The 82547-nt window shown below is 65.1% G+C and carries 69 protein-coding genes, 1 tRNA gene, 1 rRNA gene and 1 pseudogene; 38 read left to right on the top strand and 34 right to left on the bottom strand.

What is annotated here, in order from left to right:
- Positions 1–174 precede the first annotated feature (174 nt).
- Complete coding sequence (locus KMAL_RS07000; RefSeq protein ID WP_110095035.1) at positions 175–1314, bottom strand: cysteine desulfurase family protein; 1140 nt, start codon at positions 1312–1314, stop codon at positions 175–177.
- Between the two features lie 577 nt (positions 1315–1891).
- Here KMAL_RS07000 and KMAL_RS06995 point away from each other — a divergent pair.
- The 3 genes from KMAL_RS06995 to KMAL_RS06985 all read left to right on the top strand — a co-directional run bounded on the left by KMAL_RS06995 (position 1892) and on the right by KMAL_RS06985 (position 4650).
- Complete coding sequence (locus tag KMAL_RS06995) at positions 1892–2557, top strand: alpha/beta hydrolase (RefSeq protein WP_110095017.1); 666 nt, start codon at positions 1892–1894, stop codon at positions 2555–2557.
- Positions 2558–2885: 328 nt separating this feature from the next.
- Positions 2886–4142 (top strand): tyrosine--tRNA ligase, encoded by a 1257-nt coding sequence (gene tyrS, locus KMAL_RS06990; protein WP_110095016.1) that lies wholly within the window; start codon positions 2886–2888, stop codon positions 4140–4142.
- Between the two features lie 13 nt (positions 4143–4155).
- Positions 4156–4650 (top strand): DUF4186 domain-containing protein, encoded by a 495-nt coding sequence (locus KMAL_RS06985; protein WP_110095015.1) that lies wholly within the window; start codon positions 4156–4158, stop codon positions 4648–4650.
- Between the two features lie 91 nt (positions 4651–4741).
- On the opposite strand, the gene KMAL_RS06980 is transcribed toward KMAL_RS06985, so the two are convergent.
- The gene (locus KMAL_RS06980; protein WP_110095034.1) at positions 4742–5110 is read right to left on the bottom strand and encodes a Rieske (2Fe-2S) protein; all 369 of its coding nucleotides are present in this window, start codon (positions 5108–5110) and stop codon (positions 4742–4744) included.
- A gap of 157 nt (positions 5111–5267) precedes the next feature.
- On the opposite strand from KMAL_RS06980, the gene KMAL_RS06975 reads away from it, so the two are divergent.
- Together KMAL_RS06975 and KMAL_RS06970 are read left to right on the top strand one after the other, a co-directional pair.
- On the top strand, positions 5268–6515 hold the full coding sequence (locus KMAL_RS06975; RefSeq protein ID WP_110095014.1) for an aminopeptidase: 1248 nt from the start codon (positions 5268–5270) through the stop codon (positions 6513–6515).
- Positions 6512–7003, top strand: coding sequence for a hypothetical protein (locus KMAL_RS06970; RefSeq protein WP_110095033.1), 492 nt, complete (start codon positions 6512–6514; stop codon positions 7001–7003). The genes KMAL_RS06975 and KMAL_RS06970 overlap by 4 nt, the downstream gene beginning before the upstream one ends.
- Here the strand turns inward: KMAL_RS06970 and KMAL_RS06965 are convergent.
- From KMAL_RS06965 to KMAL_RS06950, 4 genes are all read right to left on the bottom strand, one after another.
- On the bottom strand, positions 6970–8121 hold the full coding sequence (locus KMAL_RS06965; protein ID WP_110095013.1) for a glycosyltransferase family 4 protein: 1152 nt from the start codon (positions 8119–8121) through the stop codon (positions 6970–6972). The genes KMAL_RS06970 and KMAL_RS06965 overlap by 34 nt on opposite strands.
- The gene (locus KMAL_RS06960) at positions 8118–9824 is read right to left on the bottom strand and encodes a heparinase II/III family protein (RefSeq protein WP_110095012.1); all 1707 of its coding nucleotides are present in this window, start codon (positions 9822–9824) and stop codon (positions 8118–8120) included. Before KMAL_RS06960 ends, KMAL_RS06965 begins: the two co-directional genes overlap by 4 nt.
- A gap of 49 nt (positions 9825–9873) precedes the next feature.
- Entirely contained in the window at positions 9874–10554 is a 681-nt protein-coding gene (gene rpe / locus KMAL_RS06955; RefSeq protein ID WP_110095011.1) for a ribulose-phosphate 3-epimerase, read from the bottom strand.
- 70 nt (positions 10555–10624) lie between these two features.
- Positions 10625–11938 (bottom strand): RsmB/NOP family class I SAM-dependent RNA methyltransferase, encoded by a 1314-nt coding sequence (locus KMAL_RS06950; RefSeq protein WP_110095010.1) that lies wholly within the window; start codon positions 11936–11938, stop codon positions 10625–10627.
- A 310-nt stretch (positions 11939–12248) separates the two neighbouring features.
- On the opposite strand from KMAL_RS06950, the gene KMAL_RS06940 reads away from it, so the two are divergent.
- From KMAL_RS06940 to KMAL_RS06915, 6 genes are all read left to right on the top strand, one after another.
- Complete coding sequence (locus KMAL_RS06940) at positions 12249–12959, top strand: YggS family pyridoxal phosphate-dependent enzyme (RefSeq protein ID WP_110095008.1); 711 nt, start codon at positions 12249–12251, stop codon at positions 12957–12959.
- Between the two features lie 123 nt (positions 12960–13082).
- Positions 13083–15080 carry a potassium transporter Kup gene (locus tag KMAL_RS06935; RefSeq protein ID WP_110095007.1) on the top strand — a complete coding sequence of 666 codons (1998 nt, stop codon included), beginning with the start codon at positions 13083–13085 and terminating at the stop codon, positions 15078–15080.
- Positions 15070–16281 carry a radical SAM family heme chaperone HemW gene (hemW, locus tag KMAL_RS06930; RefSeq protein WP_167400117.1) on the top strand — a complete coding sequence of 404 codons (1212 nt, stop codon included), beginning with the start codon at positions 15070–15072 and terminating at the stop codon, positions 16279–16281. The genes KMAL_RS06935 and hemW overlap by 11 nt, the downstream gene beginning before the upstream one ends.
- Before the next feature lie 229 nt (positions 16282–16510).
- The gene (locus KMAL_RS06925) at positions 16511–17593 is read left to right on the top strand and encodes a nucleoside hydrolase (RefSeq protein WP_110095032.1); all 1083 of its coding nucleotides are present in this window, start codon (positions 16511–16513) and stop codon (positions 17591–17593) included.
- Between the two features lie 17 nt (positions 17594–17610).
- The gene (locus KMAL_RS06920) at positions 17611–18057 is read left to right on the top strand and encodes a DUF1489 family protein (protein ID WP_110095005.1); all 447 of its coding nucleotides are present in this window, start codon (positions 17611–17613) and stop codon (positions 18055–18057) included.
- A 53-nt stretch (positions 18058–18110) separates the two neighbouring features.
- Positions 18111–19130 carry a lytic transglycosylase domain-containing protein gene (locus tag KMAL_RS06915; protein ID WP_110095030.1) on the top strand — a complete coding sequence of 340 codons (1020 nt, stop codon included), beginning with the start codon at positions 18111–18113 and terminating at the stop codon, positions 19128–19130.
- On the opposite strand, the gene KMAL_RS06910 is transcribed toward KMAL_RS06915, so the two are convergent.
- Entirely contained in the window at positions 19111–21180 is a 2070-nt protein-coding gene (locus KMAL_RS06910; RefSeq protein WP_239020003.1) for a fibronectin type III-like domain-contianing protein, read from the bottom strand. The two genes, KMAL_RS06915 and KMAL_RS06910, sit on opposite strands and share 20 nt — an antisense overlap.
- Positions 21181–21523: 343 nt before the next feature.
- On the opposite strand from KMAL_RS06910, the gene KMAL_RS06905 reads away from it, so the two are divergent.
- Genes KMAL_RS06905 through holA form a run of 4 tightly spaced genes read left to right on the top strand, consistent with a single transcriptional unit; the run spans position 21524 to position 26529 of the window.
- The gene (locus KMAL_RS06905; RefSeq protein WP_110095004.1) at positions 21524–22048 is read left to right on the top strand and encodes a DUF3576 domain-containing protein; all 525 of its coding nucleotides are present in this window, start codon (positions 21524–21526) and stop codon (positions 22046–22048) included.
- Positions 22049–22078: 30 nt separating this feature from the next.
- Positions 22079–24712: a leucine--tRNA ligase gene (leuS, locus tag KMAL_RS06900; RefSeq protein WP_110095029.1), complete on the top strand. Its 2634-nt coding sequence runs from the start codon at positions 22079–22081 to the stop codon at positions 24710–24712.
- Entirely contained in the window at positions 24713–25513 is an 801-nt protein-coding gene (locus KMAL_RS06895) for an LPS assembly lipoprotein LptE (protein ID WP_110095003.1), read from the top strand.
- The gene (gene holA / locus KMAL_RS06890) at positions 25510–26529 is read left to right on the top strand and encodes a DNA polymerase III subunit delta (protein WP_110095002.1); all 1020 of its coding nucleotides are present in this window, start codon (positions 25510–25512) and stop codon (positions 26527–26529) included. The genes KMAL_RS06895 and holA overlap by 4 nt, the downstream gene beginning before the upstream one ends.
- Positions 26530–27097: 568 nt before the next feature.
- On the opposite strand, the gene KMAL_RS17220 is transcribed toward holA, so the two are convergent.
- Both KMAL_RS17220 and KMAL_RS06880 read right to left on the bottom strand, forming a co-directional pair.
- Positions 27098–27433, bottom strand: a complete 336-nt coding sequence (locus tag KMAL_RS17220) for a hypothetical protein (RefSeq protein WP_167400116.1) — start codon at positions 27431–27433, stop codon at positions 27098–27100.
- Between the two features lie 208 nt (positions 27434–27641).
- Positions 27642–28241, bottom strand: a complete 600-nt coding sequence (locus tag KMAL_RS06880; RefSeq protein WP_180999760.1) for a PadR family transcriptional regulator — start codon at positions 28239–28241, stop codon at positions 27642–27644.
- Positions 28242–28702: 461 nt separating this feature from the next.
- Here KMAL_RS06880 and KMAL_RS06875 point away from each other — a divergent pair, with 461 nt between their 5' ends.
- A complete protein-coding gene (locus tag KMAL_RS06875; protein ID WP_180999759.1) occupies positions 28703–30163 on the top strand; it encodes a phosphomannomutase in 1461 nt (486 codons plus the stop codon).
- A 105-nt stretch (positions 30164–30268) separates the two neighbouring features.
- On the opposite strand, the gene KMAL_RS06870 is transcribed toward KMAL_RS06875, so the two are convergent.
- The 3 genes from KMAL_RS06870 to KMAL_RS06860 all read right to left on the bottom strand — a co-directional run bounded on the left by KMAL_RS06870 (position 30269) and on the right by KMAL_RS06860 (position 32694).
- Positions 30269–31294, bottom strand: coding sequence for an MYG1 family protein (locus KMAL_RS06870; RefSeq protein ID WP_110094999.1), 1026 nt, complete (start codon positions 31292–31294; stop codon positions 30269–30271).
- A gap of 103 nt (positions 31295–31397) precedes the next feature.
- Positions 31398–31958 carry a methylated-DNA--[protein]-cysteine S-methyltransferase gene (locus KMAL_RS06865; protein ID WP_110094998.1) on the bottom strand — a complete coding sequence of 187 codons (561 nt, stop codon included), beginning with the start codon at positions 31956–31958 and terminating at the stop codon, positions 31398–31400.
- 184 nt (positions 31959–32142) lie between these two features.
- Positions 32143–32694, bottom strand: coding sequence for a Dps family protein (locus KMAL_RS06860; protein WP_408887901.1), 552 nt, complete (start codon positions 32692–32694; stop codon positions 32143–32145).
- Positions 32695–32911: 217 nt separating this feature from the next.
- Here KMAL_RS06860 and KMAL_RS06855 point away from each other — a divergent pair, with 217 nt between their 5' ends.
- Positions 32912–33505 (top strand): cupin, encoded by a 594-nt coding sequence (locus tag KMAL_RS06855; protein ID WP_167400118.1) that lies wholly within the window; start codon positions 32912–32914, stop codon positions 33503–33505.
- Here the strand turns inward: KMAL_RS06855 and KMAL_RS06850 are convergent.
- Complete coding sequence (locus tag KMAL_RS06850) at positions 33417–34448, bottom strand: LysR family transcriptional regulator (RefSeq protein ID WP_110095026.1); 1032 nt, start codon at positions 34446–34448, stop codon at positions 33417–33419. The two genes, KMAL_RS06855 and KMAL_RS06850, sit on opposite strands and share 89 nt — an antisense overlap.
- 161 nt (positions 34449–34609) lie before the next feature.
- Between KMAL_RS06850 and KMAL_RS06845 the strand changes: the two genes are divergently transcribed.
- Entirely contained in the window at positions 34610–35383 is a 774-nt protein-coding gene (locus tag KMAL_RS06845) for an SDR family oxidoreductase (RefSeq protein ID WP_110094996.1), read from the top strand.
- Between the two features lie 445 nt (positions 35384–35828).
- On the opposite strand, the gene KMAL_RS06840 is transcribed toward KMAL_RS06845, so the two are convergent.
- Positions 35829–36320 carry a Spy/CpxP family protein refolding chaperone gene (locus KMAL_RS06840; protein WP_239020002.1) on the bottom strand — a complete coding sequence of 164 codons (492 nt, stop codon included), beginning with the start codon at positions 36318–36320 and terminating at the stop codon, positions 35829–35831.
- Between the two features lie 273 nt (positions 36321–36593).
- Here KMAL_RS06840 and KMAL_RS06835 point away from each other — a divergent pair, with 273 nt between their 5' ends.
- Positions 36594–37535 (top strand): nucleoside hydrolase, encoded by a 942-nt coding sequence (locus KMAL_RS06835; RefSeq protein ID WP_110095025.1) that lies wholly within the window; start codon positions 36594–36596, stop codon positions 37533–37535.
- Between the two features lie 106 nt (positions 37536–37641).
- Here KMAL_RS06835 and KMAL_RS06830 read toward each other — a convergent pair whose 3' ends face one another.
- Positions 37642–38127, bottom strand: coding sequence for a GAF domain-containing protein (locus tag KMAL_RS06830; protein WP_110094994.1), 486 nt, complete (start codon positions 38125–38127; stop codon positions 37642–37644).
- 160 nt (positions 38128–38287) lie between these two features.
- Between KMAL_RS06830 and KMAL_RS06825 the strand changes: the two genes are divergently transcribed.
- On the top strand, positions 38288–39226 hold the full coding sequence (locus tag KMAL_RS06825) for a glycosyl transferase (protein WP_180999758.1): 939 nt from the start codon (positions 38288–38290) through the stop codon (positions 39224–39226).
- Positions 39227–39309: 83 nt separating this feature from the next.
- On the opposite strand, the gene KMAL_RS06820 is transcribed toward KMAL_RS06825, so the two are convergent.
- The 3 genes from KMAL_RS06820 to KMAL_RS06815 are packed head-to-tail and all read right to left on the bottom strand — an operon-like array spanning position 39310 to position 40138.
- Positions 39310–39564: a hypothetical protein gene (locus KMAL_RS06820; protein ID WP_110094992.1), complete on the bottom strand. Its 255-nt coding sequence runs from the start codon at positions 39562–39564 to the stop codon at positions 39310–39312.
- Positions 39565–39599: 35 nt separating this feature from the next.
- Positions 39600–39755, bottom strand: a complete 156-nt coding sequence (locus KMAL_RS17215) for a hypothetical protein (protein ID WP_167400115.1) — start codon at positions 39753–39755, stop codon at positions 39600–39602.
- A 32-nt stretch (positions 39756–39787) separates the two neighbouring features.
- The gene (locus KMAL_RS06815; RefSeq protein ID WP_239020001.1) at positions 39788–40138 is read right to left on the bottom strand and encodes a hypothetical protein; all 351 of its coding nucleotides are present in this window, start codon (positions 40136–40138) and stop codon (positions 39788–39790) included.
- A 65-nt stretch (positions 40139–40203) separates the two neighbouring features.
- On the opposite strand from KMAL_RS06815, the gene arfB reads away from it, so the two are divergent.
- Complete coding sequence (arfB, locus tag KMAL_RS06810; protein ID WP_110094991.1) at positions 40204–40626, top strand: alternative ribosome rescue aminoacyl-tRNA hydrolase ArfB; 423 nt, start codon at positions 40204–40206, stop codon at positions 40624–40626.
- 44 nt (positions 40627–40670) lie between these two features.
- Here arfB and KMAL_RS06805 read toward each other — a convergent pair whose 3' ends face one another.
- The 3 genes from KMAL_RS06805 to KMAL_RS06795 all read right to left on the bottom strand — a co-directional run bounded on the left by KMAL_RS06805 (position 40671) and on the right by KMAL_RS06795 (position 46483).
- Positions 40671–41360: a Fe2+-dependent dioxygenase gene (locus KMAL_RS06805; RefSeq protein ID WP_110094990.1), complete on the bottom strand. Its 690-nt coding sequence runs from the start codon at positions 41358–41360 to the stop codon at positions 40671–40673.
- Between the two features lie 188 nt (positions 41361–41548).
- Complete coding sequence (locus KMAL_RS06800; protein WP_110094989.1) at positions 41549–44044, bottom strand: TonB-dependent receptor; 2496 nt, start codon at positions 44042–44044, stop codon at positions 41549–41551.
- A 333-nt stretch (positions 44045–44377) separates the two neighbouring features.
- Positions 44378–46483, bottom strand: coding sequence for a TonB-dependent receptor (locus KMAL_RS06795; RefSeq protein WP_239020004.1), 2106 nt, complete (start codon positions 46481–46483; stop codon positions 44378–44380).
- Positions 46484–46748: 265 nt separating this feature from the next.
- On the opposite strand from KMAL_RS06795, the gene KMAL_RS06790 reads away from it, so the two are divergent.
- The 6 genes from KMAL_RS06790 to KMAL_RS06765 all read left to right on the top strand — a co-directional run bounded on the left by KMAL_RS06790 (position 46749) and on the right by KMAL_RS06765 (position 52143).
- Positions 46749–47039, top strand: a complete 291-nt coding sequence (locus KMAL_RS06790; RefSeq protein ID WP_110094987.1) for a hypothetical protein — start codon at positions 46749–46751, stop codon at positions 47037–47039.
- Positions 47039–48499: a PepSY-associated TM helix domain-containing protein gene (locus KMAL_RS06785; protein ID WP_110094986.1), complete on the top strand. Its 1461-nt coding sequence runs from the start codon at positions 47039–47041 to the stop codon at positions 48497–48499. Before KMAL_RS06790 ends, KMAL_RS06785 begins: the two co-directional genes overlap by 1 nt.
- Positions 48496–48765, top strand: a complete 270-nt coding sequence (locus KMAL_RS06780) for a hypothetical protein (RefSeq protein ID WP_110094985.1) — start codon at positions 48496–48498, stop codon at positions 48763–48765. The genes KMAL_RS06785 and KMAL_RS06780 overlap by 4 nt, the downstream gene beginning before the upstream one ends.
- Positions 48766–48896: 131 nt before the next feature.
- A complete protein-coding gene (locus tag KMAL_RS06775) occupies positions 48897–49763 on the top strand; it encodes an aminotransferase class IV (RefSeq protein WP_110094984.1) in 867 nt (288 codons plus the stop codon).
- Positions 49760–50815, top strand: a complete 1056-nt coding sequence (locus tag KMAL_RS06770) for a DmpA family aminopeptidase (RefSeq protein ID WP_110094983.1) — start codon at positions 49760–49762, stop codon at positions 50813–50815. Before KMAL_RS06775 ends, KMAL_RS06770 begins: the two co-directional genes overlap by 4 nt.
- On the top strand, positions 50812–52143 hold the full coding sequence (locus KMAL_RS06765; protein ID WP_110094982.1) for an amidase: 1332 nt from the start codon (positions 50812–50814) through the stop codon (positions 52141–52143). The genes KMAL_RS06770 and KMAL_RS06765 overlap by 4 nt, the downstream gene beginning before the upstream one ends.
- 98 nt (positions 52144–52241) lie before the next feature.
- Here KMAL_RS06765 and KMAL_RS06760 read toward each other — a convergent pair whose 3' ends face one another.
- The 7 genes from KMAL_RS06760 to KMAL_RS17545 all read right to left on the bottom strand — a co-directional run bounded on the left by KMAL_RS06760 (position 52242) and on the right by KMAL_RS17545 (position 60320).
- Positions 52242–53168, bottom strand: coding sequence for a LysR family transcriptional regulator (locus KMAL_RS06760; protein WP_167400114.1), 927 nt, complete (start codon positions 53166–53168; stop codon positions 52242–52244).
- Between the two features lie 109 nt (positions 53169–53277).
- Positions 53278–54258, bottom strand: coding sequence for an ABC transporter ATP-binding protein (locus tag KMAL_RS06755; protein WP_110095023.1), 981 nt, complete (start codon positions 54256–54258; stop codon positions 53278–53280).
- Positions 54259–54278: 20 nt separating this feature from the next.
- On the bottom strand, positions 54279–55322 hold the full coding sequence (locus KMAL_RS06750) for an ABC transporter ATP-binding protein (protein ID WP_110094980.1): 1044 nt from the start codon (positions 55320–55322) through the stop codon (positions 54279–54281).
- A 1-nt stretch (position 55323) separates the two neighbouring features.
- Positions 55324–56298, bottom strand: a complete 975-nt coding sequence (locus tag KMAL_RS06745; protein ID WP_110095022.1) for an ABC transporter permease — start codon at positions 56296–56298, stop codon at positions 55324–55326.
- 13 nt (positions 56299–56311) lie between these two features.
- Complete coding sequence (locus KMAL_RS06740; RefSeq protein WP_110094979.1) at positions 56312–57316, bottom strand: ABC transporter permease; 1005 nt, start codon at positions 57314–57316, stop codon at positions 56312–56314.
- A complete protein-coding gene (locus KMAL_RS06735; protein ID WP_239019999.1) occupies positions 57316–58989 on the bottom strand; it encodes an ABC transporter substrate-binding protein in 1674 nt (557 codons plus the stop codon). Before KMAL_RS06735 ends, KMAL_RS06740 begins: the two co-directional genes overlap by 1 nt.
- 1085 nt (positions 58990–60074) lie before the next feature.
- Complete coding sequence (locus KMAL_RS17545) at positions 60075–60320, bottom strand: hypothetical protein (RefSeq protein ID WP_239019998.1); 246 nt, start codon at positions 60318–60320, stop codon at positions 60075–60077.
- Here KMAL_RS17545 and KMAL_RS06730 point away from each other — a divergent pair.
- Both KMAL_RS06730 and KMAL_RS06725 read left to right on the top strand, forming a co-directional pair.
- The gene (locus tag KMAL_RS06730; protein WP_239019997.1) at positions 60319–62526 is read left to right on the top strand and encodes a TonB-dependent receptor domain-containing protein; all 2208 of its coding nucleotides are present in this window, start codon (positions 60319–60321) and stop codon (positions 62524–62526) included. The two genes, KMAL_RS17545 and KMAL_RS06730, sit on opposite strands and share 2 nt — an antisense overlap.
- A 68-nt stretch (positions 62527–62594) precedes the next feature.
- On the top strand, positions 62595–64535 hold the full coding sequence (locus KMAL_RS06725; protein ID WP_239019996.1) for a CocE/NonD family hydrolase: 1941 nt from the start codon (positions 62595–62597) through the stop codon (positions 64533–64535).
- Between the two features lie 266 nt (positions 64536–64801).
- On the opposite strand, the gene KMAL_RS06720 is transcribed toward KMAL_RS06725, so the two are convergent.
- The 3 genes from KMAL_RS06720 to KMAL_RS06710 all read right to left on the bottom strand — a co-directional run bounded on the left by KMAL_RS06720 (position 64802) and on the right by KMAL_RS06710 (position 68591).
- Complete coding sequence (locus KMAL_RS06720) at positions 64802–66415, bottom strand: serine hydrolase (protein ID WP_239019995.1); 1614 nt, start codon at positions 66413–66415, stop codon at positions 64802–64804.
- Positions 66416–66655: 240 nt separating this feature from the next.
- Complete coding sequence (locus KMAL_RS06715) at positions 66656–67549, bottom strand: LysR family transcriptional regulator (RefSeq protein WP_110094976.1); 894 nt, start codon at positions 67547–67549, stop codon at positions 66656–66658.
- A 112-nt stretch (positions 67550–67661) separates the two neighbouring features.
- Positions 67662–68591 (bottom strand): serine hydrolase, encoded by a 930-nt coding sequence (locus tag KMAL_RS06710; RefSeq protein WP_239019994.1) that lies wholly within the window; start codon positions 68589–68591, stop codon positions 67662–67664.
- On the opposite strand from KMAL_RS06710, the gene KMAL_RS17210 reads away from it, so the two are divergent.
- From KMAL_RS17210 to KMAL_RS06675, 8 genes and pseudogenes are all read left to right on the top strand, one after another.
- Positions 68590–68742: a hypothetical protein gene (locus tag KMAL_RS17210; protein WP_167400113.1), complete on the top strand. Its 153-nt coding sequence runs from the start codon at positions 68590–68592 to the stop codon at positions 68740–68742. The two genes, KMAL_RS06710 and KMAL_RS17210, sit on opposite strands and share 2 nt — an antisense overlap.
- A 48-nt stretch (positions 68743–68790) precedes the next feature.
- The gene (locus KMAL_RS06705; RefSeq protein WP_239019993.1) at positions 68791–69282 is read left to right on the top strand and encodes a hypothetical protein; all 492 of its coding nucleotides are present in this window, start codon (positions 68791–68793) and stop codon (positions 69280–69282) included.
- A 132-nt stretch (positions 69283–69414) separates the two neighbouring features.
- A pseudogene (locus tag KMAL_RS06700) lies at positions 69415–71682 on the top strand (TonB-dependent siderophore receptor).
- Entirely contained in the window at positions 71669–73393 is a 1725-nt protein-coding gene (locus KMAL_RS06695; RefSeq protein ID WP_110094973.1) for an ABC transporter ATP-binding protein/permease, read from the top strand. The pseudogene KMAL_RS06700 and the gene KMAL_RS06695 overlap by 14 nt, the downstream one beginning before the upstream one ends.
- A 155-nt stretch (positions 73394–73548) precedes the next feature.
- A complete protein-coding gene (locus KMAL_RS06690) occupies positions 73549–74778 on the top strand; it encodes an FAD-dependent oxidoreductase (RefSeq protein WP_110094972.1) in 1230 nt (409 codons plus the stop codon).
- A gap of 11 nt (positions 74779–74789) precedes the next feature.
- Entirely contained in the window at positions 74790–77198 is a 2409-nt protein-coding gene (locus KMAL_RS06685) for a penicillin acylase family protein (protein ID WP_110094971.1), read from the top strand.
- A complete protein-coding gene (locus KMAL_RS06680; RefSeq protein ID WP_239019992.1) occupies positions 77195–78481 on the top strand; it encodes a serine hydrolase domain-containing protein in 1287 nt (428 codons plus the stop codon). Before KMAL_RS06685 ends, KMAL_RS06680 begins: the two co-directional genes overlap by 4 nt.
- A complete protein-coding gene (locus KMAL_RS06675) occupies positions 78481–80589 on the top strand; it encodes a S9 family peptidase (protein WP_239019991.1) in 2109 nt (702 codons plus the stop codon). Before KMAL_RS06680 ends, KMAL_RS06675 begins: the two co-directional genes overlap by 1 nt.
- A 25-nt stretch (positions 80590–80614) precedes the next feature.
- Here KMAL_RS06675 and KMAL_RS17785 read toward each other — a convergent pair whose 3' ends face one another.
- Positions 80615–80737 (bottom strand): hypothetical protein, encoded by a 123-nt coding sequence (locus tag KMAL_RS17785; RefSeq protein ID WP_275399315.1) that lies wholly within the window; start codon positions 80735–80737, stop codon positions 80615–80617.
- 324 nt (positions 80738–81061) lie between these two features.
- On the opposite strand from KMAL_RS17785, the gene KMAL_RS06670 reads away from it, so the two are divergent.
- Positions 81062–82015 carry an SIS domain-containing protein gene (locus KMAL_RS06670; RefSeq protein WP_110094970.1) on the top strand — a complete coding sequence of 318 codons (954 nt, stop codon included), beginning with the start codon at positions 81062–81064 and terminating at the stop codon, positions 82013–82015.
- A gap of 313 nt (positions 82016–82328) precedes the next feature.
- Here KMAL_RS06670 and KMAL_RS06665 read toward each other — a convergent pair.
- Both KMAL_RS06665 and rrf read right to left on the bottom strand, forming a co-directional pair.
- Positions 82329–82405, bottom strand: a tRNA-Met gene (locus tag KMAL_RS06665).
- 28 nt (positions 82406–82433) lie between these two features.
- Positions 82434–82547, bottom strand: a 5S ribosomal RNA gene (rrf, locus tag KMAL_RS06660); the annotation flags it as partial.

Genomic DNA, 82547 nt, shown 5'->3' with positions numbered 1-82547 from the left:
TCCGGGCGGGCGTGCCCGCGACGAAGTGCTCCAGAAGCCGTTTTTGGATGCTGACAGGCAGCCGGCTGCGACGACGTACTTTCATGCGACATATCAAGCCTCTGTTGGCTTACCTATGCCAGCCCCAACTTTTATTCACATCCCATTGTAAAACGTGCCGTCACATTGTCCACATCACACCCCTTCGCGCACAGGCAGGCGCGCGGCCATGGCGGCATAGGCGGCCGTGAACGCCGCCACTTCTTCGTCCGTGACGGACCATGGCAGGGAGACGCGGATCGCGCAGCCCGCCTGGTCTTCCATTCCCATCGCAACCAGCACATGCGAACGCGCGACCTTCCCCGACGAACATGCCGACCCGGCGGAGACGCAGAACCCCGCCATGTCGAGCGCGATCAATTGCGTCTGCGCACGCCGGTGCGGCAGGACCAGGCAGGTGGTGTTCGCCAGCCGTGACGCATCAGCCGAACAGACAACCACGCCACATTCACGCGCCACGCGGTCGATGTTGTCACGCAGCCGTGCAAGCCGCGCCCGATGGGCGGGATCGGCCAGTTCACGCCGCGCCGCCGACAGGGCAGCCGCCATGCCCGCAATGGCCGGAAGGGCGGGCGTGCCGCCACGCCGCCCCTGTTCCTGTCCCCCACCGGCCAGCATGGGCGGCAGGGCAAAGAAGCGTTCCCCCGCCAGCAGAAGCGCACCCGCCCCCTTGGGGCCGCCGAATTTATGGCCCGATACCGCCATGCTGTCCGCGCCAAGCACGCGCAGGTCGACCTCCATGCGTCCCGCCGCCTGCACCGCATCGACATGCAGCCGCGCGCCATGTTCGCGACACAGGCGCGCGACCTCGGCCACAGGCTGGATCACACCGGTCTCGTTATTGGCCAGCATCACGCATACCAGCGCCTCCCCCGGCTGCGCCAGCAGCGCCGCCAGCGCGTCGAGGCGGACCACGCCCTGCGCGTCGACGGGAATGGCCTGCCCGCCACGCGCCTGCGCCGCCATGCGCACGGCGTCATGCTCGCTCGCGCCATACAGGATGCGCCGCCCCTGCCCCAGCGCGTCGATGGCCAGGACATTGGCCTCCGTCCCGCCGGATGTCATGACACAGTTTTCCGCCGTGACACCGAAGGTCGCGGCAATGTCCTCACGCGCGGACTCCATGATGGCGCGCGCCGCGCGGCCCGCCCGATGGACCGATGACGGGTTGCCGCGCACCATCGCCGCGGCCGCCATGGCCGCCGCGGCCTCGGGGCGCAGCGGCTCGGACGCATTGGCGTCCAGATAGAAAAAATCCCCCGCGCCGCCGTTCATTTCAATCCCCGATCCCTCTGTGCGCGCCAATACCACGGCGTTACTTCATGCCCCATGTTTACGATTTATGTGGCAATTTGTGAATTGGCCTCGCTATAAGCTGCGCATCCAACTGCACAGCGAAACCCGGCGGGACCGTATCGCGACAGATGCACCCCCGCGCTGTAACGCAACAAATGGCGGAGCGCAGACCATGAGGCAGCATCAGGACAGGACGGCACACACCACGCCCCACACCGCCATGCCTGCCACAGACGCAACGCTTACCCGACAAACTAACATTTTTAATCCCTAGGCCACGTCAGCATTATCAGGCCCAATCGGTATATGTCCGGTCCGCACACACTCAATCACGGTAACCGGGACCGTGGGTTGCAGACATATGTTCTGGGTTTACTGGCGCCACCGACGGCTGACACCCGGCCGTGGCAGCGCCGCCGGGGATGGCCATGGCCGTTGCCGGATTGCTTGAATCAGTCGCCTGTCCGGTGCGGGGCATCGCCACCGGGCAGACCCGAATGCCAACCGCCCCGCCGCCATGCCATCAGGCAGCCGGGCAACCATATGCGGGATATATATGCCTGAGGTCATGTTCGCCGGCCCTGATGGCCGCCTGGAAGGACGCTACCACCACTCGAGCGAGCCGAACGCGCCGCTTGCACTGGTCCTTCATCCGCACCCGCTGCATGGCGGCACCATGAACAACCGCATCACCTATGCGATGTATCGCGAGTTCGAAAAGATGGGCTTTTCGGTCATGCGCTACAACTCCCGCGGGGTCGGGCGTTCGCAGGGGCGTTATGACGGCGGCATCGGCGAAATTTCCGACGCGGCGGCCGCGCTGGACTGGATGCAGATGGTCAACCCCAACGCGCGGGGCCTGTGGATCGCGGGCTATTCCTTTGGCGCGTTCGTGGGCATGCAGCTGCTGATGCGGCGGCCGGAAATCACCGGCTGGATCAGCGTCGCCCCCCCGGCCAACCATTATGATTTCGGCTTCCTCGCCCCGTGTCCGTGCGGTGGCCTGATGATCGCGGGCGATGCCGACGAACTGGTGCCCGAACTCGCCGTGCACAAGCTGGTGGACAAGCTCAACACCCAGAAGGGCGTCGAGGTCGATTACCGCGTTTTCAAGGGCGCCGACCATATCTTCGCCTCCCACGCGGACGAGGTCGCCGCAGCGCTGGAGGACCATGTCAGCACCGTGATGAACCGCCGCGCGCTGGCGCTGGCCGCGGACTGAGGCACGGGGCGACGCGGCACGGGCCATCCCGCGCGGGGACGGCACGCAGGCGATGCCAGGTGACGGGCGCGCGGATGCCCGGTCCACGCCCGTGGCGGATTGCATGCCATCGCACTGACGTCGGGCCTGCCGTCGCGCCATGCCTTCTCCCTTCGTCCTGCCCCGCATGGTCGCGCGACCGCGCGGGAACCGTTCTGGCGGTACCTGTTCCGACATCGCCAACGCGGCAGCGGGCGGATGGTTCCTTCGCATGGCGCGATCATGCTAGACCCTGTCGCATATCCGCCCCCGGGCGGAGCCGTGACAACCCGCAGACACAGTAGAGACCATGCCCAAAAGCGAATTCCTCCGCGAGGCCGAGGCACGTGGCTTCATCTTCCAGTGCACCGACATGGAGGCGCTCGACGCCGCCATGCAGGCGGGGCCGGTCTCGGGCTATATCGGCTTTGACCCCACGGCGGACAGCCTGCATGTCGGCAGCCTGATCCAGATCATGATGCTGCGCCTGCTGCAGAAGCACGGCCATCGCCCGGTGGCCCTGATGGGTGGCGGCACAGCAAAGATCGGCGATCCCTCCTTCCGCGAGGAAGCGCGCCAGTTGATGACGGCGGAAACGATCGCGCAGAACCTGCGCGGGATCGAGGGATGCCTGCGGCAGTTCCTGTCCTTTGACGACAGGCCGGGCGAGGGTGCCGGCGCGATGCTGGCGAACAACGCCGACTGGCTTGACCGGCTGTCCTATATCGACCTGCTGCGCGATGTGGGCATCCATTTCTCGGTCAACCGGATGCTGTCGTTTGATTCGGTGCGCAGCAGGCTTGAGCGCGAGCAGGGACTGACCTTCCTTGAGTTCAACTACTCCATCCTGCAGTCCTACGATTTCCGCGAACTCAATGCCCGCCATGGCGTCACACTGCAGATGGGCGGGTCGGACCAGTGGGGGAACATCGTCTCGGGCATCGACCTGGTGCGGCGCATGAACCAGCAGCAGGTGTTCGGCCTGACCACGCCGCTGCTGACCACCAGTTCGGGGGCCAAGATGGGCAAGTCCGCGCGCGGCGCGGTATGGCTGTCGGCGCAGCGCCTGCCGGTGTTTGAATACTGGCAGTTCTGGCGCAATACCGAAGATGCCGATGTCGGGCGGTTCCTGCGCCTGTTCACCGACCTGCCGATCGAGGAATGCGACCGCCTTGCCGCCCTGCCCGGCGCGGGCATCAACGAGGCGAAGAAGGTCCTTGCGACCGAGGCGACGGCCCTGTGCCATGGCCGCGCGGCGGCCGAGCAGGCCGCCGAGGCCGCCCGCCGCACGTTCGAGGAAGGCGCGCTGAGCGCGGACGCCCTGCCCTCCATCAGCATCGCGGCCGCCACCCTGCACGAAGGGATCCCGGCGTTCCGCCTGTTCGCCGACAGTGGCCTTGTCGCCAGCAACGGGGAGGCACGCCGCCTGATCCGTGGCGGTGGCGCGCGCCTCAATGACGAGGTGGTGACGGACGAGGGACGCATGATTGGCGAAGGCGACCTGCGTGAAGGGGTCATCAAGCTGTCATCGGGCAAAAAGAAGCACATCCTGGTGCGCCCGGCCTGAGACACGCCCCGTCATGACGGCACGCGCCCCTTCCCGTCGCAGGCCGGCGGCCTCCCCGGCGGGACAGGCGGACCTGTTCGCGCCACCGCCCCCGGACGTGGCCAGGGCCGCCTCGACGGCAACGCCACTTCCCGCCACGCTACCCGACGTCGCGGACGATCTGTGGGAGCGACTGTCGCGTTCGCGCTTTCGCGCACGCTTCCACCTTGATGCAAAAGACCGGGCCTACCTGCAGCGGCAGGGACTGCGCAGCGTGTCCGAACATGCGGCGGATTTCATCGCGACACGCCTTGCCCCCGCCCATCCGCACAAGGACGGGCGGCAGACCCCATGGCGCGGACACCCGGTTTTCGTCGCACAGCACGCAACCGGCACCTGCTGTCGCGGCTGTATCGAGAAATGGCACGGGTTTGCAAAGGGGCACGAACTGCAGCAGGCGCAGCGCGACTATATCCTCGCGGTGATCCGGGGATGGCTGCTGCGCGAAGACCCGGGCACTCACGAATAAAAGTTCTTGGTGAAGCTTTTTACAAAAAGCTTCGGACGCCGCCTTTTTGAAAAAAGGCGGCACCCAAAAACTTTTGTTACTTATCAATATACTACCTTGCTGACTTTTCCATGGCGGGACGCACGCTGGCCCAGATGTCATCCCCATCGACCCATGCGTCATAGGGGCGCGGCATGGGATTGGCCGCCTCGATCCGGCCGCCGGGCGCATCCACGTCGCCCCGCAGGCCAAAGGTCCACATATGCAGCGGGCACACAAGCCGGTCATACTGGACATATCCGGTGGACAGGCGCGCATTGCCATGCGGGCAGCGGTCGTCAAACACGCATACCCGCCCATCCTGCGTGGCCCAGACCACCAGTGCGCGACCCTGCGTGACGACACGCTGCGGGCGTTCGCGCACGGCAGCGACATCACACAGCCTGACAGCATTTTCGCGACCGTCAGATATCCCCGCCATTTCCATCACCTTCACTTCTTCCCAACAGGTTACGGTATGATTTTACGCAACCGTGGACTATCGTCTATCGTATCGTGACAGACACCTTGTGACAGGACGGGCGCATCTGGTCCGTCCCGCCATCCCTCCTCTCGCCATCAACAGGATGAATGCACGCATGGCCCCAGCTTCCAACCACGCAGAACTCCTCGACCGGCTGGGCGAGGTCGCGGTCCGGGTCGGGCTGAACATCGCCCATGGCCAGCAGTTGCTGATTACCGCGCCGCTTGACGCGGTGCCGCTGGTGCGACGGATCACCGAACATGCCTATCGCGCCGGGGCATCACTGGTCAGCACGTTCTACAGCGACGATGAAACCACGCTGGCGCGTTTCCGCCATGCGCCGGACGACACGTTCGACACGGCGGCGAAGTGGCTGCATGACGGCATGGCCGAGGCCTATCGCGCAGGGGCGGCGCGCATGGCGATCACAGGGGGCAACCCCACGCTGCTGTCGGGGGAAAACCACGACCGCGTCGCCCGCGCGTCGCGTGCAGGCTCGCTCGCCGGGCGGCCCGCGATGGAACTGATCACCAACTTCGCCATCAACTGGAGCATCGTCGCCTGCGCCACCCCCGCATGGGCGCAGCAGGTCTTCCCCGACCTTGAACCCGAACAGGCGCTGGCCCGCCTGTGGGACGCCATCTTCACCGCATCGCGCGTCACAAATGCCGACCCGGTGGCCGAATGGGCGCGTCATAACGAGATCCTGCACCGGCGCTCCGCATGGCTGAACGAACGCCGCTTTGCTGCCCTGCATTTCCGGGGGCCGGATACGGACCTGACGGTGGGACTGGCCGATGGGCATGCCTGGGCCGGCGGGTCTGAACCCGCGCGCAACGGCATCATCTGCAACCCCAACATCCCGACCGAGGAAGTCTTCACCACGCCGCACGCCCGCCGCGTCGATGGCACGGTGCGCGCGACCAAGCCCCTGTTCCACCAGGGGACGCTGATCGACGACATCGCCGTACGCTTCGAGGGCGGACGCATTGTCGAGGCCAGCGCACGCGTGGGGCAGGAAGTGCTGACGCGCATCCTCGACACCGACGAAGGCGCGCGCCGCCTTGGCGAAGTCGCGCTGGTGCCTGCGTCATCGCCAATTTCAAGCAGCGGCATCCTGTTCCGCAACACGCTGTTTGACGAAAACGCCGCCAGCCATATCGCGCTGGGGCAGTCCTATACCAAATGCATGCTCGACACCGACAGCCTGACCGAAGCGCAACTGGCCGAACGTGGCGCGAATACCAGCTTCATCCACATCGACTGGATGATCGGGTCAAACCTGATCGACGTGGACGCCATCACCCATGACGGCACGCGCGAATCCTTGATGAAACAGGGCGAATGGACCAGCCAGCCATGAATTTCCGCACATATCTCCTTGCCGCCGCCCTGTCGGCGGCGCTGCCGGTGCTGCCTGCGATGGCGCAGTCGGCCCCTGCGGGACAGCAGCCCACGTCGGAACAGCAGGCGATGATGATGCATGACATCACCACCGCCGCGCAGTACCGCCTGCCCAACAACTTCTTCACGGTCATGATCCCCACCATCCGCGAGATCAAGGCCCGCAACGTCACCCCACCCGAAAGTGGCAACCTGTCGCTGTCGCAGACGATCGAACGCACCGCACAGATGGAACGGCTGATGCCGATCCTGCGCGAACATGGGCTCAGCGCGTCGGACTTCGTCATGGGCATCACGACGTTCGGCATGACGACCGCCCTGATGCACCAGCAGGCGCCCAAGGGCGCGCCCGCGCTGAACCCTGCGAACATCAAGCTGATCAACGCCCACCCGCAGGAAACCGAAACCATGATTCAGGAAATGGGCGGCCAGCTTTCGCAGCCCTGACGCCGCGCGCCCTGCACCAGCAGGGCGCAGGTCCGCGCCAGCACCGCATCCTGTGAAAACAGATCCAGCGCACGCGCACGCCCCGCCGCCCCCATGGCATGGCGCCGCTCCGCCGAATGCGCCAGCCGCCCCAGCGCCGCCGCCAGCGCGGTGGCGTTGCCGGCGGGCACGAGGTAGCCTGTCCGTCCCGTGACGACCTGTTCACGGATGCCGCGGATGTCGCTGCCGACAACCGGCAGGCCGCACAGCATCGCCTCGATCACGGTCATGGGCAGTCCCTCGAAATGGCTGGGCAGGACAAAGATGTCGGCCGCCGCCATCAGGTCCGCCACATCGGCGCGATAGCCAAGGCAGCGCAGGCGCGGGCCAAGTTCCGCCTGCGCCCGCGCCATCAGGTCCGCCATGTCCGGCCCGTGGTCAGTGGGCAGGCGCTCCCCCGCGATCCAGAGCACCGCGCCGGGCACGTCACGCATCGCCGCCAGAAGTTCGGGATAGCCCTTGTGCCGCACCAGTCGCGACACGGCGAGGATGACCACATCCCCCGCCCCCGCGCCAAGTTCCGCGCGCACCCGCTCCCGCGTCGCCACGTCCGGGCGAAACAGCGTGCCATCACGTCCGTTGCCGATCGCCGTGGCATGGCGGTGGATGCCCAGCCGCCGCGCATCGCGCGCCTCCTCGTGCGAGACGGTCAGGTAGGTACCGGTCACGCGCCCCGCCAGCCATTCCAGCACCAGCGCCAGCATACGCCGTGACACCCGTCCGGGCTGGTTGAACAGGAACCCGTGGCAGGTATAGGCCACGCAGGGCACGCCACACAGCCACGCGGCAAAGCGGGCCAGCAGGCCGCTGATGGGCATGTGGGCATGGACGATATCGGGACGTTCGCGCCGGATCAGGCGCACCAGCGCCCACAGCGCGCGGGCCTGCGCCACGGGGGAAAAGGAGCGCGCCATCGCCACCGTCTCCACACGGAAACCATCGGCGCGCACCGGCGCAAGCAAAGGCCCGTCGGCGCAGGCCCCGACGACATCGTGGCCATCGGCGCGCAACCGGCGCATCAGCGGGTGAAGGAAGTGATACAGCGCAAAATCAACATTCGTGATTTCGAGTATCTTCATTCCCCGCCGCCATCCCTTTCACGCTCCAGCCCCCAGCGGATCACGCGGCGCCTGCGCCCGGGGGCGACATCTTCCGTCGGACCGGGGGGAATGCCCTCGCCCGATCCTGCGGGGGCCTGTGGGATTTCCTCGCCCCCGGTGGCAGGCTGGCCCGCATTTGGCACGACGCGCACGACGATCTGCGTCGAGGGCACGGGACGCATGCCACCGGAATAGACGCTCTCCTCCACCGCGACCTCGCCCCCCGATGCGCGGAAGACCCATGTCTGCTCCCCCGCCTCCAGCACGACGGTACCTTCTTCCGGGCCGGGCTGCACACAGACCGAAGGGTGCAGGTGCAGGCGCAGCACAAAGGCCAGTTCGCGCTCGCCCTCGATCGTTTCCTCACCACGCAGGCGGTCGCCATTATTGCCAAGGTACAGCCGCCGCATATAGGTCGCGCCTGCCGTGGGGTAATACCCATCGTGCGACAGGCTCAGCCAGTGCGCGCCCTCCCGCGTGGCGTGGTCCACCTCCACATGGGCGGGGCGGCGGGCAACCGTGCCGTCCTCATGGAAGTCGGAGGAAGACAGCCCCTCCACCTCCACCGTGGAATGGGCCGCCGTCTGGCGCAGCGCCTTTTTCCATTCCGGCAGGAAGCCTGCGCCGCAATTCACGATCAGGCGCTGGCGCATGCACGAGAATTCCAGCGACAGCGTACCCGCATGGGCGTTGTGGTCGTATCCCGTCGGCGCGGGCGCGCCCGCATCCACCAGCAGCAGCGAACGCCCTGACTGCGCCCGCACGAAACCGCCATCGGGCATCGTGCTGGCCACGACCCGCGTGCGCGTGGCCTGCGACAGCACCATCTCCACCAGGGTGGAGCTACGTTCATGGCTGCCGTTGAACAGAGCGAGGCACCCGTCACCATGGCGCATGGCGCGCAGCACGGGGCTCATCTTGTCCAGCGCCAGCGCCACCGAATGGGGCAGCGCATGCTGTGCCGCCTGCATCATCGCGCGCATTTCCGCCAGTTCACGCAGGGCGCGCAACTGCACCTCCGGACTGCGCTGGATGTGCCAGCCATCGGGCAGGATCTGGCGCTCCACCTCCGCATCGATGTAGCGGCGGTAACGGCTGAGGAAGCCGGTATATTCCGGCATGGCCACCGCCACGGCGAGCAACCCCTTCAGCGCCGTGAGCGACTGCCAGTCATGGCATTCGGGCGGCAGCAGGGCGGCGATCGTCCGTCCCTCCACCAGCAGGCGCGCCATCAGGCGCTGGCGGAACATGTCGCTGGCGGATGCGGCAAAGAAATCGTAATGCCCCAGCCATGCCGCCACGCGCGCGCCCGCCACGGTGCAGTCGCGCACCATCGGATGGGTCGGCGGGTTGAGCAGCCAGTCATCCACCAGTGCCCGCGCACGCAGGCGCGCGGCATCGGTCCCCATCGCGCGCAGGTCGCGCAGCCAGCGGAAACTGTGCAGCCCCTCGCGGAAGGCGGGTTCGAAATCGGGACTGTCCCACATCCCCGGCCCGATGGCGTGGGTATATCCCTCCTGCGTCATGATGCCCTTGATGAGCATCGCCCCCGTCGCGGCATCGCCGGGCCACAGGTCACGGATATTGTGCACGGGGGCGACAGGCACCCGCCCCTTGCCCATCAGGAGCGGCAGCCGGGCCATGGACAGGCGTGCGCCCTGCGCCAGTCGCTTTACGACCATATCCGTCCCGTCCCCCGACCGGTGCGCCGGACGATGATGAGAGCCCCCGTCACGCCGGGCGGGGTGCCCCGCCTGTGCGCAGGGCGTCGATGGCATGTGCGTAATCAGCCTGCCCATAGACCGAGGTCCCGGCGATCAGCACATCCGCACCCGCCTGCGTCGCAAGGGCGGCGGTTTCGGGGGTGATCCCGCCATCGACGCCAATACGGATGTCACGGCCCGTCGCATCGGCCATTTTCCGCAGGGTGCGGATCTTGGGCAACTGGCTGGACAGGAACTTCTGCCCGCCGAAACCCGGGTTGACCGTCATGACAAGGATCACATCGACAAGGTCGAGCACTTCCCCCAGTGCCTCTGGGGGGGTGGCGGGGCAGATCGCGACACCCGCCTTCACCCCATGGTCGCGCACATGCTGCAAGGAGCGGTGGGTATGCGGCCCGGCTTCGACATGGATGTGGATATGGTCCGCGCCGGCCTTGGCAAAGGCCTCGATATACGAATCGACGGGCGCGACCATCAGGTGCACGTCGAACGGGAGTTTCGAGCGCGGGCGCAGCGCCTTGACGAGTTGCGGCCCCATCGACAGGTTCGGGACGAAATGGCCATCCATCACATCGAGATGGAGCCAGTCGGCCCCTGCCTTCTCGACAGCGGCGACTTCGTCCGCCATGCGGGAAAAATCAGCCGAAAGCACGCTCGGCGCGATAAGGGGAGAAGATAGGGCTGCCATACGCCTTTAGTATCAGGAATATCGCAGGCAGGCCATAGTTTTACGACACTCCCGGCCGAAGCGTGGCCACTCAGGCCCTGCGGAAGCGCGCGGCGAAGAATCCGTCCATGCCGCCCTGCTCCGCCCACAGGCCCGGATGGGTGCGCAGCCATCCCTCCGGCGTGCGGGCCTGCGGCAGGAAGGACAGTTCCTCCGGCGTGAAGGGATCGGCGATCAGGCCCATCTCCTCCGCTGCGCGGGCGCAGGCGGGGCCTTCCTCCGGCTGCAGGGAACACACGGCGTAGACCAGCCGCCCGCCCGGGCGCAGCATGTCGCGCGCCGCCTTGAGCAGCGCCTGCTGCCCCGCCGCAAGCCCCGCCAGGTCGCGCGGGCGCTTGATCCACAGCGCATCGGGATGGCGGCGCACGGTGCCGGTGGCCGAACATGGCGCGTCAAGCAGCACGGCATCCAGCGGCGCCTCGGGCCGCCACTGCGTCGCGTCCGCCTGCACCACGCGCACCGTGTCCGACAGTTTCAGGCGCGCAAGGTTGGCCTGCAGCCGCTCCACCCGGCGGGCGTCGCGTTCGACTGCCGTGACTTCGGCCCCGGCGAAGGCCAACTGCGCGGTCTTGCCGCCCGGTGCCGCGCACAGGTCGGCCACACGCTCGCCTTCCTTCACGTCGAGCAGGCGCGCGGGCAGGGTCGCCGCCGCGTCCTGCACCCAGAACGCCCCTTCGGCAAATCCGGGCAGTTCGGTCACGCGCGTGCCGGCGGGGAAGCGCACGGTGCCGTTGGGCAGCACCTCGCCCCCCGGCGGCGGCAGGCAGCCCGGACGCATCGACAGGTCGAGCGGCGGTTCCATCCCCAGCGCCGCGGCGATGGGACGGGCCATGCGACCCCACGATGTCCACAGCCACGGCGGCACGTCGAGGCGTTCCTGGTCCAGCCCGTCGAGGCAGGCATCGCCGTTTTGCGCGATGCGGCGCAGGACGGCGTTCACCAGCCCCGCGAACGGGGCAAGGCCCCGCCTGCGCGCCAGCGCGACCGACGTCGCCACCGCCGCATGCACCGGCGTGCCAAGGAACAGGAGCTGCGCCACGCCAATCAGCAGCACGGCGCGCACGGGTTCGGGCGGTTCCTTTTTCAGGAAGGGCGAAAGCACCTCCGTCGCGGTGCCCATGTGCCGCAGGACCGACGCGCCGAGGCGATGGGCGGCGGCACGGTCGCGCGGCTCCGCCTGCCGTGCGGCGGGCGAATTTTCCATGGAGGTTTCAAGCATGCGCCGGTGTTCGATCACGCCGGTGACGATGTCGAAGGCGATATCGCGTGTCGGGTCGGCTGCCGCCTGCGCGCCACGGCCTGCGGCGCGGCGTCCGGACGAACGGGGTGCGGACGTCTGTTTCATTGTCTATCCTGCTTCGGAACTCATCAAACCAAATGGAACTGCATGGCGCATGCGCTGCGGCATCCGCATGCCCCGCACATGACACGCCCGCGCCCGCTCCGCCACCCCCGGCGGACGGATTTTTACCGCGACACCGCCCAATGACAGCAGGCCCCCCGCCATGATATCGCAGTCAGGATATTGCAACACGGAACCATGGCCGCCCCGTCCCATGCCCACATGCGCGCGCCCATGCGCGCCCGGGCATGCCCACGGGCCACGGCGGCCGGTTTTCCGCGGATAGGGGGACAGCAGCGTGCACGACACACCCATGCCAGCGAGCACGGCACAGGACGCGCCGCCGGGCCATGACATCGCCACGGCGCTTGCGGCGGTGCGGGCACGTATCGCGGCGGCGGCACACCGCGCGGGACGCGACCCCGCGGACATCACGCTGGTCGCGGTGTCAAAGTTCCACCCCCGCGAAAGCGTGGTCGCGGCGCTGCGGGCGGGGCAGGCGACGTTCGGTGAAAACCGCGTGCAGGAGGCGGCGGAGAAATTCCCCCCCCTGCGCGCGCAATGGCCCGGCCTGCGGCTGAACATCATCGGCGGCCTGCAGACCAACAAGGCGCTTGAGGCCGTGCGCATCGCCGACATGATCGAAAGCCTCGACCGTCCCGCCCTGTGCGATGCCATCGCGCGCGCGGCCGACCGGGTGGGGCGCATGCCGCAACTGCTGGTGCAGGTCAATACCGGGGACGAAACGCAGAAGTCCGGCGTCGCGGTGGAGGAGGCGGATGCGTTCATCACCGCCGCCATGACGCGCTTTGGCGATGCGGTGACCGGCCTGATGTGCATCCCCCCCGTCGATCAGGACCCCATGCCTCATTTCCGCACGCTGGCGGCCATGGCGGCACGGCACGGGCTGGGCGTGATCTCCATGGGGATGTCGGCGGATTTCGAACTGGCGATCGCCGCGGGCGCCACGCATGTGCGCGTCGGCAGCGCCATCTTCGGCCCCCGCCCGGCCCATCGCGCCTGAAACCCGGCATGGCACCTGTACGGAGACGGGCCTTGATGCCCCACCCGCTTGTGGGTATGCGAAAGTACCGGGCATGATAGAGCCTGCATTTCTTGATATTCACTGCCACGGAGCCGTCACGACATGACGCAAGCCACGGGGCCTGACGCCCCCGGACCCTCGACGACGCCATCCGCCCCCGCTTCGGACGGCAGGGCCGCCGCCCCGACGGGGCCGTCGAAGGTTACCGAATACGGCGCGGACCAGCACGAACATGCCGCCAACCCCGTGGGCTTCGCCGCCCTCCTTGGCGTGCTTGGCGTGGTGTTCGGCGATATCGGCACCAGCCCGATCTACGCCCTGCGTTCGACCATCATGGTCGTCTCGCAGCACCACAGGATCGAGCCGTGGGAAATCCTCGGCGTGCTCAGCCTCATCATCTGGTCGCTGCTGCTGATCGTGACGGTGAAATACGTCATCCTGATCATGCGCGCCGACCATAACGGCGAAGGCGGCATCATCTCGCTGATGTCGATGGCCCAGCGCGTCGCCACCACCAACCGCCTGCGCGTGGCGCTGGGCATGGTGGGGATCGGCGGCGCGTGCCTGTTCTTCGGCGACGGCATGATCACGCCCGCGATTTCCGTCCTGTCGGCGGTGGAGGGGCTGGAGGTCAGCTTCCCCGCCGCGCGCGAACTGGTCATTCCCATCGCGCTGGTGGTGCTGGTGGGGCTGTTTTCGGTGCAGTCCTATGGCACGGGCAAGGTGGGGACCATCTTCGGCCCGATCATGCTGGTCTGGTTCAGCCTGCTGGGCATCCTCGGCCTGACGCAGATCGTGCAGCACCCGGCCATCCTGCTGGCGGTGTCGCCCACCTATGCGGTGCAGTTCATCATCTATCACGGCTGGCTGTCGTTCATCGCCCTTGGCTCCGTCGTGCTGTCGGTGACAGGGGCGGAGGCGCTGTATGCCGACATGGGCCATTTCGGCCGCCAGCCCATCCGCTATGCGTGGCTGTTCTGCGTGCTGCCGTGCCTTGCGCTCAACTATCTCGGCCAGGGCGCGCTGATCATCGCGCACCCGGCCACGCTGGCCAACCCGTTCTTCCTGCTTGGCCCGCACTGGCTGCAGGTGCCGATGATCATCCTGTCGACCTGCGCGACGGTCATCGCCAGCCAGGCGGGGATTTCGGGCGGGTTCTCGCTGTGCCGGCAGATCATCCAGCTTGGCTACCTGCCGCGCATGCGCATCACCCACACCAATGCGGAGGAAGAGGGTCAGATCTACCTGCCGGAATTCAACCGCTTCCTGATGACCGGCGCACTGCTGCTGGTGCTCAGCTTCCGCAGTTCCGACGCGCTGGCCTCCGCCTATGGCATCGCGGTGACGGGCACGTTCATGTGCACCTGCGTGCTGGCGATGGTGGTCTTCCGCCGCCTGTATCACTGGTCGCGCCTGGCCGCGATCACGACGTTCGGCGGCTTCTTCATCATCGACACCACCTTCTTCGCCTCCAACGCGATGAAGATCCCGCAGGGCGGCTGGGTGCCGGTGCTGCTGGGCATCGTGCTGACGCTGATGATGACGACGTGGAAGAAGGGCCGCCTGCTGATCATGAACCGGCAGAAGCAGGACAGCATGCCGATGAACTCGTTCCTTGCGCGCCTGCCGCAATCGCGCATCATCCGCGTGCCGGGGACGGCGGTGTACATGACCGCGACGCCGGATTTCGTACCTGCATGCCTGCTGCACAACCTCAAGAACAACAAGGTGCTGCATGACCATGTCCTGTTCGTCACGGTCCAGACCCTTGACCAGCCGGAGGCCGATCGCGGCCATCGTGTCGCGTTGCAGGAACTGGCGCCGGACATGTACCGCATCATCCTGCGCTACGGCTTCATGGAAACGCCCAACCTGCCCCGCGCGCTGGAGGACCTGAAGGCCAGCGGGCTGGAATTCGACGCGCTGCAGGCGTCTTACTTCACCAGCCGCGAACTGCTGGTCCGTTCCTCCGTGCCGAAGATGTCGCGCTGGCGGATGTCGCTGTTCCTGCTGATGGCGCGCAACGCGACACCGGCGACCGAATTCTTCCGCATCCCGCCCGATCGCGTGGTTGAACTTGGCGTCCGCCTTGCCATCTGATGCACCCGCCCCCCCCGGCACAAAAACCGCGGGGGAGGCACTGGCGCTGTACGTGCACTGGCCGTTCTGCCTGTCGAAATGCCCGTACTGCGATTTCAACAGCCATGTGCGCGACGTCATCCCGCAGGCACGTTTCGGCAATGCGCTGCGCCGCGAACTGGCGCATGAGGCCGCGCGCACCGGGGCCACGTCCGACGACCGCCCGGTGCTGGGTTCCATTTTCTTCGGCGGGGGCACGCCCTCGCTTATGGAACCTGCGACACTGGCCGCCCTGATCGAGGATGCAGGCCGCCTGTTCCGCCTGTCGCCCGATATCGAGATCACGCTGGAGGCCAACCCCACCAGCGTGGAGACCGGACGCCTGCGCGCCTTTCGCGACAGCGGGGTCAACCGCATTTCCGTGGGGTTGCAGAGCCTCGACCCCGAAGCGCTGCGCTTTCTGGGGCGCGAACACAGCGTGGGGCAGGCGATCGCCGCGCTGGAGCAGGCGCGCGCGCTGTTCGGGCGGATCTCCTTCGACCTGATCTATGCCCGGCCGGGACAGTCGCTGGCGTCGTGGCGGGCGGAACTCGACCAGGCGCTCGGCCTCGTCTCCGACCATCTCTCGCTCTACCAGTTGACGATCGAGCCGGGCACGCGCTTCGAAAGCCTTTACCGGCAGAACCGCTTCCGCCTGCCCGACGACGAACTTGCCGCCCGCCTGTATGAAGAAACGGCCAGCGTGGCGGCGCGGCACGGACTGCTGGGGTATGAGGTTTCCAACTATGCCCGGCCGGGGGCGGAAAGCCGCCACAACCTGACCTACTGGCGCTATGGCGACTATCTGGGCATCGGGCCGGGGGCGCATGGGCGCGTGACGCTGGACGGCGTCACCCATGCTACGCGCCGCCACCGCGCGCCTGAACCATGGGCCGAACGGGTGGAGCAGGCCGGCACCGGCACGACGCATGAGGACGCCCTCTCCCCCCGCGAAAAGGCGCGTGAGATGCTGCTGATGGGGCTGCGCCTTGATGAAGGGATCGCGGCCGCACGCTTCGCGCGGCGCACGGGGATGAGCCTGGAGGAGGCGACGGAGCCTGACATCCTGCTCGCCGCGCTGGAGGAAGGCTACCTGCAATGGGGCGAAGGCGGGGCAAGGCTGCGCGCCACGGCGGAAGGGCGGCTGCGGCTGGAAAGCCTGCTGGCCGCGCTGGTGGTCTAGGCCGGGGGCGATGCAACGGCTCAGGGCGCTGCCCTGAAACCTGCCAAAGGGCATTGCCCTTTGGAAACCATGACGTATCAACACAGTGAGCGCGGATGGTATGGCACCGGGCCACAAACTGGCTAGACTGCGCCCCCAAGGTCAGGGAAGGAACCAAGCTGTGTCCCGTGCATCCATGTCGCGCCCATCATTCCCCGCCACGCTGAAGACGTTGGCGCTTGCGGCGGGAATGGCCCTGTGCACCGCCCTGCCGGGGCTGGCCCATGCCGCAGCACCGCCTGCGGCGGCCCCGGAACTGGTGATCGAGGATAACGATTTCCTCGGCCCCGGCGGGTCGGACCAGCAATCGATCATCCCGCTTGTCTTCAACCCGCATGTGCGCGTGCTCGGCTTTACCGTCGTCAGCGGCGATGACTGGGAAAACGCCGAATCCGCGCACCTGCGCCGGTTCCTGGAGATCATCGGCCGCACCGACATCCCGGTGGCCGATGGCGCGGTCTATCCGCTGGTCAACACGGTCGCGGCCCTGCGCGAACATGAACGCCAGTTCGGCACCATGCCATGGAAGGGCGCGTGGGGCGGGCTTGGCAGCATCGAGCACATCCCCGACGAGCAGCCCCCCGTTCCCGCGCTGAAGGAGGGCATGCCCCACATGCAGCCCATCGCGCAGAACGCGGCGCAGTTCCTGATCGATCAGGTCCATGCCCATCCGCACCAGGTCACCATTGTCGCGGCCGGGCCGCTGACGAACCTTGCGCTGGCCATCCGCCTCGACCCGACCTTCGCCGCGACGGCGAAGCAGTTGATCTTCATGGGCGGCATGCTCGATACCAGCATGATGTCGGTGACGGGGAATGCGGACTTCGCCTCCGACTTCAACATGATCTTCGACCCGGAGGCCGCACACATCGCCCTGACCGCGCCATGGGCGTCCGTCACGGTGGTCGGCAGCGTGTCGAACGACCTGATGATGACACGCGACTATCTTGCGCAGGTCACACGCAGGGTGACGCCGGTGACGCAGTATCTGGGGAAATATTATGAACCGCTGCCGATGTGGGACGAACTGACGACCGCCATCGCCGCCGACCCGTCGCTGGTAACGTCATCGGTTGACGCCTTCATGGATATCGACATGACGCACGGGCCGAATTACGGCCATGCCTATGTCTGGCCCGAACAGCTTGCGCCCACGAAACAGGGGGTGCGCCGCGTCCATATCGTGCGCAGCGTGGATGCCGCGCGCTTCCGCGCCACCTTCGCGCAGGAAGCGCAGGGCGACCTGCCCGCTGCCGCCCCGGCACGTCACTGAACGGCGGGGGACGCGCAATGCTGCATATGGTCAAGCTGGCGGTGGGGGTGAACAGCCTGCCGGAACTCGCGCTGCGCCAGCAGGCGGAGCCGCCCGTGCCACGCGACGGGCTGGACGGGACCACGCCTGCGGGACAGCCATGGCTGCGCACGCGCATGTTCCCCCGCCGCGCGGCGGAGATCCTGGAGGGCGGGTCGCTGTACCGCGTCATCGCGGGGATGATCATGTGCCGCCAGCGCATCACCGCCATCCGCCCCGACACCCGCGAGGATGGCGTGGCCTGCGCGCTGATCACGCTTGATCCGCAGATCGTGCCGGTCGTCCCGCGCAGCATGCGTCCCTTTCAGGGATGGCGTTACCTGCGCGCGGCCGACGCACCGGCCGACCTTGGCCATTTCGACCTGAATGGAGATACCCTGCCCGATGACATGCGTCGCGAACTGGCTGCGTTGTGCCTGATCTGAAATCCGCCTTCCCCCGCCTTCACGCACTGTCCCCTTCCCTGCGCGCGGCCACCATGATGGGGTGCGCGGCACTGGTCCTGGCGGGCTGCGCCTCCACCCCGCAGACCGGCACGTCACGCTACTCGCGCTATTACCCCGCCAGCGGGGCCTACCGTGCGCCCGGCCCGGCCGATGACCCGTGGAAACCGTATATCGAGGAGGCGTCGAACCGCTTTTCCGTGCCGCAGCCATGGATCCGCGCCGTGATCCAGAAGGAATCGGGCGGGCACGAATACATGGACGGCCATCCCATCACCTCCGCCAGTGGCGCGATGGGCCTGATGCAGTTGATGCCGCAGACCTATGGCGACATGCAGAAGCGCAACCACCTCGGTTCGGACCCGTATGAGCCGCGCAACAACATCCTTGCGGGCACGGCCTACATCCGCACGCTGTATGGCATGTATGGCGCACCGGGCTTCCTTGCGGCGTACAATGCGGGGATCGTGCGGCTGAACGACTATCTGGAGGACGGCCGCCCCCTGCCCAGCCAGACCGTGCGCTACCTGAAGATCATCACGCCCAACCTCGGCAATTCCGTGGCGCTGAGCGGCCCGCTTGCGATCTATGCCGGGCCGGGACAGCCGGTGACACGCACGCCCGTGGCACTTGGCGGGCGCAACCAGCATACCGTCTTGCAATATGCGACAGTCAATCCGCCCGCGCCCACGACGCATGCGCCGTCCACGGGTTGCGTGCAGGACCCGGATGCGGCCTACGACCCTTCTGCACGCTGCACGGGCATGACGGTGACGGCGACATCGGGCGCGGGCGTCAATTACGGCGCATGGAGCGTGCAGGTCGGCGCCTTCTCCACCGAGGGGCAGGCCCGTTTCGCCACCACCATGGCGCGGCAGGGGGACTTCACCCTCCTGCAGGGCGCGCGCAGCATGGTGATCCCGGTCACCAGCGCACGCGGCACGCAGGTCTATCGCGCGCGGCTTGCCGGTCTGTCGCAGGCGGCGGCGGAGCGGGCATGTTCGAGCCTGAAGAACCAGGGGCTGCTGTGCATCGTCATTCGCCCTGGGATGTAGGCGCGGGCAGGTTTTCAAGCGTGGGGGCCACATGCAGCGCGGGCAGGCGCACGCCGGCCTGGTGCATCAGCATGACCGAAGATCCCCCCACCGCGAACGTATAGGTCCCCGCCGGCACCACCCACACGCCCGCATCCGCGTCCCACTGTCCCAGCAGGTGCGGGTCCACGGGAATGGTGACATGGGCCGCATGGCCGGGCACCAGCGCGACGCTGCGCCACCCCACGAGGCGCTTGACCCCTCCAGCCTCCGGCGGGGGGGTCAGGTAAAGCTGCGCCACCGCGCGGACCGGGTGGTCGGCCGTATCGGTCAGGGTGAAGGTCACGTTCAGGTGCGTCGCATCCTCGCGACTGACATGCACGTCGCCATAGGACACGCCGCCTGCAACCGACAGGCCATAGCCGAAGGGAAACAGCGGCGCCACATGGGCGCGTTCGAACGCATGGTAATCGGCATAGGCCATGCCGGGGGGATAGAACCCGCCGGTAAACGTCATGGGCAGGTGGCCGGTGAAATCGCGCGTGCCCGTCAGCATCGCCGCCAGCGGGGCGGCATATTCGTCATGCCATGACCAGGCCTGTATCACGCTGTCCACCACGTCGAGCCACGGCATCGCGCGGTCGGGACTGTCGGACATCATGATGGTGACGACATGCCCGCCAAGGTCGGCAAGCGCCGTGATGAACGCATTGTCCGCGTCACGGTCCGTCAGCATCACGGCGCGCGCGGCCTGCGCCGCCTGCGGCGGGGGCGGCGCGTCGGGCCTGACGATGGCCGTGGCAACCCTGATCCCGTCATGTTCCAGCGCCGCCGCAAGTGCGGCAAGCGGCCCCCGCAGCGCCTGCGTCGCCAGCAGCAGCACCGGCCCGCTGCGGTCATCAAGCGGCAGTACCTGGTTTTCATTCTGCAGGAGGACCATGCCCTCCGCCCCGATATCGGCCATCACCCCCTGCACCAGCGCGGGATCGGACTGCGCCTTCGCATCGCGGGTGAAGGAAGGCGGATGGTCAAGGATGCCGGTGCCATACAGCGATGTCAGGACATGCTGCGCCATCTGGTCAATCCGCGCGGGCGGCACAGCCCCCGTCGCCACCGCGCGGCGCAGGGGCGCGGCATAGATCCCGTCCTCCAGCCCCAGCGACTGTTCAAGGTCCACGCCATCGGCCACGGCGGCGGGCGGGTTCGCATCCACCCCCGACAGCGCGCCGGGCATCGCCATCAGCATGCCGCCAAAGCGCCACTGTTCACGCACGATGCCGGGCAGGCCCGACAGCGCGCCACACGCATGCATCCCCCCGCACGCGATCGCCCCGCCATGCGCCGTGCCCAGCGCGATCGACAGGCCCATCAGGCTGCCATCCATGTACCGCACCGCCGGAACAGGCAGCGTGGCGGGCAGGGCGAGCACCCCGTCGCCCCGCCCCTGCTCCTCCGCACGCAGCGAGGCGAAGACCGGCACCACATGCCCCACCATCAGGCCCGAGGCGACCATCCCCGCCATCGTGCCCGCAAGCAGCGGGTCCTCCCCCGCAAGCAGTCGGCCCGATGGCAGCAGGTCCACGCCGCCCACCCGCACCATCGCGCGCCCACGCCCCCACTCGTCACGCGCCCGCACCACGCCGGCGCGGTGGGCCAGCACGGGGTCCCAGCTTGCGGCAAGGGCAAGGAACGGGAGTTGCGGCATCGCAGGGTCGGTGGGGCGCGGGTCGGCAAAGCTGCCCATCCTCAGGGCGGGCAGGCCAAGGCGCGGCACCCCCGGCCATGTCAGCAGGCCCGCCCCCTCACCCGCCGCCGCACCGCCAAGCGCGGCAGGGGCGGCGCGCAGGATCGACAGCTTTTCCTCCGGCCGCAGGCGCGCGACCATCTCGGCGGCGCGCATCGCGGCCGATGCCGTGGGGGTGGCCGCCGATGCGCGGGCACATGGCCACACGCCCACCGCGGGCAACAGCATCACCGCACCACCGGCAAGCCCCCCGGCAAGGACTGCGGCCAGCCGCCTTTTGGCCCTGCCACATGCCCGCACCCGCGATGTGATGAATGTCTGTCGCACCTGCCTTCTCCCGCACCCTGCCTGTCACTGCCCGCGTGCCCTCCCCTGCCACGCGTCCCTTGTTCCGGCCTTCCGCCCGCATGGCGGCCGTGGCATGAAAGGTACTACCATCGACGCCCCGATGCCATGACCCACGCCCATGCACGGCATGCCGCGCCGTCACGATGGTGGCACAGAAAGGTCGCCGCGTGACTTGGCGGGACCGGCGCGGCGGGATATGAAGGACGCATATCGATTGCAGGCAGGACCGTGGCCGCTTGTCCGGACACATCGTGGCGGGTGCGCGACACACGGGGCCGAAATACCACATGCGGGGCCCATCCCCGGCGTCCATAGAGGCATCATGACCCTTCGTCCGCCAACTTCCGCCCTTCGCCCGTCCTCCCGCCGCGTCCTGCGCGCGGGGCTGCCGGTCCTGATGCTTGGCACGCTGCTTGGCGCGTGCTCGACAGGACCGCATGACAGCACCGGCCTCGCCCGGCCGCAGAACAAGCTGCTGAAGGAAGACCGTGGCGCGACCGGCGGCAATGACCAGCTGGAGAAAAGCGGCGTCAATGCCTACCTGTGGCGCGGTGCGATCGATACGCTTTCATTCATGCCGTTCGCCTCCGCCGACGCGATCGGGGGGGTCATCCTGACGGACTGGTACACACCCCCCGCCACGCAGAACGAGCGTTTCAAGATCACCTGCTTCATCCTGTCGAGCAACCTGCGTTCCGACGCGGTGCGCGTGTCCGTGTTCCGCCAGGTGCTGCAGGACAACCAGTGGGTCGATACCCCCGTCGCCGCCAATACGGTGTCGGACATCACCTCCAAGATCCTGACCCGTGCGCGCCAACTGCGTGCCGATAGCGGCCACAAGAACTAACTCCTCGCGCCCGGACCCGATGTGACCAAGATGACCGAACCCAAGACACCCGCCGATACCGCCACCCCTGCCTATGACTTCGCTACGGCCGAACCGCTGTGGCAGGAGCGCTGGGAACGCAGCGGCGTCTTCAACGTGCCTGACGTCCCCCCCGCCGACCGGCCCAAATATTACGTGCTGGAGATGTTCCCCTACCCCTCGGGGCAGCTGCACATGGGGCATGTCCGCAACTACACGCTGGGGGATGTCGTCGCGCGCTACAAGCGTGCGCAGGGATTCAGCGTCCTGCACCCGATGGGCTGGGACGCGTTCGGCCTGCCGGCGGAAAATGCGGCGCGCGAACGCGGCGTGCATCCGGGCAAATGGACGATGGACAACATCGCGGCCATGCGCACGACCCTCAGGCAGCTGGGCTTCTCCTTCAACTGGGACCGCGAGATCGCGACCTGCGAGCCGGATTACTATGGCAAGCAGCAGAAGCTGTTCCTCGACATGCTGGCGGCAGGCCTGGTGGAGCGGCGCGAAAGCTGGGTCAACTGGGACCCGGTGGACAATACCGTGCTGGCGAACGAACAGGTCGTCGATGGTCGCGGCTGGCGTTCGGGTGCCCTGATCGAGCAGAAGCAGCTGTCGCAGTGGTTCCTGAAGATCACGAAATTCGCGCCGCAACTGCTTGATGGCCTGTCGCACCTGCCGCGCTGGCCCGAACGGGTGCGCACGATGCAGGAACGCTGGATCGGCCGGTCGGAGGGCGCGCGCGTGCGCTTCGGCCTGCATGAACCGCCGGCGGGCTTTGACGTGGACCTTGATTCGGTGGAGGTGTTCACCACCCGCCCCGACACGCTGTTCGGGATGTCGTTCCTGGCCATCGCCGCCGACCACCCGCTGGCGGCGAAGGTTGCGAAGAAGAATGCGAAGGCCGCCGAATTCATCGCGGAATGCCATCGCCTCGGCACCTCGGAAGAGGCGATCGAGACGGCGGAAAAGCGTGGGTTTGACACCGGCCTGCGCGTGTCGCACCCGTTCATGCCGGACAGATCGTTCCCGGTCTGGATCGCGAATTTCGTGCTGATGGATTACGGCACGGGCGCCGTGTTCGGCTGCCCCTGCGGGGATCAGCGCGACCTTGATTTCGCCAACAAGTACCGACTGCCCTTCATCCCCGTCATCCTGCCGCCCGATGCGGACCCGCAGACCTTCACCGTCACCGACAGGGCGACCGACGGACAGGGCACGCTGTTCAACTCCGCCTTCCTCGACGGCCTCGACATCGCCACGGCGAAGAAGGAGGCGATCGCCCGCCTCGAAGGGCTGGGCGTCGGGCGCGGGGTGGTCAACTGGCGCCTGCGTGACTGGGGCATCTCGCGCCAGCGCTACTGGGGCTGCCCCATTCCCATCATCCACTGCGACTCCTGCGGCGCGGTGCCGGTCCCCGATGACCAGCTTCCGGTCGTCCTGCCCGAGGACGTGACGTTCGACCGTCCGGGCAATCCCCTGGAACACCACCCGACATGGAAGCATGTCGCCTGCCCGAAATGCCAAAAGCCCGCAACCCGGGAGACGGATACCTGCGACACGTTCGTGGACAGTTCGTGGTATTTCGCCCGCTTCACCGCGCCGCATGCGCCGCAGCCCACCGTGGTCGCGGCCGCCGACGGGTGGCTGCCGGTGGACCAGTATATCGGCGGGATCGAACATGCGATCCTGCACCTGCTCTATGCCCGCTTCTTCACCCGCGCCATGCATGAGACCGGGCACCTGAACGTGGACGAACCGTTCGCGGGCCTGTTCACGCAGGGCATGGTCAACCACGAAAGCTACCGCGACGCGGATGGCAACTGGCTGTATCCCGACGAGGTCGAGCGCACGGCCACGGGTGCCACCCGCCGCGACACCGGCGCCCCGGTCACGGTCGGCCGCGTGGAAAAGATGTCCAAGTCCAAGCGCAACACCGTCGCCCCCGTGACAATCATCGAGCGTTTTGGCGCGGATACGGCGCGCTGGTTCGTCCTGTCGGACAGCCCGCCGGAACGCGACATGGAATGGACGGAATCCGGCGTGGCCGGGGCCGCGCGCTTCCTGCAGCGCCTGTTCCGCGTCGTGCGCACCGTCGCAGCAGGGGTCCCTGCCGATGCCCCCTGCCCCGCGCAGGTCGCAAAGGCCGCCGACACGCTGCGCCGCGCCACGCACCGCACCATCGCCGCCGTGACCGAGGCGCTCGAAGGCTTCAGCCCCAATGTCGCGGTCGCGCGCCTGCATGAACTGACCAGCGCGCTGGCCGATGCGGAAAAGCACGCGGACGAGGATGGCGTCGCCTTTGCCCGGCGGGAGGCAGCGACGACGCTGGCGCTGCTGTGCGCGCCCATGGTGCCGCACCAGGCCGAAGCGATGATGGCGCTGCTCGACCCCGCGGGCAGGCCGGTGGTCGAACGCGCATGGCCGAAGGCGGAAGCCGACCTGCTGGCCGCAAGCGAGGTCACGATCGCGGTGCAGATCATGGGCAAGCTGCGTGGCACGGTCGCGGTAGCCCCCGACATGCCCAAGGATGATGTCATCGCCCGTGCGGAGGCCGAACCCAACGTGGCCCGCCTGCTCGAAGGGGCGCGGATCGTCAAGCGCATCTACGTGCCGGGACGCATCGTCAATTTCGTGGTTGCGAAATAGATGAAACGCTTTTCGCGTCGTCGCGCCGCATCGGCACTGTTCGCGGCCGCCCTTGTGGCCACAACGGGCGGGTGCGGCTTCTCGCCCATGTACCAGACGACCGGAAAGCATATCGGCCCCGACGGCAAGGCCACCGTGACGGATGTGGCGGCCGAACTGCAGCAGGTCTATGTCCCGCGCATCACGGAACGCTACGGACAGCAGTTACGCCAGTTCCTGCAGCAGGACCTTGGCGGCGCGGGGCCTGAAAACCCGACACGCTACAGCCTGCGCATCCGCACCTACATGATGAACGAGGCGGTGGACATCCATTCCGACAACACCAGCGGGCGCACGCGCACCACCGCCTTCGCCCACTGGCAGCTCTATACCATCAGCGCCAGCCCGCGCCTGCTGGCCGAAGGGGATGCAAACATCATCGACGGCGTGAACAATACGTATGAACAGTATTTCGCCCTGTCGCTGAACCTTGAGACCGTGCGCACCCGCGTGGCCAAGAACATGGCCGAACAGATCACCCAGCAGGTTGGCGTGTGGTTCCGCACCCATGCCAAGCCCGCGACCGACGGGTCCGATGCGGAACAGAACCAGCCACGCTACATCGACCCGGATTCGACACCCAACGCCACCAGCAACAACCAGATGCCATCGCAGCGTCCCGGCGCGGACGGCCTGCCGGCGCTGGCCACGGGGCGGTCGAATTCGCAACTGAACGACGACAATGACGTGGGCACGTCCGTCAGCGTGGGCAGCGACACCCCCGACAATGTCAGCATCGGCGGCAACGGCGATAGCCAGTGAAGATCAGCGCGCGTGCAATCGCCGCCACCCTGCGCGATCCCGGCGCGTGGCGCATCCTGCTGCTGCATGGCGAGGATGCGGGCCTGATCCGCGAACGCGCGACCGAGGCGGCGCAGGCCATCACGCCGGACCTTGATGACCCGTTCCGTATCGCCATCCTTGGCCGCGACGCGCAGGACCGCATGGTGGAGGAATATACCGCCCTGTCGCTTGTCGGTGGGCGGCGCGTCGTCTGGGTGCGCGACGGGCGCGACGGCCTGACGGGGATGGCCAAGGAATGCCTTGCGCGCACGACCGACACGCTGCTCATCATCGAGGCGCCGGGACTTGACTCCCGCTCCAAGCTGCGCGCGCTGCTGGAGAAGGCGAAGGACTGCGCCGTCATCGCCTGCTACCCCGAGGAGGGGCGCGCGCTGGAGGGCAGCATCCGCCAGATGCTTTCCGCGCATGGGGTGGGGATCGACCCCGATGCGCTGTCATGGTTTGCCGAACGCGCCAGCCCCGACCGCGCCGCCACCCGCGCGGAAGTGGAAAAGCTGTTCCTGTTCGCGGGAAAAGGCGGGCGGCTGACGCTTGAGGACGTGCAGGCCTGCATTGGCGATGCGGCCAGTGTCTCGTTGGAGGACGCGGCCTTTGCCGCGATGGTGGGCGACCGCGAAGGCGCGGACCTTGCCATTGAACGCGCGATGAATACCGACCGCATGAACCCGATCGGTGCGGCGCGCGCGCTGCTGTCGCATATCCACCGGCTGCGGCGGGTGCGCCTGGCGATGGATGCGGGACAGGGCCGGGCGGAGGCGATGTCCGCCCTGAAGCCCCCGGTCTTTTTCAAGCGCACCGATGCCTTCGGCCGCGCTGTCGCGATCTGGAGCGCGGATGCGCTGATGCACGCGGCGGTGCTGACGCAGCAGCTTGAACTGGCGTGCAAGCAGACCGGCAGCCCCGACATCGTGCTGTGCAAGCGCCATGTCGCGCGCCTTGTGGCACAGGCGCGGGTCCTGGCGCGGCAGCGGTAGGGCGCGGCCATATTGCCGCTTGCCCCTGCCCCGTCCCTCCGCTACATAAGGTCGGGTGTGTCCGCGTAGCTCAGCAGGATAGAGCACAGGATTCCTGGTAGAAATTGGGCGTCACGACGGGAAACCACGTGACGGATCTGCTCAAATTCGGGGAAAGCTCTGGCCAGACGCCGTGCCAATCCCGAGCCAAGCCCGGCATCGCGCCGGGAAGGTGTAGAGACTGGATGGGCAGCGCCTACCGACCCGCTGGCGGGTCCATGGCGAAGGGACAGTCCAGACCACGAACGTCATCGCATGGTGGCGGCGGTGAAAGCCGAAGTGGGATGAATCCTGGGGCCGTGGGTTCGAATCCCGCCGCGGACACCAACATACATTACCGGACAGTTCCATCCGATCCCGCCCAATCCGGCCCCCTGTGAGGGGACCGATCCGGAAGATGGGATATCATCCGCGAATTCCCTGCCCCCTGCACGCACTGCCACCGGGCAGATGGAATGGGCAGGGATTCTTTCCCCCATGACAAAAAAGGCCCGGCAATATGCCGGGCCTTTCCCTGATCAGTGCTGGATCAGTTGGAACTGGAACTGTTGTTGTTCTGGTTCCATCCACCGCCATTGCGATCGCCACCACGACCGCCACGGTCACCGGGGCCGTGGTCCCGGTCGCCACGGTTTTCACCGCCACGATCACCATGTTCGCCACCCGGCCCACCATTCTGGTCACCGCCATTCTGGCTGTCGCCACCGGGGCCGCCGTTGTGGCCATGGCCACCGTGATGGCCGTGACCGCCATGGCCATGATGTTCGCCCTGCTCACTTCCCTGGCTCTGGTCCGACGACTGGGCCTGGGCGGCCAGCGGGAGGGAGGCACCAAGCATAAGGGCAAACAGAATTGAACGCTTCATAATATTATATCCTTTAATTCGACCTCCAATACATTGTGCCGTGGAAACGGGAATGTAAGGCCGAATGTTGTAACAAACAGAATCAGGAATATCCGGGCCAGAAACCATGATTATTTGTGCCCCCGGACCATTCCGGTAAATATTGCGGGACGTGGGTGCCCGTCATCCGGGCGCGGACAGGCCATGGGATCGTATGGAATCCCCGTTTTCAGACCTGCCCGATCGCCCGGGCGGCATCGTCCAGCAGGGCCGCGATCTTTTCCTCGGCTTCCTGATCAAGACCACCGTTACGCAGCCGCAGGCGCAGTGCCGTGCGCAGGTTTTCCATGCCGCGCATGACCGGCATCGGGACATCCCTGCGCCCGCCCCTGCCCTCTGCTGCTCCCGTCGCCGCACGGGACAGGATTTCATCAAGGGCCGCACGACTGGCGTTCAGGAAAGCCTCGCCCTCTGGCGTGATGTGATAGTTCTTGCGGCCATCGGCCTCGGCAACCCGGGCATAGCCCGCTTCATCCAGCCATGTCAGCGTGGGGTAGATCACGCCGGGGCTGGGGGCGTAGCTGCCACCGAACTTTTCCTCGATCATGCGGATCAGTTCGTAGCCATAGGTCGGCTTCTGGGCGATCAGCGAGAGGACCAGAAGCCGCATCTCACCATAATCGAACAGCCGGTGACGGCCGCCCCGGCGGCCACCGCCATGATGCCCGCCGCGACCGTGATGGCGGCGGGGTTCGCCGGAACCGGCCATGCCCTCGGGGGAGAAAGTCTGGCGGTTACGACCGCCTGCGTGTCTGTTTCTGTGTTTCATGATTACCGATATAATTCCCGATATATCTTAAGTCAAGATATATCGGAATATATTTTCTGATTTTTCCATGAACCTGCCAGCCCGACCCCCATGAATCAGCGATCCATTGGTTCCCCATCACAACCAACCGATTGAAAGATCACATGATATTTCCTGTTTTCTGAACGCAGGCACGCATCGTCCGGCAGACCGGTGAAGACGGGTTTCGGGCACATGCCGTGATCCTGCCGGATGGGCAGGCGCGGCAGGCAGCCCTGCCGGGATTGTGCCCGACCCGGTGGTTTTCCTGTCACGCAGGGAACGTGCCTGCATCATCCCGTCCTGCCAGCAGCGGGCGATACCCGCCTGAATATTCATGCAATCCGGGGAAAAATCCCATAACATGAGGTGGATGGGGCCGCATCACGCCCCTTGTCCGATCACGTCACGAGAGAACACGCCTCATGAAAATAGCCCAATGGATGAAACAGTCAGGTGTGGCGTTCGGGACCAGCGGCGCGCGCGGCCTTGTCACCGCGATGACGGATGCCGTGTGTTTCGCCTATACCGTGGGGTACCTGAAGCATCTGGCGACATTGGGGGAATTCGCACCCGGCACGCAGGTTGCGGTGGCAGGTGACCTGCGTCCCAGCACGCCACGGATCCTGCGTGCCTGTGCCGCGGCGATCGAGTCCATGCGTGGCGTGCCGGTTTTCTGCGGGTTCGTGCCGACCCCTGCCCTGTGCCTCCATGCCTTCGCGCGGGGCATTCCCTCCCTGATGGTCACGGGTAGCCACATCCCCGCCGACCGCAATGGCATCAAGTTCAACCGCGCACGGGGCGAATTCCTCAAGACCGACGAAGCCGCCATGCGCGAACAGGATGTCGAACTGCCCCAGGGCTGGTTCGACACCGATGGCGCGCTGGCAAAACAGGTCGAACTGCCTGCGGTCACGGACGTGGTGCCGGATTATGTCGCGCGCTACCGCGACTTCTTCGGCCCCGACGCCCTGTCGGGCCTGACGCTGGGGGTGTACCAGCATTCCGCCGTGGGGCGCGATGTGCTGATGCTGGTGGTCGAGGCGCTGGGCGCGAAAGCCGTGCCGCTGGGACGTTCTGACACGTTCATGCCCGTCGATACCGAGGCCGTGCGCCCCGAGGATGCGACGCTGGCCCGTGACTGGGCCGCAGGTGGCACGCTGGATGCCATCCTGACGACGGATGGGGATTCCGATCGCCCGCTTCTTGCCGACCGTCACGGAAACTGGCTGCGCGGTGACGTGCTGGGCATCCTTGCCGCGCGGTTCCTCAACGCCGTGGCCGTCACCACCCCCGTCAGCAGCAATACCGCGCTGGAACAGGCGGGCTTTGCCCGTGACATCCGCCGCACACGCATCGGTTCGCCCTTTGTCGTGGCCGCGATGACCGAGGCGGCGGAAGCGGGCCTTGTCCCCTCCGTCGGGTACGAGGCCAATGGCGGTTTCCTGCTGGCCAGTGAGGTGCGCCATGAAGGCCGCACGCTGGCGGCGCTGCCGACCCGCGATTCCGTGCTGCCGATGCTGTGCGCACTGGTTGCGGCACGCAGGGCCGGCACGGATCTTGGCGGCCTTGTCGCGACGCTGCCGCCACGTTTCACGCTCAGTGACCGCCTTGTGGAAATGCCCACGGCACAGAGCAAGGCGCGGATCGCGGCACTGGCCGACAACCCGGCGGCAGGTGCTGCGGCACTCGGCCTTGTCGATGCGTGTGGGGATCTGTCGCATGTGGACACAACGGACGGGCTGCGGATGACCTTCGCCAATGGGGAGATCGTCCATCTGCGCCCGTCCGGCAATGCACCGGAACTGCGTGTCTATGTGGAGGCCGACAGCCCGGAACGCGCAGCAGGCCTGCTGAAAACCGGCATAGACGCCGTCAGCACATGGCGCGGGACGGCATCCTGAAATTTAAAAGTTTTTGGTGAAGCTTTTTCCAAAAAGCTTCGAAAGACGCCGCCTTTTTGAAAAAAGGCGGCACCCAAAAACTTTTATTCCTTTATCTGTTTCCCCTTACGCGCCCTTGTTCAGGGATTCGTCGATTTCCAGTGCAAGGCGCGCCATCTTCAGCGCCCCTTCCTTGCTGCCCGCGCCACAGATGAAGCGCGCGGGATGGGCGAAGACCGCGTCCTGCACACCGGACACCTTCGCCAGCGCCTCCCCGTCCAGTCCACGCCATGCTTCGGGCAGGGACACGCGCTGCCCGAAATCACCACGCACGGGAGGCACGGCCTTGACGTTCCAGCGTCCGGGGGCGGCGGGGGAGACCACATAGACCACCGGCAGGTCATGCTCGAAAATCACCTTTTCGGTCGGCATGCCCGTATCCATGACCAGAATACGCTTGTCCTGCGCGGCCTCATACGCCGCCAGCACGCGGTCCGTCGCCTTCAGGCTGGCACGCACGCGGTCGACGGTGTTGACCAGGAAGGCCGCAACCGTGACCGCCGCATCGGCGAACCCGATGCTTTCCTGCATCTTCGCCTCTTCGGGGCCGTAGAGTTCCGCCGTGTCCCATGCCGGACGGCAGGAGGAAACGATGTCCGCCAGCGACAGTTTCTCCAGCTTGACGACGCCATTGTCGTCCTGGTCGATCGGCAGGACCAGCGACCGGTCGATCGCCTGCCAGATGACCGGAAGGGCATCGTCCTCCACCGGGGCCTTGAGGATGTTGCGGATCGCGGCGATGCCGTAATCCTTCCACAACAGGCCCGCCGCGCTGTAGGGAACACCATCCTCGCGCAGGGGCTTGTCCTTCATGTGATGGTCGTAACGTCCCTTCTGCGGGTCATAGATCCCGCCGACGTCAAACACGATGTCGGCCGCGCGGATACGTTCGGGCGAACGGGTGCGGCCAAAATCCAGCCTGTCGGCAGGCGCGGTCCCCAGCACGCGGCCACGCAGGTCGCCATGGGGGGCGAGCGCGTAATGCAGGATGACATATCCCAGCGTCTCATCAACGTGGAAATTCCCCGAATGCGTCAGGGCTTTGACGGTTGCGGCCTCATCACCAAGGCCAACGGGGGTATAGTGTGACATATCAGGACCTACCAGCGAACGGGAATGAATGGACGTCAGCGCCCCTCATGCCGCAAAGAGTAGGGCAAGACAACCGGCACGCCCGCATCCTGCCGCCCCCTGCTCAGGCAGGCTGCGCCACCCCTGCCCCGCACGCAGCCTCCCGCGTGATCAGCGCCTGCTTGCGCGCCACGCCCCAGCGATAGCCCGACAGCGTGCCATCGCTGCGCACGACACGGTGGCACGGAATCACCACCGCCAGCGCATTCGCCCCGCACGCCCCGGCAACCGCCCGCACCGCCGCAGGCGCGCCAGTCCGCCGCGCGAGTTCGGCATAGGTCACGGTCGTGCCCGGCGGGATCGTGCGCAGGGCCGCCCACACCTGCCGCTGGAACGCGGTACCCCGTATGTCGAGGGGAAAATCCACCTGCGCCGATGTCCCCTCGATGAACGCCGTCGCACGGTGCAGGTACTCCCGCGCCTGCGGGTCGTCCCGAACCAGCGCCGCCCGTGGGAAGCGGGCCTGCAGGTCCTGCCACAATGCCTGCGCATCATCGCCCATCACGATGGCCACCACGCCGCGCGCGCCCGTCGCAAGCATGAGCGTGCCCAGCGTGCATGACCCCGATGCCACGCCCAGCCGTTCACCCCCGGCGTCAACCTGCCGGAACGAAACTGTCGTCATCGCCTGCCTCCCCTGCGTCACGCAGGCTACACCACCCCGGATGGCAGGGCCACGGGAAGGCATATGGGTCATGAAAGTTTGCCGGGGCCGCCTTTGGTCTGAAAAGGCGGCGTTACCTGAAGCTTTTTTAAAAAAGCCTCACCAAAAACTTCCTTCCGGTTTTACGGTTTTTTTTCACAGCGGGTCAGTTATTGCTGCCAAAGGCCGGGCGCGTGGCTTCGAACAGGAACCATGTCCGGCGTTCGGTCTCGTCAATCCAGACCTCAAGCAGGCTGGCGGTCGCCACGTCGTTGCCTTCGTCGCACACGGCATGAACCGCACGCATGCGCGCCGTCAGCGCCAGGTTGTCCTCCCGCAGTTCCGACAGCATGTCTTCGGGCGTGACATATTCGGCGTCATTGTCCGCCACTTTCGTCAGGCGCGCGATCTCTCCCACGGAATGCAGCGTCGTGCCGCCGATCTTGCGCGCGCGTTCGGCCATGGGATCGGTCATGGCAAATATCTGCGCACTCTGTTCATCAAGCAGCAGGTGATAGTCGCGGAAATGGCGACCGCTCATGTGCCAGTGGAAGTTCTTTGTCTTGACATACAGGGCAAAGACATCCGCCAGCGTCGCCTTCAGCCCGGCGGCGATCTCATGCACCGCCGCCTGCTTCAGGTCCGTGGGCGTGCCGAGATAGGTCCGCACATGTGCCTCGCCCGCCTTTGCCGCTGCGGCGGCTTTCGTCTGGGTCATCGTCATCTCCTGTTGGGTCTACCGTCCCCGAACGACCCTGGGCGATGCAGGGTTGCATGCGCATGCAACCCGCCTGCACGCCATGCGTCCCATACGCAGGCACATGTTTCGGACGTTTGTGGTGAAGCCTTTTCCCAAAAGCTTCCCGCCATTATTTGTAGAATCCCTGCGGATACCACAGATCAGGAGCATCCCCATGACCCTGTTCAGCATGGAAATGGAACGTCGCCAGTTCCAGGCGATCCTTGGCATGCTGGGACTTGTGCTGTGCGGCGGGCATGTCCGCGTGGCGCGCGGGGCCGCACGCAATGGCCCCGATGCCTTCATGCTGCCGCCCAACGGCTGGGTGCCCAATAACGCGCACCTGCCGGTCCTGCATTACCGCAACGCCCTTCCCGCCGATGCCCGCGACCCGGCAGCGGGGATGGAGGCACTGTTTGCCGCCAACGGATGGCCGCCACGCTGGCGCTGGGGCGTGTATGACTTCCACCATTACCACAGCACCGCGCACGAGGTGCTGGGCATCGCGGCGGGATCGGCGCAACTGCGCCTTGGTGGGCCGGGTGGCCGTCTTGTCGCGGTCCGGGCGGGCGATGTCGTCGTCCTGCCAGCGGGCACGGGCCACAGGAACGAGGGATCGGATGAACGTTTCCTGGTTGTGGGGGCCTACCCGCCCGATCAGGATTTCGACCTGCAGCGCGGTCCCATCACGCCTGCAGCCATCACGGCGATGAATCGCCTGCCCTTTCCGCCAGCGGACCCGGTGCAGGGACGCGATGGCGCCCTGCGGCACCTGTGGCACGCCGCGTAATGCCCCCCGTCATGGCGGGGGCCTGCGCCACCGGACCGGCCAGCGGCTGTCCGGGGATGTGCAGCACCTCCTCCAGCCAGTCGGCAAAGACCTGTATCCGCCGCGACAGGTGCTTGCGGTGCGGATAAAGCAGCGCCATGGGCAACGGGGCCGCACGCCATCGGGGCAGCACCTCCACCAGTGCGCCCGCATGCAGGAGGTCGGCCACGTCATAGGCCGGGATCTGGATCAGGCCCAACCCGGCAACGCAGCAGGCGATGAAGGCCTCCGCACTGTTGACCGTGACACGGCCGGCCATGGACAGGCTGTGGGTGGCGCCACCTTCCTCCCACTCCCATTCCTCGATCCGGCCGGTGGAGGGCGAGGCGTAGCGCACGGCCTGATGGTGCGCCAGATCGGCAGGCACCTGCGGCACGCCATGCCGCGCCAGATAGGCGGGCGCGGCGACATTGACCAGCGCAAGGTCGCCCAACCGCCGGGCAATCAGGCCGGAATCATGCAGTGGCCCGACCCGCAGGACACAGTCGATCCCGTCCTCCACCAGGTTGACGGCCCGGTCGGTCACGCCCAGCGCGATGTCAATGCCGGGATAACGCCCAAGGAATTCAGGCAGGCGCGGCGCCACCAGCAACCGCCCGATCCGCCCCGGCAGGTTGACCCGCAGCAGGCCACGCGGCGTGCTGCCCTCATGCCGGAACAGGTTTTCGGCCTCTTCCACATCGGCAATCAGGCGCAGGCAATGGTCATAGAACGCCCTGCCATCGGTCGTCGGGGTCACGGAACGGGTCGTGCGCGCCAGAAGCCGCGCGCCAAGCCGGGCTTCGAGTTCCTGTATCGCGGTGGAAACGGTCGAACGCGGCAGGTTCAGCGTTTCCGCCGCGCGGGTGAAGCTCGTCGTCTCCACCACGCGGGCAAAGACGCGAAACAGGTCGATCCGGTCCATCCGTTCCCCCACATGCCGCAGGTGCGACACCTTGTTCGCGATTTACGACATATGTTGTCAGGAAAGGCAACTTTATCGCGATATTGCAAATGATACCTTCACCCAGCACCTCCCCGCCCAAGGGAGCGCGCATCGCATCATAACGAAGGGATATCGAGACCATGGTCGATCACAGCATCAAAGGGAAAACCGTCCTGATCGCGGGTGGTGCAAAGAACCTTGGCGGGCTGATTGCCCGTGACCTCGCCGCCCATGGCGCACGCGCCATTGCCATCCATTACAACAGTAACGCCAGCAAGGCAGAAGCCGACAAGACGATCGCGGACCTGAAGGCGGCGGGCGTGCAGGCCGTGGCATTTCAGGCGGACCTGAGCACTGCGGCAGCAACCGCGAAGCTGTTTTCCGACACCGTCGCGGCCATTGGCCGCCCCGACATCGCCATCAACACGGTCGGCAAGGTCCTGAAAAAACCCATTGCCGAGACAGGCGAGGACGAATTCGACGAAATGTTCGCCGTCAACACCAAGGCGGCATTCTTCTTCATCAAGGAAGCGGGCCTGCACCTGAACGACCATGGCAAGCTGCTGACGCTGGTCACGTCGCTGCTTGGGGCCTACACGCCGTTCTACGCCACCTATGCCGGGTCGAAGGCGGCGGTGGAGCATTTCACGCGCGCGGCGTCGAAGGAATATGGCGCGCGCGGCATTTCGGTCAACGCGATCGGCCCCGGCCCGATGGATACCCCTTTCTTCTACGGGCAGGAATCGCAGGAAGCCGTGGCCTATCACAGGACCGCCGCCGCCCTGTCCCCCTTCAGCAGGACCGGCCTGACGGATATCGAGGATATCACCCCGCATGTCCGCTTCCTCGTTTCCGAAGGGTGGTGGATGACCGGGCAGACCATCCTCGTCAACGGTGGCTACACCACGAAATAAACCACGCCTCCCGCCTGCATGAACGCGCCCGGTGCCCTGCCGGGCGCGTTTTGCATTTTCCGTGACACGATCCGGCAGGGGCATGTCGACCGTGCCGCCAGGCATGTGCCGCCAGTCCCTTCATCATGGCGCGCCATGCGGGACGTATGGTCATCATTACACATGTTTCCGTTTATGTATTATGTTTGATAATATATTTGAAATGCGGCCCTGATCTGGCTTCGGACGGGGCCGGACTGGCATGCTGGGCGTGCCTGCGCGTCGTGTAAGGGGCATTCAGGAATGGTTTTTGGAAAAAGCTTCGCCAGCCCCCCCTGATCCCCGCCGGGGCGCTTGTCGCCTGATCTTCCCTGCGGGGCGGCACAAACAGAAATGGCGCCGGTTGCGGGGCAACCGGCGCCATCTCCATGGAAAGGGAGGACATCCTCCCCTTCGGGAAAACGCGTTACTTCTGCGGCGGCGGCGGAGGCTCCATCAGGGCATGGAGCTGCTCGTGCAGGGCATCGATCTTGTCCTGCCGGTCCTTGATCTGCGCCAGCTGATCGGGGGTCAGGATGTCGTGGATCTTGACCTCGAACTGCAGCCGCTGCGCCTCACGCTTCTGGTGCAGGGCATCAAGCTGCTGCTCGACAGAGGTCAGGCTGGCCTGATCCACCGTGCCCGGCGTGGTCAGCAGGGTCCGCAGCTGCTTGTGCAGGGCGCGTTCCTGCTCCATGTCCGCGCGGAAATCGGGATGGTCGCCATGCATCAGGGCCGCAAGTTTCTTGTGCTGCGCCGATGTCAGGGTGATCCCATGGAGGGAGAGGAGATGTCCATGATGGGGGCCATGCCCGCCGCACCCTTCACCCGGCGGCGGGGGAGGCGGAGCATCGTGCGCCAGCGCCGCATGTCCTGCCGTTCCGGCCAGTCCGGTCATGACGGCAGCAGCGAGAAGCATTTTCTTCATCATTTTCTGACTATGTCCTGAAAATATTAAAATGATGTAATCAGCGTCAAGTCATGCGCCTTACAGATATCTGTATACAGAAGACCATATGTCAGAATGCGGCATCTGTTCTACGAATTGTAACAGCGATTATTCCTGACAGACCGCGCCGTCTCCATGGCGGGGATGCGGGCATCCCTTGTGGCATCACATCTGGCGCGGGGGCATGGAAATATCCTACCGTGCGCTTTCACCAATACAGATGGCACGGGGCATGCAGGCGACATGACAGCACACAGGATCATCATCGATACCGATCCCGGCGTGGATGACGCGCTGGCCATCATGCTGGCACTGGCGTCCGGACAGTTGCGGATACAGGCCATAATCAGCGTGGCGGGCAATGTCACGGTGGAACAGACCGCGCGAAATGCCTGCCGCATCCTTGAACTGGCGGACCGCACGGATATCCCGGTTTACGCCGGGTGCGCCCGCCCGATCGGCCATACCAGCGTCAGCGCCAGTCATATTCACGGCGTCACGGGCATGGATGGGCCGGACCTGCCGCCACCGACCATGCCGATCCAGCCCCTCCACGGTGTCGATTATCTGGTGGAGGCCATCCGCACGGCCCCGCAGGGCAGCCTGGGCCTTGTCATGATGGGACCGATGACAAACCTGGCGCTGGCGCTCATCAAGGCGCCGGATATCGCCCCCCGCGTGCGTCAGGTCGTCGCGATGGGGGGCGCATGGTCGGAGGGCGGCAATATCACGCCGACTGCCGAATTCAATTTTCATGCCGACCCGGAGGCTGCGGATATCGTCCTGCGCAGCGGCATTCCCCTTACCCTGCTGCCGCTGGATGTCACCCACCAGTGCCTGACGACGCCGCAGCGCCTGGCGCGCCTGCGCGCGCTACCGGGTCGCTGCGCGGCGGCGGCCGTGGCAATGCTGGAACATGCGGGACGGTTCGACCTTGCCAAGTATGGCTGGGCGGGCGCGCCACTGCATGACCCATGCACCATCGCCAGCCTGATCGCCCCGGACCTGTTTGGCGGGCGGCAGGTCAATGTCACGATCTCGCTTGACGATGCGCTGACACGGGGCATGTCGGTCGTGGACTGGTGGGGCACCACGAAACGGCCCGCCAACGCCATGTTCATGCGACAGGCCGACGCGGACGGGTTCTATGACCTGCTGAGCACACACCTCGCCCGCCTGCCATGACCGGAACGGATTTCCCCGAAAAACATCTCGAAGTTTTTGGTGAAGCTTTTTCCAAAAAGCTTCAAAAACGCTTCTTTTTTAAAAACATCCCACCGCGCAGGAGGTCTCAGCCTTTCCCGCCACAAGCCCGCACATATGACGCCGCGACCTGCTCGATCAGGGCGGCATGCGCCTGCGTGAAGCGCGCAGGCGACGGGCTGTCGATATCGATGACCCCCAGGAGGCGGTCCCCATCAATGATGGGCACCACGATTTCCGAGCGCGAAGCCGCATCGCATGCGATATGCCCCGCGAAGGCATGGACATCGGGCACCACGATGGTCCTGCGCTGCTGCGCCGCCGTGCCACATACCCCCTTGCCCATCGTGATGCGGGTGCAGGCCACGCGCCCCTGGAACGGCCCCAGCACAAGCTGCCCATCGCGCAGGAAGTAGAACCCGGCCCAGTTGATGTCCGACAGCCCCTCGAACAGGATGGCGGCGATGTTCGCAGCATTCGCGATCGGATCGCCCTCCCCTTCGGTAATGGCGGCGACGGTGGCGAGGATCTCGTCTTCGCCAAGGGGGGCCGATGTCCCCGTGTGAACTGTCATGGCGCGGTTCCTGTAATGGTCATTGCACGACCCAGAACATAGCGGCGTTCGGACAACCGGGCCAGCACCCTGTCCCCCGTTTCCCACCCGTCATGATGGCTCTATGCTGCACCGGCCCGTGCCGCCACGCCCGGCGGGCAGGCAAGGCAGGAGGCCCCGGTTGCGCAAGGTTATCGTCACGGGATGTGACAGCGGCTATTTCCCGCTGGTCATGGAACTGATCCAGTCGATCGGCGGCAGGACGGATGCGGCGTTATGCGTCCTTGACGCGGGCCTGTCGCCCCAGCAGGCGCAGGTGCTCCGTGACCTTGGGGTGCTGGTGCGCGCGCCCTACGTCCCGCCCTGCGCGCCCGCACGGCAGGTGCGACAGCGCCCGACCCTTGCCATCAACCTGTCAAAGCTGTGGCTGGACCGCCTCCTGCCGCAGTTCGACCTGATCCTGTGGATTGATGCGGATGCGTGGGTGCAGGACATCACCGCCCTCGAACATATGTTCGACGCCGCGCGTGACGGGGCGCTTGCCATCGTGCCTGAAATCGGGGCCAAGATCGCGGACATGTTCGCCATCCGCTGGATCTGCCCCGGCTGGATGCAGGTGCGCTCTTTCCTTTACAAGAACGCGCGCAAGGCCCGCCTGCCCTTTTCCATCCGGCGACGGATCGGCGCGAAACCCCTACTCAATTCCGGGGTGATGTGCCTGCATCGCGACGCGGCCATATGGCCCGTGCTGCGCAGATGGCAGGACAGGATCGTCCGCCGTGGCGGCGCCCTGTTCACCCAGGACCAGCTCAGCATCGCGCTGGCGGTCTATATCGACAATGCCCGCGTGACGTTCCTTGACAACGCCCACAACTATATCGGGCCGTGGCTGCTGGATGCACGGCGCGGCATGCTGGTCAACCTGTTCTACCCGCATGACCCTGTGGGGATCGTCCATCTCGTCTCACAGGCGCGACTGCGGCAGTCGCTGTCAAATACCCTCCCCGTCCCGACCCTTGCGGGGGGCGAGGTCGCACTCAACCTGCGCTTCGGGGGACTACAGGCCTTCCGTCGCATGCACCTTGCGTCCGGGAAGGATGTTGCGGGGCAGGAAGGATGAAAGTTCCCCGGCACCGCCTTCTTGAAAAAAGGCGGTGCCCCTGAAGCTTTTTGGGAAAAGCCTCACCAGAAGCTTCTGGGCGTTCAGGAAGCCGCGCGGTCCCCGCGCGCCTTCAGCACGGCCTCCGCCGCATCGTGCAACTGTTTCGCCAGGTGGCGGGCCTGTTCGGGATGCAGGGCCGTGACCACCCGGCGGTCCCCCGTTTTGAGGTGTTCGGGGGACGAGGCCATGAACAGGTCGAGGATGACCACCGAATCCTGCACGGCCTCCGCCCCGCAGCTTACGGTGGGATAGACGACAACATTGCCGCTGGTATCTTTTGCGTGTTCTTCAGACATGGGGTCCTGCCATGATTGAGGAAAGGAAGGCAGCCTTAGCGCGTGCGTTTCTTCTGCGCCTGTTCGTGACGCAGCTGCGCGCTCTGTGCCTGGATGGTTTTCTGCGCATTGGCCAGCGCATCCCTCAGGCGGGCCAGTTCGGCCTTCAGGGCTGCGATCTCGGCACGCAGGGCGGGGGGATGATCATCCATTCGTCACAACCTTTGCATACAAAGAAGGGGCGCTACTGGGTCGCAAATCGTGAACGCACCTGGTCGAACAGGGCACGCGCGGCCATATCCTTGCTGTCGGTATGTTCCATCAGGTGGCGCATGTGCGCGGCAATGTCCTCGGCGCGCAACGTGCCGCTGTCGGTCAGCATCTGCATCAGTTCCATGATGACAAGCTGCTGGGCCGCGATCATCTTGACCACCGGCATCACCTTTTTCTGCGCCGCCTGGTCGGCCGCCTGCGCCAGCAGTTCGCGCAACTGCTCACTTTCGCGATCCGTAACCTCGGTCATGTGTTCCTCCCGCCATGTTTCCTTGTTGGGTGCATGGTGGTCGTATCCACGCCCGCAGGCAATGCCCGCCATGCGGGGAAGGTATCCGCAAAGCGAACATCTGCCCACATAATGGCGGGAATGTGCTATACGCAGGCATGGCGTACCCAGTTCTTCCCGATCTTGTTATCTCCGACGACGACATTGTCGTGACCTACATCCATGCGTCCGGGCCGGGTGGGCAGAATGTCAACAAGGTCGCAACCGCCGTGCAGCTCCGCTTTGACGCGACGCGATGTGCCGCGCTGACATCGCGCATGCGGGCACGGCTACGGCTGCTGGCTGGCAGCCGCATGACGCGGGAGGGGGAAGTCATCCTGACCGCGCAGAAATTCCGCAGCCAGACCCGCAACCGCGAGGACGCGATCGAACGGCTGTGCGAACTGCTGCGGCAGGCGGCCCATGTCCCCACGCGCCGCATCGCCACCCGCCCCTCCCGCACGCAGCGCCGCCGCAGGATGGACGACAAGGCGCGACGCGGGCAGGTCAAGCAGGGGCGTGGCCGCCCGACCCTCGACTGATCCGCGCGCTTTCCCGAAATGCCGTCATGCCGGGGCAATGGCCCCTACAGGATGCACCACTGCCGCATCAGGTTGTGATAGATGTTCGTCAGGCCCAGCACGGCAGGGTCATGATCGCCAAGGCGCTCACGCAGCGTGATGGTCTGCAGGTCGAGGTCGAACAGGATACGCCGGCGCGTTTCATCGGCCACCATCGACTGTGACCAGAAAAATGCCGCCAGCCGCGACCCGCGCGTCACCGGCGTCACGCGATGCAGGACGGTCGTGGAATACAGGACCAGGTCACCCGCCGGCAGCCTGATCGCCTGTTCGCCACCGGGGTCGGACATGACCAGTTCGCCACCGTCATAGTCATCCGGGTCGGACAGGAACAGCGTGGACGACACGTCCGTGCGGATACGCGTGTGGATTCCCGCCGCATAGATCCCCCGGATGGCGTTATCGACATGCGCGCCAAAGGACATGCCCACGTCATACCGGTTGAACAGCGGGGGACTGACGCGATAGGGCAGCACCGCGCTGTTGAATGTCGCATTGCGGCCCAGCGCGCGCAGCACGATATCGCCAAGCTCCCGGCAGGCCGGGGAATCCTGTGGTAATTGCCGGTTGTTCTTGCTCTTGGCGGATTGCTGCCCGGCCGTCTCCCGCCCATCCGTCCATTGCGCCGCGCGCAGCATCTCCTGACAGTGGGCGAGTTCCCCGGCATCAAGCAGTCCGGGCACATGTAACAGCATTCGACCTTATCCCCGTATCCGTGCGCCCCGGCCCCGATGGCCGGTCATCCGGCACCATGCCACAGGAAGGTACTTACGAAATCTGGCAGAAATCATGAAGAGGTTTTTGGCAAAGCCTGTTCCGGCAGGTTCCGGGCGATGCCGCCTTTGTGGAAAAAGGCGGCACAATGGCCGTCGCGTCCCCTCCCTCAATACTGGGCCGACACATTGAACAGGAATGACCTGCCGATGGACGGCGTCACGCGGTTGGAAAACAGGCTGCCGTAATTCAGGCGGTTATCAAGGTTGTAGGCATTCATCGCCACGCGCCAGTGGTTGTTGAACCGGTGCGACACCATGGCGTCGAATTCCACCGTGGCGGGCGCGCGCGCCGTGTTGGCCTGGTCCAGCCAGACACCCTGGCGCCATGTCAGGCCACCGCCAACCGTCATGTTCCACGGCCTGCGCGGCGCGATCTCATACGACGTCCATGCCGTCGCCTGGTTGTGGGGAACATACTGGATCTGCCCGCCCTGCTTGGACGATGTGGAACCGGCCTTGGTAATCGTCGGGTCATACAGCGCATAGGTGCCATAGAACATCCAGTTGGGCAGCAGCGTGCCGGAGATGCTCAGTTCCAGCCCCTGGTTACGTTCCTGGTCGCTTGTCGCGCTGATGTCGCCCGTGGTGGGATCGGTCTGGATCGAATTGCTCTTGTCCAGCCGGAACAGCGCCGCCGTCATGCCGATCCGGTCATGAAAAGCACTGTATTTCGCACCAATTTCATAAAGGGAGCTACGTTCTGGCGCGGCACTCTGGTTCTTGGCGTTCATCGGTTCGGAACTGTTGGTGACATACATGCTCAACGGGGTCGTGGACTGCGACCAGTTGAAATACACCATCAGGTTGCTGCGCGGCGTATACATGACGCTGACGCTGGGGTTGATCGTCGTCTCGTCCTGCCCGTAATGCACGTCGGGATATTTGGCGGTATTGCCACCCGTCGCACTGTAATGGCTGTTCCAGTTATCCCAGCGGAAGCCGGCCTTGATCGACAGGGAGTCCGTCAGCCACACCTGGTCCGACAGGAAAAACCCGACATCGAGGGCATCGCTGTCCTTGTAACATTTCTTGCCCACACCACTGATGTTCACAAGGCGGTCAGGATACTGGTTACAGTTCCCAAGGACCAGTCCCGGCACATACATCGACGGGTTGAGCAGGCTGGTGCTGGTGCGGTTGCTGCCATAGGCATAGTTCTGCCGGTGGTCGGTCACATATTCAATATCGAACCCGCCGATGACTTCGTGGCGGAAGCGCCCCGTCTTGAAACGCGCAACACCGGAGAAGACATCCTGTATGGACCAGTCGCTCTGCCGGTAGGGTTCCGGCCCCCCAACGCCACCATTGCGCGCGACCTGCGCGCTGGCGGGATTGGCGGAAAAGAAATCGCTGTTACAGGTCGCGGACGGCACGCTGCCATTGATCAGGTTATTGTTATAGGCGGCGGTCCCGGCCGCCATGCTGGAACAGGCCTCCTGCGAGGCGGAGAAATAGCGGTGGAAGATCCCGCCACGCATGTCGTTATACAGCGTCAGGATGGGGATGACATGTGCCGTCAGGCGGCCCGTGATCATGTCGTCGCTGCTGTTGTCCTGATCGTAGGTCGTCCCATACCAGTTGGTACGCCGCACGCCGTATTCGGTCACCGGGCGGCCGATCGCCTGCCCCGGCTTGTAGACGACCGGCACGCCGTAATCGGGAATGCGGTTGTCGTTCTGGTGGAAATATTCAAGGACGAACGAGACCTTCTTGCCCAGGCCAAAGGCGATCGAAGGCGCGATCCCCCAGCGATGGGAATAGATATAGTCACGCCCGACCACATTATTTTCATTGCCCATGCCTGTCAGGCGAAAGGCGATGCTGTCAGTCAACTGCTGGTTGATATCAAGCGTGCCGCGATAGTACGACCCGCTCCCGCCGGAGAAATTGGCCTGGTACGCATTGCCCAGGTGCGGGGTCTTGGTAACGATGTTGATCGCACCACCCGTCGTGCCGTTGCCAAAGACTTCCGACGATGGCCCCTTGATGACGGAGACATGGTCGTAATCGAAACTGTCGCGCGTATAGACGCCAAAGTCGCGCAGCCCATTTTCGTAAATGTCGTTCTGCGACTGGAACCCGCGGATCAGGAACTGGTCGCCCGCCATGCCGCCTTCCCCCTCGCCCACCGACGCGGTGATGCCGGGCACGTTCTTCAGCGCTTCATCGAGGGATTTGACGTTCTGCTGCTGCATCAGCACCTGCGGGACGACATTGATGTTCTGCGGCGTGTGCATCGCGTCATGCGGCATGCGGCTAAGCCCCACGGACTGCCGCAGCGCATTCATCGGGGAGGCCGTGACCGTCGTATGGTCGTAACGATGGTCCGAAAGCACCCCATCCGCATCCGGCTGCATGTCGGCGGGAGGCGTGGTGGTCGACGTCCCGGTGGTCCTGGCCGTCGCGGCGGTCGTGGTCGTGGCGCCCCCTCCCTGCCCTGACGTCGATGCGGCAGTGGACGCTGCCCCCGCCAGCACGGTGGCGGAGGCATTGCCCGTCGTGCTGGTCGTGGCGGCGTGTGCTGCGGACGAACAGGCAAGCGCCAGTGTCGCGGTTGCTGCGGAAAATGGTCGAAGGCGTCGGGGTGGGAGCATAGGGGCCATCTCTGTTTTTGAGACTGATTATCAGTTGCCACCCTAATTACTCGTAGTGATTCTGATTCGCAATATCAAAAAGATGTCACGATGGAATGAATCGCAATATCAGGGCCGGACATGCGCCACCGACAGAATCCCGGTCCACGCACATGATGGAACATCTTTTTTATTTCTATGGTTTTAAAAAACGCCATGCCTGCGCAGGGGGCAGGCATGGCGTTGTGGAACCCGCTTGCGCGCCACGGCCGCTGAAAATCCCGCCCGCGAAACGTCACGCAGATCATCAACAATCTTGCGAAGACAGGACAGTTTTTACAAAAACCCCTGCCCCGCCCGATGTCACAGGTCAGCGGTAAAGGAAAACTTGAACGTGCGCGGCAATCCTTCGAGCAGGTAGCCATTGAAGGACGAGGACCAGTAGCGGGTATTGGCCAGGTTATCGACACCGAAACGCAGGGTCAGCGGCTTGTGATCCGCCACGAATGTGTACCGTGCGGCCAAATCAAAGCGTGTCCATACCGGCAGGTGCAGCGTATTGGACGTATTGACCATCTGCTTGCCCGTATTGACGACCCGTCCCACCACCGTCGCCCCCTTCAGGAACGGCAGGTCATATTCCAGATTTCCATTGATGGTGTAATTGGGAATACCGATCGCGGTATGCCCGTCCTGCAGGCCACCGGCCGTGCGGCGCAGGTCCGCGTCGATCACCGTGCCGCCACCATTGAAACGCAGGCCCGGCAGGATCTGCCCATTGACGCTGAGTTCGATGCCACGATTGCGCTGCAACCCATCCTCGACATAGATCGACTGGCCACTGTTGCCGACGGCCTGCGAATAGGCATTGGGCTGTGAAATCTGGTACACCGCCAGCGACGTGCTGAAACGCCGGGTTTCATATTTCACGCCCACCTCGTACTGGGTGGATTTGTAGGGGGCGAAAACCTGTCCCTGGTTCAGGGTATCGGCAGGTGCGGTCGGCCCCTGCGACAACCCCTCGATCCGGTTGAAATACAGGGCCGTCTGCCGGGTCGGATGGATGACCAGTCCGACGACAGGCGTAATCGCGTCCTGGTCGTAATGCGAATTCACGGCCCCACGCCCCGACGCGGCATAGTCATATCCGTTGATCAGCATGTTCTGGTAACGAAATCCGCCCGTCAGCGCCACGCGATCGTGGAAGAAGGACATCGTATCGGAAAAGAACAGGCTGTACAGCCGCGTACGGCTGATGGGCTGCGGGTTGCCCACGTCACCACCGCTGAAGGTATTGGCAAGTGGCGCGACCGCCGGCGTGCGGTAGATGTTCGTCGCCGCCGACGTCAATGCCATGGAATAGGCGGTGTCCGCCTCCTCCCACAATGACGACCCACCGGCATTGACCTCGTGCCGGACCGGCCCCGTACTGAAATGCGCCCGCACCCCGCCACGCGCGCTTTCGTTCGTCTGGACATAGGGAACATACATGCTGCCAATCGTCGCGGCCCCGGTGGCGGCGTCGGTTACGGTGGGATTGGCGTATTCCCCCTTCTCGTCCCCGCCAAGGCCGCCAAACGCACCATAGACCGTAATGTGTTTCGAAAAATCATGCTCTACATTCAATTTTCCGAAAATGTAGTTCAGGTCGTTATAGGCCCAGCGCTGCCCGAAATTGTGCGCGGGGGCTGCGGCACGGGGCACCGCCGTCACGCCAGAGCCAAGGAAGATGGCCGGCCGGCCGCCATTCACGCCCTGATTCTGGTAATTCATGTCCAGCGAGATGCGGGTACGGTCATCATGCCAGTCGAAATCCGCGCCCACGGCGGCGGAATGGCGGTATTCGTGGTCGATGGAATCCTCCCCATCCTGCCCCGCGACATTGAGGCGGAAGCCAAAGGCCTTGTCCCGCCCGAAACGCCGCCCGAAATCCACGCTGCCGCCGCCAAGCGCGTTGCTGGTGTAATCACCGGTCACCCGCGTGATGGGGGTGGTGGTCGCGTGCTTGAATTCCAGGTTGATGTTGCCGCCAATGGCCGACCCGCTGGGCGCCGCACCATTGAGGAAGGCGCTGGCGCCGTTGAGCACCTGTACCTGGTCATACAGTTGCGGCGAGACAAGCTGCCGGGGCGTTATGCCATACAGGCCGTCAATGGCCACGTCATCGCCATTGACCGGGAAGCCACGGATCACGAACATTTCGGAAAAGTTGCCATATCCGTAGGTCGTGCGCACCGACGGGTCGTTCTCCAGCACCTGCCCCAGCGTCTGTGACTGCTGGTTGAGGATCATGCTGGCGTTATAGCTGCGCACGTTGAAGGGCACATCAAGCCCCTTCTTGTTCCCCAGCGCGCCGAGGTTGCCGCCGGTCGTAACCTCCATTTCGTTGTGACGCTTGGCGGTCACGACGATCTTTTCATCCTTCGCGGCCGCATCCGCCGTGTCGCCATCGGCGGCGAGGGCCGACATGCCGGGCGCAAGGCTGGCGACGAAAACCACGGCTGCCAGTCTTGCGACGTTTTTGCGGCGGTCAGAAAGCAGGCAGACACATAACATCACAGGGAGCCTCGGGTAAAAACGGTTGCGTCGCGGCGTGATATACGCAAGTGCGAGTAAGTCGCAACAGCAGAAAGGGCGTTATCACACAGTTTTCGCAAAAGGTGCAAATTTGTGGCATGAACACCACATGCGAATGTGTCGCATTTATTTAACACTCTGTAACACAAGGACATCCGTGACCCGCGACAAGGCGAAACAGAAATCCGCGCTGTCCGCAGACAGGCTCCGCACCGCCGTGGCGGCATGCCTGCTGTCGTATGTTGTCGCGCGCCTGATCGTGCATGACGCCAGTTGCTGGCATGCGCCCCTGCCGGCCGAGGCCACGGCTCTGGGCCAGGTCATCGCCATCGCCTGCCTGCCGGTCATGGTGCTGGCCTGTTTCGGGATGCGGGCGCGCCATCGCGGGCTGGTCATGCTCATCGTACTGGGCGGTCTGCTCGCATTATGGCCGCAGGTCGTGCCATAATGCGCGAAACGCTGCGTACACGCATGGGATGGCTGCACACATGGATCGGGTTCGTGTGCGGGCTTGTGCTGGCCTGTATCTGCGCCACCGGCACGCTTGCGGTTTTCGATACGGAAATCACGCGCTGGATGCAGCCGGAAATAGATATCCCCGCTGGCACGCCCCTTACGGATGCGGCACTTGATGCAGCGGCCGCACGGGTGCGCGAACAGCAGGCGCGGGGTATCTTCGCGTTCCTCAACCTGCCCTCCGCCCGGATGCCGGTGCTGGAGGTCCTGCATTACAATGGCCATGAATTCACGGGCGACGTGCTCGACCCGCGCACGGGCGCACCCATCGCGGCACGCGCCACGGCGGGGGGGAAGTTCTTCTACAACTTCCATTATACACTGCGTGGGGGCGGCACGATTGGCGTGGGCATTGTCAATATCCTCGCACTCGGGCTGCTGGTTTCGGTGGGGGCCGGGATCATCATCCATCTGCGCGCGCTGCTGCCCGACCTTGTCATGCTGCGCCTGTCTGGATCGCGTATCCGGTCATGGCTGGATGCGCACCTGCTCGGCGGCGTGCTGTTCCTGCCCTTTACCGTCATGATGGCCTATACCGGCATTCTTGTGCATGCCGACACGATCCTGCCCGCGCGCCTGCCCATGGTGGCGGCACCGAAGCCCGCCGCAGCGCCCCCGTCGCGCCCTGCCCCGCCCCTGCCCATGGTGGCGCACCTGCGCCCGTTGCTGGAGACGGCGCGCACGAACCTCGGTGGCCGGGAATGTGGTTTCATCCTGTTTTCACCCGACCGGCTGAGCATTTCTGCAAGCGACGCCTCCGGCCCGTTCCTGACGCGCGACCATGTCGATTTCGCCCTGCCGGACGGGCGCCTGCTGGGCACGACACTGACGCGCCGCCCCATCGCCACGACCCTGCAACTGATGCACGGGTTGCATTACGCACGCTTTGCCCCGCCCGCGCTGCGCTGGCTGTATTTCATATCCGGCCTTGGGGCGACGGCAACGATTGCAACCGGCCTGGTGCTGTTCCTGATGAAACGACGCCGCCAGTCGGGACACCGGGTCGCCTTCCGCATCGCGGAAGGGCTGGCCATCGCCACCATAACGGGTTTACCGATCGGTATCCTGTCCTTCCTGTGGGCCAACCGGATGCTGCCTGCGGGACGGCCCGGACGGGACATGGCGGAGATCACAATGTTCCTTGGCATATGGGCGGCCTGCGCGCTGCATGGTGTCCTGCGCTCATGCCAAGGACTGCCGATGCGGGGATGGCGCGAACAGCTTGCCATCATCGCGCTGCTCGGCTGTGGGGTGCCGGCCATGGATGCCATGACCGGCATGACGGCATGGCGGCATGCCCCCGCCCTGCATGGGGGCGTCGGCGCAATGGCATTCCTGTGCGGCCTTGGCGGACTGTATGCCATGCGGCGAACAGGCGGGGATGCCCGATGATGATCCCCTGCCTTGTCCTGCTGTGGGCCTGCTGCCTCGCATGCCATGCCGGACTGCACTGCACACGCTACCGCCTGCCGGGCGTGCCTGCGCGTTATCGCCCGATGCTGCGGGTGATCCGGGCTGGGACCCCTGCCCTTGCCCTCGGCACGGCGCTGACGGATGGCGTCGTGGGCGGCGTGCTGCTGTGGTGCGCGACATTTTCCATCGCCGGGCTGCTGGTCGCGGCCGGCATCGCAGCATGGTCCGCACGGCAGCGGCGCTGACCCCACGGGGCCGCAGGGTGTGTCGCATCCAGTAACTTTTGAGAATGGAAGCAAAGAAAATATCAATTCGACGGCCGCCCGATCCGGGGCCATAATGTCCGCCATCCATTTTCGCCATACCGGAGCAAGACATGGGGTCACTGATCTACCTGAACGGGGAATTCCAGCCTGCGGAGAGTGCACGGATTTCCCCCTTTGATCGGGCCTTCCTGTTCGGTGAAGGGATCTATGAGGTCTGTATCGTCGTCAACGGGTGCTTCGTGGACATGGACAGCCACCTTGCGCGGCTGGACCGCTCCCTTGCCGCATGTGGCATGGCCCCGCCGCCCGAACGCCCGCAACTCGAACAGGTCATCAACGACCTTGCCCGGCGTAACGGCGTCACGGACGGGCTTGCCTACCTGCAGGTCACGCCCGGCGCGACCCCGCGCGCGTTTACCGCCGTGCCGCAGGAACGCCTCACGCTGTTCATCCTGACGCAGGCACAGGACATCCTGTCCGCCCCGCACCTGTCGCGCGGGATCACGGTGCAGGTGCAGCCCGACATCCGCTGGCTCCATCGCGACATCAAGACGGTCATGCTGCTGCCACAGGTCATGGCCAAGCGCAGCGCGCTTGCCAACGGGTTCAACGATACCATCTTCGTCGACGAACAGGGCGTGACCGAAGGGTCGTCCTCCAACATCTTCATCGTCACCGATACTGGCACGCTGGTCACGCGCCCGCTGTCGAACCACCTTCTGGCCGGCTGCACGCGCCAGCGGATCATCACCCTGGCGCGGGAGGCCGGGATGACGGTGGAAGAACGCGTCATCACGCGCGACGAACTGTCACGCGCGCCAGAGGTCTTCGCGACCAGCGCGACATACATGGTCGTTCCCATCACCCGCATTGACGACCATGTCGTGGGCGACGGACGGATCGGGAAGGTCACGAAGCGCCTGCAGGATGCGTATGTCGCCTTCATCCGCGCCCTCGCCGCCACGGGTGCGCCATGACACTCGACAGTCCCGCGCGCCGCTTCCGGCTGGGCTGTGGCATCCTGCCGCCCGGCCCGTACAATGCCATCACCGATGTCCCCGGCGTGCGCGTCGGGCACCGTACGCTGCGCAACGGCCCGGTGCAGACGGGCGTCACCTGCATCCTGCCCCATGATGGCGACCTGTTCCGCGACCGTCCGCTGGGCGCGGTACATGTCTTCAACGGGTTCGGCAAGAGCGTCGGCCTGATGCAGGTCGAGGAACTCGGCCAGATCGAAACGCCGATCCTGCTGACCAACACCCTGTCCGTCAGTGCGGGGGCCGAGGCGCTGATCCGCGACGCCATCAGGCGCAATCCCGAAATCGGCCGCAGCCTGTCGACGGTCAACCCGCTGGTGTGCGAATGCAATGACGGGCGCATCAATGACATACAGGCGCTGGCCGTAACGCCGGATGATGCGTTGCAGGCGATACGCGATGCACAGGGCGGCACGGTGGCGCAGGGTGGCGTCGGCGCGGGCACCGGCATGACGGCGTTCGGTTTCAAGGGCGGGATCGGCACGTCGTCGCGCCATGTCGCGGCCGGGATGCACCAGGGGATTCTCGGCGTGCTGGTACTGGCCAATTTCGGCATGCCGGGCGACCTGACCCTGCCCGACGGGCGACGCATCGCGCCCCCGGCCGCCCCGGCCCTGCACAATGAACGCGAACGCGGTTCCGTCATCATGGTTGTCGCCACCGACCTGCCGCTGGATTACCGGCAGCTGCGCCGCGTCATCCGTCGCGCGGGCGTGGGGATCGGACGGCTGGGATCGTTCTGGGGCAATGGCAGCGGCGATGTCGCGGTGGGTTTCTGCCCCGGCGTCCGCTTCCACCTGCACGAACCCGAAGGCGTCATCAACCGCCCCATGCTGAACGAGGCGCATATCGACACGCTGTTCCGCGCGGTGGCCGAAGCCACGCAGGAAGCCGTGCTCAACGCCCTGTGCGCGGCCGCCCCCGTCACCGGACGCAACGGCGTGGTGTTCCCTGCCCTGTCGGACGTGCTGGCGGCCCACCCGCACCCATGACATCCGGCCGCACGACAGGGCATCGCCGCGATGCGGATCCCGGTGCGGCCATCCGCACGGAACTGGCGCGGATGGAGGCACGCGATACAGGCGTGCATGCCCTGCGCCATGTCCGGCACGCGGCCACCCTTCAGGAAGCACAGGCCCTGGCCCGCCTGTCCGGACAGCAGCGCGCGGGGCTGCCGCTCCATGGGTTGAACATCGCGGTAAAGGACAACATAGATATCGCCAACACCCCCATACAGGGGGGCAGCCGCCTGTTCGCCGGGCGCATTGCGGCGCAGGATGCGTGGATCATCGCCCGCCTGCGCGCGGCGGGTGCACTGTTCCCCGCCGTGACCAGCATGTGCGAACTGGCATGGGGCACGACCGGCGAAAATGCCGTGGGGGCACGCACCCGCAATCCACGCGACACCCGACTGGACCCCGGCGGGTCCAGCAGCGGGTCCGCCGCCGCCGTGGCCAATGGGCTCACCATGGCCGCGCTTGGCACGGATACCGCATGTTCCATCCGCTTTCCCGCACATTGCTGCGGCATCGCGGGGTTCAAGCCCACGGCGGCCCGCTGGGACATGACCGGGATCATGCCCCTTGTCCCCAGCCTTGACCATGTCGGTCTGCTGACACGCACCGCACGCGACGCGCTGCACCTGTTCTGCGCCATCGACCATGGCGCCACGGCTCCCACCCCCCAACCACCACGCACGCCACGTATCGGCATCCGGTGGGAGGGATTTGAAAATTGTGACGCCAGCATCACCGGAGTCATGGACCGGCTGCTGTCGGCCCTGCATGACGGGGGCATCGTGCCCATCGACTGCGCAACGGCACTGCATGCCCGGACATTGCCTGTCACAGGCGCGCTTTTTGCCGAATCATGGCAGGTCTGGCGCGATGCCGTGCACAAAAGCCCCGATGCCATTTCCCCTGCCCTGCGCGAACGCCTGTTGCGGAAAAGTTCCGTCTCCCTCAGCGAAATCGAGGATGCACGCCGCGAACAGGCCGCCATAAGGGCGGACATGGACCGGGTGCTGGAGACATGCGACCTGCTGCTTGAACCCACGGCGCAGATACCTGCCCTGCCCCCCGAGGCGATGACGGCCGAACATCCCCTGCTGGCATCGCGCAACTGCACGGTGACGAATATCAGCGGCCATCCTTCCATCAGCATCCCATGCGGGGAAGATGATGGGGGCCGTCCGGTCGGTGTGCTGCTGAGCGCGCGGCGGGGCAGTGACCGGACTTTGCTGGAACATGCCATCTGGCTTGAAGGCCTGATCGCGCGGCAGGGGTTGCGCCGGGCGTTACCTGCCGGCCCCGCATCGTGATGTTACCGGATGCCGACGTTTCTAGATTTCTCTTTTTATTTTCAAGATTTTCAAAAAAAACCTTCACCAAAAACGTTCATGGACTGCGGCGTGTGCCGTCAGGCATGGGCCGGGGCGAACCTGTTCGCGCGTGAGGTAAAGACATCCCATACCTGGTCACATACCGGACGGGCCGCATTGGCATGGCGATAAAGCCGTGTCTCCACCTCCAGCACCATTGCAGGGTCATTTGTAACCTGCACCAGCAGGCCATCATCAAGTTCATTGCGGATCAGCCCTTCGGGCAGCCATGCCACCCCCCAGCCAGCCCGCGCCATGGACATCAGTCCCACCGACAGCGTGTCCTCACAGACGACCTGCCGCCGAAATCCGTCATGCCGTGCAAAAAGCTTCGACAGGGCAACGCCAAAAAACGATTCATCGCCATAGCTCAGGTAATCGACCGGTTGGGCGTGCGCCATCGCATGATGCACCCGCGCGCCCAGTTCCGGCGCACATACCGGCAGCACCCGCTCCACCCCCAGCCGGATGAAGGGAAACAGCGCCGGGTCCAGATGGAACGGCACAAGGGGATGGGCATAGGTCAGGAAAAAATCCGCGCCCCCCGTCACCAACCGGTTGAGGTTGTCCTCTATCCCGCCAAGGTCCGGCGTCACCTTCAGCCGCGTCATGGGCGGCATGTTGCGGCGGCTGCCGAAATAATGCGGGATCAGCGTCAGCGCCAGCGTATGCAGGGCCGCGATCGTCACGACCTCGAACGGGTCGGACGGCGGCGGGTGGACGCTGCGCTGCGCCCTGTAGAAAGCGGCCACGATCTCCGTCGCCTCTTCCAGGAAACGCCTGCCCTCCACCGTCAGTTCGGCGGGATAGCTGACCCTGTTGACAAGGGGCGCGCCCGCCCACTGTTCAAGCTGGCGGATACGCTTGGAAAAGGCGGGCTGGCTGACATTGCGTTCACGCGCCGCACGGGAAAAGCTGAGGGTACGTGAAAGGCAGACGAAATCTTCCAGCCATTTCAGTTCCACAATCCCGCCCCTTTCCGGTTCATGCAGGCAGCATGGCGCAAAGGTAGCATATATTCCCGCGCACCCCGCAAATTTCATTCCCGCATCGCGATGAATGTGCGCCGGTGCGTCACGCCCCCGGCAGCGGGAAATGACAGGCCACCTCGTGCCCGGGACGCACCGGGCGCAATACGGGTTCCTCGGCGCGGCAGCGCTCCTGCACATGGGGGCAGCGCGTATGGAACCGGCACCCCGCCGGGCGCGCGATGGGGCTTGGGATATCCCCGCCCAGCGGCACGGCGCGCATGCCCCCCACCACCGGGCGCGGCACGGCGGCGGTCAGGGCGGCGGAATAGGGATGGGCCGGATGGTGCAGCACGCTGTCGGTTGCGCCCAGTTCGACCACGGCGCCGAGATACATCACCGCGACACGGGTGGAAATCTGGCGCACCACGGCAAGGTCATGCGCGACAAAGACATAGGTCAGGCCCAGCCGCGCCTGCAGGTCCATGAACAGGTTGACGATCTGCGCCTGCACCGAGACATCAAGTGCCGAGACAGGTTCATCCGCCACCACCAGTCGCGGCGACAGCGCCAGCGCGCGCGCGATATTGATGCGCTGGCGCTGGCCGCCGGAAAATTCGTGGGCATAGCGGTTGAGGGCCGCGCGCGGCAGGCTGACGAGTTCCATCAGTTCATGCAGGCGCGCGGTGATGGCGGCAGCCGGACGCCTGCGCCCGTCCGCATCGGGATGCACCCGCAGCGGTTCGGCCAGCAGGTCGCCGATGCGCCGGCGCGGGTTGAGCGAGGCATAGGAATCCTGGAACACCATCTGCATGCGCGTCCGCAGCGGCCGCAGGGCGCGTTCACCCAATGTCGTGATGTCGCGCCCCTCGAACAGGATCTGCCCCGACGTCACATCCATCAGCCGCAACAGGCAGCGCCCCAGCGTGGACTTGCCACATCCCGATTCCCCCACCAGGCCCAGCACCTCCCCCGGCATGACCGACAGGGAAATGCCATCCACCGCCTTGAGCGTCTGCCCGCGTGGCAGGGCATAGGTCTTGCGCAGGTCGCGCACCTCCATCAGGGGGGCGGCGTCGCCTGTCATCGTTGCGGCCTGCTGCGCGCTCATGCGGGGGCTCCGTGCGTGGCGATGGCCATGTTACGCGGTGGCAGGGGACGCCCTTCCGTCGGCAGGACACAGGCCGCCTCCTGCGCGGGGCCGACAGGAACCAGCGGCGGCGGAGTGATGCGGCAGCGTTCATGGACATAGGCACAGCGCGGGCCGAAGGCGCAGCCTACCGGGCGCTCCAGCGGCGCGGGGGGCGTCCCGGCGATCGTCGGCAGGCGTTCGGGCCGCGGCCCGTCGAGCGGCGGGATGGAGGCCAGCAGCGCCGCCGTATAGGGATGGCCCGGATGCGCGAACAGGACATCCGTCGGCCCGGTTTCCGCCACCCGCCCCGAATACAGCACCAGCGTGCTGTCGCATGTTTCGGCCACCACGCCCATGTCATGCGTGATCATCAGCACCGAAGACCCATGCGTGGCGCGCAGCGAGCGGACGAGTTCGAGGATCTGCGCCTGCACCGTGACATCCAGCGCCGTGGTGGGTTCATCGGCAATCAGCAGGGCGGGATTGCATGACAGCGCCATGGCGATCATCGCGCGCTGGCGCAATCCCCCCGAAAGCTGGTGCGGGTAACGGTTGGCCGTGCGTTCGGGGTCGGGCACGCCCATTTCGCCCAGCAACCGCACCGTGCGCGCGCGCGCCTGCCTGCGGGTGATGCGTTCATGCGCGCGGATCTGCTCATCTATCTGCCAGCCGATGGTATAGACGGGGGTGAATGCCGTCATCGGGTCCTGGAAGATCATGGCGATCTGCCTGCCGCGCAGGCGCCGCATCCGCGCGGGCGCAAGACCCACGAGTTCCTGCCCGCGAAACAGCGCGGAGCCGGTAATGCACACGCCCGGACTGTCGATCAGCCCCATGACCGCCATGGCCGTCACGGATTTTCCCGACCCCGATTCCCCGACCAGGCCCAGGATCTCGCGCTCGCCCAGCGTGAAGGACACATGCTCGACAATCGGGATCATCCGCCCGCCCGAAGGGAAGCTGACGCACAGGTCGCGCACCTCCAGCAGGGGGGCCGGCGAAGGCGTGGGGGAAGACATGTCAGCGGCCATCACGCACCCTCGGGTCAAGGAACACATACACCACGTCCACCGCCGCATTCGCCATCACCACGAAGACGGCGGAATACATCACGGTCGCCATGATGACCGGCAGGTCGAGGTTGGTAAGCGCCTGATATGTCAGGTGCCCAACACCGGGCAGTCCGAAGACGACCTCCGTCAGCAGCGCGCCACCACCGACAAGCTGCGCGAAATCCAGCCCGAACAGCGAAACGAACGTGATCATCGACGTCCGCAGGCCGTGCCACAGCAGGATGCGCACCGGCGACAGTCCCTTGGCGCGCGCGGTGCGGATGAAATCCTCCCCCGACAGCGCCACGAGGTCGGCGCGCAGCACGCGGCTGTAGATGCCGATGAACATGACCGCCAGCACGACCCACGGGATCACCAGCGCACGGAACCAGCCCAGCGGGCTTTCGGTAAAGGGGATGTAGCCCAGGCCCGGCACCCACGAAAACAGCCATGTGTCGTGATAGCGGCTCTGCGTCACAAGGTTGGTCACCTGCCCCAGCCAGAAGACCGGCATGGAAATCCCCACCAGTCCGGCCATCATCAGGGTCCGGTCAACCCATGTATCCTTCATCGCCGCGGCCAGCGTCCCCATGGCGATCGACACCACGACCCAGATCGCCGCCGCGCCACAGACAAGCGACGCCGTGACGGGAGCCGCGCGCATGATCTCCGGCACCACCAGTTCGCCCCGGTCCACGTAGGAGGCAAGGTCGCGCGTGATGAACAGCTTTTTCATCATCGTGGCGTACTGCACCGGCAGGGACCGGTCGAAGCCATATTCCCTGCGCACCTTCTCCATCACGGCAGGCGACGCATTGCGCCCGGCAATGCGCGCCGTGGGGTCCGCCCCCGGCGTTGCAAAGAACACCACGAACACCAGCGCCGAAATCCCGAACAGCACGAAAAGCGTCTGTCCCAGGCGGCGCAGCAGGGCAAGCATCATGACCGCGTCCCCTTCACGATGACCGCCGCGCCGCATCGCGCACATCCAGCGCGTCACGCAGCCCGTCACCAAGGATGTTGAGCGCCAGCACCACCACCACGATGGCCAGGCCGGGCGCCACCGCCACCATGGGACGGATATAGATCAGCCCCTCCCCGTCCTGGATGATGGTTCCCCACGACGCCGCCGGCGCCTGCACGCCAAGCGAGAGGAACGACAGCGCGCTTTCCGCCAGCAGCGAAAGCGCCATCAGCAGCGGGCCGAGCATCACCAGCGTGGTGGTGACGTTGGGCAGGATGTCCCGCACGACAATGCGCCAGCGCGGCACGCCAAGGCAGCGCGCGGCCGTCACGAATTCGGCCTGCCGCAGCGCCATGACCCGCCCGCGTATCGGCCGCGCGGCATAGGGCACGTAGACCAGCGCGATGATGAAGATGGGGATGAACAGGCTGTCGGCCCGCACCGTAAGTGGCCCGAGTTGCAGTCCATGGCTGACGGTGACGATCGAAAGGGAAATCGCGAACAGGTATACCGGCACCGCCCACATGATATCCATCATGCGCGACAGCAGCGCATCGATGATCCCGCCCGAAAACCCCGCGATGATCCCCGCCGTCGCCGCCAGCACAAGGCACATCACCGCAGCGCAGGAGGAAACCAGCAGCGAGTTGCGCCCGCCATACAGCAGGCGCGAGGCCAGGTCGCGTCCCTGGCTGTCGGCCCCCAGCAGGTAGGTCGCATGCCATGTCGGGCCGATGGGGCTGAGCCCGAGATGGAGCGGGTTGTCATTGGGCTGCATGATGTCCACCTCATGCCCGTCGAGCGTGATGCTGCCCGCCACGTTGGAGGCGAACGGGTCCGTATGCGCGATATGCCGGGCATACAGGGGGGCCAGCATGCACGCCAGCGTCACCAGCGCCAGCGTCGCCAGCGCCGCCATGGCCGAACGGTTGCGCGCGATGGACCGCGCGGCCTGGCGCCACGGCCCCGCGGGCGGGGCAGGAAGGTCGCGTTCCATTACCGCACCCACGCCCGCGCGACGAGCATGTGGTAAAGGGTATGGTAGGCATAGTTTCCCAGGCGGGCGGACACCAGGTCGACATCCTTGATGGCAAGAAGGGGCACGGCGGGCTCATCACTGTTGATCATGTTGGAGGCCTGACGCCACAGGGCCATGCGGATCGGATCGCGCTGTTCCTGAAGCGCCTGATGCATGATGGCATCCAGCGCGGGATTGCAATAGCCGGGAATGTTGATCGAATTATCCGAATGCGGGTGGAAGCTGGAACAGGCAAACAGCAGGTACAGGAAGTTCGACGGCGAAGGGTAATCGCCAAACCAGCTCGTCAGGCTGACCTGCACGTTGTTGGCGCTGTTCTGGATATAGGAAAACTGCACTCCCCGGCTGATCTCACGCACTGACGCCCTGTAGCCGATCTGCTGCAGGCGGTCACGCATCCATGCCCCGATCCCACGCTGTGTTGAATCCGTCTGCACGACGATGGTCACGGCCTGCCCCTGCGTCCCGCTTTTCGTGACGAGTTCACGCGCGCGCGCAAGGTCGGGCCGGGGCCAGCCGGACGCGGATACGGCCGGCAGGGTATAGGGACATTGCCCCACCGGCGCCAGCACATTGGGGGGCGCCATGTCGCACATTGGCGTCGCCACCGCCGGGCCGCCATAGAAAATGGCCGCCGCATGCCGGTCGAGCGCCCACGCCACGGCCTGCCGCGCCATGGCATTGCTGAAAGGCGGGATATTGACGTTGAGCGGCACATAGACGATGTGCAGCGACGGGTTGATATGCACCCGGTCGGGGAAACGCGCGCCAAGTTCACCCAGACGGTCGAGGGGCTTGACCTCGAACATCCAGTCGTCATGCCCGGCCTCCACCGACGTGACCTCGTCCTCGTCACGCAGGCCGAAGCTGTAGGTGATCGTATCGACATACCCTTCGGGCTGCGCCGCATCGCTCCAGAGATGGAAATACGGGTTGCGCGCAAGGCGCAGCGACTGCTGCGGGTCATAGGACACGACGCGATAGGCCCCCGTCCCCGGCACGGGCGTCGTGCCAACATCGTGGTCCGGGGTATCGGCCGGCAGGATCACGGCATGGGGATAGGCCAGCTTGGTCAGGAATTCCGCATCAGGTTCGACAAGGTGGAACGTGATGCGCCCGGTGGCCGGGTCCACCTGCACCCCATCGGACAGGGTGCAGGCATGGGGCTGGCGCAGGCAGTCGTGCGCGCCGACGATATTTTCGTAAAAGCTGCTGGCGGTCGGGCTGCCAACACGGAAGATGCGCCGGAAGGAGGCCTGCACATCCTCCACCCGCACGGGCCGCCCGTCGGAAAACCGGATGCCCGGACGCAGGTAGAAGGTCCATGTCCGCCCCCCGTCCCCGGGCTGCGGCAGGGCCGTGGCCAGGTCCGCCACGACCTCGTCCCCTGCAGCACCCCCCGCCTTGCGATAGGTCAGGAGGCCATCGTACATGGCGGAAAAAACCTGCAGGTAGACCGGGGTATAATGCAGCTGCGGGTCCAGCGTGCCACCCGACGTGCTGCCCAGCAGGCGCAGTTCCCCGCCATGATGGTCCTGCGCCGCCGCATGCACCGTGCCGCACAACAGCACAAGGGCAGACAGATGCACCAGCAGGTAACGGGACACGTAACGCGCGGACCACAATATCAATCGCAACTACTCATGCCCCAAACATCACCGGCGGTTCCCTGCCCCTCCCCATGCCCGCATTCCGGGTACGGGATTCGTGAAAACCCCTGATGCCAGAAGACTGTATGACATAACAACCGGTGCGGGCAATCACCATTGCCGTGCGTCTATGGCGGGCGCACGGCCCGTCTTCCAGACGTGACGGCGTGTACTCAGGCCGGGCCGCCATTGTTACCAGACTGTACTGGATTGCCGGCAATATCCAATTCCATCTGATCATGGATGTATAACCAGCGGTTATAGGGTGGCGTGCCCGATGCGCACACAGGCGTGACATCCAGACATCGCGTTGATATAACACGGCTATTCTTAATGTCATGCCAGATATGTGCGACATTCCTGCCACAGTGATGCTTCTTCACCCATGACGGGCAGGCAAGGGTCATATTTGGAATTGACATGAAACCACCCCCACTGAAATAGTCTGCCTGACATCAATGTTTCTGGGGAGTTGGGGCATGCATCTATTCCAAAGCCAATCCAGGAACAGCCCCGCCCTTGCGGGGACACAGGATGGCCCGGCGCAGAAATATCCTGATACAATCAGGAAATTATCCGTGCCACGGCCCGCCTGATGGGGGTCAGCCTGCCGCTTGCGACGGCGGTGGCGGGATATTCCTGCCGCCCTGCCTTCGCAGGAACGCCTGCAATTTCATGAACTGAGCCTGCAGGCGAAGGACCATCGTACTTTTCATGTAATGACAGAGACAGGCGCCAGTTGTCACACTATGTCATTACGAAAATGGAATAATTAAGGGCAGGAAAAGACTTTCCTGTATTTCCGGCCATGGGGCGGCCATTTAACTACAGGTTAAGCAAGGCATGGTTTCAGTTGTTGACAAGGGCCGCACGAACCTAAAATATTTCGCCAAAGAACTGAATCACACCACCCCGATCCCGATCCTGCCAAAATCAGGATTATGTGCCGTTTTCGAAGAACATGTCGCAACCCGATCTGAAGCAGGATAACAAATGCTCAGCAAGCCTGGACCCATGCAGTATTCAAAAAAGAAATCGTGGCTTCTACTCTGTTCGGCGATAACGGGCTACACCGTGTTCTCGTCCATCGGGACATGTGCTTCGGCCTCCGCTGCGGACACGACCGCCACGACGGCAACAACGACAACGGCCACGCACCGCACCAGCACCCGGCCTGCTGCAAAGACCACGGCACGCACGCACACGGGCACCGCGACGCGCCAGCTCGCCAGTGCAACGCCCGAGGCCCTGACGGTCAGTGCATCGCGCGTGCGCAGCCATGGGTCCGAGGTCGCGGTGACACGCCAGGTCATGGACCGCTTCGTCGAAGGCACGAACCCCATGCAGGTGCTGGCCCAGACCACGCCGGGGGCGAACTTCACCTCCACCGACGCGTTCGGCCTTGATACCTATGGCAACACGTTCTACGTGCGCGGCTTCACGCAGATGCAGATCGGCGCGACCCTCGACGGCATGCCGATGGGCACGCAGGGCTTTGCCAACAGCAACGGCGTGTCGATCACGCAGGCGATGATCCAGGACGACATCGGCGGCATGACGATGTCGCAGGGCGCGGGGGCGCTGGATTCATTCTCCACGCAGAACCTTGGCGGCGCGATGAGCTACGTGACGTCGGACCCCAAGGACAAGGCCGGCGGCAAGGTCAGCCAGACCTTCGGCAGCTATAACGCGTTCCGCACCTATGGCCGCGTGGACAGCGGCGTGCTCAATTCCACGGGCACGAAATTCTACGCCTCCTTCGCGCGCACCGATACCAACCTGTGGAAGGGCCAGGGCTATCAGGACGAACTGCAGGCGGACGCCAAGCTGGTCCAGCCGCTGGGTGACCGCGGCAAGCTGACGGCCTTCTTCGGGTATGGCGACTTCACGCAGTCCAACTACCTGACGATGACGAAGAACATGTGGCAGAAGATGGGCCGGTATTCGACCTACCTGAAGCCCGATTACGAAAAGGCCAAGCTGTGGGCCTACTATGCGCAGTATACCGACCAGGTGCCGTCGTCGGTGCAGGGCATCCTGTCCAATGACGAAGTGGGCGATTACGCCTGGGATGCGTCGCAGCTGCAGCGCACCTACATGTCGAACGTGTCGCTGCATTACGACATCTTCAAGAACGTGACGTCCGACACGATCGTCTATGGCAACGTCAACAGCGCCATCTATGGCGGCACCAACAACTTCCTGACCTCGCCGTCCTACGGACCCGTGTCGCTGAACTCCGACGGGACCGTCTCCGGCGTGCCGCAGGCCCTGATCGGCAGCCACGCGTTCATGCGCCGCCTTGGCTTCACGCAGAAATTCGCGATCGAGGCCCCGCACCACAACCATATCGAAACGGGCGTCTGGTACGAAAACAACAAGTGGGTCTATAACGAACGCCTGTATGAGGACGGCCTGACCACTGGCCACAACGACGATTCCGACATGCCTGCGGGTTCGGGCGCCACGTGGTTCAACAACAGCTTCAACACCAACACCTTCAGCTTCTTCCTGCAGGATCGCTGGACCATCATGCCCGGCATGACGCTGCTGGCCGGTTTCCGTTCCATGACGCAGACGACGCATGGCGGCACGAAGGCCGACTATACCGACAAGCTGATCGCCGAGGGCTGGAACGCCTATTACCGTCACCCCGTCAGCGGCACCATGACGGCTTCGGACGCGTTCCTGCCGCACTTCAGCTTTGACTACCACTTCCTCCGCAACCATGAAATCTACTGGGATATTGCGGAAAACATGCGCGCCTACGATTACTATTCGCAGACGGATTCGGACACGGCGTGGGGTGGCCTGGGCAATTCCACCACTTCGGCGCAGACGGTGTTCAACCAGAACAAGAGCAAGCTGAAGCCGGAACGCACCTGGAACTATGTCGTGGGTTACCGCTACAACTCGCGCTACTTCTCCGGTTCGGTGGACTTCTACCACACGGATTATTACAACCGCCTTGCGGCCATCACCGAAGGGACGGCCAACAACTCCAACAACGCCTTCCTCAACGTCGGCCGCGAAACCATGAACGGCGCGGACGTGCAGGGCACGGTGCGTCCGTTCAAGGGGCTGGAAATCACCAACAGCTTCAGCTGGAACAACGCCGAATACCAGAGCCGGTCGATCAACTACAGCGGAACGACTTACGACATCAAGGGAAAGCACCAGGTCTACTATCCCAAGTTCATGTATAAGGCGAACCTGAACTACACCTACAAGCGGGCCATGTTCAACTTCAACGTGAACTATATCGGTTCGCGTCCCATGACCTACATGAACGACGAGAAGATCCCCTCCTACTGGCTGGCGAACCTCAACCTTGCCTACAACTTCGGCAAGATCGGCTTCACCCACAACCTCAAGACCACGTTCGGCATCACCAACCTGTTCAACACCAACTATATCGGTGGCGTGTATGGCGCGGCATCGGTCACGGGTGATGACAACGCCAACCTGTTCGTCGCGGCACCGCGCGAATTCTTTGGCACCATCTCGGCCGAGTTCTGAGAAACTCCGCCTGACGGGGCCGGGCCTTCGGGTCCGGCCCGTTTTCTGTACGCTGCATGAGACCGATGATGAAAAAAATACTTCTGCTGTCAGGATGTTTTGCTGCTTTCTCCATGGCCGCCCTGGCACAGGAGGCGCCGCCGGGTGGCATCGCCCCTGACATGCCGGATAAATTCCAGGTCGTGGATTCCAGCTTCGACTATGTCCGCAAGGATGTCATGATCCCGATGCGTGACGGGACGAAGCTGTATACCGTCATCCTGATCCCCCGGGCCGCGCATGACGCGCCCATCCTGCTGACACGCACGCCCTACAGCGCCGACCACATGGTCTCCTATGCCTATAGCGGGCACATGGGTTCGATCATGCAGGGCTATGACAACATGCCCGACGTGATTGCCGATGGCGGGTATATCCGTGTCATCCAGGACGTGCGCGGCAAGCACGGGTCCGAAGGCAGCTATGTCATGGCCCGCCCGCTGCATGGCCCGCTCAATGGCGCGCCGGTGGATTATGCGACGGACACGTGGGACACGATCGAATGGCTGATCCACAACCTTCCGCAGAGCAACAGGAAGGTCGGGATCATCGGGATCTCCTATGATGGCTATACCGCGCTGACGGCGCTGTTCCACCCGCACCCGGCGCTCAAGGTCTCGGTTCCGATGAACCCGATGGTCGATGGCTGGATGGGGGATGACTGGTTCCACAATGGCGCCTTCCGCGAGGAAACGCTGCCCTACATCTATACGCAGGACGCCACGCGCAAGAGCATGCAGAAATGGTGGGCCAGCGAGTACGACGCCTATGACGTGTACCTCAAGGGCGTGTCGGCCGGCATGGTGGGCAAATCGCGGGGCATGGAGCAGATCGGCTTCTTCAACCAGATCCTGGCGCATCCGTCCTATGATTCCTACTGGCAGGATCAGGCGATGGACAAGCTGCTGCAGAAGGAGGGGCTGAAGGTTCCGACGATGCTGGTGCACAGCCTGTGGGACCAGGAAGACATCTACGGCGCGATCGCGACCTATTACGCACTGCAGAAGACCCCTTCGGCGGCGTCCAACCTCTATCTCACGATGGGGCCGTGGAACCATGGCGGCGAGGCGAAGGAAGCCGGCACGCTGGGCGATATTGATTTTCATGCCGATACCGGCCTGTATTTCCGCAAGAAGGTGCTTGAACCCTTCCTCGCGCATTACCTGAAGGACCCCTCCATTCCCCTGCCCGCGCGCGTGACCGCGTTCCGCACCGGGGAGAATGTGTGGGAATCCTCCAATGCCCTGCCGTCACCGGATTGCGCGACGGGGTGCACCAGCCTGCATTTCCAGCCGGAACACGGACTGGCCTTCACCGCCCCGGCCGCCGGTGCGGGCACGCAGCAATATGTGTCCGACCCGGCGCACCCGGTCACCTACATCCCCCGTCCCGTGCTGACCAAGGGCGTCCCCGGTTCGCCGTGGGCAAAGTGGCTGACGATGGACCAGCGGAACTTCTCCGCCCGGCCTGACGTCCTGACCATGACATCGGGCGTTCTGACACAGCCCTTTACGATCAAGGGACAGCCGGTGGTCCACCTGACGGCCTCCACCACCGGCACCGATGGGGATTTCGTCGTCAAGCTGATCGACGTCTATCCTGACGAGGTTCCCGAGCAGCGTGAAATGGGCGGATACCAGTTGATGGTCAGCGCCGACATCCTGCGCGGGCGCTATCGCAAGAGCTTTGAGCATCCCGAACCCATCCCTGCCAATACGCCGCAGCTGTACAAATTCAACCTGCCCGTGGCGGATCATACCTTCCTGCCGGGACACCGGATCATGATTCAGGTGCAGTCAAGCTGGTTCCCGCTTTATGACCGCAATCCGCAGACATATGTGGACAATATCTTCCTTGCCCCCGCCAGCGCCTACAAACCGGCGCAGATCAGCGTGGACGTCGCCAGCAGCTGGATTGACGTGCATGCCCCCACACCGGCAGCCAGCATCTTTGCCCCGCAGAAACCCTGACGACCTGCGTTACACCAAGAAGGGGCATGGGAATTTCGGTTCCCATGCCCCTTTTTTATAAAGCGCCTGAATCCGCACCGTTTTTCAAAAGCGGTGTTTATTGAAGCTTTTTGAAAAAAGCTTCACCAAAAACTTTTGTAAATTTCGGGATTTCTGCAGGGATCGACAATCCCGTTCCCTGGACAAATGATTTCAGGTTGAAGCCTATTCGGAAGTCACGAAAGTTTTTTGGTTCTTTTTTACAAAAAAGAACATCCCTGCCCTGATCACGGCTGGTCGGAAACCCTGTGCGGATGCAGGTCCTGCGCGTCAAAGCTGAAGTCCGACCCGATAACCTGCATCTTCATGTCGGTAACCTTGCCCGTCATATCACGCTGGAACTGAACATAGCAGTCATCCTCGGCATCCTGCGCACGATTGTCCCAGTGCACCACGAACAGGTCGTGCGGCAATGCCGAAAGCACACCCGAAAGCCCGACCGCCTTGTCAAAGGTCAGCCGCAGTTCAGCACCTTTCTGCGTGACATGCATGTTGCCACGCCAGTCATCATGATACAGCCCGACATAATCGTGCGCCGCCTGCGCCGACAGCGTGACGAACGGACGTGCGGGCGATCCGGGGCCATCGGTCGCGGCAGCCTTTGCCTCTGCCGCTTCATGGGCCGTGGCCACATCCTTCCAGTGCCTGACCCAGTCATCGCTCTTCCCCGTCACGACAAGGGAATTCAACGTCGTCTGGATGGCATAGGTCGCATGGTTGTCATCATGATTGGTCAGGACCACGATCCCGGTCTTCATTTCCGGCAGGAACGAGATGTAGCTGACCATCCCGTCGATCGTTCCCGTGTGCCACACACGCTTTTTGCCAAAGAAGTCCTCGGTGAACCAGCCATAGCCATAGGCGCGGAAATGCCCCTGTGTCGCCGGTGCCGTATCCGGCAGCGGCAGCAGTGCATGCGGCGCCCAGACCGCATCACGCTGCGCGGTGCTGATGATGGTCCTGCCTTCGGGCGTCTTCCCGCCATTGAGGAACATCTGCACCCAGCGGCTGACACCATCCGCACTGCACCAGATCCCGCCTGCGGGCGCCACCGTAGGCAGGCGCAGCGCGGCGCGGTCAGGCAGTTCGGGATCCCCGCCTTCCCCCGTCGCGACATCCACCTGCCCCCTGACCGGCGGCGTGCTCTGGCAGGCAGGCAGTCCGGCAGCATCGATCAGGTGTGACTGGACATAATTTTCCCAGCTTGTACCGGTAATTTTCTCCACCAGGGCACCGGCGACGACATACAGCAGGTTGTTATAGGCATACTCCACCCGGAACGGTGCGGTAAACGGCATGTAGGGCAACGCCGCCAGCACTTCGGGCCGGGTATAGGTGCTGTGGGAAAACAGCATCAGGTCGCCCGCGCCCTCGCCCATGCCGCTATGGTGCGTCAGCAGGTCGCTGACGCGGAAATCGCGTGTGATGGCGGGATCGGCCACGCGGAATTCCGGCATGTGGTCGATCACCCGGTCATCCCATTTCAGCTTTCCCGCATCCACGAGTGTCGCAAGCGCGGTTGTCGTGAATTCCTTGGTGTTGGACCCGATGGCGAACAGCGTGCGCGTATCGACATTGCCGCTGTGCGCGTCCTCGCCCCGGCGGCCATATCCACGGGCGAAGACGACCTGTCCGTCATGCACCACCGCCACGGCCACGCCCGGCACATGGAACGCATCGCGCGCGCGCGCGACAACATCATCGATCTGCGCGGCGCTCAGTCCCGCCGGCAACGCGGGTGCCGCCCGTGAGGAAGAAACCGCGAGGGGCAGCACCGCAAGCGAAGCTATGCCCATTTCCCCGATGCAACGGCCGATCCGTCGCGCAAATGACTTTTTCACTATCGGTTGTCCTGACGCTGCTGAACACAAGATGGCGTCGTCACACACATGGCATGGCACCACCCGCAGCAAAGCATGAAATCCACGCCCTGTCGCATAACCAGATGCTACCCGGCCTTAACCTTGGGGTATACGCCCCAAGGATGATGCCCTTCATGAAACCGGTGCGTATTTTTTCCAAAAAGTCATGGAAAACGGAGCATTTTTGCGGAAATGCGCACTGCGGCCACTCCCGGCGGATCAGTGACGCAGCCGCTCGAGATCCACATCGAGTTCCGTGCGCAAAAGCGACAGGATGTCGCGCGAAATATGCGAAAGCGCGTAATCCGCGCGGAACAGCACCGTGCAGGCCACATGCAGCGGTGGCGAGATCTCGTGCGGTTTCGACAGGCCGGGATGGTGCAGCGCGGTCAGGGCATCGACAATGGCGCACCCCGCCCCCAACCGCACCAGTTCGGCCGCCATGTAATGCGTGCGCACCCGTACCGACGGGGCCGTGCAGAGGCCCGCTTCCTCCATCGCCATGTCCAGCAGGCGCGCGGTCGGGTCATTCTCGCTCAACCCGATGTAACGGGCCGGGTCGATCCGTTCCAGGGCAACGGCCTTCCCGTTACTGTCGCCGCCATCAATCAGCAGCAGCGGCACATCGGCAATATGATGGGAACTGACCCCATCGCAGGTATAATCGCCAAACACGACGCCGAGGTCGAGATCATGGTTGAGGATGCGCGACACGATTTCGGTGCCGTGGAGGGTATCGATCGTCAGTTCCGTTCCCGGATGGCTGGCGTGGTAGCGCTGGATCACCCGCGGCACGAGGCTGAGTCCAAGGCTGGGGACACAGCCGATGCTGATGCAATGGCCATCGCGGGCATAGCGCAGGTTGTCGGTCAGGCGCTTGAGGTCCGACAGCTTGCCAAAGATCGTGTTGACATGCGGCAGCATGATCTGCGCCTCACGCGTGGGGACAAGGCGCCCGCCGGTGCGTTCGAACAGGGCGAAGCCCAGTGACTGTTCCGCGTAACGCAGCACCTTGCTTGCGGCGGGCTGGGAGACATGCAGCACCTCCGCCGCACGACGCAACGATCCCGTCGTCATGATCGCATAGAACACTTCAATCTGACGCAACCGCATGTCGTCCCGAGGCCTCCGTAACCTGACTGGTGATCCAATGCCGCGCGCCGTGCCGGAACCCGCGGCCCCATGCGGCGCGCAATCGCATGGTACCCCGAAAGGGGAGCCGCCCCTATCCGCCCTTTGCCGCGCCCTGCGCCGGGGCGGACACGAAATGGTCATAGACCTGGTGGGAAATGGTGTTCAGCACACGGATGCCCGCGGCCTCGTCCGGCAGGGATTTCGTCAGCATGACCAGAATATAATGACGCCCGTCAGGCAGGAAGACGATACCCGCATCGTTGCGCACGCCCTCGACCCAGCCGGTCTTGTGCGCGACCGGGGTGCCCGATGGCAGGCCGGGGGGGATCATGTCGTTGAAATGCTGCCCGCGCAGGATGTCGATCATCGCAGCACTCTGCGCGGGGCCGATAATCTCCCCATGGTCAAGCTTCTGCATGAACTGGCCAAGCCCCCTGGCCGTCATCTCGTTATGGATGCCCCTGTCGTTGGCGTCATAATCCTCGATCATGCGGCCAAAGCGCACCCCGCGCAGGTGTTGCGCATCCATGACGGCATGGATGTAGGGCACGCCGATGCGCTCGATCATCAGGTTGGTGGCAAGGTTGCTGCTGTACTGGATCATCACGCGCACCAGTTCGGACACCGCCACGGGCCTGCCGATCTGTGCATAGAGCGGGTCGTAGGAATCCTCCTTCTGCTCCAGCGCGAAGCTGCGCGTGCCCACCAGCGAGTGGAAACTGTTATGCACGACAATGGTCTCCTCCGGATGGAGGGTGCCCTTGGTGAACATGTCATAGGCCGCATCCATCACGAACAGCTTCATGGTGCTGGCGGCGTTGATGTAATCGCGGCAGTTCAGGCAGACCTGCGGGCGCTGTCCCGACATCGCGGCATAGACGGCGAAATGTCCCGGCTGCCCGGCCACGGTTTTCGCGACATCCTGCGCCAGCGTCGCGGCCTGCGCCGGGGCTGTTGCACATGCCAGCGCAACCGTGGCGGTCATGGCACCGCGTCGCAGGATTGCAAGGAGTCCGGACATGACCATTCCTTCTGTAAGCCAGCCTGTCGGGCCGCATTTTCATGCAACGTGGGGGCATCATGGCCATCTGGTGGCCATGGCGGGGGATTCGTTGCGGACGCGCCGCCGCACCGTTGCGGGATCGACACATTATACCCGCCTGCGGATTTGACAAGCGTTGCCACGTGGCCGACATTGGCGCCCGTTCGTGAAAAAAGGCATGTCTTTGCGGTCCATGGCGCGCATTCCCCATCCAGTGACAGGCCTGCGCGCCGTGCGCTGGCTGGTTGTCGCATGCACGCTGCTGGGCTTCATGGGGCAACTGCTGGTGCTGGGCCGTGCCCTGCCGGGGGAGATGCCGCGCGCCACGATCGAACGCCTGACGGGCATCGATATCGCGCCGGCAGCCCCGATGGCCGGGTGCGGCGACGCCACGATGGATGCCGCAATGGCCATGGACGGGCCATCGCCCCCCATCGCCCATGCCCTGCTCCATGCCTTCAGCCATGACACGGCCCATCACGACCATGACGGGTCGTGCACGCTGTGCCCACTGCTGCACCTGCCCGCCATGGCGCTTGCGGCGCTGCCTTTCATGCCGCTGCCCCCCATGGCATGGGCGCGCCCGCATGCCCGTCCGGGGCAACCGCGCGCGCCACCGGTCATTTCCCCCGGCATCCCCCCATCCCGTGGGCCGCCCCCTGCTGCGTGAACCCTGGCGCCAGCATGGACCACAGGCCCCGCATCCGCGCGATCTCCCCACCACCTGCGTGATGGTGCGGGACATGCGTGATCGCGTCCCTGTCCTGCTGGCTGGTTTCATGTCAGTTCAGGATCGCAACCCATGTCGCGTTTTCCAAAGGCGACCCCGCCTGCCGGGGTCGCCCCGCGCGGGATCACCCCGTTCGGAATCGTCCTGTGCGGGTGCCTGATCGCACATCCTGCCCGTGCGGTCCCGCACCACCGCCCCCATCATGCCCCACCGGCAGCCATATCGCCCGTGCCCGCCACCAGAGCGCATGCCACCACCACCGCACCGACACATCGCGCACCCGACACCCCCCAGGCGGAGACGATCGAGGTCCGGGCCAACCGTGGGTCCTATACGGTGCCGGCGACCGACATCTGGGGCAAATCCGGCGTCGCACTGAAGGACGTGCCACATTCCATTTCCGTCATCACGCAGGAACGGATGCAGGATTCCAACATGCTGACGATGACGGATGCCATGCGGCAGGTGAACGGCGTCCGCGTGCTGCCGGGATCAAGCGCGAATTCGAATTTCTACTCCCGCGGCTACCAGTTGACGACGTCGCTCGATGGCACGCCCAACGCGGCGGGGACGCTCAACAACGCATCGTTCGACCTGTCGATGTATGAACGCATCGAGGTGCTGCGTGGCGCGGCGGGACTGCTGCAGGGGGCGGGCGGCGCGGGCGGCGTGGTCAACGAGGTGACGAAGAAGCCGGGACGCGACTTCGCCCTCAGCGGCGCGGCAGGTGTGGGCAGCTTCGACCACTACCGCGCGGACATCGACCTCAGCACGCCGCTCAACCGTTCGGGGACGCTGCGCTTTCGCACCGCCGACCTGTTCGAGGACAACCGCTATTTTTACCAGTATTCCCATTCGCGCAAATGGCAGGCCTATGGCGCGCTGGAATGGGACATCACGCCCACGACGACGTTCCTCGTCTCCCACGCGGCACAGCAGCAGGACATCACCGCACCCTATTTCGGGCTGCCGGTCACGACGGACAGAACGCTGTGGTATGGGGGCAGGTCGGCCAACCCGTCGCAGCCATGGGGCTACAGCAACTACATGACGCAGCAGACCGCCGTGTCGCTGTCGCACAAGATCGGGCGGGACTGGACGCTGACGGCGCGCGGGACGTTCTATGACCAGAGCTACAACATGCTCTATAACGAACCATGGACGACCATCGACGCAAAGAGTGGCCTGCTGACCTATGAGGACCAGGGCATTTCGGCGCAGAAGGGCACCAACGTGTCGCGTTCGGCCGATATCTATGCCACGGGCGCGTTCCGCCTGTTCCACCATACACACCACCTGCTGGTGGGCTTCAATTACAATTCGTATGACCAGTACGTGGCCTATCCGGACATCACCGGCAGTGGCGTCTATGACAATGTCAGCATCAACAACACCGCCACCGTGCCCGCCCCCGCGCCCGGCAGCATCAGCTACGCCCGCTCTTCCGGCGGGGCCGAGGGCAGCGACGACAACGCCTTCCAGTGGGGGTTTTACGGGCAACTGCGCCTTGAACCCGTGCGGGGCCTGTCGGTGGTACTGGGCGGGCGCATCTCGCGCTTTTACGAGCATGAGCGCGATGCCGCCCCCTCGCCACGCGGGGCGTGGACGACGCAGTCCGACATCCATGCCCAACTGACGCCCTACCTTGGCACGGTGTACCAGATCACCCCGAACCTGTCGTGGTACGCCAGTTACGCCAGCATCTTCACCCCGTCGGTGGGCGACATGCGCTATCGCGGCGGCGGGCTTGCGCCACAGCTTGGCAACCAGGTGGAGACCGGGTTCAAGGGCGCGTATTTCCACGGCCGCCTCAATGTCTCGACCGCGCTGTTCCGCATGGAAAGCGTCAACTAGCCCCTGTCGGACCCCGAACATGTCGGGTTCTACATCACCACCGGCCCCATCCGCCGGCAGGGATGGGAGGCGCAGATGGATGGGGAGATCCTGCCCAACCTCAGCGTCTCGATCGGCTATACCTACCTTGACACCAAACTCTCCAACCCGTCCTCGGCGGATTTCGGGGGGGCGTATTCGCCGCATCACATGTTCAAGTCATGGGTGCACTATACCCTGCCCTCCGGCCGCCTGAAGGGGCTGAGCCTCGGGGCCGGCATCGACGCCAGCAGCAACCTGCGCGGCGGCTATCCCACCACGGTGCAGGGCGGCTACATGACCATCGACAGCGTCGTCGGCTATGCCATCAACCGGCACCTGCGCGTGCAGCTCAATGCCAATAACCTGACCAACCGTTATTATTACGAACGGGCCAGCGGCGTGTGGCAGTTCAATTTCCCCGCCGCCCCCCGCAACTTCATGGCGACCCTGCGTGCGACGTACTGACCCTCCTGCCCGCCATTCCCTGTCCGACTGGACGGTCCTGCTGCCGTTCTGGCGATCACGCGAAAAATGGGTCCCGCTGGCGATGCTGGCCACGATCGTGGGACTGTCGTTCGTCTATGTCCGCACGGCCGTATGGTTCGGCCGGTGGAACCAGCATTTCTTTGACGCCATGTTCGCCTACCGGGTGGAAACGTGCCTGTGGCTGCTGCCGACCTATATCGGGGTCTGCGTCCTCTCCAGCGGATGCTACGTGCTGCAGGCGTACCTCACGCAGGTGCTGTCGATGCGCTGGCGCCTGTGGAACACGCGGGTCTACCTGCGGCAGTACCTGTCCGATACCGCGTATTACCGGATGGAACATGGCGCCGCGACGGGCGACAACCCCGACCAGAGGATTGCCGACGACCTGTCGCAGATGACGGTGCTGAGCCTGCGCATGGGCCTTGACGGCATCCAGGCCGTGACCACCCTGCTGTCATTTTCCGTCGTGCTGTGGGATCTTGGCGGCAGCATCGACCTGACCTGCCTGGGCCACCACATCCATGTCTCGGGCTACCTGCTGCTGGGCACCGTCCTTGCAACCGTTGGCGCGTCGGTCATCATGGAGAAGCTGGGCGGAGCGCTGGTGGAGGCCGATTACCGGCAGCAGCATTTCGACGCGGACCTGCGCGCGGACCTGCTGGACCTGCGGCGCAATTCCGAACAGATCGCCTTCATGCGGGGCGAAGGGGCGGAAACGCTGCGGCTTTCGCATAACCTGCGCAATATCGCGCGGAACTGGCGCAGCGTCGTGACCTATACATGGCGGGCCAATTTCGTGGGCGACCTGTTCAACGGCACCGCGTCGATCATCCTGTGGGTGCTGCTGCTGCCGAAACTGGCGGCCCATGCGCTGACGTTCGGGGAATATTCGCGCATCAACGCGGCGTTCATGCAGGTCCGGCGCAGCCTGCAATGGTTCATGAACAACTATACCGACCTTGCCACCCTGCGTTCGGTCCTGCAGCGCCTGCATGAATTCGAACGCACCGTCAGCACGCCGCCACGCACACGCATCACCCGCATCGACACGCAGGCCCCCGGCCTCGACATCCGCGACCTTGTCCTTGACCGTCCCGATGGGGGCCGCCTGCTGCACATCCCGGAACTGCATGTCGGCGCGGGGGAACGCTGGCTGGTGCGCGGCGCGTCGGGCAGCGGCAAGACCACCCTGCTGCGGGCCATTGCCGGGCTGTGGGAACATGGGCATGGCACCATCGCCCTCGATCCCGGCGACAGCATGTTCCTGCCGCAGCGCGCCTACCTGCCGCAGGGCAGCCTGCGCGCGGTCCTTGCCTACCCCCATGCGCCGGACCGCCATGACGACGCCCGGTACGGGGCGGTCCTGCACGCCGTCAACCTTGACCACCATGTCGCGCGCCTTGACGAGGACGCGCAATGGGATGCCGTCCTCTCCCCCGGCGAGGCACAGCGCATTGCCATCGCACGGGTGCTGCTGCGGCGGCCGGGCCTGCTTTTCATGGACGAGGCGACCTCCGCCCTGGATGCGGACAACACGCGGCGCATCCATGCGGCCCTGCTTGCCGCGCTGCCACGCACGACCATCCTGGGCATCAGCCATCATGAGGGGCCGTGCGCCTTCTATCCCTGCGAACTGCGGCTTGAAGGCGGGCATGCCATTGCGCGGATTTCCCATGATATCCGCCCGTAGGGCCTGCCGTCCCCCCGCCCTTAACCATGGGTTATGGGGAGGCAGCGTTTTTAATCTGGCCTGCGGCGATATCTGTTCCTAGGTTTTCAGGTTCAATAACACCATGAAAACATTACCATGGCGTAATATATAGTGAGGACAGGGGACCAGGGTCGATGCCGGCACAACGCAATATCACGGTCATCGGTGGCGGCGTCACGGGACTGGCGACGGCCTATGCGCTGCTGCGCGACGGGCATGCGGTCACGCTCCTCGAACGCAACGGCGACGTGGGGGAGGAAGCAAGTTTCGCCAATGGGGGGCAACTGAGCTACCGCTATGTCCATCCGCTGGCGGATGCGGGCGTACCGCGCGAGACCCTGTCATGGCTGCTGCAGGCGGGTTCGCCCATTTCGCTGCGCCTGCGCGCCGACCCGCACCAGTGGCGCTGGATGCTGGCGTTCCTGCGGGCGTGCAACAGCACCACCAACGCCCGCAACAGCAAGGTGCTGCTGAGCCTCGCGCTGCGCAGCCAGGACGAGCTTGGCCGCTGGCGCACCGAAGGGCTGAAGGATTTCCTGTGGCGGCAGCCGGGCAAGCTGGTGGTCTATCGCAACGCCGCCAAATTCCGCAAGGCCGCCGCCAGCGTCAGCAACCCCGAACTCGAACAGGTCCTTTCCCCTTCGGACTGCGCGCGCGTGGAACCGGCCTTCGCCGCCCTTGCGCCAAAGCTTGCGGGGGGCATCTTCTCGCCCGCGGACGAGGTGGCGGACTGCCACCGGTTCTGCCTGTCGCTGCGTGACGCCATGACGGCCATGCCCTCCTTCACGCTGCTGCGCGGGCAGGCCAGCCTGGGCGCGGGCGCGAACGGGCGGTGCGACGTGATGGTCGATGGCCGGGCGCACGATACCGACCTTGTCGTGCTGGCCGCAGGCGTGGGATCGCGGCAACTGGCGCGTCCGCTTGGCTTCGACCTGCCGCTTTACGGGCTCAAGGGCTACAGCCTGACGGCGAATTCCCCCGCCGGGACCATGCCCGATGTCAGCGTCACCGATTACGACAACCGCGTGGTCTATGCCCGCCTTGGCGATGCGCTGCGCATTGCGGCGATGGTCGATATCGGCGCGCGTGACGCCAGCATCAACCCCCACCGCATCGCGCGACTGCGTGCGCTTGCATCGGAAACGCTGCCGCAGGCCGGGCCATATGACACCGCGCGGCCATGGGCGGGCCTGCGCCCCGCCACGCCCAGCGGGGTGCCGATCATCGCACGCACGCGCTATCCCAACCTGCTGCTCAATGTCGGGCAGGGCGCGCTGGGCTTCACGCTTTCGGCCGGGTCGGCGCTGCGGGTCCGCGACCTCATACGCGGCACGGCCACCCCGTCCCTGACCGACGCGGCATAAGGAGCCCCAGCATGCGCAACATCGGGTGCAGCCGTCGCGAGGTCCTGCTGGGCGGGGCGGCGGCTGCCGGCCTCATCGCCCTGTCGCCCACGGTGCGCGCCACGCGCCACCGCAGCGTGGTCGCGGGGCTGGAGGGGCTGTCGGCCCCGGTGGACGTGCTGGAGGACCACTGGGGCGTGCCCCATGTCCGCGCAGGCAGCATTGCCGACGCGTTCTTCGCCAACGGCTACCTTGTCGCGCGCGACAGGCTGTGGGAACTGGATTTCGGCCACCGTCAGGCGCTGGGGCACCTGGCGGAAGTCTTCGGCGCGGATTTCGTGGACTCCGACACCGCCAACCGGCTGTTCCTGTTCCGGGGCGACGCGGCCGCCGAACTGGCGCGCTTCCCTGCACAGGTGCAGGACTGCGCGCGGGCGTATGTGGCGGGGATCAACGCGCGCATTGCACAGGTGCGCGCCAGCCCCGACCTCCTGCCGCCCGAATTCACGGTTTTCGACTACATGCCGATGGCGTGGGACGTGCTGGACCTGATCCGCGTGCGCGCCGAGGTCACGGGAAATACACGCGCGGAGATCCGCCGCGCCCGCCTTGCCGCGCGCGGGGTGCTGTCCTACGACACCCTGACCACGCCGCTGGAACCCGCGCATGAACTGCGCGTCCCGAACGGCCTGGACGTCCATGCGGTTTCGGATGCGGACCTTGGCCTGTTCGATGTGCTTCAGGCATCGCTGCCGCTTGGCCGTGTGGAAGAGCCGGGCGATACGCAGCACCGGCGCATGAACTCCGGCAGCAACGCCTGGGTCATCGCGCCGGCGCGCACGGCAACACAGCGGCCGATCCTTGCCAACGACCCGCACCTGAGCTTTGGCGTGCCGGGGCCGCGTTACGTCATCCACCTCAGCGCGCCGGGGCTGGATGTGATTGGCGGCGGCACGGCGGGGATGCCCGGCGTGATGCAGGGCCATAACGCGCATATCGCCTTTGGCCGGACGAATTTCCACATCGACCAGGAAGACCTGTTCATCCTGCGCACCCATCCGTCGCATCCGGACCGTTATTTCCATGACGGCGCATGGAAACGGATGGAAACCGTCTCCACGCATATCGCGGTGCGGGGGGAGGCCGGGCGCGACGTGGTGCTGCGTTACGCGGCGCAGGGGCCGGTCGTGTCCGCCGATCCCGCGCGCCGCCGCGCAACGGCGGTCAGCGCGACATGGCTGTATCCGGGGGCGAACGGGCTTCTGGTCAATATCGGCCTGAACCTTGCCCATGACTGGGACAGCTTCCGCGAGGCGCTGCGTGTCCATACCAGCCCCACCAACTTCACCTATGCCGACACGGCAGGCAATATCGGCTGGCAGGCGGCGGGCGGCCTGCCGTCGCGCGTGGACGGGCATGACGGGTTGCTGCCGGTGCCGGGCGACGGGCGCTACGACTGGAAGGGGCTGCAGCCGCTGGAGATGCTGCCCTCGACCTTCAATCCCGCCTGTGGCTGGTTCGGCACGTCCAATGAAATGAACCTGCCACCCGGCTATCCCGCGCAGGAACGCCGCGTCAGCTTCGAATGGCGCGACCGCTTCCGCTACGACCGCGTCGCCCATGTGCTGCAGGCAACGCCCCGCACGACCATCGCGGACTGCGCGGCGCTGCAGCATGACACGTTCTCCCGGCTTGCGCTGGACATGGTGGCGCTGCTGGGCGATGTGCCGCCCGACCTTGCGGACGTGGCGGCGCTGCTGCGCCGCTGGGATGGCAGCATACAGGCCGACAGCGCGGCGGCGGCGCTGTACGAGGTCTGGTGGTCGCGGCTGGAACGCGCGCTGCATGCGCTGCTGATCCCTGCGGACCTGCACGACCTGCTGCCCGGCCCCATCAACGCCACGGTGCAGAAGACGCTGCTGCACACACCCGATACCCGGTTCGGCGCAGATCCGGCCAGGGCACGCGACGCCATGCTGGTGGAGGCCCTGCGCGCGGCGAAGGCGGAACTGCGCGAACGCCTTGGCCCCGTCATGGCGGCATGGCGGTGGGGAACCCTGCACACGATCACCCTGCATCACCCGCTGGCGCATGCGCCCGGCGTGGCGACCCGGTTCCCGACGCTGGGCGGTGCGCGGATGGGCACGGGGGGAGATTCCTATACCGTCATGGCACGATGGTACAACCCGCTGTCGAAGGGGCATGATCCCTATGCCGCCACCGGAGGGGCGAGTTACCTGATGGTCTGCGATGTCGGCGAATGGGACAATTCGGTCTTCCTCAACTTCCCCGGCCAGAGCGGCGACCCACGTTCGGCCCATTATGCGGATTTCATGGGCGACTGGCTCAGGGGGAAGATGCAGCCCCTGCCCTTCTCCGCCCACCGCGTCAGGGCGGCAACACGCAGGCGCACCAGCCTGCAGCCGGGAAGCACACCATGAAACGCATGAAACTGCTTGGCGCGATCGGCGCGCTGGGACTTGCGGCCATCAGTCCCGCCGTCGCGGCCACACCGGCCCCCAACCCCACGGACAGCGCCATGGACGCCATCCTGACGCAGGGGGAATCACGCCCGCTGGCCGCGATCGTGGCCATGCGGCTGCACAAGGGGCGCGTTGCCTACAGCTACCATGGCGGGTTCGCGCGCCGCACCGAAGACAGCAGCGTGCCCGCCGGCCCGGACACGCTGTTTCGCATCGCCTCCGTCTCCAAGCTGGTGACGACCATCGGGCTGATGGAACTGGTGGAACAGGGGCGTGTGTCGCTGGATGCGGATGCGTCGGAGTACCTTGGCTTTCGCCTGCGCAACCCGGACTTCGCGGATGTGCCGATCACGGTGCGGATGCTGCTCAACCATACCTCGACCATCGTGGATGCCGACCGCTATACCCTGCCGCCGGAACAGAAGGTGGCCAACCTGTTCGGCCCGGACCATCGGGTGGGACAGCCGGATTACCATTTCGCGCATGGCGCGGGGCACCCGCCGGGGACGTGGTTTGAATACTGCAACCTGTGCTACGGCCTGATCGGCACCATCATCGAACGGGTCAGCGGCGAGCGCTTCGACCGCTACCAGCAGGCGCATGTGCTGGAGCCCCTGGGCATTGACGGCGGCTACAACATTGCGGAACTGCGCCATCCCGACCGGCTGGCGACGCTGTATCGCGACATGCCCTCCGGTTACGTGGCGCAGGTCGATACGCAGCCGCCAAAGGGATGGTCCGCAGCACAGCTTGCCACCTATGTCATCGGGTCCAATGGCACCGCGTTTTCGCCACAGGGCGGCCTGCGCGTTTCCGTCGCGGGCCTTGCCCGCCTCGCCCGCTTCATGCAGCAGGGGGGCACCCTTGATGGCACGCGCCTGCTGTCCGCGCACGGCGTCCAGCAGATGGAAACGCCGACATGGCGGTATGACGGGCATGACGGGACCTGCCCCTATCCCATTGCCAGCTACGGGCTGGGCATGATCCAGTTGACGGGACAGCCGGACCCGAACGGGCGGCCGGGCATCCCCTATCGTGGCTATCACGGGGGACTGCGCGGGCACCTTGGCGATGCCTACGGGCTGCATTCGGGCTTCTGGTACGAAACCGCCAACGGGGATGCGTTCGTCTTCGCGGCGGACGGTTATCCCGATGAAGATGCCATAACGCCGGGCGCCTATTCTTCCTTCACACGGGTGGAGGAACAGATTTTCACGACCCTTGCCGGAGCCGCACCCTGATGACCGACATCTCCTTCCTGCTGCGTCGTACGGGCCTTGGCCTGCTGGGCAGTGCGCTGCTGGCGTCCTCCGCGCTGGCCGCCCCCGGCGGCGATGCGACACCGGGTGATACGTCACTGCAGACACGCCTTTCATCCCTGCTGGCGATGCCTTACGCCAACGGGCTTGCCGGTGCGGCGCAGGCCCCGCGCATCGCGTGGGTGGAACGGCGCGCGGGCGTACGCAACATCATGGTGTCAGACCATGGGCAGGCCCCGCGCCGCCTTACCCATTACACGCGCGATGACGGCACCGACCTGTGGGGCCTGGTCCTGACGCCCGACGGGCGGAGCCTCGCCTATGTCGAGGGGGGCGATCCCGAATACCCGAACGACGCGCCGCCCAACGCGGGACAGGCGACCTTCGCGGGCAAGGAAACGGTCCACCTGATCGGCCCGTCAGGGCACGATACCGTCATGGGCGAAGGACATTCGCCCGCATTTTCCCCCGATGGGACCTTCCTGGCCTTCAGCCGTGGCGGCACGCTGATGATCGCGCGCACGGGGGCGATGCCTGCCGCCGCCTTCACCACGCCGGGTGCGATCACCGGGCTGCGCTGGTCGCCTGACGGGCGGCACATCGCGGTGGAAGTCGACCGTGGGTCCCATGGGGTCATCGCGCTGTGGGATGCGGGCGCAAAGGCCAGCAGCCTGACCTTCATCCCGCCGGCCCTGTCGAACGATCGCCAGCCGGTATTCTCCCCGGACGGGAAGTCAGTGGCGTTCTTCCGCACGCAGGACCCGATCCTGGGGACAGACCCGCAGAAGGGACGGTTCTGGTCCATCCATGTCCATGACCTTGCCTCCGGGGCGGAACACACCGTCTGGACCGCGCCTGCGGGCAAGGGATCGCGGTTCGCGGCACCTGAAGGGTCCGTCCCGTACTGGGCGGCGGATGGCAGGCTGCTGTTCCCGTGGGAAGGCAGCGGATGGATGCGCATCTGCGCCCTGCCGATGACGGGACAGGGTGCGCCGGACTGCCTGACGCCCGATGGTGCGGAAGTTTCGGCCTACCAGTTGTCGCAGGATGGAAAAACCCTGCTCTATACTTCCAATTCCGGGGATCTGGACCAGTGGCGGGCCTGGTCGCGGCCTGTCGCGGGGAATGGGGCCGCCGTCGCGCTGACACCGGGCAATGACGAGATTTCGACCCTGGTTACGGCAGGGGCCGACATTGCCGTCATGGCAACCAGTGTCACGCAGACGGCCCACCCCGTTGTCCTGGAAAATGGGCACGCCCTTTCCCCCGTGACACCGGCACTGCCTGAGGGCATCGCGTTCGTGACACCGCAGGACGTGCGCTTCCACAGTGCCGACGGGCTTGACCTGCACGGGCAGCTTTTCACGCCCCCCGATGATACGGCCCGTCGCCATCCCGCGCTGGTGTTCGTCCATGGTGGCCCGGAACGCCAGATGCTGCCCGCGTTCAACGCGATGGGATATTATTCCAACGCCTACCTGATGAACCAGACGCTGGCGTCGCAGGGATATGTGGTGCTGTCGGTGAATTACCGCAGCGGTTCGGGCTATGGCGAGGCCTTCCGCAATGCGCCTGAAACCGGGCGCGCCGGGGCCAGCGAATATCGCGACGTGCAGGCGGCGGCGGCATACCTGCAGGCGCGCGACGATGTGGACACCCACAGGATCGGGATCTGGGGCGGCAGCTGGGGTGGATACCTGACGGGGCTGGCGCTGGCGCGTAACAGCGATGTCTTCGCCGCCGGGGTGGATTTCCACGGTGTCCACGACATGACCGAACCCGACCATCCGGGCCTGTCACCCCAGCAGAACCGCGACGCGCATGAACAGGAATGGCGCTCCTCCCCCATTGCGGACATCGGGCACTGGCGCGCGCCGGTCCTGCTGGTGCATGGCGATGACGACCGTAATGTGGAGTTCGAGCAGTCCACGCTGCTGGCACGGATGCTGACCGCGCAGGGCGTTCCCTACGAAGACCATGTCTTCCCCGGGGAGCGCCATGCGTTCCTGCGTACGCAGGACTGGCTGCAGGGCTACATGTGGATGACGCGCTTCTTCGCGCAGACTCTGCTGGCACCAGGCAAGCCGTAAGGCGCACCTGCCCGTCCCCGTTTTATCATCGCATCAGGGTCTCCGTTCCAGCGCCATCACCTCGAACGGGGGCCAGCGTGACCACGACGGATGTGGCCGCATCCAGCGTGGCGGGGGCGGGTGATTTCGCCCACAGGGCATGGGACATCCGCTGGCAGTTCTAGCACCCGGCCCGGTTCGATCAGGATGGGGCGAGAGACCTGATCGGGATTGCGCAGGGTGAGGAATGCCTTGTGCGGTGTTCATGCTGCCCAAGCCAAGGGTTCGAGGCGGCCGGGATCACCACCGACCCAGTGGCTGTCCTTGCGGATTCCGGCGTTGGCGCGGACCTATTTCGCGATCACGGCCCAGTCGGCAGGCTGAGCAGCGACGGCGGAGCCTGCTGCGCGATGCGGCATCCCCCGCTGTTTCTGTTTCCTGACACACAGCCCCAAACAATATTTCTCCACAGGCCGGAAAACGAGGATTGAGCATGAACGCAACGGAACGCGGCATTCGCGAACAGTTCCCGCTCTGGAACAGGGTGGACATGAACCATGTGCGGCCGCGCGCCGGGCAGGTCCATGTCGTCGTGGGTTGCGGCACGTCTGTGCATATTGCCGATTCAATCGCCGCGACGCTGAATGCACAGGGCGTGATGTCCCGCGCGGTGCCGGGCAATGAATGGACCCGACGCCGCAATGATTACGTGCCCGCGACAGTCGCGCCACATGTCGTCGCCCTGTCACGTAGTGGAGCTTCGACCGAGACGGTAGCCGCAGCCAGGGCCAGTCGGGATGCCGGGCTGGAGGTCACGGCATTCAGTTGCGCCCCGGGAAGCGCCCTGTGCAAGAATGCAGACGAGGTCGTGGTGGCGCAGACACATCCCGAAGAAGGGATCGTGATGACCGCATCCGCCAGCCTGATGCTGCTGATGGGGCTGCGCTATGCCGGGATTGCGGTCGGGCCGGAGGCCACGCGCGCGGCGGAAGAACTGCTGGATGCGGCCGACCCACACCTGCGTGCGATCATCGAAGGACGTTCGCATTTCGTCTTCCTGGGCGGCGGCGCATTATATGGCGTCGCGCGCGAGGGAGCGCTGAAACTGCAGGAAATGAGCCTGAGCCAGACCGAGGCTCACCATCCGCTGGAATATCGTCATGGCCCGATCAGCCTGATCGACGAACGGTCATGTGTCATCATGCTCTATCATCCGGACACGGCGGCCGAAGAAGCGCAGGTCGCGCGCGAGGTCATGGAAAAGGGCGCGCGCGTGCTGGGACTGGGCGGTCCGGGCGATGTCACGCTGCCCATCTCCAGCCCGGCATTCGTACGTCCCCTGCTCTGCCTGCCGGTGCTGCAGTTGCTGGGCGAATATGTGGCGCGGATGCGCGAGCTGGATACGCTTGCGCCACGTCATCTGACCAAGGTCGTAACAATCGCCTGACGGTCACGGCAGAGGGGAAAAGCGCCATGACCCGTCGGTACTGCGTGCGGCGCGCTAGACCTGACATTTAGTCTGGCGCATCGCGGCGCACGCGATCTGCTGGGGAACAACCATCTGGGACCACACCGATGGAAGTTCCTGCCGCCGGATGCAGACTTCCCGCCGAAGGTGGCTTCGCATGTTGGTAGAATTGGAGGGCTGGGGATTACCCGGCTGTGTGGGGCCCCGGCTGGTGTTTCCTGCGTTGGATTTTGGGCACAAAAAAGCCACCCTTTTGGGTGGCTTTTCTGTTGTCTTATCAGACGCTTACGTTTGGTTGCGGGGGCAGGATTTGAACCTGCGGCCTTCAGGTTATGAGCCTGACGAGCTACCGGGCTGCTCCACCCCGCGGTGGTGAGTTGGAGGGACTGACTGGAAGATCTGGCGGCGACCGACTTTCCCGTGCCTTGAGGCACAGTATCATGGGCGCTGGGGTTTTTCACGGCCGAGTTCGGGATGGGATCGGGTGGAGCAATTCCCGCCATGGCCACCA

The sequence above is a fragment of the Novacetimonas maltaceti genome, assembly GCF_002906255.1.
Taxonomy (GTDB): Bacteria; Pseudomonadota; Alphaproteobacteria; order Acetobacterales; family Acetobacteraceae; genus Novacetimonas; species Novacetimonas maltaceti.
Note: the sequence above shows the minus strand (reverse complement) of the source record. Positions and strands in the feature narration are given on the sequence as shown.

Bases quoted from the DNA above. Each gene is read 5' to 3' on its own strand.
- KMAL_RS06775 (WP_110094984.1), top strand. From the start codon at position 48,897: ATGGGGTCACTGATCTACCTGAACGGGGAATTCCAGCCTGCGGAGAGT.
- KMAL_RS06940 (WP_110095008.1), top strand. From the start codon at position 12,249: ATGCCAGCGAGCACGGCACAGGACGCGCCGCCGGGCCATGACATCGCC.
- KMAL_RS06985 (WP_110095015.1), top strand. From the start codon at position 4,156: ATGACGGCACGCGCCCCTTCCCGTCGCAGGCCGGCGGCCTCCCCGGCG.
- KMAL_RS17210 (WP_167400113.1), top strand. From the start codon at position 68,590: ATGACCATTCCTTCTGTAAGCCAGCCTGTCGGGCCGCATTTTCATGCA.
- KMAL_RS06690 (WP_110094972.1), top strand. From the start codon at position 73,549: ATGCCGGCACAACGCAATATCACGGTCATCGGTGGCGGCGTCACGGGA.
- KMAL_RS06670 (WP_110094970.1), top strand. From the start codon at position 81,062: ATGAACGCAACGGAACGCGGCATTCGCGAACAGTTCCCGCTCTGGAAC.
- KMAL_RS06995 (WP_110095017.1), top strand. From the start codon at position 1,892: ATGCCTGAGGTCATGTTCGCCGGCCCTGATGGCCGCCTGGAAGGACGC.
- KMAL_RS06785 (WP_110094986.1), top strand. From the start codon at position 47,039: ATGCGCGAAACGCTGCGTACACGCATGGGATGGCTGCACACATGGATC.
- KMAL_RS06850 (WP_110095026.1), bottom strand. From the start codon at position 34,448: ATGGACCGGATCGACCTGTTTCGCGTCTTTGCCCGCGTGGTGGAGACG.
- KMAL_RS06935 (WP_110095007.1), top strand. From the start codon at position 13,083: ATGACGCAAGCCACGGGGCCTGACGCCCCCGGACCCTCGACGACGCCA.
- KMAL_RS06675 (WP_239019991.1), top strand. From the start codon at position 78,481: ATGACCGACATCTCCTTCCTGCTGCGTCGTACGGGCCTTGGCCTGCTG.
- KMAL_RS06770 (WP_110094983.1), top strand. From the start codon at position 49,760: ATGACACTCGACAGTCCCGCGCGCCGCTTCCGGCTGGGCTGTGGCATC.
- KMAL_RS06835 (WP_110095025.1), top strand. From the start codon at position 36,594: ATGACAGCACACAGGATCATCATCGATACCGATCCCGGCGTGGATGAC.
- KMAL_RS06725 (WP_239019996.1), top strand. From the start codon at position 62,595: ATGAAAAAAATACTTCTGCTGTCAGGATGTTTTGCTGCTTTCTCCATG.
- KMAL_RS06840 (WP_239020002.1), bottom strand. From the start codon at position 36,320: ATGCTTCTCGCTGCTGCCGTCATGACCGGACTGGCCGGAACGGCAGGA.
- KMAL_RS06740 (WP_110094979.1), bottom strand. From the start codon at position 57,316: ATGGAACGCGACCTTCCTGCCCCGCCCGCGGGGCCGTGGCGCCAGGCC.
- arfB (WP_110094991.1), top strand. From the start codon at position 40,204: ATGGCGTACCCAGTTCTTCCCGATCTTGTTATCTCCGACGACGACATT.
- KMAL_RS17545 (WP_239019998.1), bottom strand. From the start codon at position 60,320: ATGACCTGGCGTGTCACCGCGACCTCGGACCCATGGCTGCGCACGCGC.
- KMAL_RS06925 (WP_110095032.1), top strand. From the start codon at position 16,511: ATGGCCCTGTGCACCGCCCTGCCGGGGCTGGCCCATGCCGCAGCACCG.
- KMAL_RS06755 (WP_110095023.1), bottom strand. From the start codon at position 54,258: ATGACAGGCGACGCCGCCCCCCTGATGGAGGTGCGCGACCTGCGCAAG.
- KMAL_RS06795 (WP_239020004.1), bottom strand. From the start codon at position 46,483: ATGTCGGCCCTCGCCGCCGATGGCGACACGGCGGATGCGGCCGCGAAG.
- KMAL_RS17215 (WP_167400115.1), bottom strand. From the start codon at position 39,755: ATGGATGATCATCCCCCCGCCCTGCGTGCCGAGATCGCAGCCCTGAAG.
- KMAL_RS06915 (WP_110095030.1), top strand. From the start codon at position 18,111: ATGATGGGGTGCGCGGCACTGGTCCTGGCGGGCTGCGCCTCCACCCCG.
- KMAL_RS06800 (WP_110094989.1), bottom strand. From the start codon at position 44,044: ATGGCCCCTATGCTCCCACCCCGACGCCTTCGACCATTTTCCGCAGCA.
- KMAL_RS06750 (WP_110094980.1), bottom strand. From the start codon at position 55,322: ATGTCTTCCCCCACGCCTTCGCCGGCCCCCCTGCTGGAGGTGCGCGAC.
- KMAL_RS06745 (WP_110095022.1), bottom strand. From the start codon at position 56,298: ATGATGCTTGCCCTGCTGCGCCGCCTGGGACAGACGCTTTTCGTGCTG.
- KMAL_RS06860 (WP_408887901.1), bottom strand. From the start codon at position 32,694: ATGACCCAGACGAAAGCCGCCGCAGCGGCAAAGGCGGGCGAGGCACAT.
- KMAL_RS06865 (WP_110094998.1), bottom strand. From the start codon at position 31,958: ATGACGACAGTTTCGTTCCGGCAGGTTGACGCCGGGGGTGAACGGCTG.
- KMAL_RS06730 (WP_239019997.1), top strand. From the start codon at position 60,319: ATGGACCGCTTCGTCGAAGGCACGAACCCCATGCAGGTGCTGGCCCAG.
- KMAL_RS06815 (WP_239020001.1), bottom strand. From the start codon at position 40,138: ATGGCGGGCATTGCCTGCGGGCGTGGATACGACCACCATGCACCCAAC.
- KMAL_RS06805 (WP_110094990.1), bottom strand. From the start codon at position 41,360: ATGCTGTTACATGTGCCCGGACTGCTTGATGCCGGGGAACTCGCCCAC.
- leuS (WP_110095029.1), top strand. From the start codon at position 22,079: ATGACCGAACCCAAGACACCCGCCGATACCGCCACCCCTGCCTATGAC.
- KMAL_RS06680 (WP_239019992.1), top strand. From the start codon at position 77,195: ATGAAACGCATGAAACTGCTTGGCGCGATCGGCGCGCTGGGACTTGCG.
- KMAL_RS06710 (WP_239019994.1), bottom strand. From the start codon at position 68,591: ATGTCCGGACTCCTTGCAATCCTGCGACGCGGTGCCATGACCGCCACG.
- KMAL_RS06820 (WP_110094992.1), bottom strand. From the start codon at position 39,564: ATGTCTGAAGAACACGCAAAAGATACCAGCGGCAATGTTGTCGTCTAT.
- KMAL_RS06830 (WP_110094994.1), bottom strand. From the start codon at position 38,127: ATGACAGTTCACACGGGGACATCGGCCCCCCTTGGCGAAGACGAGATC.
- KMAL_RS06970 (WP_110095033.1), top strand. From the start codon at position 6,512: ATGAATTTCCGCACATATCTCCTTGCCGCCGCCCTGTCGGCGGCGCTG.
- KMAL_RS06965 (WP_110095013.1), bottom strand. From the start codon at position 8,121: ATGAAGATACTCGAAATCACGAATGTTGATTTTGCGCTGTATCACTTC.
- KMAL_RS07000 (WP_110095035.1), bottom strand. From the start codon at position 1,314: ATGAACGGCGGCGCGGGGGATTTTTTCTATCTGGACGCCAATGCGTCC.
- KMAL_RS06855 (WP_167400118.1), top strand. From the start codon at position 32,912: ATGGAACGTCGCCAGTTCCAGGCGATCCTTGGCATGCTGGGACTTGTG.
- rpe (WP_110095011.1), bottom strand. From the start codon at position 10,554: ATGGCAGCCCTATCTTCTCCCCTTATCGCGCCGAGCGTGCTTTCGGCT.
- KMAL_RS06905 (WP_110095004.1), top strand. From the start codon at position 21,524: ATGACCCTTCGTCCGCCAACTTCCGCCCTTCGCCCGTCCTCCCGCCGC.
- KMAL_RS06920 (WP_110095005.1), top strand. From the start codon at position 17,611: ATGCTGCATATGGTCAAGCTGGCGGTGGGGGTGAACAGCCTGCCGGAA.
- KMAL_RS06895 (WP_110095003.1), top strand. From the start codon at position 24,713: ATGAAACGCTTTTCGCGTCGTCGCGCCGCATCGGCACTGTTCGCGGCC.
- KMAL_RS06765 (WP_110094982.1), top strand. From the start codon at position 50,812: ATGACATCCGGCCGCACGACAGGGCATCGCCGCGATGCGGATCCCGGT.
- KMAL_RS06845 (WP_110094996.1), top strand. From the start codon at position 34,610: ATGGTCGATCACAGCATCAAAGGGAAAACCGTCCTGATCGCGGGTGGT.
- KMAL_RS06960 (WP_110095012.1), bottom strand. From the start codon at position 9,824: ATGGTCGTAAAGCGACTGGCGCAGGGCGCACGCCTGTCCATGGCCCGG.
- KMAL_RS06685 (WP_110094971.1), top strand. From the start codon at position 74,790: ATGCGCAACATCGGGTGCAGCCGTCGCGAGGTCCTGCTGGGCGGGGCG.
- KMAL_RS17220 (WP_167400116.1), bottom strand. From the start codon at position 27,433: ATGAAGCGTTCAATTCTGTTTGCCCTTATGCTTGGTGCCTCCCTCCCG.
- KMAL_RS06875 (WP_180999759.1), top strand. From the start codon at position 28,703: ATGAAACAGTCAGGTGTGGCGTTCGGGACCAGCGGCGCGCGCGGCCTT.
- KMAL_RS06870 (WP_110094999.1), bottom strand. From the start codon at position 31,294: ATGTCACACTATACCCCCGTTGGCCTTGGTGATGAGGCCGCAACCGTC.
- KMAL_RS17785 (WP_275399315.1), bottom strand. From the start codon at position 80,737: ATGTCCCATGCCCTGTGGGCGAAATCACCCGCCCCCGCCACGCTGGAT.
- KMAL_RS06715 (WP_110094976.1), bottom strand. From the start codon at position 67,549: ATGCGGTTGCGTCAGATTGAAGTGTTCTATGCGATCATGACGACGGGA.
- KMAL_RS06705 (WP_239019993.1), top strand. From the start codon at position 68,791: ATGTCTTTGCGGTCCATGGCGCGCATTCCCCATCCAGTGACAGGCCTG.
- tyrS (WP_110095016.1), top strand. From the start codon at position 2,886: ATGCCCAAAAGCGAATTCCTCCGCGAGGCCGAGGCACGTGGCTTCATC.
- KMAL_RS06950 (WP_110095010.1), bottom strand. From the start codon at position 11,938: ATGAAACAGACGTCCGCACCCCGTTCGTCCGGACGCCGCGCCGCAGGC.
- KMAL_RS06980 (WP_110095034.1), bottom strand. From the start codon at position 5,110: ATGGCGGGGATATCTGACGGTCGCGAAAATGCTGTCAGGCTGTGTGAT.
- KMAL_RS06780 (WP_110094985.1), top strand. From the start codon at position 48,496: ATGATGATCCCCTGCCTTGTCCTGCTGTGGGCCTGCTGCCTCGCATGC.
- KMAL_RS06975 (WP_110095014.1), top strand. From the start codon at position 5,268: ATGGCCCCAGCTTCCAACCACGCAGAACTCCTCGACCGGCTGGGCGAG.
- KMAL_RS06880 (WP_180999760.1), bottom strand. From the start codon at position 28,241: ATGAAACACAGAAACAGACACGCAGGCGGTCGTAACCGCCAGACTTTC.